This is a genomic window from Mycobacterium sp. NGS34 (assembly GCF_059812845.1).
The window spans coordinates 112,931-226,081 of record NZ_JCALDM010000005.1; the positions used below are offsets into that span (position 1 = coordinate 112,931).

At 67.8% G+C, this 113,151-nt stretch carries 105 protein-coding genes, 1 tRNA gene and 1 pseudogene (2 of these 107 only partly in view); 61 read left to right on the top strand and 46 right to left on the bottom strand.

The window, feature by feature from the left end; all coding sequences use genetic code 11:
- A protein-coding gene (locus tag AC5Y7V_RS14575) for a cyclic nucleotide-degrading phosphodiesterase (RefSeq protein WP_499880751.1) crosses the window boundary here: on the top strand, positions 1-430 show its 3' portion. It extends 353 nt beyond the left edge of the window; only the last 430 of its 783 coding nucleotides appear in the window; its start codon lies off the left edge, out of view; its stop codon occupies positions 428-430.
- A 27-nt stretch (positions 431-457) separates the two neighbouring features.
- Positions 458-1,237 carry a ribonuclease PH gene (gene rph / locus AC5Y7V_RS14580; protein WP_499880752.1) on the top strand — a complete coding sequence of 260 codons (780 nt, stop codon included), beginning with the start codon at positions 458-460 and terminating at the stop codon, positions 1,235-1,237.
- An 81-nt stretch (positions 1,238-1,318) separates the two neighbouring features.
- On the opposite strand, the gene AC5Y7V_RS14585 is transcribed toward rph, so the two are convergent.
- Positions 1,319-2,047 (bottom strand): PE family protein, encoded by a 729-nt coding sequence (locus tag AC5Y7V_RS14585; protein WP_499880753.1) that lies wholly within the window; start codon positions 2,045-2,047, stop codon positions 1,319-1,321.
- A 251-nt stretch (positions 2,048-2,298) separates the two neighbouring features.
- Here AC5Y7V_RS14585 and rdgB point away from each other — a divergent pair, with 251 nt between their 5' ends.
- Positions 2,299-2,910: an RdgB/HAM1 family non-canonical purine NTP pyrophosphatase gene (rdgB, locus tag AC5Y7V_RS14590; RefSeq protein ID WP_499880754.1), complete on the top strand. Its 612-nt coding sequence runs from the start codon at positions 2,299-2,301 to the stop codon at positions 2,908-2,910.
- 52 nt (positions 2,911-2,962) lie between these two features.
- Here rdgB and AC5Y7V_RS14595 read toward each other — a convergent pair whose 3' ends face one another.
- Positions 2,963-3,313: a DUF3817 domain-containing protein gene (locus tag AC5Y7V_RS14595; protein ID WP_499880755.1), complete on the bottom strand. Its 351-nt coding sequence runs from the start codon at positions 3,311-3,313 to the stop codon at positions 2,963-2,965.
- Complete coding sequence (locus tag AC5Y7V_RS14600; RefSeq protein ID WP_499880756.1) at positions 3,310-3,690, bottom strand: hypothetical protein; 381 nt, start codon at positions 3,688-3,690, stop codon at positions 3,310-3,312. Before AC5Y7V_RS14600 ends, AC5Y7V_RS14595 begins: the two co-directional genes overlap by 4 nt.
- A 70-nt stretch (positions 3,691-3,760) precedes the next feature.
- On the opposite strand from AC5Y7V_RS14600, the gene AC5Y7V_RS14605 reads away from it, so the two are divergent.
- The 7 genes from AC5Y7V_RS14605 (at position 3,761) to AC5Y7V_RS14635 (ending at position 13,006) form a co-directional block, all read left to right on the top strand.
- Positions 3,761-3,843: transfer RNA gene (locus AC5Y7V_RS14605), tRNA-Leu, on the top strand.
- A gap of 455 nt (positions 3,844-4,298) precedes the next feature.
- A complete protein-coding gene (locus tag AC5Y7V_RS14610; RefSeq protein ID WP_499881021.1) occupies positions 4,299-4,631 on the top strand; it encodes a hypothetical protein in 333 nt (110 codons plus the stop codon).
- Positions 4,632-4,932: 301 nt separating this feature from the next.
- A complete protein-coding gene (locus AC5Y7V_RS14615) occupies positions 4,933-6,060 on the top strand; it encodes a ferredoxin reductase (protein ID WP_499880757.1) in 1,128 nt (375 codons plus the stop codon).
- Between the two features lie 8 nt (positions 6,061-6,068).
- A complete protein-coding gene (locus tag AC5Y7V_RS14620; protein WP_499880758.1) occupies positions 6,069-7,301 on the top strand; it encodes a fatty acid desaturase family protein in 1,233 nt (410 codons plus the stop codon).
- Between the two features lie 251 nt (positions 7,302-7,552).
- Complete coding sequence (locus AC5Y7V_RS14625) at positions 7,553-10,111, top strand: ABC transporter ATP-binding protein/permease (protein WP_499880759.1); 2,559 nt, start codon at positions 7,553-7,555, stop codon at positions 10,109-10,111.
- Entirely contained in the window at positions 10,108-11,847 is a 1,740-nt protein-coding gene (locus tag AC5Y7V_RS14630) for an ABC transporter ATP-binding protein (protein ID WP_499880760.1), read from the top strand. Before AC5Y7V_RS14625 ends, AC5Y7V_RS14630 begins: the two co-directional genes overlap by 4 nt.
- An 82-nt stretch (positions 11,848-11,929) precedes the next feature.
- Positions 11,930-13,006: a phosphotransferase family protein gene (locus tag AC5Y7V_RS14635; protein WP_499880761.1), complete on the top strand. Its 1,077-nt coding sequence runs from the start codon at positions 11,930-11,932 to the stop codon at positions 13,004-13,006.
- Here AC5Y7V_RS14635 and AC5Y7V_RS14640 read toward each other — a convergent pair.
- From AC5Y7V_RS14640 to AC5Y7V_RS14650, 3 genes are read right to left on the bottom strand one after another with little or no spacing between them, the layout of a single operon-like run.
- Entirely contained in the window at positions 13,003-13,428 is a 426-nt protein-coding gene (locus AC5Y7V_RS14640) for a pyridoxamine 5'-phosphate oxidase family protein (RefSeq protein WP_499880762.1), read from the bottom strand. The genes AC5Y7V_RS14635 and AC5Y7V_RS14640 overlap by 4 nt on opposite strands.
- Before the next feature lie 46 nt (positions 13,429-13,474).
- Positions 13,475-14,296 carry a mycofactocin-coupled SDR family oxidoreductase gene (locus tag AC5Y7V_RS14645; protein ID WP_499880763.1) on the bottom strand — a complete coding sequence of 274 codons (822 nt, stop codon included), beginning with the start codon at positions 14,294-14,296 and terminating at the stop codon, positions 13,475-13,477.
- The gene (locus tag AC5Y7V_RS14650) at positions 14,293-15,465 is read right to left on the bottom strand and encodes an acyl-CoA dehydrogenase family protein (protein ID WP_499880764.1); all 1,173 of its coding nucleotides are present in this window, start codon (positions 15,463-15,465) and stop codon (positions 14,293-14,295) included. The genes AC5Y7V_RS14645 and AC5Y7V_RS14650 overlap by 4 nt, the downstream gene beginning before the upstream one ends.
- A gap of 98 nt (positions 15,466-15,563) precedes the next feature.
- Between AC5Y7V_RS14650 and fabG the strand changes: the two genes are divergently transcribed.
- From fabG to AC5Y7V_RS14680, 6 genes are all read left to right on the top strand, one after another.
- On the top strand, positions 15,564-16,337 hold the full coding sequence (gene fabG, locus AC5Y7V_RS14655) for a 3-oxoacyl-ACP reductase FabG (RefSeq protein WP_499880765.1): 774 nt from the start codon (positions 15,564-15,566) through the stop codon (positions 16,335-16,337).
- Between the two features lie 14 nt (positions 16,338-16,351).
- Positions 16,352-17,569 (top strand): acetyl-CoA C-acetyltransferase, encoded by a 1,218-nt coding sequence (locus tag AC5Y7V_RS14660; protein ID WP_499880766.1) that lies wholly within the window; start codon positions 16,352-16,354, stop codon positions 17,567-17,569.
- Between the two features lie 65 nt (positions 17,570-17,634).
- Positions 17,635-18,768 carry a CoA transferase gene (locus AC5Y7V_RS14665; RefSeq protein WP_499881022.1) on the top strand — a complete coding sequence of 378 codons (1,134 nt, stop codon included), beginning with the start codon at positions 17,635-17,637 and terminating at the stop codon, positions 18,766-18,768.
- The gene (locus tag AC5Y7V_RS14670) at positions 18,765-19,958 is read left to right on the top strand and encodes an acyl-CoA dehydrogenase family protein (protein ID WP_499880767.1); all 1,194 of its coding nucleotides are present in this window, start codon (positions 18,765-18,767) and stop codon (positions 19,956-19,958) included. Before AC5Y7V_RS14665 ends, AC5Y7V_RS14670 begins: the two co-directional genes overlap by 4 nt.
- Before the next feature lie 4 nt (positions 19,959-19,962).
- A complete protein-coding gene (locus AC5Y7V_RS14675) occupies positions 19,963-20,655 on the top strand; it encodes a GntR family transcriptional regulator (protein WP_499880768.1) in 693 nt (230 codons plus the stop codon).
- A 75-nt stretch (positions 20,656-20,730) separates the two neighbouring features.
- Complete coding sequence (locus AC5Y7V_RS14680; protein WP_499880769.1) at positions 20,731-21,093, top strand: Rv1352/Rv1906c domain-containing protein; 363 nt, start codon at positions 20,731-20,733, stop codon at positions 21,091-21,093.
- Here AC5Y7V_RS14680 and AC5Y7V_RS14685 read toward each other — a convergent pair.
- Genes AC5Y7V_RS14685 through AC5Y7V_RS14710 form a run of 6 tightly spaced genes read right to left on the bottom strand, consistent with a single transcriptional unit; the run spans position 21,090 to position 28,065 of the window.
- Positions 21,090-22,622, bottom strand: coding sequence for a class I adenylate-forming enzyme family protein (locus tag AC5Y7V_RS14685; protein ID WP_499880770.1), 1,533 nt, complete (start codon positions 22,620-22,622; stop codon positions 21,090-21,092). The two genes, AC5Y7V_RS14680 and AC5Y7V_RS14685, sit on opposite strands and share 4 nt — an antisense overlap.
- Positions 22,615-24,168: a class I adenylate-forming enzyme family protein gene (locus AC5Y7V_RS14690; RefSeq protein ID WP_499880771.1), complete on the bottom strand. Its 1,554-nt coding sequence runs from the start codon at positions 24,166-24,168 to the stop codon at positions 22,615-22,617. Before AC5Y7V_RS14690 ends, AC5Y7V_RS14685 begins: the two co-directional genes overlap by 8 nt.
- The gene (locus AC5Y7V_RS14695) at positions 24,158-25,630 is read right to left on the bottom strand and encodes a class I adenylate-forming enzyme family protein (protein WP_499880772.1); all 1,473 of its coding nucleotides are present in this window, start codon (positions 25,628-25,630) and stop codon (positions 24,158-24,160) included. Before AC5Y7V_RS14695 ends, AC5Y7V_RS14690 begins: the two co-directional genes overlap by 11 nt.
- Positions 25,630-26,421 carry an enoyl-CoA hydratase/isomerase family protein gene (locus AC5Y7V_RS14700; RefSeq protein WP_499880773.1) on the bottom strand — a complete coding sequence of 264 codons (792 nt, stop codon included), beginning with the start codon at positions 26,419-26,421 and terminating at the stop codon, positions 25,630-25,632. Before AC5Y7V_RS14700 ends, AC5Y7V_RS14695 begins: the two co-directional genes overlap by 1 nt.
- Positions 26,421-27,233, bottom strand: a complete 813-nt coding sequence (locus AC5Y7V_RS14705; RefSeq protein ID WP_499880774.1) for an enoyl-CoA hydratase/isomerase family protein — start codon at positions 27,231-27,233, stop codon at positions 26,421-26,423. Before AC5Y7V_RS14705 ends, AC5Y7V_RS14700 begins: the two co-directional genes overlap by 1 nt.
- 10 nt (positions 27,234-27,243) lie before the next feature.
- Positions 27,244-28,065: an enoyl-CoA hydratase/isomerase family protein gene (locus AC5Y7V_RS14710; protein ID WP_499880775.1), complete on the bottom strand. Its 822-nt coding sequence runs from the start codon at positions 28,063-28,065 to the stop codon at positions 27,244-27,246.
- A gap of 130 nt (positions 28,066-28,195) precedes the next feature.
- Between AC5Y7V_RS14710 and AC5Y7V_RS14715 the strand changes: the two genes are divergently transcribed.
- Complete coding sequence (locus tag AC5Y7V_RS14715) at positions 28,196-28,879, top strand: hypothetical protein (RefSeq protein WP_499881023.1); 684 nt, start codon at positions 28,196-28,198, stop codon at positions 28,877-28,879.
- A complete protein-coding gene (locus AC5Y7V_RS14720; protein ID WP_499880776.1) occupies positions 28,876-29,769 on the top strand; it encodes an enoyl-CoA hydratase/isomerase family protein in 894 nt (297 codons plus the stop codon). Before AC5Y7V_RS14715 ends, AC5Y7V_RS14720 begins: the two co-directional genes overlap by 4 nt.
- 38 nt (positions 29,770-29,807) lie before the next feature.
- Here AC5Y7V_RS14720 and AC5Y7V_RS14725 read toward each other — a convergent pair whose 3' ends face one another.
- On the bottom strand, positions 29,808-30,614 hold the full coding sequence (locus AC5Y7V_RS14725; protein ID WP_499881024.1) for a TetR/AcrR family transcriptional regulator: 807 nt from the start codon (positions 30,612-30,614) through the stop codon (positions 29,808-29,810).
- A 139-nt stretch (positions 30,615-30,753) separates the two neighbouring features.
- Here AC5Y7V_RS14725 and AC5Y7V_RS14730 point away from each other — a divergent pair, with 139 nt between their 5' ends.
- Together AC5Y7V_RS14730 and AC5Y7V_RS14735 are read left to right on the top strand one after the other, a co-directional pair.
- Positions 30,754-31,551 (top strand): SDR family NAD(P)-dependent oxidoreductase, encoded by a 798-nt coding sequence (locus AC5Y7V_RS14730; protein WP_499880777.1) that lies wholly within the window; start codon positions 30,754-30,756, stop codon positions 31,549-31,551.
- A gap of 34 nt (positions 31,552-31,585) precedes the next feature.
- Positions 31,586-32,593, top strand: a complete 1,008-nt coding sequence (locus tag AC5Y7V_RS14735) for a dihydrodipicolinate synthase family protein (RefSeq protein ID WP_499880778.1) — start codon at positions 31,586-31,588, stop codon at positions 32,591-32,593.
- A gap of 81 nt (positions 32,594-32,674) precedes the next feature.
- On the opposite strand, the gene mbp1 is transcribed toward AC5Y7V_RS14735, so the two are convergent.
- Complete coding sequence (mbp1, locus tag AC5Y7V_RS14740) at positions 32,675-32,914, bottom strand: microaggregate-binding protein 1 (protein ID WP_499880779.1); 240 nt, start codon at positions 32,912-32,914, stop codon at positions 32,675-32,677.
- A gap of 387 nt (positions 32,915-33,301) precedes the next feature.
- Here mbp1 and AC5Y7V_RS14745 point away from each other — a divergent pair, with 387 nt between their 5' ends.
- From AC5Y7V_RS14745 to AC5Y7V_RS14775, 7 genes are all read left to right on the top strand, one after another.
- Positions 33,302-33,574: a GlsB/YeaQ/YmgE family stress response membrane protein gene (locus AC5Y7V_RS14745; RefSeq protein ID WP_499880780.1), complete on the top strand. Its 273-nt coding sequence runs from the start codon at positions 33,302-33,304 to the stop codon at positions 33,572-33,574.
- Positions 33,575-33,779: 205 nt separating this feature from the next.
- The gene (locus tag AC5Y7V_RS14750; RefSeq protein ID WP_499880781.1) at positions 33,780-34,634 is read left to right on the top strand and encodes an enoyl-CoA hydratase; all 855 of its coding nucleotides are present in this window, start codon (positions 33,780-33,782) and stop codon (positions 34,632-34,634) included.
- Between the two features lie 31 nt (positions 34,635-34,665).
- Positions 34,666-35,868, top strand: a complete 1,203-nt coding sequence (locus AC5Y7V_RS14755) for an amidohydrolase family protein (protein ID WP_499880782.1) — start codon at positions 34,666-34,668, stop codon at positions 35,866-35,868.
- Positions 35,869-35,890: 22 nt separating this feature from the next.
- Positions 35,891-37,504, top strand: a complete 1,614-nt coding sequence (locus AC5Y7V_RS14760) for an acyl-CoA synthetase (RefSeq protein WP_499880783.1) — start codon at positions 35,891-35,893, stop codon at positions 37,502-37,504.
- Complete coding sequence (locus AC5Y7V_RS14765) at positions 37,501-38,331, top strand: amidohydrolase family protein (protein WP_499880784.1); 831 nt, start codon at positions 37,501-37,503, stop codon at positions 38,329-38,331. Before AC5Y7V_RS14760 ends, AC5Y7V_RS14765 begins: the two co-directional genes overlap by 4 nt.
- 2 nt (positions 38,332-38,333) lie before the next feature.
- The gene (locus tag AC5Y7V_RS14770) at positions 38,334-39,392 is read left to right on the top strand and encodes an acyl-CoA dehydrogenase family protein (RefSeq protein ID WP_499880785.1); all 1,059 of its coding nucleotides are present in this window, start codon (positions 38,334-38,336) and stop codon (positions 39,390-39,392) included.
- Between the two features lie 16 nt (positions 39,393-39,408).
- On the top strand, positions 39,409-40,602 hold the full coding sequence (locus AC5Y7V_RS14775) for an acyl-CoA dehydrogenase family protein (protein ID WP_499880786.1): 1,194 nt from the start codon (positions 39,409-39,411) through the stop codon (positions 40,600-40,602).
- Between the two features lie 274 nt (positions 40,603-40,876).
- On the opposite strand, the gene AC5Y7V_RS14780 is transcribed toward AC5Y7V_RS14775, so the two are convergent.
- From AC5Y7V_RS14780 to AC5Y7V_RS14815, 8 genes are all read right to left on the bottom strand, one after another.
- Positions 40,877-41,662 (bottom strand): PPE family protein, encoded by a 786-nt coding sequence (locus tag AC5Y7V_RS14780; protein ID WP_499880787.1) that lies wholly within the window; start codon positions 41,660-41,662, stop codon positions 40,877-40,879.
- A gap of 160 nt (positions 41,663-41,822) precedes the next feature.
- Positions 41,823-43,457: a monocarboxylic acid transporter gene (locus tag AC5Y7V_RS14785; protein WP_499880788.1), complete on the bottom strand. Its 1,635-nt coding sequence runs from the start codon at positions 43,455-43,457 to the stop codon at positions 41,823-41,825.
- Positions 43,454-43,801 (bottom strand): DUF485 domain-containing protein, encoded by a 348-nt coding sequence (locus AC5Y7V_RS14790; protein WP_499880789.1) that lies wholly within the window; start codon positions 43,799-43,801, stop codon positions 43,454-43,456. Before AC5Y7V_RS14790 ends, AC5Y7V_RS14785 begins: the two co-directional genes overlap by 4 nt.
- 151 nt (positions 43,802-43,952) lie before the next feature.
- Complete coding sequence (locus tag AC5Y7V_RS14795; RefSeq protein ID WP_499880790.1) at positions 43,953-44,666, bottom strand: NAD(P)-dependent oxidoreductase; 714 nt, start codon at positions 44,664-44,666, stop codon at positions 43,953-43,955.
- A gap of 65 nt (positions 44,667-44,731) precedes the next feature.
- Complete coding sequence (locus AC5Y7V_RS14800) at positions 44,732-45,880, bottom strand: thiolase family protein (protein WP_499880791.1); 1,149 nt, start codon at positions 45,878-45,880, stop codon at positions 44,732-44,734.
- Between the two features lie 26 nt (positions 45,881-45,906).
- A complete protein-coding gene (locus AC5Y7V_RS14805) occupies positions 45,907-46,713 on the bottom strand; it encodes a thioesterase family protein (RefSeq protein WP_499880792.1) in 807 nt (268 codons plus the stop codon).
- A complete protein-coding gene (locus AC5Y7V_RS14810) occupies positions 46,710-47,924 on the bottom strand; it encodes a CaiB/BaiF CoA transferase family protein (RefSeq protein ID WP_499881025.1) in 1,215 nt (404 codons plus the stop codon). The genes AC5Y7V_RS14805 and AC5Y7V_RS14810 overlap by 4 nt, the downstream gene beginning before the upstream one ends.
- A gap of 22 nt (positions 47,925-47,946) precedes the next feature.
- The gene (locus tag AC5Y7V_RS14815) at positions 47,947-49,143 is read right to left on the bottom strand and encodes a cytochrome P450 (protein WP_499880793.1); all 1,197 of its coding nucleotides are present in this window, start codon (positions 49,141-49,143) and stop codon (positions 47,947-47,949) included.
- A gap of 215 nt (positions 49,144-49,358) precedes the next feature.
- Here AC5Y7V_RS14815 and AC5Y7V_RS14820 point away from each other — a divergent pair, with 215 nt between their 5' ends.
- Positions 49,359-50,189, top strand: coding sequence for an SMP-30/gluconolactonase/LRE family protein (locus AC5Y7V_RS14820; protein ID WP_499880794.1), 831 nt, complete (start codon positions 49,359-49,361; stop codon positions 50,187-50,189).
- 3 nt (positions 50,190-50,192) lie between these two features.
- Here AC5Y7V_RS14820 and AC5Y7V_RS14825 read toward each other — a convergent pair whose 3' ends face one another.
- The 4 genes from AC5Y7V_RS14825 to AC5Y7V_RS14840 all read right to left on the bottom strand — a co-directional run bounded on the left by AC5Y7V_RS14825 (position 50,193) and on the right by AC5Y7V_RS14840 (position 54,148).
- Positions 50,193-51,845, bottom strand: a complete 1,653-nt coding sequence (locus AC5Y7V_RS14825; protein WP_499881026.1) for an acyl-CoA synthetase — start codon at positions 51,843-51,845, stop codon at positions 50,193-50,195.
- An 85-nt stretch (positions 51,846-51,930) separates the two neighbouring features.
- Positions 51,931-52,545: a PaaI family thioesterase gene (locus AC5Y7V_RS14830; protein WP_499880795.1), complete on the bottom strand. Its 615-nt coding sequence runs from the start codon at positions 52,543-52,545 to the stop codon at positions 51,931-51,933.
- Positions 52,542-53,159 carry a cysteine hydrolase family protein gene (locus AC5Y7V_RS14835; protein WP_499880796.1) on the bottom strand — a complete coding sequence of 206 codons (618 nt, stop codon included), beginning with the start codon at positions 53,157-53,159 and terminating at the stop codon, positions 52,542-52,544. The genes AC5Y7V_RS14830 and AC5Y7V_RS14835 overlap by 4 nt, the downstream gene beginning before the upstream one ends.
- Positions 53,156-54,148 (bottom strand): Rieske 2Fe-2S domain-containing protein, encoded by a 993-nt coding sequence (locus tag AC5Y7V_RS14840; protein ID WP_499881027.1) that lies wholly within the window; start codon positions 54,146-54,148, stop codon positions 53,156-53,158. The genes AC5Y7V_RS14835 and AC5Y7V_RS14840 overlap by 4 nt, the downstream gene beginning before the upstream one ends.
- 83 nt (positions 54,149-54,231) lie before the next feature.
- Between AC5Y7V_RS14840 and AC5Y7V_RS14845 the strand changes: the two genes are divergently transcribed.
- The 5 genes from AC5Y7V_RS14845 to AC5Y7V_RS14865 are packed head-to-tail and all read left to right on the top strand — an operon-like array spanning position 54,232 to position 58,851.
- Entirely contained in the window at positions 54,232-54,684 is a 453-nt protein-coding gene (locus tag AC5Y7V_RS14845; protein WP_499880797.1) for a nuclear transport factor 2 family protein, read from the top strand.
- On the top strand, positions 54,674-56,293 hold the full coding sequence (locus AC5Y7V_RS14850; RefSeq protein ID WP_499880798.1) for a flavin-containing monooxygenase: 1,620 nt from the start codon (positions 54,674-54,676) through the stop codon (positions 56,291-56,293). Before AC5Y7V_RS14845 ends, AC5Y7V_RS14850 begins: the two co-directional genes overlap by 11 nt.
- 19 nt (positions 56,294-56,312) lie before the next feature.
- Entirely contained in the window at positions 56,313-57,431 is a 1,119-nt protein-coding gene (locus AC5Y7V_RS14855) for an alpha/beta hydrolase family protein (protein ID WP_499880799.1), read from the top strand.
- Entirely contained in the window at positions 57,431-57,811 is a 381-nt protein-coding gene (locus tag AC5Y7V_RS14860; protein ID WP_499880800.1) for a nuclear transport factor 2 family protein, read from the top strand. The genes AC5Y7V_RS14855 and AC5Y7V_RS14860 overlap by 1 nt, the downstream gene beginning before the upstream one ends.
- Entirely contained in the window at positions 57,808-58,851 is a 1,044-nt protein-coding gene (locus AC5Y7V_RS14865; protein WP_499880801.1) for a TIGR03857 family LLM class F420-dependent oxidoreductase, read from the top strand. Before AC5Y7V_RS14860 ends, AC5Y7V_RS14865 begins: the two co-directional genes overlap by 4 nt.
- Before the next feature lie 72 nt (positions 58,852-58,923).
- On the opposite strand, the gene AC5Y7V_RS14870 is transcribed toward AC5Y7V_RS14865, so the two are convergent.
- Positions 58,924-60,420: an acyl-CoA carboxylase subunit beta gene (locus tag AC5Y7V_RS14870; protein ID WP_499880802.1), complete on the bottom strand. Its 1,497-nt coding sequence runs from the start codon at positions 60,418-60,420 to the stop codon at positions 58,924-58,926.
- Positions 60,421-60,507: 87 nt separating this feature from the next.
- On the opposite strand from AC5Y7V_RS14870, the gene AC5Y7V_RS14875 reads away from it, so the two are divergent.
- The 7 genes from AC5Y7V_RS14875 to AC5Y7V_RS14905 all read left to right on the top strand — a co-directional run bounded on the left by AC5Y7V_RS14875 (position 60,508) and on the right by AC5Y7V_RS14905 (position 65,872).
- Complete coding sequence (locus AC5Y7V_RS14875; protein WP_499880803.1) at positions 60,508-61,530, top strand: LLM class F420-dependent oxidoreductase; 1,023 nt, start codon at positions 60,508-60,510, stop codon at positions 61,528-61,530.
- A gap of 11 nt (positions 61,531-61,541) precedes the next feature.
- On the top strand, positions 61,542-62,762 hold the full coding sequence (locus tag AC5Y7V_RS14880) for a cytochrome P450 (RefSeq protein ID WP_499881028.1): 1,221 nt from the start codon (positions 61,542-61,544) through the stop codon (positions 62,760-62,762).
- Positions 62,763-62,780: 18 nt separating this feature from the next.
- Positions 62,781-63,608 (top strand): SDR family NAD(P)-dependent oxidoreductase, encoded by an 828-nt coding sequence (locus AC5Y7V_RS14885; protein ID WP_499880804.1) that lies wholly within the window; start codon positions 62,781-62,783, stop codon positions 63,606-63,608.
- A gap of 146 nt (positions 63,609-63,754) precedes the next feature.
- Complete coding sequence (locus AC5Y7V_RS14890; RefSeq protein ID WP_499880805.1) at positions 63,755-63,964, top strand: dsRBD fold-containing protein; 210 nt, start codon at positions 63,755-63,757, stop codon at positions 63,962-63,964.
- Between the two features lie 99 nt (positions 63,965-64,063).
- Positions 64,064-64,612, top strand: coding sequence for a YceI family protein (locus AC5Y7V_RS14895; protein WP_499880806.1), 549 nt, complete (start codon positions 64,064-64,066; stop codon positions 64,610-64,612).
- Positions 64,613-64,694: 82 nt separating this feature from the next.
- Positions 64,695-65,144, top strand: coding sequence for a VOC family protein (locus AC5Y7V_RS14900; RefSeq protein ID WP_499880807.1), 450 nt, complete (start codon positions 64,695-64,697; stop codon positions 65,142-65,144).
- Complete coding sequence (locus AC5Y7V_RS14905; protein WP_499880808.1) at positions 65,141-65,872, top strand: SDR family NAD(P)-dependent oxidoreductase; 732 nt, start codon at positions 65,141-65,143, stop codon at positions 65,870-65,872. Before AC5Y7V_RS14900 ends, AC5Y7V_RS14905 begins: the two co-directional genes overlap by 4 nt.
- Here the strand turns inward: AC5Y7V_RS14905 and AC5Y7V_RS14910 are convergent.
- Together AC5Y7V_RS14910 and AC5Y7V_RS14915 are read right to left on the bottom strand one after the other, a co-directional pair.
- Positions 65,869-67,026, bottom strand: a complete 1,158-nt coding sequence (locus AC5Y7V_RS14910) for a Zn-dependent alcohol dehydrogenase (protein ID WP_499880809.1) — start codon at positions 67,024-67,026, stop codon at positions 65,869-65,871. The two genes, AC5Y7V_RS14905 and AC5Y7V_RS14910, sit on opposite strands and share 4 nt — an antisense overlap.
- On the bottom strand, positions 67,023-68,249 hold the full coding sequence (locus AC5Y7V_RS14915; protein WP_499880810.1) for a cytochrome P450: 1,227 nt from the start codon (positions 68,247-68,249) through the stop codon (positions 67,023-67,025). The genes AC5Y7V_RS14910 and AC5Y7V_RS14915 overlap by 4 nt, the downstream gene beginning before the upstream one ends.
- 146 nt (positions 68,250-68,395) lie before the next feature.
- Between AC5Y7V_RS14915 and AC5Y7V_RS14920 the strand changes: the two genes are divergently transcribed.
- Genes AC5Y7V_RS14920 through AC5Y7V_RS14935 form a run of 4 tightly spaced genes read left to right on the top strand, consistent with a single transcriptional unit; the run spans position 68,396 to position 71,910 of the window.
- Entirely contained in the window at positions 68,396-68,755 is a 360-nt protein-coding gene (locus AC5Y7V_RS14920; RefSeq protein ID WP_499880811.1) for a Rieske (2Fe-2S) protein, read from the top strand.
- Complete coding sequence (locus AC5Y7V_RS14925; RefSeq protein WP_499880812.1) at positions 68,752-69,789, top strand: amidohydrolase family protein; 1,038 nt, start codon at positions 68,752-68,754, stop codon at positions 69,787-69,789. Before AC5Y7V_RS14920 ends, AC5Y7V_RS14925 begins: the two co-directional genes overlap by 4 nt.
- Positions 69,789-70,937: an amidohydrolase family protein gene (locus AC5Y7V_RS14930; protein ID WP_499880813.1), complete on the top strand. Its 1,149-nt coding sequence runs from the start codon at positions 69,789-69,791 to the stop codon at positions 70,935-70,937. Before AC5Y7V_RS14925 ends, AC5Y7V_RS14930 begins: the two co-directional genes overlap by 1 nt.
- 13 nt (positions 70,938-70,950) lie before the next feature.
- The gene (locus AC5Y7V_RS14935; protein ID WP_499881029.1) at positions 70,951-71,910 is read left to right on the top strand and encodes an alpha/beta hydrolase; all 960 of its coding nucleotides are present in this window, start codon (positions 70,951-70,953) and stop codon (positions 71,908-71,910) included.
- Between the two features lie 9 nt (positions 71,911-71,919).
- On the opposite strand, the gene AC5Y7V_RS14940 is transcribed toward AC5Y7V_RS14935, so the two are convergent.
- Together AC5Y7V_RS14940 and AC5Y7V_RS14945 are read right to left on the bottom strand one after the other, a co-directional pair.
- Positions 71,920-72,588, bottom strand: coding sequence for a hypothetical protein (locus AC5Y7V_RS14940; RefSeq protein WP_499880814.1), 669 nt, complete (start codon positions 72,586-72,588; stop codon positions 71,920-71,922).
- The gene (locus AC5Y7V_RS14945) at positions 72,585-73,385 is read right to left on the bottom strand and encodes an Rv1363c family protein (RefSeq protein ID WP_499880815.1); all 801 of its coding nucleotides are present in this window, start codon (positions 73,383-73,385) and stop codon (positions 72,585-72,587) included. The genes AC5Y7V_RS14940 and AC5Y7V_RS14945 overlap by 4 nt, the downstream gene beginning before the upstream one ends.
- 154 nt (positions 73,386-73,539) lie before the next feature.
- On the opposite strand from AC5Y7V_RS14945, the gene AC5Y7V_RS14950 reads away from it, so the two are divergent.
- A complete protein-coding gene (locus AC5Y7V_RS14950) occupies positions 73,540-74,691 on the top strand; it encodes an acyl-CoA dehydrogenase family protein (protein ID WP_499880816.1) in 1,152 nt (383 codons plus the stop codon).
- Positions 74,688-75,926, top strand: coding sequence for an acyl-CoA dehydrogenase family protein (locus AC5Y7V_RS14955; protein WP_499880817.1), 1,239 nt, complete (start codon positions 74,688-74,690; stop codon positions 75,924-75,926). Before AC5Y7V_RS14950 ends, AC5Y7V_RS14955 begins: the two co-directional genes overlap by 4 nt.
- Before the next feature lie 5 nt (positions 75,927-75,931).
- On the opposite strand, the gene AC5Y7V_RS14960 is transcribed toward AC5Y7V_RS14955, so the two are convergent.
- From AC5Y7V_RS14960 to AC5Y7V_RS14975, 4 genes are all read right to left on the bottom strand, one after another.
- Entirely contained in the window at positions 75,932-77,887 is a 1,956-nt protein-coding gene (locus tag AC5Y7V_RS14960; RefSeq protein WP_499881030.1) for a SpoIIE family protein phosphatase, read from the bottom strand.
- A gap of 184 nt (positions 77,888-78,071) precedes the next feature.
- Positions 78,072-79,271, bottom strand: a complete 1,200-nt coding sequence (locus tag AC5Y7V_RS14965; protein ID WP_499880818.1) for an amidohydrolase family protein — start codon at positions 79,269-79,271, stop codon at positions 78,072-78,074.
- A gap of 82 nt (positions 79,272-79,353) precedes the next feature.
- Positions 79,354-80,379 carry a hotdog fold thioesterase gene (locus AC5Y7V_RS14970; RefSeq protein WP_499880819.1) on the bottom strand — a complete coding sequence of 342 codons (1,026 nt, stop codon included), beginning with the start codon at positions 80,377-80,379 and terminating at the stop codon, positions 79,354-79,356.
- A gap of 40 nt (positions 80,380-80,419) precedes the next feature.
- Entirely contained in the window at positions 80,420-80,815 is a 396-nt protein-coding gene (locus AC5Y7V_RS14975; protein WP_499880820.1) for a DUF4189 domain-containing protein, read from the bottom strand.
- 148 nt (positions 80,816-80,963) lie between these two features.
- On the opposite strand from AC5Y7V_RS14975, the gene AC5Y7V_RS14980 reads away from it, so the two are divergent.
- Entirely contained in the window at positions 80,964-81,224 is a 261-nt protein-coding gene (locus AC5Y7V_RS14980) for a hypothetical protein (RefSeq protein ID WP_499880821.1), read from the top strand.
- Positions 81,225-81,239: 15 nt separating this feature from the next.
- On the opposite strand, the gene AC5Y7V_RS14985 is transcribed toward AC5Y7V_RS14980, so the two are convergent.
- The 6 genes and pseudogenes from AC5Y7V_RS14985 to AC5Y7V_RS15010 all read right to left on the bottom strand — a co-directional run bounded on the left by AC5Y7V_RS14985 (position 81,240) and on the right by AC5Y7V_RS15010 (position 86,974).
- Entirely contained in the window at positions 81,240-82,739 is a 1,500-nt protein-coding gene (locus AC5Y7V_RS14985) for a class I adenylate-forming enzyme family protein (RefSeq protein WP_499880822.1), read from the bottom strand.
- Positions 82,736-83,671 (bottom strand): acyl-CoA dehydrogenase family protein, encoded by a 936-nt coding sequence (locus AC5Y7V_RS14990; RefSeq protein WP_499880823.1) that lies wholly within the window; start codon positions 83,669-83,671, stop codon positions 82,736-82,738. The genes AC5Y7V_RS14985 and AC5Y7V_RS14990 overlap by 4 nt, the downstream gene beginning before the upstream one ends.
- A complete protein-coding gene (locus AC5Y7V_RS14995) occupies positions 83,668-84,825 on the bottom strand; it encodes an acyl-CoA dehydrogenase family protein (protein WP_499880824.1) in 1,158 nt (385 codons plus the stop codon). The genes AC5Y7V_RS14990 and AC5Y7V_RS14995 overlap by 4 nt, the downstream gene beginning before the upstream one ends.
- Positions 84,822-85,280, bottom strand: a complete 459-nt coding sequence (locus tag AC5Y7V_RS15000) for an acyl-CoA dehydrogenase family protein (protein WP_499881031.1) — start codon at positions 85,278-85,280, stop codon at positions 84,822-84,824. Before AC5Y7V_RS15000 ends, AC5Y7V_RS14995 begins: the two co-directional genes overlap by 4 nt.
- Positions 85,281-85,295: 15 nt before the next feature.
- Positions 85,296-85,919, bottom strand: a pseudogene (locus tag AC5Y7V_RS15005) (acyl-CoA dehydrogenase family protein); the annotation flags it as partial.
- Positions 85,916-86,974: an acyl-CoA dehydrogenase family protein gene (locus AC5Y7V_RS15010; RefSeq protein ID WP_499880825.1), complete on the bottom strand. Its 1,059-nt coding sequence runs from the start codon at positions 86,972-86,974 to the stop codon at positions 85,916-85,918. The gene AC5Y7V_RS15010 and the pseudogene AC5Y7V_RS15005, both read right to left, overlap by 4 nt.
- A 70-nt stretch (positions 86,975-87,044) precedes the next feature.
- On the opposite strand from AC5Y7V_RS15010, the gene AC5Y7V_RS15015 reads away from it, so the two are divergent.
- On the top strand, positions 87,045-87,911 hold the full coding sequence (locus AC5Y7V_RS15015) for an LLM class flavin-dependent oxidoreductase (RefSeq protein ID WP_499880826.1): 867 nt from the start codon (positions 87,045-87,047) through the stop codon (positions 87,909-87,911).
- Here AC5Y7V_RS15015 and AC5Y7V_RS15020 read toward each other — a convergent pair.
- Both AC5Y7V_RS15020 and AC5Y7V_RS15025 read right to left on the bottom strand, forming a co-directional pair.
- Positions 87,874-88,593 (bottom strand): SDR family oxidoreductase, encoded by a 720-nt coding sequence (locus AC5Y7V_RS15020; protein WP_499880827.1) that lies wholly within the window; start codon positions 88,591-88,593, stop codon positions 87,874-87,876. The genes AC5Y7V_RS15015 and AC5Y7V_RS15020 overlap by 38 nt on opposite strands.
- Positions 88,594-88,598: 5 nt before the next feature.
- Positions 88,599-89,420: a FadR/GntR family transcriptional regulator gene (locus AC5Y7V_RS15025; RefSeq protein ID WP_499880828.1), complete on the bottom strand. Its 822-nt coding sequence runs from the start codon at positions 89,418-89,420 to the stop codon at positions 88,599-88,601.
- 61 nt (positions 89,421-89,481) lie between these two features.
- Here AC5Y7V_RS15025 and AC5Y7V_RS15030 point away from each other — a divergent pair, with 61 nt between their 5' ends.
- The 3 genes from AC5Y7V_RS15030 to AC5Y7V_RS15040 are packed head-to-tail and all read left to right on the top strand — an operon-like array spanning position 89,482 to position 92,541.
- Positions 89,482-91,872, top strand: a complete 2,391-nt coding sequence (locus tag AC5Y7V_RS15030) for a CaiB/BaiF CoA-transferase family protein (protein WP_499880829.1) — start codon at positions 89,482-89,484, stop codon at positions 91,870-91,872.
- Between the two features lie 19 nt (positions 91,873-91,891).
- Positions 91,892-92,083: a ferredoxin gene (locus AC5Y7V_RS15035; protein WP_499880830.1), complete on the top strand. Its 192-nt coding sequence runs from the start codon at positions 91,892-91,894 to the stop codon at positions 92,081-92,083.
- Between the two features lie 17 nt (positions 92,084-92,100).
- A complete protein-coding gene (locus AC5Y7V_RS15040) occupies positions 92,101-92,541 on the top strand; it encodes a nuclear transport factor 2 family protein (protein ID WP_499880831.1) in 441 nt (146 codons plus the stop codon).
- 1 nt (position 92,542) lies between these two features.
- Here AC5Y7V_RS15040 and AC5Y7V_RS15045 read toward each other — a convergent pair whose 3' ends face one another.
- On the bottom strand, positions 92,543-93,781 hold the full coding sequence (locus tag AC5Y7V_RS15045) for a cytochrome P450 (protein ID WP_499880832.1): 1,239 nt from the start codon (positions 93,779-93,781) through the stop codon (positions 92,543-92,545).
- A gap of 109 nt (positions 93,782-93,890) precedes the next feature.
- Between AC5Y7V_RS15045 and AC5Y7V_RS15050 the strand changes: the two genes are divergently transcribed.
- From AC5Y7V_RS15050 to AC5Y7V_RS15075, 6 genes are all read left to right on the top strand, one after another.
- The gene (locus tag AC5Y7V_RS15050) at positions 93,891-95,018 is read left to right on the top strand and encodes an aromatic ring-hydroxylating oxygenase subunit alpha (RefSeq protein ID WP_499880833.1); all 1,128 of its coding nucleotides are present in this window, start codon (positions 93,891-93,893) and stop codon (positions 95,016-95,018) included.
- Positions 95,018-96,583 (top strand): AMP-binding protein, encoded by a 1,566-nt coding sequence (locus AC5Y7V_RS15055; protein WP_499880834.1) that lies wholly within the window; start codon positions 95,018-95,020, stop codon positions 96,581-96,583. The genes AC5Y7V_RS15050 and AC5Y7V_RS15055 overlap by 1 nt, the downstream gene beginning before the upstream one ends.
- Before the next feature lie 95 nt (positions 96,584-96,678).
- Positions 96,679-97,104 (top strand): nuclear transport factor 2 family protein, encoded by a 426-nt coding sequence (locus tag AC5Y7V_RS15060; RefSeq protein WP_499880835.1) that lies wholly within the window; start codon positions 96,679-96,681, stop codon positions 97,102-97,104.
- Positions 97,105-97,163: 59 nt separating this feature from the next.
- On the top strand, positions 97,164-97,637 hold the full coding sequence (locus tag AC5Y7V_RS15065) for a MaoC family dehydratase (RefSeq protein WP_499881032.1): 474 nt from the start codon (positions 97,164-97,166) through the stop codon (positions 97,635-97,637).
- A complete protein-coding gene (locus AC5Y7V_RS15070; RefSeq protein WP_499880836.1) occupies positions 97,634-98,077 on the top strand; it encodes a MaoC family dehydratase in 444 nt (147 codons plus the stop codon). Before AC5Y7V_RS15065 ends, AC5Y7V_RS15070 begins: the two co-directional genes overlap by 4 nt.
- Positions 98,074-98,607, top strand: coding sequence for a maleylpyruvate isomerase family mycothiol-dependent enzyme (locus AC5Y7V_RS15075; RefSeq protein WP_499880837.1), 534 nt, complete (start codon positions 98,074-98,076; stop codon positions 98,605-98,607). Before AC5Y7V_RS15070 ends, AC5Y7V_RS15075 begins: the two co-directional genes overlap by 4 nt.
- Here the strand turns inward: AC5Y7V_RS15075 and AC5Y7V_RS15080 are convergent.
- Positions 98,602-100,068 (bottom strand): aldehyde dehydrogenase, encoded by a 1,467-nt coding sequence (locus AC5Y7V_RS15080; protein ID WP_499880838.1) that lies wholly within the window; start codon positions 100,066-100,068, stop codon positions 98,602-98,604. The two genes, AC5Y7V_RS15075 and AC5Y7V_RS15080, sit on opposite strands and share 6 nt — an antisense overlap.
- Before the next feature lie 96 nt (positions 100,069-100,164).
- Between AC5Y7V_RS15080 and AC5Y7V_RS15085 the strand changes: the two genes are divergently transcribed.
- A complete protein-coding gene (locus AC5Y7V_RS15085) occupies positions 100,165-101,526 on the top strand; it encodes a lipocalin-like domain-containing protein (protein WP_499880839.1) in 1,362 nt (453 codons plus the stop codon).
- A 62-nt stretch (positions 101,527-101,588) separates the two neighbouring features.
- Here AC5Y7V_RS15085 and AC5Y7V_RS15090 read toward each other — a convergent pair whose 3' ends face one another.
- Positions 101,589-102,737 (bottom strand): aromatic ring-hydroxylating oxygenase subunit alpha, encoded by a 1,149-nt coding sequence (locus AC5Y7V_RS15090; RefSeq protein WP_499880840.1) that lies wholly within the window; start codon positions 102,735-102,737, stop codon positions 101,589-101,591.
- A gap of 40 nt (positions 102,738-102,777) precedes the next feature.
- On the opposite strand from AC5Y7V_RS15090, the gene AC5Y7V_RS15095 reads away from it, so the two are divergent.
- The 3 genes from AC5Y7V_RS15095 to AC5Y7V_RS15105 all read left to right on the top strand — a co-directional run.
- Positions 102,778-103,653: a MerR family transcriptional regulator gene (locus tag AC5Y7V_RS15095; RefSeq protein ID WP_499880841.1), complete on the top strand. Its 876-nt coding sequence runs from the start codon at positions 102,778-102,780 to the stop codon at positions 103,651-103,653.
- Between the two features lie 69 nt (positions 103,654-103,722).
- Positions 103,723-104,442 carry a DUF1906 domain-containing protein gene (locus AC5Y7V_RS15100; RefSeq protein WP_499880842.1) on the top strand — a complete coding sequence of 240 codons (720 nt, stop codon included), beginning with the start codon at positions 103,723-103,725 and terminating at the stop codon, positions 104,440-104,442.
- Positions 104,443-104,944: 502 nt separating this feature from the next.
- A protein-coding gene (locus AC5Y7V_RS15105) for a fatty acid synthase subunit beta domain-containing protein (RefSeq protein ID WP_499880843.1) crosses the window boundary here: on the top strand, positions 104,945-113,151 show its 5' portion. It continues 1,033 nt past the right edge of the window; the window shows 8,207 of its 9,240 coding nt (coding positions 1-8,207); it begins with the start codon at positions 104,945-104,947; its stop codon lies off the right edge, out of view.

Sequence of the window (113,151 nt, forward strand, 5' to 3'; positions counted from 1 at the left end):
CGACGTTCGCCATTGGGTCGATGGCGAGCCCGTGACGTTCGGCGCGCTCACGGTGACGCCCCGCGTGGTGGCGCACCCCACCGAGTCGTACGGCATGCGGATCACCGACCCGAGCGGCGCGTCGTTCGTCTACAGCGGCGACACCGGCGTCTGCGATCAGCTGGTCGAGCTGGCCCGAGGCGCCGACGTCTTCCTCTGCGAGGCCTCCTGGACGCACGCGCCCGACCGCCCGCCCGCCCTGCACCTGTCGGGGACCGAGGCCGGCCGGGTCGCCCGGCAGGCCGGCGTGCACGAGCTGCTGCTGACGCACATCCCACCGTGGACTTCGCGCGAGGACGTCATCACCGAGGCCAAGGCCGAGTTCGACGGTCCCGTGCACGCGGTGGTCTGCGGTGAGACGTTCGATGTCCGCCGCTCCGAAAGGGTCTGAGCACCCGGCGTTGGCTAGGGTTACTGGGTGTCCAAACGAGAAGACGGCCGCCTCGACGACGAGCTTCGCCCCGTCGTCATCACCCGCGGATTCACAGACCACCCGGCGGGCTCGGTACTGATCGAATTCGGCCACACCAAGGTCATGTGCACCGCCAGCGTGACCGAGGGCGTGCCGCGCTGGCGCAAGGGTTCCGGGCTGGGATGGCTGACCGCCGAATACGCGATGCTGCCGTCGGCCACCCACACGCGCTCCGACCGCGAATCCGTGAAGGGCCGGCCGAGCGGACGCACCCAGGAGATCAGCCGGCTGATCGGCCGGTCGCTGCGGGCGTGCATCGACCTGCGGGCGTTGGGGGAGAACACGATCGCCGTCGACTGCGACGTGTTGCAGGCCGACGGCGGCACCCGCACCGCGGCCATCACGGGCGCCTACGTCGCCCTGGCCGACGCGGTCACCTACCTGTCGGCGGCGGGCAAGCTTTCCGACCCGCGGCCGCTGTCGTGTGCCATCGCGGCGGTCAGCGTCGGCGTGGTGGACGGCCGGATCCGGGTCGACTTGCCCTATGACGAGGACTCCCGCGCCGAGGTCGACATGAACGTCGTGGCCACCGACACCGGAACCCTGGTGGAGATCCAGGGGACCGGCGAGGGTGCGACGTTCCCGCGCTCGACCCTGGACAAGCTGCTCGACGTCGCGCTCGCGGCGTGCGACCAGTTGTTCGCCGCCCAGCGTTCGGCGCTGGAGCAGCCGTACCCCGGTGTGCTGCCCGAGGGGCCGGCGCCGTCGAAGGCGTTCGGCAGCTGACCCACCTTCAAATAGACTCGACCGATTACCCGTTTAGCCTTGACCGGTCTATCAATTAGCCCTCGGTCTGGGATTTTGATATCACCAGTTAATGCTCCAAGGGCCGAAATAGGCCCCATAGTTTGTGACCGTACTATTGGCGGCCCTGTCCGCAAAGAACGCGGTAGATCCCAGTGGAGTGTTGATCTGCCAAATTAGATCGGCGCCGGTATTGAGATTGTTGTGCACCTGCGCGGTTGCCGACAACCCTAGGACTGGCAAGTTCGTAGGCGGGGCCGAGGGAACAAGGGCGTGAATGGTTCTATTCGGGTTATAGCTCCAGGATGCGGTGGCATGTCCTTCGACACCGAAGCCGGTGCCATCCGGACCCAAAGAGTAGCTGCTCGACGTATCCCAGCCGATGTACGAAAGATATTTGTCCACCGCCGCATCTTTCAAAGTCCCGACTGGATCTGTCACAAAACTCACGGCAGTCGAGATCTCGCCCAAGAGAGTACTGACAGGAGCGTCTGTCAGCGTTTGCGCGGCGTTTGCGGCCTCTGCGCTCGCATACTGAGCGGCTCCGCCACCCAACAAGCTCGAAAACCGGTCGTGAAATGCTGCCGCGTTGGCGCTGAGGGCTTGAAATTCTTGGGCGTGTGCACCAAAGAGCGCCGTGATTGCCGCCGACACCTCATCAGCAGCCGGTGCCGCGATGGCTGTTGTCGGAGCGGTTGCTGCCGCCGTTGCGGTTCTTAGCGCGGTGCCGACCTCCTGCAAATTCTGCGCCGAGGACGTCACAATGTCCGGCACCACGTTGAGCAACGACATGACCGGCTCCTCCTCGCCAACGCCGGGCGGCGGTCACCGCAGTGTACGAAAGAACGTTCCCACTTGAAAACGATGATTTTCAAATCACTCGCCGATGTTGTAGGGCGAGATCGGCGTCCCGCGAACCGTCGGGACCGCGCTTCGGTGCGGTGCTTTGCACTCATCGTCCGCTTGATGATCTTCTAGCTATTTGTTGTCGCGTGCAGTCGCGCCGTCAATCGAGGTGACGAGACGATGTTTTGGAATGACCGGTGACCCACCTGCTGGTTGCCAGCCGCAACGCCAAGAAGCTCGCGGAACTGCGCCGCGTGCTCGACGGCGCGGGCCTGTCGAGGCTGACGTTGGTTTCGCTCGACGATGTGGCGCCGTTCGAGGAGGCCCCCGAAACCGGCGCGACGTTCGAGGACAACGCGCTGGCCAAGGCGCGGGATGGGTTCGCCGCGACGGGCCTGGCGTGTGTGGCCGACGACTCGGGGTTGGAGGTGGCCGCCCTTAACGGAATGCCCGGCGTGCTCTCGGCGCGGTGGTCGGGCAACCACGGTGACGACTCCGGCAACACCGCGCTGCTGTTGGCGCAGTTGCGTGACGTCCCCGACGAACGGCGCGGCGCGGCGTTCGTGTCCGCCTGCGCGCTGGTGTCGGCGTCGGGCGAGGTCGTCGTGCGGGGCGAGTGGCCCGGCTCGATCGCGCGGGCGCCGCGCGGCGACGGCGGGTTCGGCTACGACCCGGTGTTCCTTCCCGACGGCAGCGACCGCACCGCGGCGCAGTTGAGCCCGGCGGAGAAGGACGCGGTGTCGCATCGCGGTCGCGCGCTGGCGCTTCTCGTGCCCGCGCTGCGCGACTTGGCGTCGCCGCGAACGTGAGGCTGGCCGCACGTTCGGCCTCGAGTGTGCGGCCAGCCGCACGCTCGATCCCCTACTGCCCGAAGCGCGCCTTGACGGCCTTGGTCTGGAAGTGCTCGACGATGATGCCGAGCAGCGGGATGGTGCCGGACAGCAGCACGCCGATGGTCTTGCCGATCGGCCAGCGGACCTTGATCGCGAGGTTGAAGGCCGCCAACACGTACGCGAAATAGACCCAGCCGTGCACGACTTCGATCCAGCGGATCTCGTGGTGGAACGCCAGGTGCGAGACGATCTCGTAGCACAGCGCGATCAGCCACAGACCCGTCGTCCACGCCATCACCCGGTAAGCGAGCAACGCGGTGCGGATCTTCTCGACGGGGAACGCGGGCGCCGGCGCGCCGGGCGTCTCGGGTGTGGTCATGCGGTGGTCCTGTTCTCCTTCTCGGCGTCTTTCTGGGCGAGCTCGGCCAGGTAGGCGTTGTACTCCCGCAAGGCGGGATCATCGGGCGGCGGTTGCGCCGGCTTGGGCCGCTCGGGCAGCAGGCCGGCGGGGATTTCGGTCATCTCGCCGCTGTGCCGCGGTTCCGGTGGCTGCTCCTCATAGCGCACGAATTTGCGGTAGGCGTAGACGCAGAACCAGGCGAACAGCGGCCACTGCAGCGCGTAGCCCAGGTTCTGGAAGGTGCCCGAGACCGACTGGAACCTCGTCCACTGCCACCAGCCCAGGGCGAGGCAGCCGCACGCCGCGACGATCACCAACGCGATCAGCGCGGGCCTGCGACGGCGGGTTGTGGACACCACTTGACCGTACCGCTCACGATTTGGGACCGACGAATTCGTCGAGGCGCGCGGTACGATCGGCACCGCCGCGGGCGTGGCGAAATGGCAGACGCGATGGCTTTAGGTGCCATTGCTCGAAAGAGCGTGTGGGTTCGAATCCCTCCGCCCGCACCGATGTGATGTCGCGAGACATCGAGGACAGACGATGTGTGTTCGTTGAGCGTGCCGCGCCGAGCTATCGCTTCGCGTCACCGTCGCGCTCGTCGTCCCCGTAGGCCCAGTCTGGAAGCGGTGTATTCGGTATGGCGCCGAAAGCCTGCGCTTCGTAACCAGGTTGGCCGCTTGGCCCCTTCCATCTGGGGTCCAATCTGTTGGCGCGTGTGCGCCGAATTCCCCGGATTATCAGGGCGACGGCGCCTCCAACGATGAAGGCGAGCAGCGCGATCTTCAAAATCAGCAACAGCACGGCCATATCCCCTTGGGTTCCTGTGGCTCTGTGGCTTCGTGCGTCATTGAACCCATTCAACCGCAGCTTGGATCGGATGTGGTGGCGTGGCCTGTTAGGTGAGGGAGTTCGTATCACTGCGCCCGCACGTGTTTTGTTGCGCGTTCCGCGGGTAACCGCGATGAACCACATCAAGGAAGGCGCCATGGCCCGGGAGCCGCTTGAGCAAGCCGTCACGGCCGAAGATGTGGACCGCGCGGAAAGCAGAGCGGCCGAGGCCCGCGAACGGGCTGCTCTTGCAGGCCTGTCGGCGGCCCGCAGCTTCGAGGAGTCCGCGCTTCAGCACGAGCGGGTCGCAAAGGTGCAAGACGTGACCGTCGCACAGGGCGCGTCCCACTCGGAGGTGCACCGCGAGTCCGCGTCTCGTCATCGCCAGGCGGCGGCCGAGGATCGGAAACTGGCCCAGCAGAAGCGAAAAGAGTCCGAAGCCGATCTGTCCCTAGACAGCGAGTGATCACCCGGAAAGCTCGTGGTGCCGCCGTGAAATCACCTTTGGTTCAACGGATTTGGAGCTGATCGTTACCCCGCGAGAGGGCTTACGTGTGTTCACAAATTACCCGTGTGTCCAATGGCGTGCAGATCCGTACGCGGTGGCGCGAATGCGCAGCATAGCGCCTTTTTCCACGTACATACGTAGGCGACTCAAAATCAGGTCAGCGAACACGTGTTTATCGAAAGCGCCGGGTGGGAAGCCGATGGGGAAGCGTGAGCCAACCGGCCCATGTGAAACCTCGATCAGACCGCTGGAATGACTTATGGCTTCTCCGTTTCGTAGCCTCACTCGCTGGAGCACCGCGCCCGCCAAAGGCGTGCAGACCGCCAGATCCTGGGTCAATGTGCCGCGTGGGCTGGCGGCCCGCGCGACTACCCCGTTACTGCCCGACGATTACCTCAAGCTGCTCAACCCGCTGTGGTCGGCGCGGGAGTTGCGCGGCCTGATCGTCGACGTGCGCCCCGAAACCGCCGACTCGGCGACCGTCACGATCAAGCCCGGTTGGGGTTTTTCGGGGCGCTACAAGCCGGGCCAGTACGTCGGCATCGGCCTGCGGATCGACGGCCGATGGCACTGGCGCTCCTATTCGTTGACGTCGATCCCGCGCCGCGACAGCAAGAACATCACCATCACCGTCAAGGCCACCCCCGAGGGCTTTCTGTCGACCCACCTCGTCAACGGCGTCAAACCCGGCACCGTCGTGCGGCTCCAGTCCCCCAAGGGAGACTTCGCGCTGCCCGACCCGCCGCCGGCGAAGATCCTGTTTATCACCGCAGGCAGCGGGATCACCCCGGTGATGGCGATGCTGCGCACTCTCAAGTCCCGCGGCCAACAGGCCGACATCGTGCACATCCACTCGGCGCCCAGTGCGGACGACGTGATATTCCACGACGAGCTGCGCGAGCTCGAAAAGGCTCAGCCCGGGTATCGACTTCACTTGCAGCTCACCGAAACTCAGGGGCACCTCGATTTCGCGCACCTGGCCGATATCGTCAACGACTGGCAGGACCGCCCGGCCTGGGTGTGCGGCCCGTCGGCCCTCCTGGACACCGCCGAAGAGATATGGAATAGCGCGGACTGCAGGGATCAGCTGCACATGGAGCGCTTCACCATCGCCGCCACTGACAAGGGCGGCGAAGGCGGAACGGTCACCTTCGCCATATCCGACAAGACCGTCGAAATCGACGGCGCCACATCGATTATGGAGGCCGGCGAACAGGTTGGTATCCAGATGCCGTTCGGGTGCCGGATGGGAATCTGCCAGACGTGCGTGCTGCCGCTGGAGGCGGGGCACGTGCGCGACTTCCGGTCGGGGACCGAACACGGCGCGGGCGACCGCATCCAAACCTGCATCTCCACAGCATCCGGAGACTGCACGATCAAGATCTAGGGGGACCAATGGCAATCACCGATATCAAGGAATACGCGCACCTGACCACCGAGGACATCGAGCAACTCGCGCACGAACTGGACGCCATCCGCGCCGACATCGAGGAGTCCCGCGGTGAGCGCGACGCCCGCTACATTCGCCGGTCCATTCAGCTGCAGCGCGGTTTGGCCGCCGGCGGGCGAATTGCGTTGTTCGCCAGCCACAACAAGCTGGCGTGGGCCTCCGGCACCGCGATGCTCGCAATGGCGAAAATCATCGAGAACATGGAGCTGGGCCACAACATCATTCACGGGCAGTGGGACTGGATGAATGACCCGGAGATCCACTCGACGGAATGGGAGTGGGACACCACCTGCCCGAGCGTGCAGTGGAAGCGCTCCCACAACTTCGTCCACCACAAGTACACGAACGTTGTCGGCCTCGACGCCGATGTGGGCTACGGCATCATGCGTGTCACCCGCGACGAGCCGTGGGAACCCTGGATGCTCGGCAACCCGATCTACAACATGCTGCTGGGCACGTTCTTCCAGTACGGCGTCGCGTTGCACCACATCGAGACGGCGAAGCTGCGCAAGAAGGAAAAGAGCTGGGCCGAGGCGGCCAAGGATCTGCGGGTGATCACGAAGAAGCTCGTCAGGCAGGAGGGCAAGGACTACCTGATCTTCCCCGCGCTGAGCGGGCGCAACTGGAAGCGCACCATCAAGGCCAACATGACCGCCAACCTGATTCGCAACGTGTGGGCGTACATGGTTATCTTCTGCGGCCACTTCCCCGACGGCGCTGAGAAATTCACCGTCGACGAGTTCGAGAACGAGACCCAGGGGGAGTGGTACCTCCGCCAGATGCTCGGATCGGCGAATTTCAACGCCGGGCCGCTGATGGCCTTCGTCAGTGGCAACCTGTGCTACCAGATCGAGCACCACCTGTTCCCGGACCTGCCCAGCAACCGCTACGCGGAGATCGCCGTGCGGGTGCGCGAGCTGTGTGACAAGTACGACCTGCCGTACACCACGGGATCCCTTGGCCGCCAATACCTGCAGACGTTCTGGACGATCCTCAAACTCGCCCTGCCGGACAAACTCCTCCAGGCGACGCCCGACGACGCTCGCGAGACGCGTTCGGAACTGAAATTCCGCGTACGCGAGGGGCTGCGGGAAAGCTTCGTCGATCCCCAGACGGGCAAACGGCGCGGCCTGCGCACCGCCCTGCGTGAGTTGCGGGGGGCCGGGCAGGCGGCCTAGCCGAGGCGACCCGACCAACGGTCGCCCAGATCCACGCCACCGCGAAAAAGTTCGAGTAGGGGTCACGGTTTCGTCGATCTCGACGCGAGCGGGCCGAGCCGAGGCGACCCGGGTTGACCTTTGGTAAGGCAACCCTTAGTTTGTGGGTAACTTACCTACTCGGAGGGTCGCTGAATGCTGTCGGTTGCATCACGTCGGGGCGGGCGGCCGCCGCTGAGCGCTGAGACAAAGGTCGTCAGGGCGAACCGCTGATGGCGCGCGGCTTCCAGGGGGTGATGCTGCGCAGCTTCGGCGCCCGCGACCACATCGCGACGGTCGTCGAAACCGTCCGCATCGCACCGCACTTCGTGCGGGTGCGGATGCAATCACCGACACTGTTCGACGAAGTAGAGGCCGAACCCGCGGCGTGGCTGCGGTTCTGGTTCCCCGACCCCGACGGATCGAGCACCGAGTTCCAGCGCGCGTACACGATCTCGGAGGCGGACCCCGCCGCCGGCCGCTTCGCCGTCGACGTCGTCCTGCACGAGCCGGCGGGACCGGCGTCGTTGTGGGCGCGAACCGTGCAACCCGGCGCGACGATCGCGGTCATGTCGCTGATGGGCTCGTCGCGCTTCGACGCGCCCGCCGAGCAGCCGGCCGGCTACCTGCTGGTCGGGGACTCGGCCTCGATCCCCGGGATCAACGGCATCGTGGGGACCGTCCCCGCCGACGTCCCGATCGAGGTGTACCTCGAGCAGCACGACGACCACGACGCGCTGATCCCGCTCGCGAAACACCCTCGGCTGCGGGTGCACTGGGTGCCGCGCCGCGACGACAAGTCGCTGGCCGCCGCGATCGAGGCCCGGGACTGGTCGAATTGGTACGCGTGGGCCACGCCCGAGGCGACGACGCTCAAGCACGTCCGAACGCGCCTGCGCGACGAGTTCGGGTTTCCCAAGTCCGAGATTCACGCCCAGGCCTACTGGAGCGCCGGGCGGGCGATGGGCACCAGCCGCGGTGACGAACCGGAAGCGGTTGCGCCAGAGCCGGAACCGTTGACACCAACGCCGCATCCGGCGCCCCGCGGCAGCTGGCGCGCCCAGGGCGCGGGCCGGTTGCTCGCGCCGCTGCGCTCGGCGCTGATCGTCTCCGGCGTGCTGCAGGCGGTGATCACGCTGGTGCAGCTGGCGCCGTTCGTGCTCCTGGTCGAGTTGGCGCGGCTGCTGGTGTCCGGCGCCGGGGAGCAGCGGCTGTGGACGCTGGGCGTCGCGGCCGTTTCGCTGCTGGGGCTGGGCACCGTGCTCGGCGCCGCACTCACGCTGTGGCTGCACGTTCTCGACGCACGTTTCGCCAGTGACCTGCGCTCACGGCTGTTGACCAAGTTGTCCCGGCTGCCGCTGGGCTGGTTCACGGCCCGCGGATCGGGGTCCATCAAGCAGCTGGTGCAGGACGACACCCTGGCGCTGCACTATCTGGTCACCCACGCCATCCCGGACGCGGTCGCCGCCGTCGTCGCGCCGGTGGCGGTGCTGATCTATCTGTTCGCCGTCGACTGGCGCGTGGCGCTGGTCCTGTTCGTGCCCGTCCTGGTCTATCTGGTGCTGACGTCGTCGATCACGATCCAGTCCGGCCCCCGCATCCCCCAGTCGCAGCGCTGGGCGGAGCGGATGGGCGGGGAGGCCGGCGCGTATCTCGAAGGGCAGCCGGTGATTCGCGTCTTCGGCGGCGCCGCGGCCTCCAGCTTCCGGCGCCGCCTCGACGAGTACGTCGGGTTCCTGGTGGCTTGGCAGCGTCCGCTCGCCGGCAAGAAGACGCTGATGGACCTGGCCACCCGCCCCGCGACGTTCCTGTGGCTCATCGCGGCGACCGGCACCCTGCTCATCGCGGGCGGGCGGATGGATCCGGTCGACCTGCTGCCGTTCTTGTTGCTGGGCACCACCTTCGGCGCCCGCCTGCTCGGCATCGCTTACGGCCTCGGTGGCATCCGCGCCGGGATGCTGGCCGCCCGGCGCCTGCAGAACACCCTCGACGAACCCGAACTCGCCGTGCGAGAGCCGGAAGCGCCCCGGGGCGACGCGACCGTGGTGTTCGACCGCGTCGGCTTCGGGTATCGGCCCGGCGTTCCGGTGATCCGGGACGTGTCGCTGACGCTGCGCCCCGGCACCGTCACCGCGCTCGTCGGCCCGTCGGGCTCGGGCAAGTCGACGCTGGCCGCGCTGCTGGCCCGATTCCACGACGTCGAGCAGGGCGCGATACGCGTTGGCGGACAAGACATTCGGTCGCTGACCGCCGACGAACTCTACACACGCGTCGGCTTCGTCCTGCAGGAAACCCAGCTCGTGCACGGCACCGTGGCGCAGAACATCGCGCTGGCCGTGCCCGATGCCACCGGCGCGCAGATCGAGGCGGCGGCACGCGAGGCCCAAATCCACGACCGCATCGTGCGCCTGCCGCAGGGCTACGACACCGTGCTCGGCGCGGGCAGCGGCCTGTCGGGCGGGGAACGCCAACGGCTCACCATCGCGCGCGCCATCCTCGCCGACACCCCGGTGCTGATCCTCGACGAGGCCACGGCGTTCGCGGACCCGGAATCGGAATACCTTGTGCAGCAAGCGCTCAACCGGCTCACCCGGGAACGGACGGTGCTGGTGATCGCCCATCGCCTGCACACCATCACCCGGGCCGACCAGATCGTCGTGCTCGACGAGGGCCGGATCGCCGAACGCGGCACGCACGACGAGTTGCTCGCCGCGGACGGACGCTACCGCCGGCTGTGGGCCATGGGCCACGGCGAAGCGGTCCCGGCGGCGGCGGGGGAGGTGACGCGATGATTCGCACCTGGATCGGGCTGGTGCCAAAAGAGCGCCGCGCCAACGTCTTTTCCTACACCGTGCTCGCCCTGATCTCCGTGTTGGTGCGGGCGGTCGCCACGGTGCTGCTGGTCCCATTGGTGGGCGCCCTGTTCGGCGGCGAACCGCACCGCGCCCTGGTGTGGCTGGGCTGGCTGACCGCCGCGACCGTGACCGGTTGGGTGATCGACACCGCGACCGCGCGCGTCGGCCTGGACCTTGGCTTCGCCGTGCTCGACCACAGCCAGCACGACCTGGCCGACCGGCTTCCGGACGTCCGGTTGGAATGGTTCACCGCCGAGAACACCGCGACGGCGCGGCAGGCCATCGCGGCGACGGGACCGGAACTCGTGGGCCTGGTGGTCAACCTGCTGACGCCGCTCGTCACGGCGATCCTGCTGCCGGCGGCGATCGCGCTGGCGTTGCTGCCCGTTTCCTGGCAGCTCGGCCTGGCGGCGCTGGGCGGCGTGCCGTTGTTATTGGGCGCGCTGTGGGGGTCCGCGCGGCTGGCGCGCCGCGCCGACACCGCGGCCGCTGCGGCCAACACCGCGCTCACCGAACGGATCATCGAGTTCGCCCGCACCCAGCAGGCGTTGCGGGCCGCGCGGCGCGCCGAGCCGGCCCGCAGCCTGGTCGGCGACGCGCTGGCCGCACAACGCGGGGCGACGATGCGGCTGCTGTCCATGCAGGTTCCGGGCCAGCTGCTGTTCAGCCTGGCCAGCCAGGCGGCCCTCATCCTGCTGGCCGGCACGACGACGGCGCTGGCGGTCGGCGGGACCCTCAGCGTGCCCGAGGCCATCGCGCTGATCGTGGTGATCGCCCGCTACCTGGAGCCGTTCACCACCATCAGCGAGCTGGCGCCGGCGCTCGAGAGCACCCGCGCCACGCTGGACCGCATCCGGTCCGTGCTCGCCGCGCCGACCACGGCAGCCGGGGCCGCCACACTGCCCGGGCCCATGGCGGCCCCGCGAATCGAGTTCGACGACGTCACCTTCGGCTACGACGGATCGAGCGCGCCGGCGCTCGACGGCCTGAGCTTCTCGTTGCGCCCGGGCACCACGACGGCGATCGTCGGCCCGTCCGGCTCGGGCAAGAGCACGATCCTGGCGCTGATCGCCGGCCTGCACGCGCCGACCCGAGGCCGCGTGCTCATCGACGGCGTGGACGCGGCGACCCTGGACGCCGGGGCCCGGCGCGCGGCCAGCAGCGTCGTGTTCCAGCACCCGTACCTGTTCCACGGCACGATCCGCGAGAACGTCCTGGCCGGAAACCCGTCCGCCGGTGACGAGCAGTTCGCGCGTGCCGTCGCGCTCGCGCGGGTCGACGAACTCACCGCCTGGCTGCCCGACGGCGCCGACACGGTCGTCGGGGAGGCGGGATCGGCGCTCTCCGGCGGCGAACGCCAACGCGTCAGCATCGCGCGCGCCCTGCTCAAGGACGCGCCGTTGCTGCTGGTCGACGAGGCGACCAGCGCCCTGGACACCGAAAACGAGGCCGCGGTGGTGGACGCGCTGAGCGCCGACCGGCACGCGCGCACCCGGGTCATCGTCGCGCACCGCCTGGCGAGCATCCGACACGCCGACCGCGTCCTGTTCGTGGACGACGGCCGAATCATCGAGGACGGCAGCGTCGACGAACTGCTGTCCGCGGGCGGACGTTTCGAGGAATTCTGGCGGCAGCAGCGCGAGGCCGCGGAGTGGCACATCGCCGCCGATTAGGACCCGGCGGCAGACCGCGGCAATTGCCGTATGCCTTACAGTTGATCGGTCAGTTGACGGTCGGAGCGCTGGAGGCCAGCTTATGAGTGCTGTGGTGTCGATTCCGCGGTACCCCGGCGACGTGACCCCCGAATGGTTGTCGGCGGCGCTCACCGAACGCCGCACGCCCGTGGGGGTGTCCGGCGTCGACGTCGTCGCCATCGGCACCGGCCAGACCGGCGCCACCTACCGGGTGACGGCCAGCTATGCGACGGATCCCGGTGACCTGCCGCAGACCTTCGTGATCAAGCTGCCGGCCCAGGACGACACCGTGCGCGACCGCGTCGTCATCGGATATCGCAGCGAGTGCGCGTTCTACTCGTCGGTGGCCGATCGAGTGCAGGTGCCGACGCCGGAGTGCTTCTACTGCGAGATCACCGACGACGCAATGGATTTCGCCCTGCTGCTCGCCGATCAGGCGCCGGCGGTGCAGGGCGATCAGCTCGCCGGCTGCGGCGAAGCCGAAGCGCGGCTTGCGGTTACCGCGCTGGCCGGCCTGCACGCGCCCACCTGGCGCGACCCGGTCTGGCTGGACTTCGAGGGCATCGCGTTCGGGCGGCCGGACGAGGCCGGCGCCAACGGCATGGGCGAGGTGGCGAAGATGAGCGCCGACATCACCCTTGAGAAGCTCGGCGGTCGCATGAGCGCCGACGACCGGGATACCTTCAGTGCGGCAATGGGTTTGGTGGCGCCGTGGCTGCTGGCCGAGTACGACCGGTTCGCCCTGCTACATGGGGACTATCGGCTGGACAACATGCTGTTCGATCCCGACCGGACGCGGGTCAGCGTGGTCGACTGGCAGACGCTCGGCGTGGGCCTGCCGGCCAGGGACCTGGCCTACTTCACCGCGACCAGCCTGAATCCGCAACTGCGGGCCCGCCTCGAGAAAGACCTCGTCGCCGACTATCACCGGGCACTGACGAGCTGCGGGGTCACCGGATACGACCGCGAAACGTGCTGGCGCGATTACCGGCTCGGCGTGCTGCAGGCGCCGCTGATCTCGGCGCTGGGGTTCGCGTTCGCCGCCGCCACCGAGCGCGGCGACGACATGGTGCTCGCCATGCTGACCCGCGGCTGCCAGGCCATCCGCGAGCTTGGGACGCTGGAGTTGCTCGGTTAGAGGTCGCCGGTGAAGTCGGCGGACAGCCACCGGTCCGGGCGGATGGTGTACAGCACCTCCTCGACGCCCTCCATGCTGGCGAGGAATGCTCGCGCGCCCTCCTCGCCGAGGTAGCGGATGGCGATGGCTTCCTGCAGGTCGGTGGGTGCGGGATTGGTGGTCTCGACGACGGTGCCCTCCACCACCACGTACTGGTACGGCAACTCCTCGCGCTGAACCACCAGCGTCACCGCGCCCGCGCGCTCGATGAGGCGAGCCTTGCGTGTCGCAGCGCCGGTCATGATCCGGATGTCGCCGCCGGGCGTGTAGTCATACCAGATCGGGACGCTGGCCGGCGGCCGTCCGTCGGCGGCGACGGACAGGACGCCGACGTGGGTGTCGGCGAGGAACTCCTGACGTTCGGTTTCGCTGAAAGCTTTCATGCCGCCTAGCAACGCCGATCCGTGATGGCTATTCCCCGGGGGCCGATCAGTATTGCGTCGAACCCTGGTCGACCGGGATCTGTGCGGCGGTGATGTTGCGCGATTCGTCGCTGGCCAGCCAGCACACGGCGTCGGCGACGTCTTCCGGCTCGGCGGCCCAGGTCGGCAGGAACGGGGTGAGCATGTTGGCCAGCTGCGGGTTCGTCTCCATCGCCTTGCCCATGGCCGCGACCATGTCGCCGGATCCCATCGCGGTGTTCACCGGACCCGGGTGCACGCTGTTGACCCGGATCGCGTGCTTGCCCAGCTCGGCGGCGAACGCGCGCGCCATCCCGGCGACGGCGTGCTTGCTGGTGGTGTAGTGCACCATGAACGGCTGCAGCTTCATGCCGGCCGCGGAACTAATCAGGATGATCGAGCCGCCGCGGCCGCCTTCGATGATCTTGTCGGCGCCCGCCATCACGGTGTTCCAGGTGCCGGTCACGTTGATCTCCATGACGTCGCGGAACGATTCGGGGGTGATGTCGTTCCAGGCCTGCGGCGCCGAGATGCCGGCGTTGGCGACGATGATGTCCAGGCGCCCGAAGGCGGCGACACCGTCTTCGACCACCCGGCGAAGTTCGTCGACGTCACGAACGTCGGTGGTGGTGGCCAAGATTCGACGATCCGTCTTCTCGACCAGCCGGACGGTTTCGGCGAGGTCGTCGGGGGTGGCGGAATCGTAGGGCACGCAGGGCGGGAGCTTGCCGGCGATGTCGACGGCGATGATGTCGGCACCCTCCCGGGCCATGCGAACGGCGTGGGCGCGGCCCTGGCCGCGCGCCGCCCCGGTGATCAGGGCCACCCGACCCGCCAACCTGCCGCTCATCGCTGCGCCGCCTTGACGAGGTTCGACCCGATGATCAGGCGCTGGATCTCGCTGGTGCCCTCGTAGAGCCGCAGCAGGCGCACGTCGCGATAGATGCGTTCGACGGGAACGCCGTGCATGTAGCCGCTGCCGCCATGCACCTGGACCGCGAGATCGGCCACCTTGCCGGCCATTTCGGTGCAGAACAGCTTGGCCGCCGACGGCGCGATCCGGCGGTCTTCGTTGCTGACCCACAGCCGCGCCGCCTCCCGGACCAGCGCGCGCCCGGCCAGCACCCCGGCCTGCTGGTCGGCGAGCATCGCCTGCACCAGCTGAAAGCTCCCGATCGGCGTCCCGCCCTGCGTCGCCGTAGCCGCATACGTCACGGATTCATCGAGCGCCCGTTGTGCGGCGCCCACCGCGATTGCCGCGATGTGGACGCGGCCGCGCGCCAACGACGTCATCGCGGCCCGATAGCCGATGTCCTCGCTGCCGCCGATCAGCGCGTCGCTGCCCACGCGGACGTCGCTGAAGCTGACGTCGGCGGTCCAGGCGCCCTCCTGGCCCATCTTCGCGTCCTTGGCTCCCACCTGTACGCCGGCGGCGTCCGCCGGGACCAGGAAGACGGCGATCCCGGGGCCCTGGTCGTCGGCCGGCCTGGTGCGCGCGAACACCACGAACAGGTTGGCGACGGGCGCGTTGGTGATGAAGCGCTTGTCACCGGAGATCACCCAGCCGTCGCCGTCGCGGACGGCCTTGGTCCGCAGGCCGGCCGGGTTCGAGCCGGCGCCGGGCTCGGTCAGCGCGAACGACGCGACGACGTCGCCCGCCGCCATCGACTCCAGCCAGCGGCGCTTCTGCTCGTCGGTGCCGAAGCCGACGAGAACCTGTCCCGCGATGCCGTTGTTGGTGCCGAACATCGAGCGCACCGCGAGCGAGGTGTAGCCCAATTCCATTGCCAGCTCGACGTCTTGGACGAGGTTCAGGCCCAGGCCGCCCCACCGCTGGGGGATCGCATACCCGAACAGGCCCATCTTCTTGGCGTGGTCGCGCAGGTCGTCCGGCACCCGGTCGTCGGTCAGGATTTCCTGCTCGCGCGGGACGACGGCGCTTCGGACGAAGTGCCGGGTCTGGGCGAGGATCTCCAGGAAGTCCTCGTCGGGCACTTCCTGGACGTCGGCGTTCGTCATAGGCGGGCGCTCCTCTTTGGAAGTTGTCGCTGGGCCGCGGCGCACCCGGCGCCGAGCGCGATCCTATATGAAATATGATATTCGCCGACGGGTACCCCATGCGGGGGCAAAGCGAGGGAGGCGGGATTCAGGTGTCGTTGCTGGACGGTCGGACTGCAGTCGTCACAGGTGGTGCGCAAGGTTTGGGCTTCGCGATTGCCGAGAGATTTGTCGCCGAGGGCGCGCGGGTGGTGCTGGGAGATGTGAATCTCGAGGCCACCCAGACCGCGGCCAAACAACTGGGCGGCGACGAGGTGGCGCTAGCGGTCCGCTGCGACGTGACCCAGGCCGCCGAGGTCGAGACGTTGATCCAGACCGCCGTCGAGCGCTTCGGGGGCCTGGACATCATGGTCAACAACGCCGGGATCACCCGCGACGCGACGATGCGCAAAATGACCGAGGAGCAGTTCGATCAGGTCATCGACGTGCACCTGAAGGGCACGTGGAACGGCATCCGGCTGGCGGCGGCGATCATGCGCGAAAACAAGCGCGGCGCCATCGTGAACATGTCGTCCGTGTCGGGCAAGGTCGGCATGGTCGGGCAGACAAACTATTCGGCGGCCAAGGCCGGCATCGTGGGGATGACCAAGGCCGCGGCCAAAGAGCTTGCCTACCTGGGGGTGCGGGTCAACGCGATCGCTCCCGGGCTGATCCGCTCGGCCATGACGGAGGCCATGCCGCAACGCATTTGGGACGAGAAGGTCGCCGAGATCCCGATGGGCCGCGCCGGCGAGCCCAGCGAGGTCGCGACCGTCGCTTTGTTCCTGGCCTCCGATCTGTCCTCGTACATGACCGGCACCGTGATGGAAGTCACGGGCGGCCGGCACATCTGAGCGGAGCGAAGAATATGCGCGAGACCGTCATTTGTGAGCCCGTGCGCACCCCCATCGGTCGCTACGGCGGAATGTTCAAGTCGCTGACCGCCGTCGACCTGGGCGTTGCCGCCCTCAAGGGGCTCCTCGAGCGGACCGGAATCGCGCCCGATGCCGTGCAGGACGTCATCCTCGGCCACTGCTATCCCAGCAGCGAAGCGCCGGCGATCGGGCGGGTGGTCGCGCTGGATTCCGGCCTGCCGGTGACGGTTCCGGGGATGCAGGTCGACCGCCGCTGCGGGTCGGGACTGCAGGCGGTGATCCAGGCGTGCCTGCAGGTGGGCAACGGCGACCAGGATCTCGTCATCGCCGGCGGCTGCGAAAGCATGAGCAACGTCGCCTTCTACTCGACCGACATGCGCTGGGGCGGCGCCCGCGGGGGGATCCGGGTGCACGACGCGCTGGCGCGGGGACGCACCACCGCCGGCGGCAAGCACTACCCGGTGCCGGGCGGGATGCTGGAGACCGCCGAGAACCTGCGCCGCCAGTACGGCATTTCGCGCCAGGAGCAAGACGAGCTCGCGGTGCGATCCCACCAGCGCGCGGTCGCCGCGCAGAAGGACGGCATCATGGCCGAGGAGATCATCCCGGTCGCCGTCCGCACGCGCCACGGCGAGGAAACGATCGACACCGACGAGCATCCGCGCGCGGACACCTCGGTGGAATCGCTGAGCAAGCTCAAACCCGTTCTGCTGGGCGAGGATCCGGAAGCGACGGTGACGGCCGGCAACGCCAGTGGGCAGAACGACGCCGCGTCGATGTGCGTGGTGACCACCCCGGAGAAGGCGGCCGAGTGCGGCCTGACGCCGTTGGTCCGCCTGGTGTCGTGGGGGTCGGCGGGCGTGGCGCCCAACGTCATGGGGATCGGCCCGGTCCCGGCCACCGAGGCCGCCCTGGCCAAGGCGGGCTTGCGGCTGTCCGACATCGACGTCATCGAGCTCAACGAGGCCTTCGCCGCGCAGGCGCTTGCGGTGATGCGCGAATGGAATTTCGGCGCCGCCGACCACGACCGGACCAACGTGCACGGCTCGGGAATCTCGCTGGGCCATCCCGTCGGTGCGACGGGCGGCCGGATGCTGGCGACGCTGGCGCGCGAACTGGGCCGCCGCCAGGCCCGGTACGGGCTGGAGACCATGTGCATCGGTGGTGGCCAGGGCCTGGCGGCGATCTTCGAGCGGGTCGCCCCGTCGTGAGCGCCCCGCTGAGCGGCCTCACCGTCGTGGAGGTGTCCAGCTTCGTCGCCGCCCCGCTGTGCGGGATGACGCTGGGACAGCTTGGCGCACAGGTGATCCGCGTCGACCCGATCGGCGGCGCCTCCGACGTCCAGCGCTGGCCGCTGTCCGCCGGCGGCACGTCGATCTACTGGACCGGCCTGAACAAGGGCAAGCGTTCGGCCACCATCGATCTGCGCTCGGCCGAGGGCCAGGAGCTGGTCCAGCGGCTGATCGTCGAGGGCGACGGCATCGTGGTCACCAACGCCGCCGGGCTGTCCTGGCTCGGCCACGATGTGTTGGCCGCCAAGCGTTCCGACGTCATCCACGTCCAGCTGCTCGGCCGCGGCGACGGGTCCACCGGGGTGGACTACACCGTCAACGCGGGCATCGGGTTTCCCCTCGTCACCGGGCCGGCCGAGCACGCCGGTCCGATCAACCACGTGCTGCCGGCCTGGGACGTGTGCTGCGGCCTGTACGCCGCCCTGGCCGTCGTCACCGCAGTCCGGCGCCGCGAGCGTGCCGGGAAGGGGGCGCGCATCAGCATGGCGCTGGAGGACGTCGCGCTGGCCACGGCCGGCAACCTCGGGTTGCTGACCGAACCACAGGTCAACGGGACGCAGCGCCAACGGCTCGGCAACGCCATCTACGGCCAGTACGGGCAGGACTTCACCAGCCGTGACGGCGGTCGGTTCATGGTGGTCGCCTTGACGCGCCGGCACTTTCGCGACCTCGTCGAGGTGACCGGCACGGGTGCCGCCGTGTCAGCGCTGGAGGAGGCGCTGGGCGTGGACTTCGGCGCGGAGGGTGACCGCTATCGCTACCGCGACGCCCTGTCCGGGCTGTTCGCCGCCTGGTTCGACGATCACACGGCCGAAGAGGTCGCCGCCGCGCTGTCGGCCACCACGGTGTTGTTCGAGCGGTACCGCACGTTCGCCGAGGCCGCCGCCGACCCCATGGTGACCGCCAACCCGCTGTTTTCCCGACTGCACCAACCGGGCGTCGGGGACTATCTCGCCGCCGGCCTGCCGGCCGCGTTCGACGGCACGCATCCCGCGAGCGCGCCGGCCCCCGCGCTGGGACAGGACACCGCCGAGGTGCTCGCCGAGCGCCTGGGGTTGACGACCGCGGACATCGCGCGCCTGACGAGCGCCAAAACGATAGGGACGGACAGCGCATGACCAGACTCGCGCAGACCCTCGGCCTCACCGAGTTCCAGACCGAGATCGTTGCCACCGTACGCCAATTCGTCGAGAAGGAAGTCATTCCCAACGCGCCGCAACTCGAGCACGACGACGCCTACCCCCAGGCCATCGTCGATCAGATGCGCGAGATGGGCCTGTTCGGCATGATGATTCCCGAGGAGTACGGCGGGCTGGGGGAATCGCTTTTGACCTACGCGCTGTGCGTGGAGGAACTTGCCCGCGGCTGGATGAGCGTGTCCGGGGTGCTCAACACGCACTTCATCGTCGCCTACATGCTCCGCCAGCACGGCACCGCCGCCCAGAAGCAGCGGTTCCTGCCGCGCATGGCGACCGGCGAGACGCGCGGCGCGTTTTCGATGTCGGAGCCGGAGCTGGGCTCCGACGTCGCCGCGATCCGCACCCGCGCCCAGCGTGACGCCGGCGGTGGCTACACCATCAACGGCCAGAAGATGTGGCTGACCAACGGCGGCAGCTCGACGCTGATCGCGGTGCTGGTGCGCACCGACGAGGGCGCGGACAAGCCGCACCGCAACCTCACCGCGTTTCTCGTCGAAAAGCCAACTGGCTTCGGCGAGGTCGTGCCGGGCCTGGTGATTCCCGGCAAGATCGACAAGCTGGGCTACAAGGGCATCGACACAACGGAGCTGATCTTCGACGGCTACCGGGCCAGCGCCGACGACATCCTCGGTGGCACCCCCGGGCAGGGGTTCTTCCAGATGATGGACGGCATCGAGGTCGGGCGGGTCAACGTGTCGGCGCGCGCGTGCGGCGTGGGCATCCGCGCCTTCGAACTCGCGGTGCGCTACGCGCAGCAGCGGCACACCTTCGGCAAGCCGATCGCCGAACACCAGGCCATCGCGTTCCAGCTGGCCGAGATGGCCACCAAAGTGGAAGCCGCACACCTGATGATGGTCAACGCGGCGCGGCTCAAGGATTCCGGCGAGCGCAACGACGTCGCCGCCGGCATGGCCAAATACCTTGCCAGCGAATTCTGTTCGGAGGTCACCCAGCAGAGCTTCCGGATCCACGGCGGCTACGGCTATTCCAAGGAATACGAGATCGAGCGGCTGATGCGCGACGCCCCGTTCCTGCTCATCGGCGAGGGAACCAGCGAAATCCAGAAGTCCATCATCAGCAAGCGGCTGCTCGCCGAGTACCAGGTGTGAGGCGATGACCACCCCGGATTTCGCTGCGCGTCCGCAACTTTCCGACGACGTCGCGCGCTTCGTCCGCGGAAGGATATTCGACGGCACCTACGCGGCCGGGTCGTATGTGCGCCTGGACCAATTGGCCGCGGAGCTTGGGATAAGCGTGACACCGGTGCGGGAGGCACTGTTCGCGCTGCGGGCGGAGGGGCTGATCGACCAACAGCCCCGTCGCGGTTTCGTGGTGCTGCCGGTGACCGGGCGCGACGTCGCCGATGTCGCCAACGTCCAGGGCTACGTCGGGGGGGAGCTGGCCGCGCGGGCCGCGATCAACATCACGGACGAACAGGTCCGCGAGCTCAAACAGATCCAGGCCGAGCTCGAAGAGGCCTATGCGGGTGACGACACCGAGCGAACCGTGCGTCTCAACCACGAGTTTCACCGCGCCATCAACGTCGCGGCGGACTCGCCCAAGCTCGCCCAGCTGATGTCGCAGATCACCCGGTACGCACCCGAATCGGTGTTCCCGGCCATCGAGGGGTGGCCGCAGCAGTCGATCAAGGATCATCGCCGGATCTTGTCGGCCCTGAAAAAGCACGACCAGGAGCTCGCGCGCGCGGCGATGTCGGAACACCTTGCCGCGGGCGCCATCCCGCTGATCGATCACCTCACCGCGCGGGGCGTGGTGGCGAATGGGAGTCACCCGACGTCTAGGTGAGCCGAACCGGCGGCTGTTGTTCGGGCGTTCCGGCGCCTAGGCTGCCAGTGGGGGTGGCGACAATTGGAGAGAACAATGCCCCGAACGCTTCGCGCATCGGCCGTAGTCGTGGCATGCGTTGCCGCGATCCCGCTCGCGGCGCCGGCCGCCGCGGATCCGATGGACCCCATTCCCGGCAACGGGGTCTTCGTCGTCGGGCCCGACATCGCGCCGGGTCTGTACCGAACGGCCGGCTCGGCGTCCACCTGGGGGGTTTGGATCAACAACGTGCCGACCCAGGACTCGATGTGCGCGTGGTTCACCTACAGCACGCCGGACGCGAATAAGGACCACGTGCTGCAGACGAACATGTCCGTCGGCCCGATGTTCGCGAACATCAACACGTCGGTCAAGGCCTTCGAGTCGCAGAACTGCCAACCCTGGACGCGGGTGCCCTAGGAGCGCTTCGCCGTCATCAGCATCTCCCGCAGCCGACGGACGTCGACCTTGCCGGTGGCCCCGCGTGGGACGTCATCGTCGGATTCCAGCAGTAGCCACACCGTGGGGACTTTGAACGCGCTCAACAGCTTTCGGGCCGACCCGCGCAGCTGCTCGGCGGACAGCGGCCTCGTGCACACCACCACCGCGCCGACACTTTCACCGGCGTCGCCGGCCACGTTGGTGACGTACGCGTTCTGGACGCCGTCGATCGCCCGCAGCGCGCGCTCCACCTCGCCAGGATAAACGGTCGCGCCGCTGACCTTGAACATGTCGTCGGACCGGCCGTGGTAGAACAGGAACCCGTCCTCGTTGAGGCGGCCGCGGTCACCGGTGGGGTAGAAACCGTCGCGGGTGAACAGCTCCTCTCGGCTGCGACGGCAGATGCCACGCAACGTGTTTGGCCCCCGGATCTGGATCTCACCAACCGATCCCGTTACCACCGGCTCGCCGCTGTCGGTGTCGACGATGCGGACCTCCATGCCGGGGAACGGCTTGCCGCAGCTGCCCCACGCCGAAGGCGGCAGGTCGGTGTCGGCGGCGTAGCCGCAATACGGCCCGAACGCCTCCGTCATGCCGAACAGTGTGGCCCGCGCGCCCGGTTGGGCGCGCTCCTCGGGCGGCAACAGGGCCTCCAGGCTGCCGGGGCGTAGCGCGGACAGATCGGCACGGACCGCGTCGGCGTGGCGCGCCAGCGCCTCGGCCTGATCGGGCCACCCGCGAAACAGCGTGACCCGTTCGGATTCCAGCAGCCGCAGCGTGGTTTCGGGCCGCGGGATTTCCTCGGTTGCCAGGGTCGCGCCGGCCAACAGTGTGGACAGGATGCCGCTGCCGAAGCCGCCCACCCAGAAGAACGGCATCGGGAGGTACAGGCGGGTATCCGACGTGATGCAGCGGGCCGCGAGGCCCGACCGCACGGCGGCCAGCGCGTTGCCGTGGGAGTGGATGACCCCCTTGGGTGTTCCGCTGCTGCCCGAGGTGAACATGATGACCATCGGGTCGGCCGCCGTGACCGTCCCGGTCATGGCGTCCACGATGCGGCGGGCCGGTTCGCTCGGAGCGGTGTCGCTTAGCCGGTCGGCTGGCCAAACCCGGCTCAGGGCGGGAAGTTCCAGCCGCGGCACCGCCGCCAGGTTCTCCAGGTACCGGTGGCCGCGGAACTCCTCCACGCCCACCAGGAATTGAACGGACGCGGCCCGCAGCTGCGCGACCAATTCGCCGGGCTGTAGCAGGGTGCTGAGCGGGACCAGCACCGCGCCGATTCGGGTCACGGCGATCGCCACCTGTACCCAGCGGGCGCTGTTGGGCATGATCAGCCCGACGCGGGTGCCCTTGCCGACGCCGGCGTCAACGAAAGCCGCGGCCAGATCGCCTGTGGTGGAATCGAGTTCGTGGTAGCTCAGTCGAGCCGCCGGGTCGATCACCGCCGGCTTGGGGCCGTACTGCGCGGCGCGGGACCGCACGAGTTCGTCGACGGTGTTTTCAGGCATCGAACAGCTTACGCAACCGTTGGGTGTCGACCTTCCCGCTGGACAGCCGCGGAATCTCGTTGTGCGGCAGGGCGATGAACCGTTTCGGGATCTTGTACGCCGACAATTCCGTCTTGAGCCGCTCGCGCAGCGCGGCCTCGTCGAGACCCGGCTGGGCGACGACGGCGGCAACCAGCTCGCCGCGCTGCGGGTCGGGTATTCCCACGACGTGCGCCTCGGCGCCGGTTACCTTGGTGATGGCCTTCTCGACCTCGGCCGCCGAAACGTTGGCCCCCGCCGTCTTGATCATCGCGCTGAGCCGGCCCTCGAAATAGAAGAACCCCTCGGCGTCGACGCGCACCAAATCGCCCGTGTGGAACCAGCCGTCGGCGTCGAAGCACTCCTCGCGACTCCGTTTGTGATACCCGTGCATCACGTAGGGCCCGCGGATGCACAGCTCCCCGACTCCCGAGGCGTCCGGTTCGATGATCTTGGTGTCGAATCCGGGCGCCGCCTTGCCGAAGGATCCGCGGCGGTGTTCGGGTTGGTCGGATTCGTCGCCGCTGATGAGCACGACGCTGCCGGCCTCGGTCAGCCCCAGCATGTTGTGCCGCAATTCCGGGTCGGCCGGTCGGGCGTCGGGCGCCATGATGGGGTATAGGTTGCCCCGGCGCATCGACGACAGGTCGCGTCCGGAAAAGCTCGGGTGATCCGCGAGGTGCGCGATCCCGGCGACGAAACCATTGGTGACGGTGGGCCTTTGGGCCTCCAGCAAGTCGAGGGTCGCGCCAGCTCCGTTCGCGTCAGAGGTGGCGTTCGAGCACACCAGGGTCGACCCGGCAACCAAGGTGGCCAGTAGGCCGAACGCGAACCCGCCGATCCAGAAGAACGGCGAGTTGCAGAACAGCCGGTCCGCCGCAGTCAGGCCGCGGATCTCGTTGAGGTTCCGTTGATGGCCGATCAACCCGGCATGGGTGTGGACCACGCCTTTAGGGGCGCTGGTGGAACCCGACGTGTACACGATGGCCAGCGGATCGCAGCCGTCGACGTCGTCCTCCATCGCCCCGAGCAGCGCGGGGGGCACGGTCCGCGCGGCCGAGCACACCCTGCAGGAATCGACGACGACACGACGCAATTGCGGCACGGCGCTGGCGAACAGCCGCGCATCGCTGTCGAGCCCGGCGCGTCCGATCACCTCGGCAAGCCTTTGCGCGTAGTCGTGCGAACGAAACGATCTGGTGGCCAACAGGATTTCGGTGTCGCTGTCGACCAGCTGTTCGCGTAGCTCGCGCGCGGTGGCGAAGGTGGAGAACGGGATCACCACCGCGCCGATTCGCGCCGCCGCGAGCATCCCTACGACGAAGTCCGTGCCGTTCGGGTAGAGCAGCCCCACGTGCGTGCCCTTGCCCGCCCCGTACGCGATCAGCCCGCGAGCGAGTTCCGCCGAGCGTTCGTCGGCCTCGCCATAGCTGATCCGGTCGCCGTCGCAGACGAGAAGCGGGTGCTGCGCGCGGGAGTGCGCCTGGCGCCGAAGGATTTCGGCGATGGTGGGGGAGTCACCGGGCATGGTCGCGGTGAGAGTCGCCGAAGAAGTGCCTGATCGCGCCGAGATCGGCCTTACCCGATGCGGTTCGCGGGATCGCGTCGACGATCGCGATCTCGGTGGGGATTTCGTAGCGCGCCAACCGCGTTCGCAGGTATTCCATCAGCGTGTCGGTGTCGGTGTCGGCGGAGGCGGACCGGCGCAGTTGCACCATCGCGACCGGCGTCTCCCCGAGGCGTTCGTCGGCTCGCGCGACCACCGCGGCGCCCGCCACCGCGGGATGGCCTTCCAGCGCCATGCGCACCTCGTCCGGCATCACCTTGAACCCGCCTCGGATGATCGCCTGGTCGGCCCGCCCGACGATCCAGACGAAGCCGTCCGCGTCGATGCGGGCCAGATCGGTGGTTCGCATCCAATTCGCCGATGGACCGAGCTGGCCGGGCCTGACCTCCAGCAGGCCGACCTGGTCCGGCCCGAGCGTCGTGCCCTCGTCGTCGACGACGCGTAGGTGCGCGCCCGGGTTGGCCCGGCCGACGCTGCCGCGCTTGGCGCGCCAGTGCTTTTGGTGGTCGGCGAGGGTCCAGCCGGCGACGCCACCGCCGAATTCCGTTGCCGCATAAGACGTCAGGACCGGGATGCCGTATTTCTCGGTGAAGGCGTCCGCGTCGTCGGCCGACAGCGGGGCGGTGCCGCAGGTGACGGCCCGGATGCTCGCCAGATCGGCCCGCGTCAGGTCCGAGTGCAGCACCGTGCGCAGCGCCGCCGGCACCAGCGACACGGTGCGCGGCCGGTGGGTGCGCACCGCCTCGGCCCAGGCCTGCAGTTCGAAGCGTTCCAGCAGCACAAAGGGTCTGGCCTCCGCGACGCACTGCAGCACCCGAAACACACCGCCGATGTGCACCAGCGGCGAGTTGACGATTGCGACGCCGTCTCGCAGCCGCGTCGGCGCGGGGGCTTTTTCCGGGTCGGGACCCATCACGCTGCGCGCCAGCATGTCGTAGCTGAGGTCGATTCGTTTGGGTGGCCCGGTCGTTCCGCTGGTCAGCATCCGCACGGCCACGCCGGGCCGTGCCGCCGAACCCTCGGGGTCGCATGCCCGCTCACCGGTGTCGACGGACGTACCCCTGATCGCCACCGTCGCGGTCCCCGTCGGGACCAGCGCGGCCAGGTCGTCGGGTTCGCCGATGATCAGCGGCAGCCGCAGCGCGGCGATGTCGGCGCGGGTGCGGTCGTCGCCGCGGGCGGGATTGATGGTGACCACGGTTCCACCGCCCAGCAGCACCCCCAGGAAGGCCGCGACGTGACCGGGTCGGTTGCGCAGCAGCATGCCGACGCCCGCGTGGTCGGCGGCCTGGGATACGACGCGCCGTGCCGTGTCGCCGACCTCGCGCCACGAGATCCATTGACCCGCATACTCGATCGCGCGCGAGTCGGGCTGCAGGTCGAGCACGTCGGCGATGCGCCGGCGAAGCGGGTGACGGGGCATCAGCGGGTCTTCGGTTCGCGCGGGGCGACCTCACCTTGCCGGGCGGCCAATTCCGCGGTGCCGAGCGGATTGCCCAGCCGCGTGTAGATGAGCCCCTGCTCCAAGGCGGCGCGGTAGGGCCGGTCCAGCGACTCCCAGATCGCCCTCACCGTGCCCTGGGTCGCCGACGGCGGCTTGGCGGCGATGGTCGCGGCGATCTCATGGGCGCGCTCCCACAAGGTCTCGCGGGAGACCACCTCCGAAACCAATCCGATGCGCAAAGCGCTGTCGGCCCCGACCCGCTCGTCGTTGCCCATCAGCGCCATGCGCAGGGTCTCGCCCAGGCCGATGCGCCGCATCAGGCCGATCGGTTCCAGCGCGCACACCAGGCCCGCCGAGACGTGGGAGTCGAAAAACGTTGCGTCGTCCGAGCAGATGACGACGTCGGACTCGTTGATGAAATAAAATGCGCCCGCGGTGCACATGCCCTGGACGGCGCACACCACCGGCTTCCACATCTTCTGCCACTTGGGGCTGAGCGCCTCGCCCGGATCCTCGTGGTTCCACACGTTTTCCGGCTGGCCGTACGGCGCCTTGATGTCCAGGCCCGCGCTGAACGCCCGGCTGCCGGCCGCCCGCAGCACGACCGCGTGCACCGAATCGTCAAGCTTGACCGTCCGCCAGGCCTGGGCCATCTCCTCGCACATGGTGCGGTTGAACGCGTTTAGCTGCTCGGGTCGGTTCAGCGTGATGGTGGCGACATGGTCGTCGGCATCGACCTCGATCAGGATGGTTTCGAAGCCGGCGCTCATCAGCGGCACTGCCAATTCGGTTTCCGCTTCTCCACGAAGGCCTTCGGGCCTTCCTGGGCGTCCTGGGTTCGCAGCACGCGCTCGCGGAAGGTCTCGGCGAGTATCTCGGCCTCGTGCAGCGGCACGTTGAGGCCCTTGAGGATGGCCAGCCGGGTTCCCCGCACCGCCAGGGGTGCGTTCGAGTTGACGATGTCGGCGATCTCATGGGCCCGCTCCAGTAGGCGGCCGTGCTCGACGATTTCGCTGATCAATCCGAGCTCGTACGCGCGTTGCGCGCTCATCCGCTCGTGCTTGCCCATCAGGGCCATCCGCAGGGCGATCGAGCGCGGCAGCACCCTGGACACCCGCACCAACTCGCGGCCGGCGACCAGCCCGATGCTGACGTGCGGATCGAAAAACGTTGCCTGCTCGGATGCGATGACGATGTCCGTCGTGGTGACCCAGTCCATGCCGGCGCCGCAGCACAGTCCGTTGACGGCGGTCAACACCGGCTTGGCCATGGTGCGAAACGGTGGTGTGCCCTCCTGCGGGGCCTCCCACTGGTCATAGGTGGACAGGTACGGCCGTTCGTAGATCACCTTGCCGTCGGCGGGAATCGCTTTGACGTCGGCGCCCGTGCAGAACGCGCGGCCGGTGCCGGTGACGACGAGCAGCCACACGTTGTCGTCGTTCTCGGCTTCGTCGTAGGCGGCGCGGAGTTCGGTGATCATGTGCGGACTCAGCGCGTTGAGCGCCTCCGGGCGGTTCAGCGTGATGGTGGCCGTGTGCCCGTCGACGTTGTAGTTGATGGTGTCGAACGAGTCGGTAGGCATTCGCGCTCCCTCATCTGCCCTGGAACTTGGGCGCACGCCGTTGCCGAAACGCCTCCAGCCCCTCTTTGAAATCGCCCGTGCGACAGGAGAGTTCCAGATTGAACAGTTCCTGTGTCAGGGATTGGCCCAGCGTCGCGTGCTGACCGAAGTTCAGGGCCTGCTTGGCCAGCCCGATCGCGGCCGTCGGCCCGGCGGCCAGCCGCTCCAGCAGCTTCTCGGCGGTTGCGTCGAGTTCGGGCCCGCTCACCGCCTGGTGGATCAGCCCCCAGTCGGCCGCGTCGGTCGCGCTGACCTGTTCGCCCAGCAGCAGCATCCGCCGGGCCCGCGCCAGCCCGACCAGCCGGGGCAGCAGCCAGGTGGAGCCCGAGTCGGGGCTGAAGCCACGATCCACGAACGGTTCCCAGAACACCGCGTCCTCGGCGGCGACGGTGAAGTCGGCGGCCAGCGCGAGGTTGCAGCCGAACCCCACCGCCCATCCCCGCACGCTGCAGACCACCGGCAGCTGAACGCTCGCGACGAGTTCGATCACCCGGTGCGCGGCGTGCGGGATCCGCCGCACCAGATCGCCCGCGCGGGGACGTTGCCCGGCGGGATCATTGGCGGCCACCCAGTCGGCGCCCGCACAGAAGTCGTCTCCCGCGCCGCGGATGTGGATCGCGCGCAGCGAGTCGTCGGCGGCGGAATCGGTCAGCGCGGCGACCATTTCACCGATCATCAAGTGAGTCAAGGCGTTACGCCGCGCCGGACGGTTCAGGGTGAGCCGTAGGACCGCGCCATCCCGGCACGCGGTGACCGAACCCTCGGCCTCGGCCGCGTCGGCACCGTGACTCACCGTCCACCCGGCCTTTCTCCGCCGATACGGTTACCCATACAGTAGGCAATACGATTGATACGAGGTATAAGTTAGCAAGGAAACCCTGACGACGGAACATAGCGGGGCGAAACCCGTGGATAAGGGCAGCATGGCCGAGGGCACAACCGCTTCCCCCCGCACCGGCGACGCCAAATTCGGCGAGGCGCCCCTCGCGCAGACGGTCGCGGCGGCCGGCGCGATGCGGCGCCTGAGCTCGCTGCTGTTGTCCCTCGAGCATCCCCACCCCACCGTCGACGCGATGCTCGCGAAGTTCCCCGAGTGGGAGGACGAGTTGGCGGCCGCGGCCCCGACCGACAGCGCGCCGCGAATCGGCGAAATCGCCGACGACCCCCGGCGCGTCTACCTCAACCACGCCACCGACATCGGTGCCTACAACCCCTGCTTTCCCGAGTACGAGTTCGATCAGTTGGACGCCGAGAAGGCGGACGGCTCGGTGTGCTTCCCACTGGTGTACGAGGGGCCGCCGGGACTGGTGCACGGTGGCTTTCTCGGCGTCTTCTTCGACAGCGTGATCCAGCACCACAACTGCGTCACCGGGCTGTCGGGCAAGACCCGGTCCCTGCTCGTCACCTTCCGCCGGCCGACGCCCGTGCTGACCGGCCTGCGTTTCGACATCATTCGCTCCGAAGTCGAGCGGGGCATCGCGTCGACGGCGCGGCTACTGCTCGATGGCGAAGTGCTGTGTAAGGGCGAGGTCACCACGTTGGCGTCACGGCCGGAAGACCTGACCGCATTCAAATTCGGCAGGCGGCGAAAGGAGTCCGACAGATGAGCGCCACCAGCGCTTCGGACGATCGCGTGCTCTTCGACGTCGACCCCGAGCGGCGCATCGCGACCATCACGCTGAACAACCCCAAGCAGCGCAACTCCTATGACGCCACGATGCGCGAGGCGATCGCCCGCTGCCTGGACCGGGTGGCCGACGACGACGACCTCACCGTGGTGCTGTTGCGCGGAGCCGAGGGAGTGTTTTCCACCGGGGCCGACATGAACAACGCGTACGGCTGGTACGGCGACAAGGCCACGGCATCCGATGACACCGCCAAGCGTCGTCCCAGTCAACGTCGGCGACTCACCGTGGACCGCAAGTCTTTTGGCTTCTACCACAACTTCATGGGCTTCCCGAAGGTGACGGTGGGGGAGATCGCCGGCTACGCACTCGGCGGCGGCTTCGAGATGGCGTTGATGACCGACATCTCCGTCATCGCGCGCGACACGAAGATCGGCATGCCGGCGACCCGTTTCCTCGGCCCGGCCCTCGGCAGCCTGCACATGTTCTTCCACCGGCTGGGGCCGGTGCTGGCCCGCCGGCTGCTGCTGACCGGCGACATCATCGAGGCGGGGGAGCTCGAGCACCTCGGAATCTTCACCGACACATGCGATCCCGGCGCGGTTACGGCGCGGGCTCGTTATTGGGCGGAGAAGGCGGCGAAGATGCCCGCCGACGGAGTCGTCATCGCCAAGGAGGCGTTCCGCCTCGTCGAGCAGAGCCAGGCGTACCAGGGCGAGGAAGTCGCGAGCTACCTGTTTCACGCCTACGGCACCAATTTGCAATTCGCGCCGGGCGAGTTCAACTTCGTCAAAACGCGTGCACAGCACGGCGCGAAGGAAGCCTTCCGGCTGCGCGACGAGCATTTCCACGTGCCGGAGCCGGAGGCTTAAGGGCCTACACGACACCGAGCGCGAAGGAAGCCTTCGGCCTACCGCGTCGCGGTCGCCTTGGTCCGTCCCCGCTGTGCGGGCGACTTGGTCGCCTTGCGTTGCCGTGACGGCGCGGATTTGCCGCCTTTGCCGCCCTTCTCGATCAGGCTGGCCGCGTGATCGAGGATGCAGTCCAGGCCGAACTCGAAGTTCGCCTCGTCGGGAGCCGCGATGCGGTGTCCTTGCCCGGTCACCTGAGCGATCAGCGGCGTAGTGGCCGGATCGATGGCCACCGCGTCCTCGATGGCTCGCGGTCCGCTGTCCGGCGTCTGGTTCTTCTCGTAGAGCCGTTGCAGCACCACCGATCCGCGGACATGCAGCGAGACTGCGGAGTAGGTGTCGAACGCGTCCTCGGGGGAGAGGCCGGCCTCCACCAGGTTGGCGATCGCGCGCTCCATCTCCTGAGCGCCCACCCGCGCCGCCTTCGGACTCAGGGCAGCGCGAATCAGGATCAGGTCGCACAGAATTGGGTTGCCCATGAACGTTTTACGCATCAGGCGGGCATGGTTGCGCAGCGTCTCGCGCCAGTCGCTGGCCTCGACATAGGGAGTGGCGAAGACGTACTTGCCGAGGGCGCGGTCGGTCATGGCGTTGAGCAGATCGTCCTTCTTGCGGAAGTACCAGTAGATGCTGGTGACGCCCACGCCGAGATGTTTGCCCAGCAGCGGCATGCTCAGGTTGTCTATCGACACTTGCTCCGCGAGTTCGAATGCGCCGCTGATGATGTCGTCGGGATTGATTGACCCGCGCTCGCGTCGTTGACGCTTATCAGCGGTTGCCTGCTTTGCCACTCCGGGCACCTCCATCACGATCTAGCCGTGCCGCCGGTAGACTGGAATCTACCGGTTGTTCCTCCCTGACCTGCGTATACGCGGGCGTGTCGTCGAGTTTTCCGTCTGCTACTGTAATACCTATCGTAGGCTTTTTGGTAAAACGGCTGGACACATGGATCTAGGGCTGACGAATGCCACCGCGGTGGTGGTCGGAGGCAGTCGCGGCATGGGTCTGGCCACGGCCCGCTGCCTCGCCGACGACGGTGCCCGGGTCGCGGTGATCGGTCGCAGCCGTGACGCGCTCGACTCCGCGGTGGCGGAGTTGACCGGCCGGGGCAGCCCGGATGCGCTCGGGCTCGTCGCCGACGTCGGTGACGCCGGCGCGGTCGACAACGTGTTCGCCGAGCTCGCCGAGCGATGGGGCGGTGAACTCAACGTGCTGATCAACACCGTCGGGCCCGGCGCGGCAGGCGGTTTCGAGGCGCTCAGCGACGACCAGTGGCACCAGGCGGTCGACGAGGGGGTCATGGGCATGGTGCGTTGCGTGCGCTCTGCGCTGCCGCTGCTGCGCAAGGCCCGATGGGCGCGGATCGTCAACTTCTCGGCCCACTCGACCCAGCGGCAAAGCGTGATGCTGCCCGCCTACACCGCGGCCAAGTCGATGCTGACCAGCGTCTCGAAGAACCTCTCGCTGTTGTTGGCCAAGGACGAGATTCTGGTCAACGTGGTATCGCCGGGCAGCATCGCCTCCGAGTCGCTGGTCGGCTGGGCGAAGTCCGTCGGCGTCGACGGCAACGACCCCTATGCGCTGATGGACGCCATCGCCGAGCATTTCGGGCATCCGGCGCAGATGCCCCGCGCCGGCCTGCCGGAGGAGATCGGCCCGGTCACCGCGTTCCTGGCATCGCGGCGCAATTCGTACATGACCGGGGCGAACATCAACGTCGACGGTGGTTCGGACTTCACCTGACCCGAAATCGTTTGGCCGACAGAAGGAGTCGATGGTGGCGACGGCGACGGAGGCGCGCACCTGGGCGCGCGGGGCATTGCGGGGAATCGGCGACTCCCTCTACACGCCGTTCTGCGGCACCGACGGTGATGACATCGACTGGGACGCCTACCGGACGCTGGTCCGCTACTGCGTCGGCGACCTGGGCCACCCGATGTTGTGGTGCACCAGCGGGATCGCCGAGTTCTGGTCCTTGACCATCGACGAGCGCAAGCGGTTGCTGGAGGTCGCGGTCGAGGAGGGGCGCGGTCTGAATCCCCACGTCGTCGTGCAGGCCTGCACCGCGGCGACATCGGCGAAGGACTGTTTGGAATTGACACGGCACGCCCAAGACGTGGGCGCCGATATCGCCTACATCCAAACGCCGATGATGGAGGCCCACGGGGGCGAGGGCGTGCTGAGGTTCTTCAAGTACGTTGCCGCACGCACCGATATCCCGTTGGGCATGTTCAACTCCCCGTCCTCCGGCTACGTGCTCACTCCGGCCGAAAGCGCGCGGATCTACGACGAGGTGCCCGCCGTGTGCGCCACCAAGGAGGGCGCGTTCCGGCCGGAGGCGAGCCGACGACTGCACGAGTTGGCGCCCGGCCTGGCGGTCTGGGAATGCGACCGGACCGTGTACCGCGCCGGCTGGTTGCGTGCCGGCATCGTCTGCCCGGCGCAATTGGGCACGGCCGGTTACCTGTTCGAGACCCCGCAGCGGCGACTGTTCTCCGAGTACTGGGATCTGGTGTACAGCGACAAGCTCCTCGAGGCGATGGACTACGGGCGAGAGTCCGGGATGGATCAGTTCGACCTCGACATCGGATCGTGGTGGACGTGCTACCCGGCCCGGTCGGATTACTTCACCCACTGGGGTGGCGCGTTCAAGTACGCCGCCTCGGTGCTGGGCCTGCCGATAGGCGACTATCCGCACTCGCGCCCCCCGCAGGCGGAGTTACCGGACGAGGCAAAGACCCAGATCCAGAGCGCCTATCGGCGGCTCGGCCTCATCGCGGCGTAGTGACCGCGCCGTTACGGCACAACCGATTACAACGCGAAGCGGGCCCGGTCGGTAACCGGGCCCGCTCCATCGGTGCGCTATTTACTCCTGCTCGGCGCGCTCGCGCGCCTCGGCGGCCTTGGCCTTCGCACGGGCCTTCTCGGCCGCGGCTTCCTTCTTGCCGGCGTTGCGCTGCGCCTCGGCCTTGTCCTGCTGCGCCTCGCCTTCGTTGATCAGGTCGTCCCGGCCCAGGATGGTGCCGATGAGTTCCTTGGCCTTACCGAAGACGTCCTCGATGACGCCGCGGACCAGCTCGATGGGACCGCTCTTGATGTCAACCACTGCATCTCCCTCCCATTGATGGATGGCTTAACTGAAGCCTTCCCGGTTACCCCTGCGACGCAAACCTGCTCGGAACGTGGCGCGCGCCACAGCCTTGGTTGACCAGCGGCGGTGCCGCATCCGACCTCGGGAGTTCGCGTCGCATTCGGCGCTGTCGCGCGCGCAGCGCAAGACCGACGGGAGCGCCGATCAGCACCACCCAGAACAGGATTTGAGCGCCCGTCAGCGCCAGCTGGGCCCGCAGCGCCGCCGCGCGGGCCTGACGGAGGCGATGAACAAGCGCCCTCAACGTTGCTTTCACGAGTCATCGATAACCCGCCGGATCGCCATTTCAAACGCCCGGGGCGGGCATAAGGTGTGGCTACTCCTATCGAAAGGATTGGGGGAATGCTCACTCTGGGTGTGATCGGCTGGATCGTGATCGGTGGCCTGGCCGGTTGGGTCGGCAGCAAAATCATGAGTACCGACGCCCAGATGGGGCTGGTCCTCAACATCGTGGTCGGCATCGTGGGCGGCTTGATCGGCGGGTTTCTGCTGCGCGGCTTCGGCGTCGATGTCGCCGGCGGAGGCCTGATCTTCTCGTTCCTCACGTGCCTGCTCGGCGCGGTGATCTTGCTGGCGATCCTCAAGCTCGTAACCGGGCGCCGGGCGTCCCGCTAGGTGACGGCCCGGTGACCGGAAAGCCAAGATCGCCAAGCACCTTCGGCCATCCGCCGGATGAGGGTTCAACGGCGGGAAAGTCGCTGCTGGATCGGGTTGCGGTCGGCCGCGGAGGCAGTTGTGGAATGCGCTACCGATAGGTATACAGTATGCGTACAAAGTCGGTGGGGATCCGGTAGGCAAGCGTGAGGAGGTGCCGCGGCAGATGTCCGGCAGCGACGGTGCTTCCGACGAAGCGGTGCTCTACGAGGCCACGGCGAGCGGCGTCGCGATCCTGACCTTCAACCGCCCGGATCGCCTGAACGCGTGGGGCCCCGACATCGCCGCCGGCTTCTACGCCGGGATCGACCGAGCCGAACAGGATCCGGACGTCCGGGTGATCGTGGTGACCGGCCGCGGCAAGGGGTTCTGCGCCGGCGCATATCTGGGCGCGCCGAGTTCGGCGCCCAGCTACGGCGAGACGATGGAGAAGGCCCGTCAGACCGATCTGGCGGAGTTGGTCGGTGAGCGGCCACCCCATTTCGTGACCACCCTGCGCAAGCCCGTCGTCGCGGCCATCAACGGAGCCTGCGTCGGCATCGGCCTGACCCATGCGCTCATGTGCGACGTCCGGTTCGCGGCCGCCGGCGCCAAGTTCGCCGCGGTGTTCGCGCGCCGCGGGCTGATCGCCGAATTCGGCATCTCCTGGATACTTCCGCGCCTGACCAGTTGGGGCGTCGCCCTCGACCTGTTGTTGAGCGGGCGCACCTTCCTCGCCGAGGAAGCGGCCGAGCTGGGCCTCGTCAAAGAAGTCGTCGCGCCTGAAGATCTGCTGAGCCGCGCCCTGGAGTACGCGGAGGACATCGCGCGCAACTGCTCGCCGGCTTCGGTGGCGGTGATCAAACGGCAGGTCTACGGCGACGCCACTCGCGACGTCGTGGACGCCACGTCGCGCGCCGAGGTGCTGCTGCACGAGGCGATGCCGCGCCCGGACGTCATCGAAGGGATCACCAGCTTCCTCGAGAAGCGGCCGCCGCAGTTCCCTCCCTTGGTTGGGAAGCTCACTTCAACCGAGGCTTAATTTTTCGCCGGTGGCGCCGGAAAGGATGATCATGACCAACTTGGATTACCAGGCGATCGACGTCGACAACCATTATTACGAGCCGCTGGACGCCTTCACCCGTCACCTGGACAGGGCGTTCAAGTCCCGCGGCGTGCAGATGGTCACTCAAGGCAAGCGCACGTTGGCCGTAATCGGCGGCCGGGTCAACAATTTCGTTCCCAATCCCACCTTCGACCCGATCATCGTGCCGGGCTGCCTGGACCTGTTGTTCCGCGGCGAGATTCCCGAAGGTGTCGATCCCGCCTCGCTGATGAAGGTCGAGCGGCTCGCCGAACACCCGGAGTACCAGAACCGCGATGCGCGGATCGCGGTGATGGACACCCAGGACATCGAGACGGTGTTCATGCTGCCGACGTTCGGGTGCGGCGTCGAGGAGGCACTGAAGCACGACATCGAGGCGACCATGGCGTCGGTGCACGCGTTCAACCTCTGGCTCGACGAGGATTGGGGCTTCGACCGGCCCGATCACCGAATCATTGCGGCGCCGATCATCTCGCTGGCCGATCCGGCCAAGGCTCTCGAAGAGGTCGAGTTCGTGTTGGCGCGCGGCGCCAAGCTTGTTCTGGTGCGGCCGGCGCCGGTGCCCGGCGTGGTCAAGCCGAGGTCGCTGGGCGATCCCAGCCACGACCCGGTGTGGGCCCGGCTGGCCGAAGCGGGCGTACCGGTTGGCTTCCACCTCAGCGACAGCGGATATCTGCACATTGCCGCACAGTGGGGAGGCAAGGCGACCTTCGAGGGCTTCGGCGAAAAGGATCCACTGGATACCGTGCTCCTCGACGATCGCGCCATCCACGACACGATGGCGTCGATGATCGTGCACGGCGTATTCACCCGACACCCCAAGCTGCGGGCGGTCAGCATCGAGAACGGGTCCTACTTCGTCCACCGGCTGGTCAAGCGCCTGAAGAAGGCGGCCAACAGTTACCCGCGCAATTTCCCCGAGGATCCGGTGCAGCAGCTGCGCAACAACGTGTGGATCGCGCCGTACTACGAGGACGACCTGACGGAGCTGGCCCAGGTTATCGGCGTCGACAAGATCCTGTTCGGTTCCGACTGGCCGCACGGTGAGGGCCTCGAGTCGCCGCTGTCGTTCGCCGAGGAGCTCACGGGATTCAGTGACCCCGATGTCCGAAAGATCATGCGTGACAACGCTCTAGACCTCCTCGGTGTCCAAGTGGGGTCGGCTGCTTGATTATTCGAGGCTGGTTACCCTAGTGAGCGAATGGACCGTAGGCGCGGTTCTTGACGCCATCGCCGACGTCATCCCCGACCGTCTGATGACCGTCTGCGGAGACCGCCGGAGCACGTTTGCCGAATCTGCCCGGCGCACCGACGAGCTGGCAAATTACCTCAGCGGCAAGGGGTTCGGGGCCCACGCCGAGCGCGAGACGCTCGAACCCTGGGAATGCGGTCAGGACCGGGTCGCGCTCATCATGTACAACGACCTGTACCCCGACATGGTGATCGGATGCCTCAAGGCGCGCACCGTCCCGGTCAACGTGAACCACCACTACTCGCCGCGCGAAATCGCCGACCTGCTCGCCTACGTCCGGCCCCGGGGAATCATCTATCACCGCTCCCTCGGCGCGCGGTTCGCCGACGTGCTGCCCCCGGGCGGGACGGAGCTGCTGGTGTCCATCGACGACGGAAGCGACGCTCCGGAATTGCCGGGCGCCGTGTCGCTGGACGACGCGTTGGCGGCCGGCGGCACGGACTCTCGCCCGGCCGGGTCGCCCGACGACCTGATCATGATGTGCACCGGTGGAACGACCGGCCGCCCCAAGGGGGTCCTGTGGCGGCAGAGCGACATGTACGTGTCGTCTATGGTGGGGGCCGACCACGCCAGCGTCACCGAGATCCACGACAAGGTGCGCGGCGGTGGCCCGCCATGGTTCGCCGTTTCGCCGCTGATGCATGCGGCCGGCATGTGGACCGCGTTCGCCGCGCTGTGCGCGGGCCTGACGGTCGTGCTGTATGACGACCGCAACAAGCTCGACGTCCGGTCGGTGTGGGAAACGGCCGAGCGCGAAGAGGTGGGCATGATGACGATGGTCGGCGATGCATACGCCGGGCCGCTGATCGCCGAACTGCGCGCCCATCGCTACGAGTTGTCCGCGCTGAACGCCATCGGCACCGGCGGGGCCGCCACCAACGCGAAATACAAACGGGCGCTGATGGAATGCCTGCCCCACATCACCATCATCGAAGGCTACGGATCCTCGGAAAGCGGCAACATGGCCTTCGGGCACAGCCGCGAGGGCACCGCGAGCGAAACCTTCGAACCCCGGGAGGGCGCCACCGTCGTCTCCGCCGACCGGACCCGGTTCCTCCGGCCCGGCGACCAAGAGATCGGGTGGGCCGCCAGGACGGGCCGGATTCCGCTCGGGTACTTCAACGACGCCGACGCCACCCGGCGCACCTTCCCCCAGATCGATGGCCGGCGAGTGGTGATACCGGGCGACCGGGCATCCATTGAAAAAGACGGCACCATACGCCTTTTCGGCCGTGACTCGCTGGTGATCAACACCGGTGGTGAGAAGGTCTTCGTCGAGGAGGTCGAGGAAGTGCTGCGGGCGCATCCGGGGATCGCCGACGCCCTGGTGGTGGGACGGCCCAGCGAGCGATGGGGCCAGGAAGTCGTCGCGCTCGTCGCGCCACACCCGGGAACCGACCTCGCCGCCACCGAGCTGTACACCTTCTGCACCTCGCAGCTGGCGCATTTCAAGGCGCCCAAGGCGTTCATCTTCGTCGAGCAGATTCAGCGCCTGGGCAACGGAAAACCCAATTACCGCTGGGCGCGGGAACAAGCCGAAGAGAAGGTGTCATGAACACCAAAGCGATTGACTGCCTCGTCAACGTGCACTTCGGTGAGACTGACTCCCAGCCCACCTGGATGCTCAAGGTTCGGGACGACTACTTCAAGGGCCCGGAATCGATGTTCGCGCCGGTCGACCTGTCCGAGTTGCTCGACGAGATGGACTCCCAGGGTGTGCAGCGGGCGATCCTGATGGACTCGATGGCGAGCCCGTCGACCACCGCGCGCAAGTTCATCGAAGCCAAGCCGGACCGGTTCGCCCTGGCGATGGGCGGGGTCAACCTACTGCGTCCGGTCCGGTCGCTGCGCGAATTGACCGCACTCGTGGGCGACCTACCGGTGGCTTATGCCGTTGTGGGACCCAGCTTTTGGGGCGACGGGCAGTATCCGCCCAGTGACGCCGTCTACTACCCGCTCTACGCCAAATGCGCCGACCTGGACCTGCCGCTGTGCGTCAACACCGGCATCCCGGGCCCGCCGATTCCCGGCGAGGTGCAGCACCCGATGCACCTGGACCGGGTGTGCGTGCGTTTTCCCGAGCTCAAGCTGTGCATGATCCACGGCGCGGACCCGTGGTGGGACGTCGCGATTCGGTTGCTCCTCAAGTACGCCAACCTGCGCCTGATGACGTCGGCGTGGTCGCCCAAGCGGCTGCCGGAAACGCTGCTGCACTACATGCGGACACGCGGCCCCAACAAAGTGATCTACGCGTCGGACTGGCCGGTGCTGCGCATGCGCCGGGTGATACCCGAGGCCCGTGCGCTGGACCTGCCCCCCGAGGTGCTGGACAACTACCTCTACAACAACGCGCAGGAGTTTTTCTTCGGGAAGGAACGTTGACCATGGACCGCTTCGAACTGCGCAGGCTCGACTACAGCCTGTCCGAGGATCACGTCGCCCTGCAAGACGCGTACAAGCAATTCTTCAAGACGCACTGCTCGATCGAAACGGTGCGCGCCGCAGAGCCATCCGGGCTCGACAAGGACCTGTGGGAGCGGCTGTGCGCGATGGGCGCGACGACGATGGCGCTGCCGGAGTCCGCCGGCGGCGACGGTGCCACGCTGGTCGATCTCACCCTGGTGGCGGAGGAGATCGGCCGGTCGCTGGCGCCGGTCCCGTGGATCGACCACGTGTGCGCCACGCGGTTGCTCGCGCGCCTGGGTGGATTGAACGCCGACACCGCGGGGGTGGCCGGCGGTGAACGGCTCGCCGGGCTAGACGCCCGCCTCGACGGTCCGTCGGGCGCCCGGCTGATCCCGACGGGCTCCATCGCCGACCACATCGTGATCCGGGACGGCGATCAGGTCGTGCGCCTCACGTTCGGCGCCCGGCCGGCCAAGGTCGACAACATCGGCCGGTTGCCGATGGCGTGGGTGGACCCGGCTGCAGCGGACACCCGCACGGTCGTCGGCGAAGGGCCCGACGCGGTGGCGAGTTACCAACGGGCGCTGGATGAATGGCGGCTGCTGACCGCCGCGGCCCTGGTGGGCCTGGTCGAGGAGACGATGACCATCGCGGCGGAATTCGCCAAGACCCGCTACACGCTGGGCGTGCCGATCTCGACGCTGCAGGCCATCTCGCACCCGCTCGCCAACATGGCCATCACCGTTCAGGGCGGCCGTAACCTGGCCCGCCGGGCCGCCTGGTTCCTGGACAACGAACCCGACGAGCGACCCGACCTCGCGCCGTCGGCCTTCGTCTTCATGGCCGAGGAGGCATCGAAGGCCGCGACGATGGCTGTGCACATCCAAGGCGGCCTTGGGGTTTCCTCCGAAGCCGCGGCCACGGCGTATCTGGTGCGAGCCCGCGGATGGCCGCTGGCCGGAGGCGATCCCGGCGCCACCGCCCTGCGCGTCGCCGAGATCGTCGCGGCCCGCGAGAGCACCCCACAGACGGCTTAGACAGGAGCGAAAAACAATGGACTTCTCCCGAGTCGAGCTGTCGCCCGAAGACCGCGCCTTCCTCGAGGAGGCGCGAAACTTCCTGAGCACCCACATGACCGAGGAGGTCAGGCGCCGCGACCGCGAGACTGGCGACAACTTTGACGAGGGCCTGCACCTGAAGCTGGGCGCCGCAGGGTATTTGGCCGCCGAGTGGAAGTCGGAATCCGAGGGCGGCTTCACCCGGGTTCGGCGCCGCATCTGGGAGCAGGAGAAGCGGCGCGCGCACGTGCCCTGGGTGACGTGGGGGACCACCGCGATGGTGGCCCGTTCGGTGGCGAAGTTCGGAACACCGGAGTTGCGCGACGAGGTGCTGCCCAAGGTCTTCAGCGGCGAGGTCCGGCTCTGCCTCGGCTACACCGAGCCCGAGGGCGGCTCGGACGTCGCCACCTGCAAGACTCGCGCGGTGCGCGACGGTGACGCGTGGATTATCAACGGCTCCAAGATGTTCACCACCGGGGCGCACAACTGCCAATACGTCTTCTTGATCACCAACACCGACCCCGATGCCCGGAAGCACAAGAGCCTGACCATGTTTCTGGTCCCGCTGGATTCGCCGGGCATCGAGATCCAGGGCCTCCGCACGGTGGACGGCGACCGGACCAACATCGTCTACTACAGCGACGTTCGCGTCGACGACAAGTACCGGCTGGGCGACGTGAACGCCGGCTGGACCGTGCTGCGCGAGCCGCTCAACGTCGAGCACGGTGCCGTCGCGGCGGCGCCCGACGGGCTGCAGGACACCTCGATCATGATGCACCAGGCCGGATCCCTGGCCGAGGCCGTGGACAACGCCGCCGCGTGCGTGACCCGGCCGGGCCCGGACGGGCGCCGGCTGATCGACGACAAGTCGGTCGCCTACCGGCTGGGCCGCAGCGCCGCCAGGTTGGAAGTCGCGCTGTCGTCGCCGAGCATCTACGGCCGGGTCGCCATCGCGCAGACGATGCGAGACATCTCCCCGGACCTGATGGACATCCTCGGGGCCGCGTCGACGCTGCCGTATGGCACCGACGGCGCCGCGGACGACGGCAGCGCCGAGTATGCCTTCCGGTTCGCGCCGTTGGTGGGCATCTATGGCGGCACGCTCGAGGTGTTCCGCAACATGATCGGCCAGTACACGCTTGGGCTGGGGAAGCCCAATTACTCACCGCCGCTTCAGAAAACGTCGTGAGCTCGCGGGTCGACTTCGCTACCCAAGCTAGATCTCAGGCGGCGGACCGCATGGTCTCGACGCTAGCGACCCAGTCCTGTGATTGCGGATCCGACAGATCCGAACGGACAGCAAGGTGCCTCGGACGCGGCTCTTGGTAAGACGCAGCGCGGTGCGTGTGCGCCAAAACGCAAGAGCCTGAACACGTTTCCGGTTCCGGGGCTTTTCCGCAGCTATCTGACCCAAATGGTTTCGGTCGTCAAGAAACCAAGATAGTCTCAAGGCGTTGTTGTATTCACACAACCGGTGGTGGTGGTGGCGCCGGTTGCTGGCGTCCCAGCAGTTGCAGGAATTCCTGGCGTAGCTGAGTCAGGAAGTTCTGGTCCGCCCCAAACAACGCGCCAAATTCCCCTCCGATGGCTTGGAACTCGCCGGCAGCAGTTTGCTCCCCCTGAGCGACTGCTTGCTGCCCAGCTGCTGCAATCCTCGAAGCACCACTTTCGACTTCCTGTATCGCCTGTGTAACCGAAGGAAATTGGGGTTTGGGGAGCGGGGGCGCTTTGAAATCCAACTGCAGCCAAGGCGGTAGCTGGGCCACCGCCGCCGAGGCCCCGCCGTGATAGGCCGACATCGCCCCCACGTCGGTGGCCCACATCTCCTCATAGGCGGACTCGGTCGCCGCGATCGCCGGAGCGGCGAACCCGAACAGGTTCGAGCGCACCAGCGCCGCCAGCTGGTCGCGGTTGGCCGCCACCGCCAGCGGATGCACCATCACCGCCCGGGCGGTGTCCTGCAGCGTGGCCACCGCGTTGGCCTGGGTCGCCGCACCGGCGGCTTGGGACGCCGTCGCGCCCAGCCAGCTCGCATACGGGCCTGCCGCAGCGGCCATCGCCGCCGCCGCCGGGCCCTGCCATGCCGAACTTGTCAATTGAGAGGTTATCGAGGAAAACCCGGCCGCCGCCGAACTCAGCTCGTCGGCCAATCCCGCCCACGATGTTGCGGCGGCCAGCAGTGGTGCGGGCCCGGGACCCGAATGGATCTGCCTGGAAAGAATCTCCGGTGGTAATACCGAGTAATTCATTACACCCGTCCCTTCCCAACTTTCTAACCAACCACCTCAAAGCTGGCACACGACTGATTCAAAGAAACTGTATGCCAATCGCCGAAGAATATCTGCGCTTTATCGATGGCGCTGACCAGCTCGCAAATGCTTGGCCGCGGCGAACCCGATTACAACGTGGCTAATGCGTGATAACGGCCTGTTCGGCGCCGATGCCGGTAAGGGATCGGACCTCCATCTCGGCGTTGCGCACCGGATCGCCGCGATCGGGCGAAGACAGCGTGCCGACGATGCCGAGGACGAACGCCAGCGGGATCGACACGATTCCCGGGTTGGAAAGGGGGAACCACGCGAAGTCCGCGCCGGGGATCATCGCTGTCTTCGTGCCCGAGACCGCGGGCGAGAAGACGATCAACACGATGGTCGAGATCAGCCCGCCGTACATGCTCCACAGCGCGCCGCGGGTGTTAAATCGCCGCCAATAAAGCGAATACAGGATCGTCGGCAGGTTGGCCGACGCCGCGACCGCGAACGCGAGCGCCACCAGGAACGCGACGTTCTGGCCGTTGGCCAGGATCCCGAGCGCAATGCCGAAGATGCCGAGCACGACGGCGGTGATGCGGGACACCCGGACCTGTTCGCTCTCGGTGACCTTGTGCCGCTTGATCAGGCTGGCGTAGATGTCGTGGGCGAACGACGTCGACGCGGTGATCGTCAGACCCGCGACCACGGCGAGGATCGTCGCGAACGCCACCGCGGAGATGACGCCGAGCAGGACCACACCGCCGAGATGGAACGCCAGCAACGGCGCCGCCGAATTCTGCCCACCGGCGGCCTTGAGGATCCGGTCCGGTCCGACGATGGCGGCGGCGCCGTAGCCCAACGCCAGCGTGAACAGATAGAAGGCGCCGATGAGCCCGATCGCCCAGACCACCGACCGGCGCGCCTCTTTCGCCGTCGGCACCGTGTAGAACCGCATCAATACGTGGGGCAGGCCCGCGGTGCCCAGCACCAGAGCAAGGCCGAGCGAGAGCAGGTTGATCTTGGACGTCGTCGACCCGCCGTATTGCGCGCCGGGGGCCAACACGTTGCGGCTGGAGACACCCTTGGTGGTGGCGTGCGACACCGCCGTCTGCGCCGACCCCAGGATGTCGGAGAAGTTCATGCCGAACTTCGCCAGCACCATCACCGTCATCGTCGCCGCGCCGAGGATCAACAACACGGCCTTGATGATCTGCACCCAGGTGGTGCCCTTCATCCCGCCGACCAGGACGTAGACGATCATCAGGACACCGACGACCGCGATGACGATCGACTCGCCAAGGCGGCCTTTGACATTCAGCAGCAGCGCGACCAAACCCCCCGCGCCGGCCATCTGGGCGAGGAGGTAGAACAGGGAGACCGTCAGCGTCGAGATCGCCGCGACCAGCCGCACCGGGCGCTGCCTGAGCCGGAAGCTCAGGACGTCCGCCATGGTGAATTTCCCTGTGTTGCGGATCAGTTCGGCGACCAAGAGCAGGGCAACCAACCACGCCACCAGGAATCCGATCGAATACAGGAACCCGTCATAGCCGTAAACCGCGATCGCGCCGGCGATGCCGAGGAAGCTGGCCGCCGACAGGTAGTCGCCGGCGATGGCGATGCCGTTCTGCGGTCCCGAGAACGCCCGATCGGCGGTGAAGAACTCGGTCGCGGTGGCGTTGCGCTGGCTGGCCCGGATCACCACGTACAGGGTGATGAGGACGAAGACGGCGAAGATCGCGATGTTGGCGGCGGGGTTCCCGATCGTCTGCTGACCGGCGGCCAGCAGCGTCACGACGCCTGGCCTTCGGCGCGAATGGCGGCGGCCCTCGGATCAAGCTCCCGGTCGGCGAACCGCACGTAGAGCCCGGTGATGACGAACGTCGTCAGGAATTGGCCCAGTCCGATCAGCAGTCCGACGTTGACGTTGCCGAAGACCTTGGTGGCCATGAAGTCGTGTGCGAAGGCTCCCAACAGGACGTAGGCGGCGTACCAGGCGAGGAAGATCGCGGTCATCGGAAACACGAAACGGCGTAGCCTGCGCCGAAGTTCGGCGAACTCGGGGCTCGCCTGAATGTCGACGAACCTATCACCGGTGGCTAGTGGAACATCCTCGGATGGAAATTCGGTAGTGGACAACGCGACTCCTGACCTCGAGTTCGAGCAGGCATTTCGGCGTTAGCCTACGAGCAAACTCAATGACAACAGCAGTGCGATTTCTGCCTCGGTTCTAAATTAACCGTGGCGTCGCCGCCCGGGCACCTGGCGGCAACCCAATCAATGGCGTTTGTTAAGCCGAGACCTCGTGCGGCGTTTCGCTCTTGAATGCCTCCCGCCGAACCATTTCCCACACCGTCGGCGTGTGCTCGGTCGTCGAGACCACGACCGTCTTCCGGCTTGCCGTCGCGACCCGGGCGAGCGTGACGAGGTAGTCCGCCAGGTCGATGCGAGCCGTGAAGGCCCCCACCGGAGCAACCTCTCCCGCAACGTAATTCGTGACCTGCGGCAGATCGAACAACCCCGATGGGCGCACGATCGTCCAGTCCAGGCCGCTGGCCCGGACCAGCGCCTCCATCCGCCGGATGTCGTCGTACACGGTCTTGCCGATGGTGCGGGCAATGATCGGCTCGAACAGCCGTAGCGCGAATGGCGTGTGGTGCCGGCCGCGCGCGGGGCGGGCGCCGGTGGAGCTCACCACGACGAGCCGGTTGACGTCCGCCTCCCGCATGGCGTTCAAGACGTTGCGGGTGCCGACGGAATACGTGTCGACGGGTTGGCGCGTGAACGGCACCCCGAGCGTTGACACGACGGCGTCGGCACCAGTAACGATCCCGGCGAGGTGATCGCGCCGCACGTCCGCGCCCGCGATCGTCAGCCGCGCATCGGCGATGGGAAACTCGTCGGGCCGCCGGGTCACCGCCACCACCGAGTGACCGGCGTCGAGCGCGCGACGCGTCAGCAGCCGCCCGGTCGCTCCATTGGCGCCAAAGATGACGATTCGCATGAGAACTCCTCCCGTTCGCCACTACGACGAAGCGGGCCGGCCGAAAGTTACAGCCGCTCCGAAGCTCAGGTTGTCAGGATGGTCGCCGCCGCGGTGCCGGGGGCGCCGTATAACTGGGTGAATCCGACCTTGGGATCACCGGGGACCTGACGATCGCCGGCCTCGCCGCGGAGTTGGCGGACGATTTCGTGGATCTGGCGCAGCCCGGATGCGCCGATCGGTTCGCCGTTGGCGATCAGCCCGCCGTCGGTGTTGACCGGCATCGGGCCGCCGATCTCGGTGGCGCCGTCGGCCAGCAGCTTCTCCTGATCGCCGTGCGCACAGAACCCGCACTCGGCCATGTGGATGATTTCGGCGCCCGCGTCGGTGTCCTGCAGCTGAATCACGTCGACGTCGGCGGGCTCCACGCCCGCCTTTTCGAACGCGCTGCGCGCGGCGTAGACGGTTGGTGCCACGTCCTCGTCAACCGGCGCGAAGGTCGTGTTGACCTCGTAGGCGCCGTACCGGCGGGTGCGCACCTCCACCGCCCGCAGGTAAACGGGCTTGGACGTGTAGCGATGCGCGATGTCGGCCCGGCACATCACCGCGGCCGCGGCGCCCTCGTCGGGCGCGCAGAACATGTATTGCGTCAGCGGGTAATTGAGCACCGGCGAACTCAGGATCTGCTCCTCGGAAATCGGCTTGCGGCGAAACGCGTTGGGGTTGAGGGCTCCGTTGCGGAAATTCTTGGCGGCCACCCTGGCGAGCGTCTGCGCGGAGATGTTGTGCTTGTGCAGATACCGGTTCGCCTTCATACCGAAGAACTGGGTGGTCAGGTACTGCCCGTTCTCGGCGTACCACCGCGGCATGCCCACCAGCGCCGGATCCTCGGTGAACGCCCCGCGGGGGTGCTTGTCCAGGCCGATGGCGATGCCGATGTCGTAGTCGCCCAACCGGATCCCGTCGGCGCAGGCCTTGACCGCGCTGGCCGCCGTCGCGCAGGCGTTGAACACGTTGGTGAACGGGATGCCGGTGAGGCCGACCATGCCGACGATGGCGTCCGGGTTTGCCACCGTCCAGCTGCCGCCCGTGGCGAACTGGACGTCATTCCATTCGATGCCCGCATCGGCGACCGCGGCGAAGATCGCATCGACGCCCATCTGCATCGCCGACTTGCCCTCGAAGCGGCCGAATGGGTGCAAACCCACCCCGATGATGGCTACGTCGTTGGTCACCAGTGTCTCCTTGTTTGGGGGCGGCTCTAACGGCGGCGCACCAGCTGGGCCTGCTGCAGGGCGGCCACCGCGCCGTGTTCGTCGAAGAGCGTGGCAATGGAGACACCCACTCCGTCTCGGCCGTAATGGTTTTCGGCGCGCACGCCGACCCATTCGCCCTCCGGCACGCGGTGGATGTGCACGGTGAGATCGGTGTTGAGAAACGTCCATTCGGCGACGCTGAGCCGGCTACCCATCCCGTTGGCGATGTCGGCCACCGCGAACAGGCGCTGCGCCGGGGTCATCTCTTCGCCCTTGACGAGGTCGACGACCGGTCGGGCCCAGCACTCCCCGGGCACGTCGTTGAGGATGTCGTTCAGCCAGCGCCAATCCAGGCTCTGGATATAGGTCTGGTTCGCGTCGCTGTCGGGCCGACCGGGGCGTCCGTCACCGACCGGACGCAGCGGGGGAGCGGGCGTGAAGAACAACTCCGCCGCGTCACCCTCTTGAAAGCGCCAGGCGACCGCCTTGGCGACCGGGCGCGGCCGCTCGTCGGGCCCCGGCGCCAGCATTTGGGCGTTGAGCAACTCGATCTTGGTTCCCGGGCGCTCGACGTGCGCGCGAACCCAGAGCGGCCCATCGACCGGGACCGGCCCGAGCAGGTCGACGACGACGCGGCTCAACCGGGCGTCGTCGCGCGGCGAGCAGCGTTCCAGGGCGCGCACCAGCAGCGCCGAGACGGGCGCCGCGTTCTGCATCGTCGGCGACCACGTGCTGATGACGTGATCCGACGCGCTGAACCTCTCACCGACTGGATCGTGTGGATCGGCCAGCTCGTAGTAGGCGTCGGTCAAGCGATGGCCCCCGCGTCCTTGAGTTGCTCGATGCGGTCCCAGTCCATGCCGAGCTCCATCAGGACGATCTCGGTGTGCTCGGAGGCTTGCGGCGCGCGAGTCGTCACCAGCGGCTCATGGTTGAACTGGACCGGGCCGCGCACGACGCGGAACGGCTTTCCGCCGCTTGCCAGTTCGACCTCGGAGATCATGTCGTTGGCGAGGGCCTGCTCGTCGTCGGCGAGGTCGAGCAGGCTCTGGAACGGGGCCCATTGGCCCTTCATCGTCTTCAGGTGCTGGCGCCAGTAGGCGAAAGGCTTGGCGGCGAACGCCTTCGCGATCAGCTCGGCTGCCGCGTCGGCGTTTTGGATCAGCGGGAGCACGTCGGAGAAACGGGGATCGTCGGCGGCCTCGGGGATGCCGAGGTGCTCGAAGGTGTCCCGGATGATGCCGGTCGGGCTGATGATGCACAGGTTGATCGTGCCGCCGTCGGAGGTTTCGTAGTTGCCCATGAACGGATTCACCGACGGCGCAAGGGAACCCGGCATGGACGTCCGCATGACCTCTCCGGTCTCCATGCCCTGCGTCACGCTGGCACCCGCCGCCCACCAAGCCGTGCTCAGCAGCGACACGTCCATTTCGACGGCCTCGCCCGTCCGTTCGCGATGCAGCAACGCGGCCGAGATGCCGCCGGCGATGAACATGCCGCCGATCGAGTCGCCAAACGCCGGAATGCCCTGTCCCAGCGCGCCACCCAGCTCCTCGGGAGTCAGCGCGTATCCCACACCGCTGCGCGTCCAGAATGCCGTCCCGTCGTAGCCGCCGACGTCGCGCTCGGGTCCCTTGTCGCCGTAAGCCGATCCGCGGGCATAGACGATGTTCGGGTTCACCGCGCGGATGTGCTCGACGTCGAACTTGTGCTTCTGCCGCTGCGCCGGCATGTAATTGGTCAGGAACACGTCGGACGTCCTGGCCAGTTCGTAGATCACTTCCTGGCCGCCCGGCGTCGAAACGTCGATCCCGACGCTGCGCTTGCCCCGGTTGGGATGCTCCATCAGCGGGTGCCGATTCGGGTCGACCTGGATGCCGCCCATGTTGAGGAAGCCACGCTGGGTGTCGCCGCGCGCCGGGTGCTCGACCTTGATGACGTCCGCGCCCCAGTCGGCGAGGATCGCTCCCGCCGCCGGAACGAACGTGAACTGCGCAAGCTCCAGGACCCGAAAGCCCTCCATCACCTTGATCATTGTCGGGACCTTACTTCGCCTCGAACGTCACCGGAAGCGCCGTCGGCGACCGGAAGGGCTGGCCGTGGATGTGGGGGTCGCCGTCGGTCAGCAGGCTGAAGTTGGTCAACCGATCCAGCAGGCAGCCGACCGCGACCCGGGTCTCCAGCCGCGCCAGGTGCAGACCAAGGCAGGTGTGCTCGCCCGCCGCGAAGGAGATGTGCGGCAACTGCTTGCGGAAAATATCGAATTCCTCCGAACGTTCCCAGCGCCGCTCGTCGCGGTTCGCCGAACCCATGCACACGCCGACCACCGCACGCGCCGGGATCTCGACGCCCTCGAGCTCGGTGTCCTGCGTCGTGAACCGCTGCACCGTGGTGAGTGGCGTCTCGTAGCGCAGCCCCTCCTCGATCGCATGGGGCAGCAGCTCGCGGTCGGCCTGCACGGCCGCGAACTGGTCCGGATGGGTGAGCAACAGGTACAGCAGGTTTCCCGACGACCGGTACGTGGTCTCCAGCCCGGCGGGCAGCAGCAGACGCAGGAAGGAGTAAATCGCCTCGTCGCTGAGCTTTTCGCCGTCGATATCCGCGGTGACCAGGTCGCCGATGATGTCCTCGGTGGGCTTGGACTTGCGCTGCTCGATCTGCTCGACGAAGTAATCCTTCAGCGCCGCCGACGCCTCGAACGCGCGCTCGTAGTTGACGTGGTAGCTGATCAACGCGACGGCGTGCCTGCGAAACATCGGCAGGTCCTCGGCCGGCAGGCCCAGCAGTTCGGCGATGACGCGGGTGGGGAATTCGAAGGTGAATTGCCGGACGAGGTCGGCTTCGCCGGTGTCGATGAACTCGTCGATCAGCGCGTCGCAGATCGGCCGCACGATGCTGGGCTCCCACCGGGCAAGGGCTTTGGACTTGAACGCGGCGGACACCAGGTTGCGGTGATCGCGATGCTTCTTTCCCTCCATCGCCAGAATGGTCGGCCCCATGAAGAGGCCGATCGTCTTGTCGTACGGTGCCGAGCTGAACACCCGGCCGTCGCGGAACACGGTGTTCACCGCGTCGAACGACACCGCGGAATATTCGCGCTTGGGCCGCAGCGACTCGGGTGTCTTGGAGTAGTCCATGACGCTCCCGCGGAACACGCCGGCCTGCCGCCGCTGATGAGCGAAAAACGGGTAGGGGTCACGCAGGCTGACGGTCTCGTCACTCGTTTGAACGTTGGTCGTCACCTAGATCTCCAGCATCTTCGGCAGGAACAGGCTGTCCTTGCGTAAGATCGTACTGTAATTATTACAGTAGACAATATGGGGGCTCGCCTCGTTCCGTATCCCATACGCGACCAGCGGGATCTATGGCGGCATCGCCGACGTCTTCCGTAACATGATCCCCACGGCTTCTTGGGTCTCGGCCGCCCTCGCTGTTCACCGCCGAAGAAGGTGACCTGATGACGATCGAAATGATCGCCGACGGTTTGGGATTCACGGAAGGGCCCGTCTGCCTGCCCGACGGCAGGGTCGCGGTGGCCTCGGTCAGCCACGGCTGCGTGTACATCATGGACCCGGACGGGGGAGCACGGGAAAGGATCGACACCGGCGGCGGCCCGAACGGTCTGTGCAGCGGATCCGACGGGTCCATCTATGTCGCCCAGAACGGCGGTAATTTCGGTTCCGACGAGGCGGCCCGGGCCGGGGTGCAGGTGATCCGCGATGGCGGGGTCGACTACCTCGCCGAAGGCATGGACGCGCCGAACGATCTCATGTTCGGGCCCGACGGAAAACTTTGGGTCACCGACACCCGCGCCGAGATGGAACTCTTCAATCCCGACGAAAGCAAGCGGGGGTGGGTGTGGGCCGTCGATACCGCCTCCGGCGCAACGGAGTTGATCCTGGAATCCGGGCCGGTGTGGATCAACGGCCTTGGTTTCAGCCCGGATTCGACGCGGCTGCTGGTGACCGCGACGTCCCCCGCGCAGATCGTGCGTTATCCGATCGCAGCGGGGGGTTCGCTCGATGGTCATGCGGGCGAGGTGGTGTGCACCTTCGAGTGGGCATGGCCGGCGGGAATGGTGGTCCGGGACGACGGAGCGTCCTGGGTGGCGCTGACGGGCGCGGACCGGCTCGAGCTCATCGGCGAGACGGGCGAGACCTTGGATGCGGTGGTGTTGCCCGAGGGCGCGCTGCCGACCAACGTGTGCCTGGGACCGGACTCCGCGGACGAATTGCTCGTGACCGCCTCGTACCAGCAGGCACTGTTGCGAATCCGGCCGTCGGCGTAGCCGTCAGCCGTTCTCCGCCTGCTCGCGCGCCCATCGGTAGTCCGCCTTGCCCGACGGGCTGCGTTCGATCACCGGGCGGAACACGATCGCCTTGGGAAGCTTGTAGCGGGCCAGGGACTCGCCGGCGTGTTTGATCAGCTCGTCGGTGTCGGCGCTTGCGCCTTCGGCCAGGGCGACGACGGCAACGACCTCCTGTCCCCAACGCTCGCTCGGCCGCCCGGCGACCACCACGTCGGCCACCGCCGGGTGCGACGCGAGCGCCGTTTCGACCTCCTCGACGAAGATCTTCTCGCCGCCGGAGTTGATCGTCACCGAATCGCGGCCCAGCAGTTCGATGGCGCCGTCGGCGCGGTGGCGGGCGCGGTCGCCGGGAACCGCGTACCGCACCCCGTCGATCACCGGAAACGTCTTGGCGGTCTTGGCCGCATCGCCCTTGTAGCCCAACGGAACGTAGCCCCGCTGCGCGAGCCAGCCCATGCCCTCGTGGCCCGGCGGCAGGATCGAGGTGAGGTCTTCGGCCGCCACGAAGGTGTCGGGCCCGGCGTTGAAGGTGCCGGTCGACACCGCCCCCGACATCGACATGTGGTGCATCTGCGCGCCGGTCTCCGAGGACCCGACGCCATCGATGACCAGCGCGTTGGGCAGCGCTTCGATGAGTCGTTGCTTGACGTACGGGGTGAGCAGGGCGCCGCCGTTGGCGACCACCGCCAACGACGACACGTCGGCGATCCCCTTCTCGATGGCCGCGACCAAGGGCCGCGCCATCGCGTCACCGACCACCGTCACCGTCATGACCCGCTCACGCTCGATGGTGCGGACGACGTCTTCGGCGTCGAAATGGTCGACGACGGAAGGGAATACGACGGTCTGCCCGGTGGTGATCGCGGTCATCACGCTCCACTGGGCCGCACCGTGGATCAGCGGTGGCAGGATCATCAACTTGGTGCCCGAACCCGCGGTGGCCCCCGCGACGATCTCGTCGACCGAGCCGAACGGCTCGCCCGTCACCAGGTTTCGTCCGCCGAAGGACGTCATGAAGATGTCGTGCTGGCGCCACAGCACCCCCTTCGGCATCCCCGTCGTCCCGCCCGTGTACAGGACGTACAGGTCATCGGGGGAGTGCTGCAGCGGCGGAGGTTCCGGGGAACTCGACGCCAGGGCCGTCTCGTAATCCACCGCGCCGTAGATCAAGTCGTTGCCCGAGTCGTCGGCGATCTGGATCAGCACCCGCAGCTGCGGCAGGTCCGGCAGGATTTCGGCCACCCGCGGCGCGAACGCGGCATGGTAGATCAGGGCGGTCGCGCCGGCGTCCTTCAGCAGATACTGCAGCTCGCTCTTGACGTAGCGGTAGTTGACGTTGAAGGGGGCGACCCGCGCCTGAAACGCGCCCAGCAGCGCCTCGACGAATTCGTTGCCGTTGTAGGCGTACAGGCCGAGCAGGTCCTGGCCCGCCTCGTGTCCGGCCAGCGCGCGGCGGTCGGTGTGGCACCCCAGGCCCCGCGAGCGCAGGTAGGTGGCGAGCCGGTTGGCCCGGTCGAGAAGCTGCGCGTAGCTGTAGCGCCGTTCGCCCCGGATCACCAGGTCGCGGTCGGGGATGGCCCCGGCCACGGCCGTCGCGACGGCGGGAACGGTGAATTGTGTTGCGGTGTCCACTATTTCCTTTCCGCCGAGCAGACGCAGAATCGCACCAGCGAGAGTCGCCCAGTGCGATTCTGCGTCTGCTCGCCCGACTGTGTCTCTCTCACGGCTGGTGGGGTAGCAGGCGAACCATCAGGCCGTTGGCTTCGCTGAGCAGTGTGCCGTCGGCTGCCGTCATGCTAGCGGCCACGAAGAATTTTCTGCGGTCGACGTTCGAGATCCGGCCCTGGGCGCTCAGCGGCTCGTCGATCGGGGTGATGTTGCGGTAGTCGACGTGCAGGTATGCCGTTCGGGTGGGGGGAACGCCGGCGGTCGAAACGACCATGCCGAACAGCCAGTCGTAGAAGAGCGGGATCATGCCGCCGTGCACGGCGTTGTTGCCGCCGACATGGGAGCGGGTGAAGTGTCCGTGCATGATGACGCCGTCCGGCCCCGATTCGGTGACCAGCCATGGCGGCAGCAGCGGGTGTCCTAGCCCGGGCAGCTCGAGGACCCGCCCGCCCGGTGCCACACCCTCGGGCACCTGGTGCCCGTCCAGCAGCGCGCAGGCGCATTCGACGTGCTCGGCCGCGGTGGCCCACATCGAACTGTTGGTGGACACGGTCAGGTCCTGCAGGCGGCGCATCGCGGCGACGAACCGCCCCAGCCCGGGCGGCGCGTGCTCGGCCGGTTTGATCTCGGGGAATCCGCCTTGAACCCCGGGCGCGGTGTCGGTCATGGCCTGCTCCATGCCTGCAGCAGGTCGTCGGTCGTGGTGATGGTCGCGAGCAGCGACAGGGTGTTGGCGATGACGGCCTCGCCGTACTCGGCGGGCATGCCCGCCACGGCGTCCTTCGGCACGACGACGCGGTAGGCGGCGTTGACCGCGTCCATCACGACGTTGGGGATCGCGATGTTCAGCGAGACGCCCACCACGACGATGGTGGACACCCCGAGGTTGCGCAGCACCGCGTCGAGGTCGGTGCCGCCCATCGGCCCGACGCCGTGCCAGCGGCTGAGCACCAGATCGGTTGGCTCGGGACCCAATTCGGGCAGCAGGGCCGCCCCGGGGGTGCCCGGCGTGATGCCGACGTCTCCGCCGCCGATGGCGAAGATCTTTGCGTTGTGGTTGGAGCCGAGCCCGTCGGGCCGGCGCCGCACCAGGCAGTGCACCACGCGCACCCCGGCCGCCCGCGCGCCCGGCAACAGCCGCACGATGTTCGGCAGGGCGACGCGGCGCGCCTCCTCGGCCAGCACCGCCAGCCCGGCGTTCGGGCCGATGACCGCGCCCTGGCATTCCTGGGTGACGATCGCGGTGTGCCCGGGCGCCACCAGGTCGTCGAGTGCAATCATGCCGGCACTTCGTAGAACTGCGTGGCCCACTTGCGCAGCGCCATATAGCCTTTCGCGTCCACCTTGGACAGCGGCGGGTGCTCCACGTACCGCTGGTAGCGCCAGATCTGTAGGTCGTCGAAAACGGTTGACAGGAACTGCCTTTCGATCACCTCGCGCAGCTTGCCCTCCGGCACGTCGGAGTCATCGCCCGGGACGCGCGGCCACCAGATCGAGTAGAACAGGTCCGAGCACTCGTCGTCGACCGGCGTGCAGGTGAAGATCAGCCGATGATTCTGGGCCCCCTCGAAGACGCTGATCGCGCCGCCCAGGCCGAACAGGTGGCTGTGGAAGCGCAGCGCGAGATCCTCGGGGTCGTCGCTGCCGGCGTCCGGCCAACCGGCGATGAATTGCCACTCGTGCTCGACGATCTTCCAGTCCAGCACCCGGGGCGTCACCGTGGCGTGGTGGACGTATTCGAAGTGCGCGCTGTCGGGCGCGTTCTCGGCCACGATCTGCGGGTGCACCGGTTCGCGCTCGGCGCGCCGGGAGAATTCTGGGTACGCCCGGTAATAGGCCGCCGGGTCGGTCTCGAACTGTGGGAACTTGTGAAAGATGTCGGGCATCTCCCACTGCGGCTCCTTGCCGTCCGGCTGATGCCAGATGAAGACGCAGTCGTGCTGCTCGCGGACCGGATACACCCGAAGCCGCAGTGCACGGTTGGGCCGGTCCGGCTGATAGGGGATGTAGCGGTTGGTGCCGTCGGGGCCCCAGCGCCAACCGTGGAACGGGCACTCGACGCAGTCGCCGACCACCTTGCCGCCGTGGCCGATGTGGGCGCCGAGGTGTTTGCAGTGCGCTTCCAGGACGTGCAGCTCGCCCTGCTCGTCGCGATAGGCGACCAGATCCTCGCCGAAGTAGTGCAGCGGCCGCACCTCGCCGACCGGGAATTCGGGTGACCAGCCGACCATGAACCAGCCGGTTACTTTCCAGGTGAAAGGCACTTTCACGCCGGCGTCTCCCATGATCGTTGATACTAAGTCCGTTACAGTATAGATTTCAGCAGTTCGGCCGGTAAGCCACAAGGAGACAGATGAACCAAGCGGCTGACGAGCTGGAATCGATCCGGCAGCTCAAGGCCCGCTACTGCCGGTTCCTGGACACCAAGGACGTCGAGTCCTGGCGCGCCGTGTTCGCCCCCGACCTAGTGGTGACCCTGGACATGGCGGTATCCGCGGGCGGTGCCGACCCCAAGACGGCGCCGCCGCTTCAGGGCGTCGACAACTTCGTGCCCATGGTGATGGGCGGCCTGGAGAACGTGGCCACCATGCATCACTGCCACACCCCGGAGATCAGCCTCACCTCGGCGACCACCGCAACCGGCATCTGGGCCATGGAAGACTTGCTTGTCTTCAGCGACGGTCGCGAGCTGCACGGCGCCGGTCACTACCACGAGACCTACGAGAAGCGGGACGGCACGTGGCGGATCAAGACGCTGCACCTCACCCGAACCATCCTGAAGGTGAGCGGCGGCGATGGCGGATAACGCGCGCCTGGACGCCCTCGTGATCGGCGCCGGATTCTCCGGGCTATACATGCTGCACCGGCTGCGGCAGCTCGGACTGCGGGCCCGCGTGCTGGAGCAGGCCGAAAACGTCGGCGGCACCTGGCTGTTCAACCGATATCCGGGCGCGCGCTGTGACATCGAGAGCATCGAGTACTCCTACAGCTTCTCCGACGAGATTCAGCAGGAATGGGTATGGACGGAGTCGATGCCGGCCCAGGCCGAGATCGAGGCCTACCTGAACTTCGTCGCCGACCGGCTCGACCTGCGCCGCGACATCCAGTTCGACACCGAGGTCGTCGCGATGACGTTCGACGACGACGACGGCACCTGGGTGGTGCGAACGGCGGCAGGGGAGTGCTTGATCGCCCCGTTTGTCATCGCCGCAACCGGAATCCTGTCGGTGCCACTGGAGCCCGACATCCCGGGGATGGACACCTTCACCGGAACGTCGCTGTTCACCAGCCGCTGGCCGAAGGAGGGCATCGACCTCGCCGGAAAGCGCGTCGGCGTCATCGGCACCGGTTCGACCGGCGTCCAACTCATCCCGGTCGTGGCACGGGAGGCGTTGCAGCTCTGCGTGTTCCAGCGGTCTCCGGCATACACCCTGCCCTGGGAGGTGCGGCGGTTCGAGCCCGGTGAGCTCGACGAGATGAAGGCCCGCTACGGCGAGATCCGGGCGGCCCAGCGGGCCCACCCGATCGGCGCGGCGCGGCTGAGCGCCTTCTCGGTGCTGCTGGGGATGCTCGGCAAGCCGCCACTGAAGTCGGCGACGCGCGAGGAGCGGTTGCGGGCCATCGAGGAGAACGGCGTGATGGGCGCACTGAATTGGGGCGACATCTTCTTCGACATCGACGCCAACCGGATGGCGGCCGAGCTGTACGGCGAGGCGGTCGCCCGGATCGTCAAGGACCCGCAGACCGCGGCCGCCCTGGTGCCGGGTCACCCCTTCGCCTGCAAGCGCCCGATCATCGACTTCGGCTACTACGAGACGTTCAACCGGGACAACGTCACCCTGGTCGACCTGCGCAAGGCGCCAATCCGTGAGGTGACACCGACCGGCATCCGCACCGAACGGGGTGAACACGAACTCGACGTGATCGTCTACGCCACCGGGTTCGACGCCATGACCGGCGCGCTCAGCCGCATCGACATCCGGGGCCGTGGCGGCATGTCGCTCGGCGAATTCTGGGCCGGCCAGGGACCGCTGTCCTATCTCGGTTTGGCGGTTGCCGGCTTTCCGAACCTGTTCACGGTGCAGGGCCCCGGCAGCCCGAGCGCGGCAACGAATTTCGTGCCCGCGCTCGAACAGCACGTGGAATGGATCGGCGACTGCATCACATACCTACGCGCCAACGGCATCCGCACCATCGAGGCCCTGCCCACCGCCCAGCAGGAGTGGATCGACCACACCACCGCGCTGGTGGCTCCGACGGTTTTGGTGCACCCGTCGTGCAATTCCTGGTACAACGGTGGCAACGTGCCCGGCAAGAAACGGATGTACATGGGCTATACCGGCGGAATCCCCGAATACCGGCGCCGCTGCGACGAGACCGCGGCGGCCGGATACACCGGTTTCAAGCTGACCTAGCCGTGGCGAGGTGATCGGTATGTCATGGGCGACGCGCGGACTCGGCCTCTCCAAGGAGCTGGCCCGCGAGATGGGCATGCTGCTGCCCCGCACGGTCACCGGCCTGCGTGAATCCACCGGGTGGGCGCCGGCGTCCCCGCGGGGCGTACGTCAGTTCGGTGAAGTCATGCTGGACGAGCTTGTGCTGAGCGGCTTTTCGCTGCTGGCCGGCGGCCCGGCGGAGATGCGTCCGGTGGACGCGTGCAGCGCGGCGGCCGAGGAACTGTCGGCACTGGGCATCAACGGGGCGCACGCCGCGCCGAAGCCGTTGCGGGCCACGTCGATACGGCCGCGGCGGATCGGCGGACTGCAATACGAGCGGATGATGTTCGAACACGATCCGGGGCTGCCGCCGACGCTGGAGGCCGAGGGCTTCGGCGGGCCGGCCCGCGCGGTGGTGCACCTGTGCCGGCATCGCGACGGCCCGAGGCCCTGGCTGGTCTGGGTGCACGGCGCCGGCCAGGGCGGCACGGAGGACCTGTTGCTGTCCCGGATCGGCCGGATACATCACACGCTGGGATTCAATGTCGCGATGCCGGTGCAGCCCGGCCACGGCAGCCGCCGCCGGGAATGGCCGGCCTACCCGGACGTCGATCCCCTGGGCAACGTCGCGGGCATGATGCGGTCGGTCTCGGAGGTCCGCGCCGTGGTGCGCTGGGTGCAGCCGCAGGCCACCGCCGTTGTGGTGGCAGGGATTTCGATGGGCACCCCGGTGGCCGCGCTGGTTTCCCACCTGGAGAGGCAGATCGACGCGGTCGCGCTGTACACCCCGATCCTGGGGCTCAACGCGATGATCGCGCGGCACCTGGGACGCTGGGGGCAGTCGCGTGCGGGGTTCCGCGAGGTGCTGGGTTCGCCGGAGGTCGCCAAGCTGACCTCGGTGATCGACCCGTTGCGGGCCGACCCGGCGCCGCCACCACACCGTCGACTGATCGTCGGGGCCTGGCACGACCGGATGGCGATGCGCGAGCCGGCGGTCGCGCTGCAGGAGCGTTGGGGCGGCCAGTTGTACTGGTATGACGGCGGCCACGTCGGCCACGTGTTCTCCCGCCGCGTGCTCGGGGTGACCGAACGCTTCCTGGCAGAGGTGGCCGGGTGATGGCGGGCGCCCGGACGGCCCGCGAAGTTGTTGAGCTCTACAACCTGGTGGTGTGGAACGAGCGCAATCTCGACCTGGCCGAGGAGTTGCTGGGCGACAAAGTCATTCGGCACGAGGTCAACGAGGCGCATACGCTGACCCACGCTCAGGCGGTGCAGCGAGTGGCAGACATGTTGGCGCTGTTCGACTCGCTGCGCTTCGACCTCAAGATCGTCGTCGAGGGGGGCGACGGCGAGCACGTGGCGATCGTCTACGACTCGTCGATGACCACCAAGGACGGCACCGAAACCAACGTCGGCAGCATCGAGGTGTTCCGCGTCGTCGGCGGCAGGATCACCGAGGTCTGGAATTGCGGCTACCAGCAAGGGGTTTGGAATTGACCGAGCGCGCGCTTGACGAATTGGGGTACTACCTGCTGGCCGGGGCCGGCGGCGAGGGGCCGGCGACCCTGATGGACGAGGCCCGCCGCGGTGAGGAGTTGGGCTTCGGCACCGCGTTCATCTCCGAGCGCTGGAACGTCAAGGAGGCGTCGTCGCTCGTCGGCGCGGCGTGCGCGGTGACCACCCGGATGCAGATCGCCACCGCCGCAACCAATCACAACACCCGTCATCCGCTGATAACCGGATCGTGGGCGACCACCATGCATCGGCTCTCCGGCGGGCGATTCACCCTGGGCATCGGCCGCGGCATCGCCGCGATCTACGGGGCGTTCGGCATCCCGGCCGTGACCACCGCCCAGATGGAGGACTGGGCCCAGGTCATGCGCCGGCTGTGGCACGGCGAGTTGATCTTCAACCACGACGGCCCGATGGGGAAGTATCCGATCCTGTTTCTGGACCCGGACTTCGACGAGGACATTCGCCTGGCGCTGGTGGCGTTCGGGCCGAACACCCTCGCGCTCGGCGGCCGGGTGTTCGACGACGTCATCCTGCACACCTACTTCACCCCGGAGACGTTGCAGCGCTGCGTGGCGACGGTGAAGTCGGCCGCGGAGAAGGCGGGCCGCGACCCGGACACCGTGCGGGTGTGGTCGTGCTTCGCCACGGTCGGCGACCACCTGCCCGAAGCGTTGCGGCTCAAGAAGACGGTGGCGCGCCTGGCCACCTATCTGCAGGGGTATGGCGACCTGCTAGTGCAGACCAACGAGTGGAATCCCGCTGTGCTGAAGCGTTTTCGGGAGGACCCGGTGGTGACGTCGATCGCGGGCGGGATCGATCACAAGGCCACTCCCGAGCAGATCGAACACATCGCGACGCTCATCCCCGATGAGTGGCTGGAACCGTCGGCCACGGGTTCGGCCCACCAGTGCGTGGACCGCATCCGCAAGGAGTTCGACTACGGGGCTGACGCGGTGATCATGCACGGCGCGACGCCGGACGAACTCGAGCCCGTGGTCACGGCCTATCGGGCCGGGGGCTAGGTCCGCGAGGGTGCGCAGAATGTCACGTTAGAAGGGCGTGTCGCGTACAAACACGCTCGCTCGCGAAGAGCGCTACGGCAGGATGACGGTCCGGCTGACCGGCTCGGCCGCGGCCTGACGGCTGGACAGCGCACGACGCAGCGAAGCCAGCAGGGCGTCACGGGTTTCGCGGGGATCGATGAGCTCGTCGAACCCCAGGTGCTCGGCCGAGCGATAGGACGCCTGCAACTCGGCGTCGCGCAGCTTGACGGTGATGTCCTCATCGGCGTGCGTCGCCCGGCCCAGCGCCGCAGCGCTCATGGCGCCCATGGTCGCGCCCGGGTAGGCGAACGTCGCGCTCTGGTGGTCGAAACCCAGCAGCGACATCACCATTGAGCCGAATCCGTACGCCTTGCGCAGCGTCACGTGCAGCTTGATCGTGGTGGCTGCCGTCTGCGCGGCGAACATCCGCGCACCGGCGCGCAGCACGCCGCTGCGTTCGGACCGGCTGCCGGGCAGCATGCCGGGGTTGTCGGCAAGGAACACGATGGGCAGGTGGAACGAGTCGGCCACCAGGATGAAATGCGCGGCCTTGTCCGCGGCGGCCGCGTCGATGGAGCCCGCGAGCACGTTCGGCTGATTCGCGACCACCGCGACCGGGTGGCCCCCGAGATGGGCCAGCGCGCAGATGATCGCCTTGCCGTACTGCGGCTGGACTTCGAACCAGTCGGGCCGGTCGAAGACCACGTCCAGCACGGCGCGCATGTCATAGACGCGGCGGTTGTCGCGGGAGACGATGTCGAGCAGTTCGGGCGTCGGGCGTGGCGCGGTGTCCTCGTCGGGCGGCAGCGGGGCCGGGTACGACCACGCGCTCGGCGGGAAATACGACAGGTAGCGGCGGATCTCGGCGATCACGGCCTCGTCGTCCTCGGCGACGTTGTGGATCACCCCGCTCGGCAGGGCGGTGCCGGGCCCGCCGAGGTCCTCCTTCGAGATCTCTTCTCCGGTCGACTCTTTGACGACCGGCGGCCCGGCCGTGAAGATCGCGCCCTGTCGGCTCATGATCCGGAAGTCGCAGACCGGGGCGACGAGGGCGCCGTGTCCGGCCGAGGGGCCGAGTACGGCGGCGACGGTCGGTACCCGGCCCGAGCACTGCGCCTGGGACAGCAGGTCGGTCGGGGTGCGACCGTAATGTCCACCGCCGGGACGAAAGCCGGCGCCTTCGAGCAGCATCACCAGGGGAGTCTTGTCGCGCAGCGCCAGTTCGGCGATGCGGTAGCGCTTCGCGTTGCCGCCGGGTCCGATGCTGCCGGCCATGGTGGTGAAGTCCTCGGCGCCCAACATCGCCGGCGAACCGTTGATCAAACCCGAGCCGACGACCAGCCCGTCGGCCGCGATCTCGCCGCCGACCAGCGTGCCGATTTCGCGGAACGTCCCCGGGTCGACGAGCCGCTCGATGCGCGCGCGGGCGTCGAGCTTGCCCTTGCCGCGGTGCTTGTCGAGGCGTTCGGGCCCGCCCATGCCCCACGCGCGCTGCCGGCGACGGTCGAGGTCCTCGAGCGTCTCCTGCCAATCCGGGGGTTTCGTCATGCCTATGTCCTACCTCATGGGAGATCTCTCGATCGCCGCTACACGTGCAGGGTCACATACTGGATTGCTTACTGTAAAGTTACCCGCATGCCTGACGGCCCTCGCCTCAAGATCGACGGGGGCATCCCCAATCAGCTGGCGCGGGCCGCCGGCGCCGCCCGAGCCCTGGAAGAGCAGGGGTACGACGGGGGATGGACCGCCGAAACCAGTCACGACCCTTTTCTGCCGCTGCTGTTGGCCGCCGAGCACACGTCGCGGCTCGAAGTCGGCACCAACATCGCCGTGGCGTTCGCCCGCAATCCGATGATCGTCGCGAACATCGGCTGGGACCTGCAGGCGTACTCGGGGGGCCGGTTCGTCCTCGGTCTGGGCACCCAGATCCAGCCCCACATCGAGAAGCGGTTCAGCATGCCCTGGAGCCATCCGGCGCGCCGGATGCGGGAATTCGTCTCGGCGCTCCACGCGATCTGGGCCGCGTGGCGCGACGGCACCAAGCTTGCGTTCGAGGGCGACTTCTACACGCACAAGATCATGACCCCGATGTTCACGCCCGAGCCCGCGCCCTACCCACCGCCGAAAGTGTTCCTCGCCGCGGTCGGTGAAGCGATGACGGAGATGTGCGGCGAGGTCGCGGACGGCCACCTGGGCCACCCGATGGTGTCGAAGCGGTACATCACCGAGGTCACCACCCCGGCGCTGCTGCGCGGCCTGCAGCGAGCGGGCCGCGCCCGCACGGACGTCGAGCTGTCGGCCGAGGTGCTGGTGGCCACCGGGGAGACCGACGCCGAGCTGCGGACGGCCACGGCCGCCGTGCGCAAGCAGATCGCCTTCTACGGATCGACTCCGGCCTACCGCAAGGTGCTGGAGCTGCACGGCTGGGGCGAGTTGCACGAGGAGCTGAACCGGCTGTCCAAGCAGGGGGAGTGGGACGCCATGGGGTCGCTGATCGACGACGAGATGCTGGCGACCTTCGCCGTCGTCGGCCCGGTCGCCGAGGTCGGTGCCGCCCTGAAAAACCGCTGCACGGACGTGGTCGATCGCGTCCTGCCGATCTTCATGACCGCCTCGCAAGACTGTGTCAGCGCCGCAATGAAGGAGTTCCGCCAGTGAGCACGCCGACGATGGATGACGCCGCCAAGCTGTTGACAGATCCATTGGCCTACACCGACGAACCGCGATTGCATGCGGCGCTGACCCACCTGCGGGCGAACGCCCCGGTGTCGTGGGTCGAGGTGCCGAACTACAAGCCGTTCTGGGCGATCACCAAGCACGCCGACATCATGGACATCGAGCGCGAGAACATGCTGTTCACCAACTGGCCGCGCCCGGTCCTGACCACGCTGGAGGGTGACGAGCAGGCGATCGCCGCCGGCGTGCGGACCCTGATCCACCTCGACGACCCTCAGCACCGGGTGGTGCGTGCGATCGGATCCGACTGGTTTCGGCCAAAGGCGATGCGGGCGTTGAAGGTTCGAGTCGACGAGCTGGCCAAGATCTACGTCGACAAGATGATGGCCGCCGGCCCCGAATGCGACTTCGTTCAGCACGTCGCGGTCAATTACCCGCTCTACGTCATCATGTCGCTGCTGGGGCTGCCGGAGGACGACTTTCCCCGCATGCTCAAACTGACCCAGGAGCTGTTCGGAAGCGAAGACTCCGAATTCAAGCGCGGCACCACCAACGAGGACCAGCTGCCCGCGTTGTTCGACATGTTCGAGTACTTCAACGCGGTGACCGCGGCGCGCCGCGAGCACCCGACCGAGGACCTCTCGTCGGCGATCGCGAACGCCCGCGTCGACGGCGAACCGCTGTCCGACGTCGACACGGTGTCTTACTACCTGATCGTCGCCACCGCGGGTCACGACACCACCAGCGCGACCATCTCCGGCGGCATGCAGGCGCTCATCGAGAACCCCGACCAGCGTCAGCGCCTGCGCGACAACCTCGACCTGATGCCGTTGGCCACCGAGGAGATGATCCGCTGGGTCACCCCGGTCAAGGAGTTCATGCGGACCGCCGCCAGCGACACGACCGTGCGCGGAATCCCCATCGCCGCAGGGGATTCGCTGCTGCTGTCCTACGTGTCGGCCAACCGCGACGAGGACGTCTTCGACGACCCCTTCCGCTTCGACGTCGGGCGCGATCCCAACAAGCACCTGGCCTTCGGCTACGGCGTGCACTTCTGCATGGGCGCGGCGCTGGCCCGCATGGAGGTCAACAGCTTCTTCTCCGAGCTGCTGCCCCGGCTGAAGTCCATTGAGCTGACCGGCGACCCGGAATTGACCGCCACCACCTTCGTCGGGGGCCTCAAACACCTGCCGGTGCGCTACTCGCTGACCTGATTCCCTAGCCTCGAGGCTGTGGCGCGCAGGACGATCGTCATCACCGGTGCCAGCGACGGCATCGGCGCTGCGGCGGCCCGCCGGTTGCGGCAGCGCGGCGACAATGTCGTCGTGGTCGGCCGGTCGCCCCGCAAGACCGCGGCGGTGGCCGCCGAGTTGGGCGCGGACCATTTCGTGGCCGATTTCGCCGACCTGTCGCAGGTGCGGGCGTTGGCGGACAAGATCCGCTCGGCGTATCCGCGCATCGACGTGCTGGCCAATAACGCCGGCGGCATGTTCACCACGATCCAGACGACCGGCGACGGTTACGAGATGACCTTCCAGGTCAACTACCTCGCGCCGTTCCTGCTGACCACGCGGCTGATGGACGTGCTTGTCGAGTCCCGCGCCGCCGTCGTCAACACGACCAGCTCGTCACACAAGCTGCTTCGCCGCGCGACCGTCACCGACTTGGAGAACACGGCCCGACGCAGGCCCAGCACCGCCTATGCCCTCACCAAACTGGCAATCGTCTTGTTCACCAGGGAATTACATCGCCGATATCATGACCGCGGGCTGTCGGCCGCGACGTTTCACCCGGGATTTGTCAACTCGAACTTCGGTGAGGCATCGGGTTCACGGTTCCTCGTGTTCATGAAGTACCACGTGCCGTTGATGGTCCGGCTCACCGCCACCGCCGACGAGGCGGCCGACCAGCTGGTCTGGTTGGCGTCGAGCACCCCCGGGGTCGATTGGACGTCCGGCGAGTACTACTCGAAGGGCAAAATCGGGAGAGCCGGCCGCGTTGCCTACGACGCCGACCTCGCCCGCGAGCTGTGGGATCGCACGACGGCGAAGATCTCCTAGGCACCGCGAAGTGCCATTCGCAGTCGCGGGCGGGACCAAAGTCACCAGTATGCGGCGCGCCGGTCGATGAACGTGAAAGTGGCTCTGTCCCGCAGCATGATTCGCATATGTACCACGCCAGTCGCACGAATTCTGCAACGCACCCGATGATCACGCTAGCGATCGACGAGCACCACGGAAGGACGTGTGCGAAGGTCGAGCTGGAGTGGGGTAATTCGCACATGTCCGGGGTTGGCGTCGCTTACCGTCATCCGGCCGACCGTTTGGCGCGGGAAGCCCGACACGAACTGGCGACCGCCCGGGCGCTGTCGGACCTGGCGGACCAGGTTGCCGCGCTCTCCCGCGCCACCAACTGAGCGCCGGTAGATCCCGGGAATAAATTCGGACTACAGTCCGCTTAGCTCCTGCGAAGGGCGTCGGGCAGGCCGTCGCCCCGAACAGGAAAGACGGAAAACATGACTGCAACCGCAACGACTCAGGTCACCTCCGGCACGTGGGCGATCGACCCGGTGCACTCGTCGATCAACTTCTCGGTACGTCACCTGATGGTCAGCAAGGTACGAGGCAGCTTCGACAACTTCAGCGGCGCGATCGTGATCGCCGACGACGGCACGCCGTCGGTCCGGGCTGAGATCGCGGTGGATTCCGTCAACACCGGCAACGGCCAACGCGACGCCCACCTCAAGTCGTCCGACTTCTTCGACGTCGACAAGTTCCCCGTCGCGACATTTACTTCCAGCTCGGTGGAGTCGAACGGCGACAGCTACGTGCTCCGCGGCGACCTCACCATCAAGGGCGTGACCAAACCGGTCGACTTGGACCTCGATTTCTACGGTGTGAATCCGGGCATGGGCCACGGCGAAGTCGCCGGCTTCGAGGCCTCGGTCATATTGAACCGCAAGGACTTCGGCATCGACATCGACCTGCCGCTGGAAACCGGAGGCGCGGTCGTAGGCGACAAGGTGACCGTCACACTCGAGATCGAGGCGCTCAAGCAGGCCTGACACCGCGCTGCGGAGGACGCCGGGCCGGGAATTCACGTCGAATGATCGGCCCGGCGGCTGCAGAAAAGCCTAGTGTGGGCGCATGCCGGGTATTCACCACACCGCGATCTGCACGGCGGACGTCGAACGCTCGACGAAGTTCTGGCGCGACGGCCTGGGCTTCGCGGAACTGTTCGACCACACCTTCAGCGGGGACTGGCCGGAACTGTTCGGCGCCAAGACCGATCGCCTGCGCTCGATATTCCTCGGGGACCCGCAGACGCCCGACACCGGGATCGTCGAACTGGTCGTCTTCGAGGGCGGCCCGGACGCCGACGACGCCCCCGGCGCTCCCCAAGGGCCGCGGCACGGCTTCTTCCTGCTCTCCCTGCAGCGCGAGGTCGAAGAGACGCTCACCACCTTGGCGGCATTGGGTTTCGCCGACGGCGTCCGTCGCATCAGCGTGCCGGCCCCGGGCGGCAAGACGGTCCCGATGGCGGTGATCACGGCGCCCGACGGGGTGCTCGTCGAGCTGATCGGGCCCCCGCGATGACGGCGCTGGTGACCGGCGGCGCGTCGGGGATCGGGTGTGCGGTCGCCGCGCGTTTGCGCGAGGCGGGTCACGCAGTCGTGGTGTGGGACCTGTCCGGCGGCGACATCGCCTGCGACGTCAGCGATCCCGACGCGGTGTCGGCGGCGATGGAGCAAACCGTGCGCGACCACGGGGTGCCCACCCGGATAGTCACCTGCGCCGGAGTCGGAGCGTCGGGCATGCTGCTCGAGCAGCAACCCTCGGACTGGGAACGGGTGCTGGCCGTCAACCTCACCGGCACCTGGCTGACCATCCGCGCCGGGGCGCGGGCCATGATCGACGCCGGCGTGGGCGGCTCCATCGTCGCGGTCTCGAGCATCAGCGGCACCCTCGCCGACCGCGACATGGGCGCCTACTGCGTGTCCAAGGCCGGCGTGGACATGCTGGTGAAGGTCGCCGCGGTGGAATGGGGCGTGCACGGCGTCCGGGTGAACGCCGTGGGGCCGGGCGTCACGCGGACACCGATGCTGGCGAAACCGGAGCAACTCCCGGGCTGGGTCGAAGGCCTGTCCGAGCGGACGGCGTTCGGGCGCCTCGGCGAGGCCGCCGACGTCGCCGGGGCGATCGTCGGAGTCCTGGAATTGCCTTGGGTGACCGGCCAAGTCGTGCACGCCGACGGCGGCTTGGCGCTGCACAGCCCGATCGACGCGTACGGTCAGATGCAGCGGGTGATGGGCCGCAAGGACTAACTGATCCCGTAGTCGATGATGCCGCGGACGATCTTGCCGTTGAGGAGGTCGTCGTAGGCGTCGTTGATCTCGTCGAGGTCGTAGCGCCTGGTGATCATCTCGTCGAGGTGCAGCTGCCCGGTCTCGTAGAGCCTGGCCAGCCTCGCGACGTCGGCCTTGGGGTTGCAGGAGCCGAATATGGTGCCCGCCAGGGTCTTGTTCATCAGGATGAAGTCCTGCAGGTCGATCTTGACCGACCGGGTCAACTGCGAGGTCATGCCGGTGAGCACGCAGGTCCCGCCCTTGCGGGTGAGCTGCACCGCGTCGCGCACGTCCTCCGGGGTGATCAGCGACGGCGACACCACCACGGCGTCGGCCATCACCCCGTAGGTGAGGCCGCGCACCAGGTCCAAAGCCTCGGCCACGTTTGCGGCGCTGTGCGTCGCGCCGAACTGCAACGCCGATTTCTGTTTGAACTCAACGGGATCCACGGCGACGATCTGTGCGGCGCCGTTGATCCGGGCGCCCTGGATCGCGCCGGTGCCGATGCCGCCGACGCCGATCACGACGACGGTGTCGCCCGCGCGCATGTTGGAGCGGTTCGCGACGGAACCGTAGCCGGTCGGGATGGCGCACGACAGCAGCGCGCTGGGCGCCAGCGGCAGGTGCGGCTCGATCTTCACGAGCGAATTCGTCGACACCACCGTGTGTTGCGCGAACGCACCGACCTTGGCGATGTGGCCCAGGTTTCGACCGTCGGCGGTGTGGTGGCGAAAGGTGCCGTCGGTGGGCATCCCCGGGATCATGGTGCCGATGCCGACGTCGCAGAGGTACTCGACGCCCGTCGCGCACCAGCGGCACTGCCCGCACACCGCGACGAACGACATCACCACGTGGTCGCCCGGCTCGAAATCGGTTACGCCCGGCCCGACTTCACGCACGATGCCCGACCCCTCATGGCCACCGATCATCGGGAACATGGTCGGCAGGCCGAGGGATCGCATCACCTCGTTGGGCGCCGACATGTCGCCCTTGAGGATGTGGTCGTCGGAGTGGCACAACCCGGCCGCGGCCAGCTGAACCAGCACCTCGCCGGCGCGCGGCGGGTCCAACTCGAATTCCTCGACGGACCACGGCCCGCCGACGTCGTGCAGGATCGCGGCCCGGCTTCTCATGCGGCCGGGGCGAAGGTGACCGGAAGCTTGTTGGGCGACCGGAAGGTGAGCCCGACGATACGGGACTCCTCGCCGCTTCCGTCGTCGGGCAGCAACGCCAGATCCTTGACCCGGTCGAAAAGGCTGTTCAGCATGACCCTCGTTTCCAGCCGCGCCAGGTGCATGCCGAGGCACATGTGGATGCCGGCCGCGAAGGCGATGTGGGCGTGACGCGGCCGGTGGATGTCGAAGGTGTTGGGGTCGGGCCAACGGCTTTCGTCCCGGTTGGCCGAGCCCATACACATGTCGACCTGGGCGTCGGCCGGGATTGCCTTGCCGCCTATCTCGATTTCCCGGGTGGTGGTCCGCATGACCATCGTCAGCGGAGTTTCCACCCGCAGGCCCTCCTCGATCGCGGCCGGGATCAGGGACCGGTCCCGCTGGACCATCGCCAGCTGTTCGGGGTGGGTCAGCAGCAGGTACAGCAGGTTGCCCGACGAGCGATACGTGGTTTCCAGGCCGGCCGGCAGCAGCAGGCGCAGGAACGCGATGATCGCCTCGTCGCTGAGCTTCTCGCCGTCGATCTCCGCGGCCACCAGGTCGCCGATGATGTCGTCGGTGGTCTTGCGGCGCCGCTGCTCCACCTGATCGAGGAAGTAGCCGTGCAGCTCCGCCGCCGCGTTGAGCCCCGCCACGATGTCGGTCGGAATCGAGATCAGGTCGAGCGACAAACGCCGGAACATGTCGAGATCCTCAGGGGGCAGCCCGAGCAGCACGGAGATGATCCGGGTGGGAAATTCGAACGTGAGCGCCTTGACGAGGTCGGCGTGGCCTTCATTCTTGATCTCGTCGATCAGCCGGTCGCACACCGGCCCGATGACCGACGGCTCCCACCGTTCCAGCGCGGTGGCCCGAAAGGCCTTGGCCACCAGGCTGCGATGGTCGTGGTGTTCCTTGCCGCCCATCGCAAGGATGGTGTGGCCCATCACCAATCCAATGGTCTTGTCGTAGCTCGCCGAGGTGAAGACGCGGTCGTCGCGAAACGCCTGAAACAGGCCGTCGTAGCCGAACAGGACCCATTCGTCGTTCGGCCGCAGCTCCTCCGGCATCTGCGAGTGGTCCGCCAGGGAACCGTGCCAGACCGGATCCGTGCGCCTCATGTATTCGAAGAACGGGTAGGGGCTGGTTTCCCCGGTGAGGTCGAGGGTGACGGGCTGGCCGTCCGGGTCCGTGCCGAGCGTCATTCGCGCTCCTCCTGAGCCACCGGTAAGGGCGGATACGTGTGCCGAGGGAATATCGCTATCATAATATAAATAGCAACGAAGCCCAACGGCTTGTGGTCTTTACCGTAATGCGCACAGTATTGACCCGAGGAGGCGGTGATTCCCAAGTGCCCAACCGGCGATTCGTGTGCACGCTCGACGAGCTGCCGCCCGGCGGTATGAAACTGGTCGACGTCGGAAAGTTCGGCGTGGGCGTCTACAACGTGCGCGGTGAGCTCTACGCGATCGTCAACTACTGCTCACACGAGGGCGCCCCGTTGTGCCTCGGCCTGATCGGCGGCACCAACGAACCGGCCCCCGAATCGCCGGACGGGATGCGCCGGGTTCGTGACGGCCAGATCGTTCGATGCCCTTGGCACAATTGGGAATTCGACATCACCACCGGTCAAAACGTCGCCGATCCGCGGCGTCGCGTCCGCACCTACCCGGTCGACGTCGCCGACGGGGAGGTGTATCTGACCGCATGATCATCGACGCATGCGTGCAACCGCACTTCCGCTCCAACGCCGAGATACGCCGCTATCTCCCGGCCGCGCACCAGCTGCGGTCGATCCCCGACGTCGAGCAGCAGTGGTATCAGGCTCCCGGCGGCGACTACCGGGAGGACCTCTACGGCGAGCACTACCCGGGTTCGGATCCGCAGACCGTGAGCCGGCACCTGTTCGATGACATGGGTGTCAATTACGCGATCCTCAACCCGCTGACGCGGGGCAACATCGCCGATTACCTGCTCAACAGCCGGATCTGCGCCGCGGTCAACGACTGGCTGCTCGACCGTTGGCTCGAGCCCGACCGCAGCGACCGATTCCGGGGCACCATCCGGGTCAACCCCGAGGACGTCCGGGGTGCGGTCGCCGAGATCGAGCGCCTCGCCCGTCACCCGAAGCTGGTGCAGGTCGGCGTCCCGATGCAGTCGCGCGAGCCGTACGGCAAACCGATGTTCGAGCCCATCTGGGAGGCCGCCGCCGCGCACGGGCTCCCGGTCGCGGTGCACATCAACGGCGGCAACGGGGTCGACCACCCGCCCACCTTCGCCGGGCACGCGCACACCTACCCGGGATACGCGGCGTTCATGCCGCTGAACTACTTCGTGCACCTGGCCACGCTCATCATCGAGGGCGTGTTCGGCCGGCACCCCGGTCTGAAATTCGTGTTCGCCGACGGCGGCTATGACATCCTCACCCCGCTGATGTGGCGGCTGGACACGTTCTGGCTGTCGATGCGCGATCAGACGCCCTGGGTGGACCGCTATCCCAGCGAGTACCTGCCCGGCCACGTCCGGTTCTGCTCGTCGGCCTTCGACGGGCCGACGGAGGCCGATGCGGTGCGGCGCTGGATGGACTTCACCGGCAAGTCCGACCTGCTGATGTACGGATCGAGCTACCCGCACTGGTCCACCTCGGCGCCGGACGCGATCGCCGAGGGGCTGGATGCCGGCCAGCGTGACAAGGTGTTGTGGCGCAACGCCAGTGAGCTCTACGGGCTGAAGGAGCGTGTCTGATGACGACGATCGAGCGACTTGACTCGCCAACCGGTCAAGAGGACGAGATAGCGGTCACCATCGTCGACACCGATGTGCACCCATTGCCGGTCTCGGCCGATGTGCTCAAGTCCTACGCGCCCGCCGAATGGGTGGACAAGATCTGGCCGACGGGCAACGCCGTCAGCCCCGTCCCGCATTTCTATGACACCCCCGATTCGTACAAGACGTCGTCGTTGCGCATGGACGCGTGGCCGCCCAATGGCGGAGTCGCCGGCAGCGACCCGGATTTCGCCGCCAAGCAGTTGCTGCTCGATGCCGGGGTCAGCATCGCGACGCTGGAGCCGATGTGCGACGCGCAACTGCCGCAGGCCGAACACGTGCTCAAGTCGACCTACAACGACTGGCTCGCCGACGTCTGGCTGGACAAGTACAACTGGCACGGCCGCTGGCGCGGGTCGATCAGCGTCAGCGCGCAGACCCCGGAGCGGGCCGCCCGCGAAGTGGAACGGTGGGCGGGACACCCGTACATGGCCCAGGTGCTGATGACGCCGCAGACTCGTGGAATCCCTTTCGGCAACCCGCATTTCGATCCGCTCTACGAGGCGGCCGCGCGCAACGGGTTCCCCATCGCCACCCATTTGATGGGTCAGACGCCTTTCGAATTGATCCCGCTGTATCCGGTCGGCAACCCCGCGCACTGGCACGACTTCTTCGCCTCCTGGCCGCTGCTGTACGTCTCGCACCTGATGAGCCTGGTGTTCGACGGCGCGTTCGATCGGCACCCGGACTTGCGGGTGGTCTTCGTCGAAGGTGGCTTCACCTGGGCGATGCCGGTGATGTCGCGGATGGACCGGATCTGGGAGGCGCGCCGCGGTGACCTGCCCCACGTGCGTCGGCGCCCGTCGGAATATGTGCGCGAACACGTCCGGTTCACCACCCAGCCGCTGGAAGACGTCGACACCGTGCAGTTCCGCGAGTACCTGGAGATGATGGACCTCGGCGACAACCTGATGTTCTCGACGGACTATCCGCACTGGAGCTACGACGCGCCGACCTATGCGATCAACCGATTCCCCGCCGACCAACGCGAGCGAATCATGCGCGGCAACGCGACGGCTCTCTACGGGCTACCGGCGACCGTGAAGGCGCTTCCCGGAGAACGGTGACGCGGTGGCCGATCTGACGCAGACCAACACGATGCGGCCGCAAGGTCTTAACCGGCTCGACCCGGTGCTGCGGGACGCGGCGATCGAGCTGGGCGTCGTCGAGTTCCGTGCCGAGACGCTGGCGGCCGAGCGGAAAGAGGCCAATGCGCGGGCGGCCGAGCGGGCCGCGGCCGCCGAAACCGACGGTGTCACCGTGGAATCGCGATCCATCGCCGGCCCGGACGGCCAACAGCTGGGTATTCGTCTGTATCGCGGGGGCACGGGATCTCGGGCGCCCCTGGTGGTCTACGCCCACGGCGGTGGCTTCGTGACGGGAAACCTCGACACCGATCACGCCCATTGCGTGGAGCTGGCCCGTGCCGCCGACTGCCTTCTGGTTTCAGTCGACTACCGGCTCGCACCCGAAAACCCATGTCCGGCCGCGCTGGACGACGTGGATGCGGCCATGCGCTACGCCGTCGACAACAGCGCCGGCCTGGACGTCGACCCCGGCCGCATCGCGGTGATGGGCCGGGACGCGGGTGCGGCGCTGGTCGCGAGCCTGACCCAGCGCATGTTCGACGAGGAAGGGCCGCCGGTGCTGGTGCAGATCCTGCATCAGCCAATGCTCGATTCCGATGCCACCCCGTCGCGGCGGGAGTTCCAGCGCACGCCGGGTCTCAACGGTCCGGCCGTGAGCCGGGCCTGGGGCCATTACCTCGGCCACACGACCGCGAGCGGTCAACACGTTCCCGCGCACCGGGCCAACCTCGAGGGGCTGCCGCCCACGTTCGTCAGTTGCTCCGAGATCGACCCGTGCCGCGACGAAGCCATCGACTATGCCAACCGGCTATTGCATGCCTACGTCCACACCGAATTGCACGTTATCGCAGCGACATTCAACGGCTTCGATTCGCTGGTCCCCGATTGGATTGTGTCCGAGGAGAACCGGGCGCTGCACGCTCAGTCGCTGCGCCGCGTGTTCGCCATGTAGTGGCCGGGCCTAGACCGGAGTGAACTTGGTGATCAGCCATTTGCCGTTGATCCGGGACATCCGCACCAGGATGCTGCTGACTGCCACGGACGGTTGGGCGCTGTCCTTGGTCGTGGTGACCTGATCGACGAAAACCAGGACGGCGGCCGAATCGGGCTGCAGTTCGGATACCGCGGCGCCGGTCACCTTGGCCTTGGTTTTCATCGACTTCTGCCTGGCCAGCGGGGCGACGGTCTGCTGGCTGAATTGGTCGAAATACGAAAGGAATTCCCCGCCGAGGTGTGACTTGGCGGCGGCGAAGTCCTGGTCGAGCGAGTCGGACGAATAGGACAGCACCGCGGTCGTGGCATCCGAGGCGGCGCTGGCCACCGAGCGGGCGACGGTCGCATCGGTCTGCTGGTCGGGCCGGTACCAGTCGAAGTACAGCCACGTCGCCACGCCGCCCGAGATCAGCAGGAGCACCACCAGTACCGCCGCAATGACCTTGCGCGTCCTGGGCGAGAGCGTTCGGCGCCGGCGCTCGACGGGCGCGGCGTCGACCTCGTCGTCGGCTTCGGCCTCGGCGGCCTCGTCGTCGACCCCGTCGGCGGTGGGCTCCTCGGTCACGGAGTCTTCTTCGGCCGGGTCGGAGCTGGGTTCCGTTCCGGCCGAATCGATGTCGCGCACGTCTTCGGTCACGGCACGTACTCAACTTTCGACATCTTGTACTTCCCGCCGACGTCGGCAACCGTTACCCTGAGGCGCCACATTCGCGGTGGTTCGTCCTTTCCGGCCGGGGAATTGGTGACTTGCGATGTCGCCGAGACCAATACCACCGCCGAGTTGCCGTTGAGGGCCTCGAGGGCGGCGGCGTGCACCGTTCCTTCCGTGACCGCCTTCGATGCGATGACCACCGAAATGAAGTCGTTGGCCCGCTGCTGGAAATCGGCCTGGAATTCGCCGGTCGACCCGTCGATCACGCGCTGAACATCGGCTTTGGCCTTGTTGAAGTCCAGCGAGATCATATTGAGGACACCCTGCTTGGCCCCGGCGACGAACGCCGCTTCCCGCTGTTGCTGCCGGGTGGTGTCGCGATGTTGAACGACCATGTACGCGCTGGAGCCGGCGAAAGCGATGATGCCGATGACGGCGGCAATGGCGGCGAGCATCGGCATCCGTCGTCGCCATCGGGCTTGCTCGGCTACGGACTCCTCGTCCTCTTCCCAAGCCTCGCCGTATTCTTCGTCGTCCTCGTAGTCGTCTTCGCCGTCCGCGTCGTCCTCGTCTTCGGCGTAATCCTCGTCCGCGTCGTCGTAGTCGTCGGGGTCCGGCAGGCCGAGGGCCTCGCGTCGCAGCCGGGCGGCGCGGGCGCGGGCCCGGGCCGCTGCGGCAAGGGCTTCGGCCGCGGCGGCCTCCGCTTCGGCCTCGTCGAGCAACGCCTGGGCGTCGGCCTCCGATGCGATCGAATGATCGGGCGTTTCGTGCGCCTCAGCCACCGCGATTACCGCTCGTCATGGTCATTATCGATTGGACTCCGGTATCTCTTACCGTACTGCTCATTGCTAACATCAGAATCCCCAGCGAACTCCGACGAGAACCGACCAGGCGGATGATCAACCACCCACACTTCCTCCCGAATCTTCCGGCATCATGACCGCTGTCGACTCTCCCGAAAAGATACTCTTCGCTTCCACAACCCAGGCCTTTCTGCAAAAAGAAGCGCCGCTGAGCCGCGTCCGCGAACTGCACGCCGCGGGACTGTCCTTCGACCCGGCGTGGTGGCGGCGCGCCGCCGAACTCGGCTGGACGGCCCTCCTCGTTCCGGAGGAATTGGGCGGCGGCAGCGTCTCGGACAGCGGCGTGGTGGACCTGGCCATGGTCGCCGAGCAGCTCGGCAAGACGGTGGCGCCCGGACCGCTGTATCCGGTCAGCGTCGTGCTCGCGGCGCTCGCCGAGTGCCCGGATCCGCAGGCGCACGCCGAGACCATCGAATCGCTGATGTCCGGTGAAACCGTCGCGTCGTGGGCGGTTTGCGAGCCGGGCCGGGGCTGGGCACCGCTGGATCCGTCGGTGACGGCCACCCTGACCGAGGCGGGCTTCCGCATCGACGGCGCCAAGGACCGCGTGGAGGCGGGCGCGCAAAGTGGGGTGTTGTTGGTCGTGGCGCGGTGCGACGACGGCATTCGCCAGTTCCTGGTGCCAACCGACGCCCCGGGTGTTCGGATCGCGGCGCAGCAGTCGGTCGACCTGGTCAAGCAATACGCCAGGGTGGATTTCGCCGGGGTGGTCGTCGAACGGTCCGCCGCGGTCGGTGGTCCGACCGAGGCCGCCGCCATGATCGGGCGGCAGAGCCAGCTCGCCCAGGTGCTGCAGTGCGCCGAGGTGGTCGGCATCCTGCAAACGGTGTTCGACCTCACCGTCCAATGGGCGCTGGACAGGCACACATTCGGCCGCCCGCTGGCGTCCTACCAGGTCCTCAAACACGGGTTCGCCGACATGAAGTTGTGGCTGGAAGCGTGCCGTGCCACCACCTCGGCGGCGGTCACCGACGTTGCCGCGCGCTCGCCGAAAGCGGGCCTGTCGGCGAGCATCGCCAAGTCGTATGTCGGCGAGATGGCGGGCCGGATCGTTCAGGCCTGCGTGCAGATGCACGGCGGCATCGGCGTCACCTGGGAACACGACCTGCACCTGTACCTGAGGCGGGTCACGTTGTACCGCTCCATGTTTGGCACACCCGAGGAGCACAACCTGAGGGTATACGAGGCGGAGCGAGCGGCCCGATCGGTGACGAACTCCCGATGACGACGCCCTCTGAGTCGGTTGCCGAATTCGCCGCGCGCGCCCGAGTGTGGTTGGCGGACAACCTGCCCGCCATCGACCCCGAGGCGCCGCCGCCCGCGCCGCGCGACGACGAGAGATCCTGGAGCCGGGCCCGCGAACTGCAAAAGCGGCTCTACGAAGGGGGATTCGCCGGTATCTGCTTTCCCCGTGAGTACGGTGGCCTGGGCCTGGACTACGAATACCAGAAGGCGTTCGACGCCGAATCCCTCGGCTACGAGATGCCGCTGATCCTCAACACCCCGACGTTCACCATCTGCTGCGCCACCCTGCTCGACACCGGTACCGAGGACCAGAAGAAGCGCCACATCGCCGCCGCCCTGCGCGGCGACGAGGTCCTGGTGCAACTACTGTCGGAACCCAGCGGCGGGTCGGACCTGGCCGGTGTCATCACCCGGGCCGAGCGCCAGGGTGACCGTTGGATCATCAACGGCGCAAAGACCTGGAGCACAAGCGCTTTCGCCGCCGACTACGGATTGTGCCTGGCGCGCACCGACTGGGACGCGCCCAAGCACGAAGGCCTGACCATGTTCCTGGTGCCCATCGGCCACCCGGGAATCACGTTGCGGCGCATCACCATGCTGAGCGGGTCCACCGAGTTTTGCGAGGAGTTCCTCGACGGGGTGGACGTCGGCGACGACGCCGTCGTCGGCGAGGTCAACGGGGGCTGGGCGGTCGCCTCGCGCCAGCTGTACCACGAGCGCCGGGCGGTTGGGCAAGGTTCGGAGTTCGCCAGCGGCGCCGGCCACGAAGGCGGCCACACCACGCCGGTCGACTATGTCGCCCTCGCCGAGAAGATGGGGCAGGCCGACAACGAACGAGTCCACGAGATGGCCGGCCGGGTGCTCGTGCAGCGCGCGGTGGGCGAGCAGCTGATCGATCACGTGTACCGCAATGTTCGCGATGGCGTGCTGCCCCCGGCCGCGGGAACCCTCATCAGGCTCTTTCACTCCGAGACGGTGACCATCGACATGGACACGGCGTTGGCGATCACCGGAAGCGCCGGTGTGGTTGGGGAAGTCGGTGATGGCCTGGAGGCCGGACTGCGGTACCTGTCCCGGCAGAATGTCGCCATCGGCGGTGGCACCACCGAGATGGCCCGCAACGTGATCGGGGAACGGGTGCTCGGATTCCCCCGGGAGTACGCCGCCGACCGCGGGGTGCCGTTCAACCAGGTTCGGCACGGCCAGGGGCGCTGACCGACCTACGGATCGTTGTTGGCCACCGGCATTTGGACCAGCGACAACACGTGATGCGCCGGGGTTCCGGGCGCGGCCACCAGCACGAGGCCACCACCCTGCGTTTGGGCCCGGTCGCGGGCGGCCGCCAGGGCGCTGACGCCCGCCGACCCGAGATGGGTCACCCCGCTGAGGTCAACCGTCAACGACGCTATGCCGGAACGGCTTTCGACCGCGATCTGGCGGTCCAGGGTGGATGCGGTGGTCGAGTCGACATCCCCGCTGACCACGATGCGGCCGGCCTCGCCGACCATCGAGACGAATTCGGAACTGGCGGGGCGTTGGCGGGTTGACCGGCTGACGGTCGTCTCGGTGATGAAGTTCGCCGGCCGCGACAGTCGATGCGTCAGGCTGGCCGTCGTCCCATCGTCACCATGGGTGACCTGAGCCTTGTCAACCAGTGCTTCGGCCATCGCCAGTCCGCGCCCGCGGCCCCCCTCGCCCTCGCGGTAGTCCTTCCACCGACCCTGGTCGACAACCGAGGCGTGCAAGTTGCCGTCGCCGGCCAGCGCGGCCTCGACCACGATCCATTTCGAAAGCCGGTCGGAAGCCGTTGTCGCGTACCCGTGCTCGATCGCGTTCTCGACGAACTCCGAGACCGCGTGGACGATGTCACAGATGTCGTCGAGGTCGGCACCGACTTCGGACAGCCACTCACGAAGCTCGGCGCGGACGGCTCGCGCGGCATGAATCGTCGCGTCCAGCGTGATCCGCAGCGGTTCGGGCGGTGTGCGCCGTTGCGCCGCCAGCAATGTGACGTCATCCTTGTAGCCCGTCGACCGGAGCAGCAATTCCAGTGTCTCCGAACAGATGCGGTCGATCGGCCGGCCCGGCGCGCCGATGACGAAACCACGGCTGCCGGCGGCAATGTTAGCGGTGAGCTCGGCGAATTCCGCGGTGCTGGCGCCCAGCGGACGGCCGGGACGTTCGATCAGGCCGTCGGAATACAGCAGGACCGCGTCGCCCACCTCGAGCACTTCGGTGCACACCGGAAATCCGGTGCCGCTGCCGAGGGGACCCGCACCCGTCGGCGCCGCGTACCGGGAGCTCGCGCCGGCGCTCACCAACAGCGGCGGAGGGTGTCCCGCTGTGCAGTACTGGAATTCGCCGGTGGCGAAATCGAGCGAACCGACGCACACGGTGGCCGACTTCGACCCCGGGACCTGTTCGTGAAAACGGTCGACCGCCTCGAGCGCTTCAACGATGCTGTGGCCCAAAAAAATCTGCATGCGCAGCGCGGTGCGCAATTGCGACATCACCGCCGCGGCTTCGACGCCGTGGCCCACGACATCGCCCACGACAAGAACCAGCCGATCACCAAGGGCCATCGCGTCAAACCAGTCGCCACCGGCCGCGGTGTCCTCCGCGGCGACGAGGTACTCCGCGGCGACGTCGGCGCCGGGAACGATCGGCACCGACGGGGCCAGTAACGCCTGCTGCATAACGGTGGCCGAATCGCGGACGCTGCGGTAGCGCTCGGACAGCTCCTCGATTCGCTCCTCGGCCGCCAGCCGTGCACGCACCCGGTCGGTGACGTCGTCGAAGATGATCTGCACACCCTCGATCGATCCGTCGTCCCCACGCCGAGGTGTGACGCCGAAGTCGAAAAACCTTTCCTGGATTCCCGATCCGTCATAGTCGGCTTGCAGCCGCCATTCCGTGCCGGTTTGCGGTTCGCCGGTTGCGTAGACCCGGTCGAACATTTGGTAGATCTGCTGGCTCTCGAGCTCGGGGAAGACCTCGCGCGCAAGCTTTCCCACGGGATTGCCCGTCGGGTTGAAGCTCCGATAGGCCGCGTTGACCGCGACAAACCGGTGGTCTGGCCCCTGCAGGCCGACCAGCATTGTCGGGACATGCTCGAAGATGCGCCGAACCTCGTCGGCCGCACCAACGGTTCTGTCCCAGTCCTTTTCGGCGACCACCCGGTCGTCCCCTCTCCGGGAATCCGTCTGCGGAGCCATAACCAGAGTCATATAACCCGTCGAAATACCTGACGTCCGCACAGTTCTATACCCAGATTATCAACGCGCGTCAGGCGCCGGCGGCAACAGTTTGCTAACGGCTGCCGCTCGCGGCGTCATCACAGGCCGGGAACGGGCCCCACGCTCAGGCTGAAACGGGCTTCTTCGAGGAGACCTTCATCAGCTTCATCAGGTTGCCGCCCATGATCTTGGCGACGTCTTCCTCGTCGAAGTCGGTCAGCTCGTCGACGAAACTGATGGGGTCTTTCAGGCCCTCGGGATGCGGCCAGTCCGACCCGAACAGCACCCGGTCGGTGCCCACCATCTTGACGATCTCGGTGAAGCGGTCCTCCCAGAACGGGGTGATGTAGACGCAGCGCTTGAACGCCTCGATCGGGTCCTCGCTGAACGACTGCGGCATCTTCTTGTAGACGCCCTTGAGGCCTTTGAAGAGGTCCGGCACCCAATCCGCGCCGTTTTCGATGGAAAGGATCCGCAACTCCGGGTTGCGCGACAGCGCACCGTGGCACACCAGCGCGCCCATCGCGTCCAGGATGGGACGATGGCCCATCGCGAAGCTGCGGAACGCGGTCGGCTTGAACGGCAGGAACTCGTCGCCCGGCTCCCACACGTTGGCGAACTCGGAGTAGCCACTGTCGGAGGCGTGCATCGAGACCGGGATCTCGGCCTTGATGCACGCCTGCCAGAACGGGTCGAACTCCTCGAGGCCGAACGAGCGGCTGCCCTTGTAACCGGGCACCGGCGCCGGGCGCACCAGCACGGTGCGGGCGCCGCGCTCCAGGCACCACTGGAGCTCTTCCAGCGCGCGGTCGACGATCGGCAGGGTGATCACCGGAGTGGCGAAGATGCGTCCCTCGTAGTTGAACGTCCACTGCTCGTGCATCCACTGGTTGAGCGCGTGGATGACGTCGTGGGTCATCTCGGGGTCGTCCTTCATGCGCTCCTCGACCAGGCTGGCCAGGGTCGGGAACATCAGCGCGTAGTCGATGCCGAGTTCGTCCATGACCTCCAGCCGAGCGCCCGGCTCACGGAAGGCGGGGATGGCCTTCATTGGCTCGCCAAGGATCTCGCGGTAACTCTTGCCCTGCGCGCCGTGGCGGAAGTAATCCTCCTGGGCGCCGGGGCGGGCGACCTTCTCGAACGTCGGGTTGGGGATGTACTCGCTGATGTGGCCGCGCACCACGATCTTGGTGCGGCCGCGAACCTGGACGTAGTCGATCACGTTCTTGCGCTTGTCCGGGAGGTACTTGGTCAGCGCCTCCTGCGGCTCGTACATGTGGTTGTCGGCGTCGAACACGGGGAAGGGAAGTTCGCGAGACGGCATTGCGATCTCCTAGGGAGAAGTCTGGGGTTCTCGATATATGGTAATGACGTTACCACTTCCGCGCGGCAAGGAGTACCGCGACCTAGATGTCGGGCTGGAGGCCGGTCGGCGTCGTTCCGTTGATGATCGCGAAATTCACGGTCGCGGTGGCGGCGAGCTCGTCGCCGTCGCCGTAGATGTCGACCTGCATGACCATCGCGCGGCGACCGGACCGCAGCATCCGGGGGACCGCGCGCGCCATGCCCTGCCGAATCGGGCGCAGGTAGCGGACGAAGAGGTCGGCGGTGGTCATGGTGGTGCCCTGCTGCAGGAAATCCAGGCCGTATTGGCCGCCCGCCACGTCGACCAGCGTGGCGATCAAGCCGCCCTGCAGCGCGCCGGAGGTGTTGACCACGTTGGGGCTGACCGGCATCGTCATCGCGAACTCGCCGTTGTGGGTGCCCGGCCGCAGGCCGATTTGCGCGAACAGCTCGGCCAGCGACGGGGTGGCCGACTCCTCGTCGGTCTCCCGGATGCCGAGCGCGCGGCTGCAGTAGTCATACAGCTGGCCGGCGTCGATCGGTTTGCCGATCAACTCGGTGCCGAGCCAGTGCAACCGCTGGGCGCCCATGATGGTCTGCATGACGATCGCGGCCGCGGCCCCGACGTCGAGTCCGGGGTTGAAGACCCCTTCCGTGATGCCCTGCCCCACGATGTCGCGAATCAATTGATGCATGGGGGACAGGACGCGGGTGTATTCGCGGGGGCGGGTTTCGGCCAGATGCTGGTTGTACAGGCTCAACGCCCTGTTGAGGCTGTCCTGTGTGCTCGACTCCGGTTGTTGGCTGACGCGGTCGATCATCAGCTTCAGCGCGGCGGTGCTGTCCAGCCCATTGATCTCGGCGCGCCAGCCCTGCACCGATTGCGCGATGGTCCTGTCGAACAGCGCGAGCAGAAGCTCGTCCTTGCTGCTGAAGTGCTGGTAGAAGGCCCGAAGCGAGGTTTTGGAGCGCGCGACGACCTCCTGCACGGTGAAGTCGGTGCGTCCGGTTTCGCCAAGAATCGCGACGGCCGTCTTGATAAAGCGGTCGCCGCGCGTGACTTCGGCATCCTCGGTCGGTTCAGCCATGAGAATGAGGTTACCGCGCATGGCGGGATCCGCGGGAAGGTCAGCCGTTGCAGTCGCGCAGGTCGACCGTCGACCCGGGGCCGGCGCCGTCCAGGGCCGCCGCGTCGGCCGCGTCCTGGGTGAGCGCCTGTCGCCCCGCCAGCACCTTCCCGTCGCTGCTCTCCGCGATCGAGAAACAACCCAGCCCCGACGCGAGCACCTCGCAGTCGTTCGTCTTTCCCTTGACGTCGCACCACAGGACGGCGGCATCCTCCGCCTCGTGCCGGGTCCGGTAGTTGAGCCGGATCGATTCTTCTCCGGTCGACAGGGACCCCGCCGCCGCGCCCCAGCATCCCGGCCTGCAGTAGAAATCGATGTCGGCTCTGGCCGGCGCGGGCGCCAGCGATCCGGCGGCGACTAACACGGCGATTGCCGCGGGCAGGGCAAGGTTCCTCATGGTCACGACCCCGTCTCGCCCCCGATGAACGACGCTCACAATTTCTCAGCCGCGGCTCTGTATGGGCTTTGAGCCGGCTCTGCGCCTCGTTAGAGCGGGCGAAGGATCCGGCTCCGAAATGCCGCAATGGGACTAGCATCAATGGGTTATGAGGGCGGTCGTCGTCGCGGTTTCCTCCGTGATCGTCTCGGTGTTCGTCGGCGTTCCCGCGGTGGCGCACGCGGACCCGTGCGTCAACGGCACGGTCCGCCCCGGTGGCTGGGGTGGGGACTCGTTCCTGTGCCAGGATCGCGGGTGGATGCACGTCGTGCCGAACGGTGTCGGCGGTAATCGCCCGGATCAGCCGCTGCCGCCGGGGTGTGTGAGGTTCCCGGACAAGTACATGTGCCCCGCGGACGGCGCCGGCTAGCGGTCCTGCCAGGACTTAACCGCCGCGGGCCTCGATCATCGCCGAACGATTGACCTTGGTGGCCGCGGTGCGGGGGATCGCATCGACGAACTCGACGGTCTTGGGCGCCTTGTAGTGGGCGAGCCGGCTTTTCGCGTACTCGATCACATCTTCTTCGGTGAGGTGAACCCCGTCGGCGAGCTGGACCACCGCATGCACGCGGCGCCCCCATTGCGCGTCGGAAAGCCCGATGACGACCACGTCCGCGATGCCCGGATGGCCCGCCAGCGCCGACTCCACCTCCGCCGGAAAGACATTGGCGCCGCCGGTGACGATCATGTCGACGCGGCGGTCGACGATGTAGAGGTAGCCGTCCTCGTCGAGATACCCGATGTCGCCGGCGGAGCGGAAGCCGTCCTCGGTCGACGGCAGGGGCGGCGCCCCGCCCAGGTATCGCGATCCCGCGGCCATCGGTGACCGGATATAGATCTCGCCGTGTTCACCGGGGCCCAGCGGTATCCTTCCGGCGTCGAGAATGCGGATCTCGGTGTCCCGGAAGCCGCGGCCGACGCTGCCCGGATGGGCGAGCCACTCGTCGCCGCGCAGCGCGGTGAGTCCCAGGTTCTCGGTCATGCCGTACGCCGACACGATCTGCTCCGGGCTCAGCAGCTCGAACCAGGTGCGCATGAGCGACGGCGGCATCACCGCGGCGCCCTGCAGGACGAAGACGACGCTGGACAGGTCGCGCTGCCGGACGTCGGGCCGCGCGGCGATCCGCGCCAGCATCGTCGGCGTGGCCGTGAAGTTGGTGATCCGGAAGCGCTCGATAACATCCAAAACGAGGGCCGCGTCGAACTTTTCGAGCACCACCAGATGGTCACCGGTCAGCAGGAAGAAGAACGTGGCGAAGCCGTTGGTGTGATACATCGGCGCGGGCACCATGATCGTCTGCGGCTGGGCCACCGGCGTCCAGTTCGACAGGAATGGCTCCCCGTGCTGCGGGGTCCACACCGACGGCGCGAGGCTGAGGATCACCTTCGGCACGCCGGTCGAGCCGCTGCTGCAGATGCCGTTGGCATTGGGAGAAACGACTGGGGGCAGCGGCCTTTCGGACTCGGCGGCCGCCCGGGCATCCAACTCCCACCGGGTCTTTTCGTCGACGACCACCGCGGGTCCGATGACCTCGCGCACCCGGTCCCGTTCCCACTCGGGCAGGTCCCAGTGCATGGGGACGGGAACCGCCCCGATCTTCCAGCAGCCCAGCGCCGCGAGCATCAGGTGCTGCGAATTCGGGATCGCCAGCGCCACAAGGGATCCCACCCCAGCGCCGTCGGCCGCCAGCGCCCGGCCCCACTGGTTGGCGCGGGCGTCGAGTTCACCGAACGTCAGCGTGCTCGCGGTGCCGTCGAGCGCGACAACCGTCACCGCCTTGGCGTCGGGGCGTTCCTCGGCCAGCTGCTGGAGTTTGATCCCGAACGGGATCCCTTCCTCCAGCGGATCGGGGGCCGCCTCGGACGCGACCTGCTCGGTGCTCACGCCGGCACCGGCCCGGAAAACAACGTCTCCAGGTAACCGTCCCGGACGTCGGGTATCAGCCGCAGCGCGAGCGCCTCGGCGCCCAGCGGCAACCGGATCAGCGGTTGGGTGTGGCGGTCAAGCACGCTGACGTCGGACTCGTCGCAGAAGCCCAGCGCCCCGAGAAGTTGGTGCGAGGTCCGCAGCACCTGCCGCGCGGTGTCGGCTGCCTTGTACCGCAGGACGAGCGCGTCGGCCGAATGGACCTGCGCCGGAAGCGATTCCGGCCGACAGATAGTGTACTTCGCGAGCTCGTGAAGGCCACGCACGCCGACCGCGGCGTCGGCGACCGCGAACCTGACGGCCTGGAAGTCGGCCAGCGGCTGGCCGAACTGGACCCGCGCGCGCACGTGTTCGGTGACGATGTGCAGCGATTGCTGCAGAGCTCCCAGAATCCGCCATGATCCCAGCACGAGATGAAGGTTAACGTCGTTGGCCGGAACGGTTCCGTCGGGTGCGCTCAAGGTGGCCGGCACCAGAAACGGCCCCAGCTTGGCGTTGGTCCGCAACCCCGGTTGTGGGCGGTACCGCGTGCCGTCCAGGTCGGCGGCGATCCAATCGCCGGGCAGGTCGCCGTGGTCGATGCGCGGCGCCTCGGGATTGACCAGGCTTAGTCGGGCGCCGTCGATCGCCAGCAGCTCCTCCACGACGGGGTAGGGGAGCGCGTTCGCGCCGGCGGCCAGGCAGAGCACCGCGGCGGCAAGCAGGTCGTCCGACTCCGACCGCACGTCGAGCTCGAACGCGCCGACGTCGCGCAGGGCGGTCCGCGCCGCGTCGCGTACGCCGTCGTCCGTCTCGGCGCGCAGCGCCGCCGGGGGGCCGCCCAGGCGGGCCAGCCGTTTGGTGGCGACGGCGGCGAAGTCGCTGATGTCTTGTGGCAGTTCGGTTTTCACCGACTTCCTCCGAGAACGTCGCGTGCCACCAGCATTCGCTGCACCTCGATGGTGCCCGATGCCACGGTGGCGGCCTGTGCGTAGCGCCAATGGTCTTCGATCGCCCCGTGCAGGGGCGCCGACGCGCCGCTGTCCAGCGCGGACGGGCCCAGCACGTCGAACAGCAGCTCGGCGACCTGCTGATCGCACGTGGTGGTGGCGATGCGGGCCGCGCTGGCCGCCGCACCCGCCGACGGGTCGTCCTGCAGCGAGATCGCCCGGTACGCGAGCAGCCTGGCCACCCGCAGGTCGACCAGCGCCCGGGCCCACCGGGCGCGAATCGATTCGGGCAGCTCGTCCCAGCCGTCGCCGAGTTGCCGTTGCAGCCGGTCGAGCAGGGACTCACACCGCGCGTAGCGCGCGATGCCGACCCGCTCGAATGCCAGCGCCTCCCGCATCACCCGCCAGCCGTCGCCGACCTCGCCGAGGACGTCACCGGGGAATGCCTGCACGCCGTCGAGGAACATCTCGTTGAGGTGATGCGGTCCCAGCATCGACGGGATCGGCCGCACGGTGAACCCGGGCCGGTCCATGGGTATCAGAAAAAGGGTGAGCCGCTTGGCCTTCGGGGCGTCCGGGTCGGTGCATGCCGCCAGCACGCACCAGGATGCCATCTGGGCGTACGACGTCCACACCTTCTGGCCGGTGATGCGCCACCCGTCCCCGTCCGGCACCGCGCGGGTGCGCAGCGAGACGAGGTCGGTCCCGGCCTCCGGCTCGGAAAAGCCTTGGCACCAGATCACGTCGCCGGACGCGATGGCCGACAGGTGCTTGGCCTTCTGCTCGTCCGTGCCGTATCGCATCAGCGCCGGGCCGACCCAGTTGATCCCCATGTACTGCGGACCGCGGGGCTCGTGCTGGGCCCACATCTCCTCGCGCAGCACCGTCTGCTGCCAGACCGAACCGCCGCCCCCGCCATGTTCTTTCGGCCACGCCAGCGCCAGCAGGCCCTCGGTGGCGAGCAGCTTGCAGAATGTCTCGGTGGTGGCGAGGTCCTGCGGGTTTTCGGTGCAGGCGCCGAGGAAACCTTCGGGGATGTGGTTGGCGATCAACTCCCGCAAGTGATTTCGGAGTTGTCCGGCGTCCTCGCCCAGCTCGTAATCCATCCGATTCATCCCTTCGGCAGCCCGAGCAGCCGCTCGGCGATGATGTTCCGCTGCACCTCCGACGTTCCGCCGTAGATGGTGGCGGCCAGCGCGTCCTGGCGTTCGAACAGCAGATCCGGATCGCTGACCCAATCCTGTCCCTTCGCGACGGCTGCCAGTTCCCAAACCCGTTGCAACGTCACCGATCCGAGCAGCTTCATGATGTCGGCCTCGGGGCTCGGCCGACCCGCGAGTTCATTGCCCAGGGCCCGGTATCCGGTGGCGCGCAGCGCTTCGGCATCGGCCAGCAGCGAGCCGAGCTCGGCGCAGATGTCGTCGGTCGGACGCGCCTCGCGCACGGCGTCGAGCCCGCGCTTGATCTCGACCCAGTTCATGATCCAGATCATCTGGCGTTCGTGGTGCAGCGAGGACAACGCGACGTTCCAGCCGCCATTGAGCGGCCCGAGCAGGTTTTCCGCCGGCACCTCGACGTCGTCGAGGAAGACCTCGCAGAACGTCTCGTCTGAGATGGAGGCCATGCGGATCGGCTCGATTCGCACCCCGGGCGATTGCAGGTCGAGGATCAGGCAGGAAATACCGCGGTGTTTCGGCGCATCCGGATCGGTGCGGACGTACAGCGTGCACCAGCGCGACACGTGGGCGTGGGTGGTCCAGATCTTGTGACCGTTGACCCGGAAGACGTCCCCGTCGCGCTCGGCCCGCGTGCGTAGCCCGGCGAAGTCGGACCCGGCTTCGGGCTCCGACATGCCCAAGGCCCACCACTCGTCGCCGCGCAGCAGGGGCACCAGCAGCCGCTCGATCTGGGCGGGCGTGCCGAATTGGCGAATGCCGGGCGCCGCGACTCCGGGCCCCTGGACGTTGGGCAGCTTGGGCGCGGACCGCAGCGCCGCCTCGATCCGGACCTCCATCGCGTCGCGCAGGCCCAACGACCGGCCGCCGTGCTCGCGGGGCCAGGTCGGTTGCAGCCACCCGGCCTCGAACGCGGCCCGCTGGTAGTCGCGCCGCAGCGGCAGGTCCCAGCGGTACTCGCGATACTTCTCGTAGTAGTCCTTCGGCAGGAACTCCGTCAGCCACGCGCCGAATTCGTCAACGACCGCCGTCATCCCGCGCCTCCCGCGAACCGGCGGCCCACCTCGTGGTAGAGCGCGCGACTGTCGCCCAGCATCGTCGCGCCCTGCCAGGCGTGCCGGACATAGAGGTGAATGTCGTGCTCCCAGGTCTGCCCGAGCGCGCCGTGCACCTGAACCGCGGTCCGCGCGCAATTGACCGCCGCCTCGCCGGCCGCCGCCTTGGCCAGCGCGGCGGCGGTCCAGGCATCGCCCACGTCCCTATCGGCGAGCCGGGCCGCGGCCGCGTACATGAGGCTGCGCGCCCGTTCCAGGCCGACGTGGTTGTCGGCCAGCGCGTGTTTGATCCCCTGGAAGGCGCCGATCGGCGTGCCGAACTGCCGCCGCGCCTTCGCGTGCTCGACCGCGCGGTGCAGGGCCGCGCCCGCGACGCCGACCAGGTCGGCGGCGACGGCCACCAGCGGCGCGGCCAGTGCGGATTCCAGTTCCACCGGCGCGGCGGCCACCGGCTCGGCGTCGATCTCGACATCGGCCACCGGTTGCGCGGGGTCGGTCGACTCGCCCGCGAGGACCGTCACCCCGTCACCGCAGCGCACGACAGCCGCCATGACGCCGCCGTCGGCGTGGGCCAGCGTGACGATCAGCTCGGCGCGCGACAGGTTGGGGACCGCGACCGCCCGCCCGCGCAGCCGCCCGCCGCGCAACGTCATCGGTGCGCCCGGCAGCCGGGACCCTTTCGCGTGGACCGCCAGGGTGGCGACGGCGCCGCCGGCGATATCGGCGAGCACCGAGTCGAGGCCGGCTCCCCGCAGGGCGCCCGCCGCCAGTCCGACGCTGCTGAGAAACGGGATCGGCGCCATCGCGGCGCCGCATTCCTCGAGGACGACGGCTAGCTCGACGGGCCCGTAATCGGTCGCTTCAGGTGCCGCGAGCTCCGTCCAGCCGAGGTCGACGACCGTCTTCCACGGGGCGCGCCACCGCTCGGGGTCCGCCATCGCCTGGCGGGCGGCATCGGGCGGACACTCGGTGCGCAGGATGCCGCGCACGGTGTCGCGCAGCGACAGCTGCTCCGAAGTCAGTCCGACATCCATAAGACCCCTAACATAATAAAAATAGTAAACTAGCGCCGCTGTTGCAATCGGCGCGAGCATAGGTGGGCGCATGGTCGAGTGGTATCTGTTCCTGCCGCAGGTACGGCTGTCGGCTGCCGACATCGCGGAGCGGGCGCGTCATGCCGAGGCCAGCGGTTTCGACGGGGTGGCGTTCATCGATCACCTCGAGGCGCCGGGGCTGCCCGACGAAATCATCTGGGAGGCAATGGGCATCGCCGCCTGGGTGGCGGCCAAGACGGAGCGGCTGCGGATCGGCCACCTGGTGCTCTGCGACGCGTTCCGGCACCCCGCCGTGCTGGCCAAACAGGCCGTCACCCTCTCGGACGCGTCGAACGGCAGGTTCGACCTCGGCCTAGGCGCGGGCTCCTGGCCCGCCGAATTCACCAGATTCGATGTGGGGCAGCAGGATCCGAAGGCCAGGGTCGAACAACTCGGGCGCCGCATCGGGCTGATCCGGCAGTACTGGGGCGACGAGCCGGGGGAGGCCACGCAGGTCCCGCGCCGGTCCCATCCGATACCGCTGCTGCTCGGCGGCACCGGACCGCGGATGATGGAACTCGTTCGTAAATACGCGGATTGGTGGAATCTGCCCGCCAACCACCTCGACAAATTGCCCAAGCTGGCCCCCGCCGCGGGCACGGCCCGCGTGTCGATGCAGCAGATGGTGGGATTTGTCCGGACAGGCAGCGACCCGGACAAGGTGCGCGAGGTAAGTACCCGGCGATTCGGCAACCTGGGCTCGGGGTTGGTCTGCGGCGACGCCGACGAGCTGATCGCGCACTTCGGCGGCCTGGCCGCGCAGCGCGTCGAGCGGTTCTACGTGTGGTTCGCCGACTTCGCCGCCCCCGAATCCCTGCACGAGTTCGGCGAGTCGGTGATCAAAGGGTTCGCTGGCGCCGGCGGCGGGCTTCCGTAGGCACCACCGGCGGCCGCGCGAACGGACCGCGCTGCACGGCCGACAGCCGGATCTCCGGCAGATCGACCGACGGGTCGACGGTATCCAGCCAGGCGACCGCGTCGGCGACGTCCGACACCTGGATCGCGTACATCTCGAAGGGAACGTCCTGCAGCATCTCGGTTTCCACCGGGCCGGGCGTCACGATGTGCACGGCGATGCCGTCACGGTCCACCTCGAGCGCCAGGGCGCGGGCGAACGCGTTCATGCCGGCCTTCGACGCGGAGTAGGCGGTGCGGGCCATCATCGGCTCGTGCGCCGCCGACGACGAGATGAACACGAACCGCGATCCCGCGCGCATCCGGGGCAGGGTGGCGGCCGTCACCACGAAGCAGGAATCCAAGTTGGCCGCGATGATGGTCCGCCACTGATCGAAAGTCTGCTTGCGCGCGTAGGTACCGCCGAGCGTGCCGGCCGCGTGCACGACGAGGTCGATGCGCTCCAAAGCGCTTATGGCAGAAGCGAACCCGTCGGGATCGGACGCGTCGGCGACGATGTGGCGTGCCCCGATCTCCTCGGCGGCCGCCCGTAGCGGGGCCTCGCGCCGCGCCGAGAGCACCACGTCGTAACCGAGCTCGCCGAGCTTGCGGGCGCATCCCCTCCCGATCCCGCCGCTGCCGCCGGTGACTAGTGCGGTTCGCATCGACGTCAGGGACGCCGGACTTCGCGCGGGCGCGCCAACGCCTGCGGCGACAGGGCATGGATGCGTTGATCGGGCCGACCGGACAGCACGTAGGTCTGCGCGTCGGCCAGGTGGCGGCCCGCGATGCGGCGGGCGCGGTCGACGTCACCCTCGGCGATGGTCTCGGTGAGCTTGACATGGGTGGCGAGCACGGCGCGGCGCTGGGTCAGCGACGGGTAGGTGCCGCGCGCCGAGCTCTCGTCGGCCCACTGCTGCTCGTGACTGGTCCACAGCGTCTCCAGGCTGCCGACCACCGCGATGATGGTGTGGTTTCCGCAGCCGCGGACCACGAGATCGTGGAATTCACGGCCGATTTCGGTGAAGAGCCGCCCGTCGTCGAGATTTTCGGCCATCGAGTCGTTGACCCGCTTGAGTTCCGGCACCAGCGTGTCCGCCCGGTCGGGCCGCTGGGCGGCCAGTGCGGCGCAGGCGGGTTCGAGTTCCCGCAGCGCGAAGCCCAGGTCGGCTACCGGGACGGACTCGCTCTGCAGCAGCAGGCCGAGCATGTAGGCCGCGCTGGTCTTCGCGGGCGCGTGCACCACGGCGCCGCCGCGGTTGCCCCGCCGGACCGAGACCAGCCCTTCGGTTTCCAGGATCCGCAGCGCCTCGCGCAGGGAGACCAGGCTGACGTTGAACTGCTCGACGAGCACCTCCTGGCGCGGCAGCAGGTCGCCGTCGGCGAGCTCGCCGTCGATGATCTGACGGCGCAACTCGTCGGCTACGATTTCGGCGATCCGCGGCGCCGACAGTCGGCGACGGGCATCTTGGCCAATTCCCAGGGCGGTCATCCAATCCTCGCGCGTGCTCGACTGGCTTAGCTATTTTAGCAGTAATGGTATAAATAGCCGCGTGAGGCGCGAGCCCGACAGCCGGCCGACACCGCTTGACGGACTGCGTGTCGTCGAGATCAGCGACCGGATCGCCGGCGACTACTGCGGCAAGCTGCTCGTCGATGCTGGGGCGCAGGTGCGCAAAATCGAACCGCCGCAGGGGGATTGGCTGCGGCGGTACACCGCCAGCTGTTCGCCCGTGCCGGACGGCGATTCGTCCCCGTTGTTCAGCTACCTCAACGCCGGCAAGCGCAGCCTGACCGTCGCTCCGGACTCCGAACGGTACCGGGCCGAACTCGCCGGCGCCGACGTCGTGGTGGTCACCGCCGGCCGGTCGCGGGCGGCGGCGCTGGGCGTCGATCCGCAGCGGCTGCTGGCCGACTCCCCGCGGGCGATCGTCGTCACGATCTCCGACTTCGGGTGGGCCGGACCGTATGCCGAGCGCGCCGCGAGCGAGTTCACCTTGCAGGCGTGGGCCGGCTCGCCCGGCTTTCGCGGCGATCCCGCCGGGCCTCCCATCGCGATCGGCGGGGACCTGGGGGAGTACATGGGCGGGGTCTACGGCGCGTTCGGCGCGCTGGCCGTGCGCCGTCGTGTCGAGCGTGGCGGTCCCGGCGAGCATCTCGACCTGTCGATGCTCGAGGCGATGACCGCGATGCAGAGCAGCGAATGGTTGCACTCGCAGCTGCTGCGCGTTCCGCCGGTCCGCCGCACTTTGGAGGTGCCCTCGATCGAGCCGGCCAAGGACGGTTACGTCGGCATCACCATGGTCACCGGGCAGCAATGGCTCGACTTCTGCGCGATGGTCGAGTGCCCGCAGCTGGAGGAGATCGAACAGCTGCGGTTCCAGATCGGCCGGTGGGCCTACCGCGACCTGATCCGCAAACAGATCGGCCCGTGGTTGGCCGAACGGACCGTGGCGGAGATCGTCGAACTCGGTCAGCTGTTCCGGCTTCCGATCGCGGCGTTGGGCAGCGGCTCCACGATTCGCGACATGGAGTATGTGCGGGAGCGAGAAGTGTTTACGCCCAACCCCGCCGGCTTTCACCAGCCGCGCCCGCCGTGGCTGCTGCAGGCGTGCGCGCCGGCGCCGCTGCGCGCCACTCCCGCGCCCGGTGAGGCCAACGACGAACCGGCATGGGAGAAAAGCGAATCCGGCCCGGCGTCCGGCCCAGCGGGCCTGCCGCTGGAGGGCCTGCGCATCGTCGACCTGACCGCGTTCTGGGCGGGACCGGCCGCGACCCACCTGCTGGCCGCGTTCGGCGCCGACGTGATCAAGGTGGAGTCCATCCAGCGGCCCGACGGCATCCGCTACTCGGGCGGGATGCGCACCGACGTGGACGACTGGTGGGAGTACGGCTGGGTGTTCCACGCCATGAACACCAATAAGCGTTCCGTCACACTGGATTTGGGGTCCGACGAGGGCCGTCGCCTGTTCAAGAAGTTGGCGGCCGGCGCCGACCTGGTGATCGAAAACTTCTCCCCGCGGGTGATGGATCAGTTCGGCCTCACCGCCGATTTCCTGCTCGAGGTCAACCCGAGGCTCGTGGTCGCCCGGATGCCGGCGTTCGGGCTGGACGGTCCGTGGCGGGAACGCGTCGGATTCGCCCCGACCATGGAGCAGATCGCAGGCCTGGCCTGGGTCACCGGGCTGCCGGAGGCCCCGCCGGTGACGCCGCGCGGGGCCTGCGATCCGCTGGCCGGCGTGCACGCCGCGTTCGCCGTGCTGGCCGCGCTGAACTTCGCCGGACGCAGCGGAACCGGTCAGCTGCTCGAGCTGCCGATGCTGGAAACGGTGCTCAACGCCACCGCGATACAGGCGATCGAAGCCGAGGTCTTCGGGGTGACGCTGGGCCGGCGCGGCAACCGCGGTCACGGCGAGGCGATCCAGAACATCTATCGGTGCGCCGGCGACGACGACTGGATCGCGATCACGGTGCGCGACGACCGGCAGTGGCAGGCCCTGGTCGATGTGATGGATCGACCCGCCTGGTGCGACGAGGGTCTGGCGACCGTGAGCGGGCGGCTGCAGCGGGCCGACGACATCGATCGCCGGCTCGGGGATTGGTTCGCCGCGCAATCACTGGAATCGGCGGTCGAGCGCCTGGCCGGCGTTGGCGTTCCCGCCGCGCCGGTGGTGTCGCCGTCGTTGGTGACCGAGAACCCCCAGCTGCGCGACCGGGGATTCCTGGAGGCCCTCGACCATCCGAGCACCGGGGCGGGCCTGTACCCGTGCCCGCCGTTCGCCAAGCTGGCCGGCCAGGAAAAGTGGCTGCTTCGCCCGCCGCCGAGGTTGGGCGAGCACAATGGGGAGGTATTGCGCGATCGGTGTGGAGTGACCGACGAAGAACTGGACAACCTGGCCAACAACAAAGTGATCGGGACCCGGCCGGCGGGCCTCAAAAAATAGTGGTTGAGGAGGACGCCTGATGCGCGTGACGGTCGACGAAAACCTGTGTGAAGCCAACGGCTTCTGTGAATCGCTCGCTCCGGAGGTGTTCGAACTGGGCGAGGCCGACGTCGTGCAGATCGCCGACGGCCCCGTGCCGCCGCGGCTGGAGATCGACGTGCGCGCCGCGGTGGACCAGTGCCCCAAAGCCGCGCTGCGGCTGATCGATTGATTCCTTAGAGTGCGGGCATGTCGTTGAGGGATATGTCCAAGTACGCCGCGATGCGGCCCTACTTCGAGGTGGTCGCCGAGGCCCTGACCGGGTTGGTCGACGGAACCGATTTTTTCGATATGCACGCCGAGAATGTGGTGGTCGAGTTTGTCATCACCGTCCCGGACTACCCTCGCCGCGTCGTCGGTCGCGAGGCGCTGGCCGAACTGTATTCCGATTACGGGGAGTCGATCGTCCAGAGCGGCAGCAGCGACGTGTACCGCTATTACGACCCCGACAAGTCGGTGGTGATTCTCGAGTACACCATGCACGGCACTGTGGTGCGCACGGGTGCGCCCTACGTCAACCGCTTCATCTCGGTGATCGCGGTCAAAGACCGCAAGATCGCGCACTGGCGTGACTACCTGGACCCGTTGGCGGTGTTCGCCGCTTTCGGCGACGCGCCGGCGCCGTATTGACTTAACGCCGTTCGCCTAGCGAGATCGACATCTCGTCATAGATCGACATGTTGGTGAGCAGGTTCGGATAAGCCACGGTGGCCGGACCGAGGGCGATGTCGTCGCAGCGCAGCAGCAGTTCGTCGAAGACCGCGCGCAGTTCGGCGCGCGCCAGCATGGCGCCCAGGCAATGGTGCGGTCCGCCGCCCCCGAAAGCCACCTGGGGGTTGGGCTGGCGCCCGATGTCGAACGTGAACGGGGAGGGGAACACCTCCTCGTCGCGGTTCGCCGAGCGCAGCATGGACACCACCCGCTCGCCCTGCGCGATGTGCTGGCCGTCCATCTCGACATCGACCTTCGCGGTGCGCGTCCAGTACGCGACCGGGGACGCCCAGCGCAACACCTCCTCGACGGCGCTCGGGCGCACGTCCTCCCGCGCGCGGTACCGCTCGATCTGCTCCGGGTTCTCGACGAACGCCTGCAGCCCGATGGCCAACGCGTTCTTGGTGGTGTCGCTGCCGGCGAATGTCAGCACGAAGAAAAAGAACTCGAGTTCGTTGGCGGGCAGGCTGAATTCTTCGCCGTCCTCGCCGGTTATCACCGCGGACGCCAGGGTGCTCCAGATGTCGTCGGTGGGGTTGCGCCGCTTTTCCGCGGTGAGCTCCATCGCGTACCCAAAGATGGTCGCGTACAGGTCGGTATAGTCCTGCTGCCTCGGCCGCGGCCCGGGCGCGTTGGCTTTCAGGATGCGGTCCAGGCTGTCGAAGATGCGCGGGCGGTCTTCGTCCGGTATGCCGATGATGTCGCCGATGACCGTCATGGGCAGCGCGTCGGCGACGTCCTCGATCCAGTCGCCGCCGCCCTCGGCCAGCAGGTGGTCGATCATCCCCGCGGCGCGCGCCCGGATTCCGTCCTCGAGTTTGGCGATCGCGCGCGGGTTGAACGCGCTGGAGATGAGCTTGCGGCGCTTGTTCAGTTCCGGCGGGTCCATGTTGATGATCGTGGGGTACGACGAGAACATCCCGACCGGTTGGATGAGCGGGCCGTCGACGGCGGTGAAGGACTCCGTATCCCGATGCAGCCGGACCGCGTGCCGGTGCTTGGTGGCCACCCAGAATTCGCGGTGCACGGTCTCGGCGACGCCGGGTGTCATCTCGTGCCGGAACAGCGGCCGGGTGTGTCGCAACTCGGCGAATAATTCGTCGGGAAAACCGTTGCGCCACAAGGCGAAATCGGATAGGTCCACCGCCGCAGCCGTCATCCGGAACTCCGCTTCGTCGTGACAACAGGCACCTTGCGGGCGCCGCGTTGACGTTCAATGCTTAAGATAGTAAAAATAGAGCTTAGCGTCGAACCCGCTGGGAGTGGTCGTGACGGATACAGTTTCGGACTCGGCATCAGATTTGGCCGCAGATCCTTCGGAGCGTGAGTTCGGACAGGCGGGCATCGCGCTGTCCACCTACCGGTTCCCGACGGGCTGGTTCATCGTGGCCTTCGGGTCCGACCTGCCCTCCGGCCAGGTCAAGCGCGCACACTACTTCGGCGAAGAGCTGGTGCTTTTCCGCACCGAGTCCGGCCAGGTGCACGTCATGGACGCCTACTGCCAGCACCTCGGCGCCAACCTCGGCGTCGGCGGCACTGTCGAGGGCGAGAACATCGTCTGCCCCTGGCATGGCTGGCGGTGGCGCGGCGACGGCACCAACGCCCTGATCCCGTACAGCAAGATCGGCTGCAAGAACAACGTTCGCATCCGCACCTATCCGAGCATGGAGTGGTACGGGTTCATCCTCGCCTGGCACGAGCGGCACGGCCGGGCGCCGTACTGGCAGCCGCCGGTGCTGCCCGAGCTGGAAACCGACGAGTACTACCCGCTGCACCCGCACACCCAGATGCTCAACCGGGTCAAGGTGCATCCGCAAATGATCATCGAGAACGCCGCCGACCCCTACCACGTTCAGTACGTGCACAAGGCCGCCAACCCCGCGACCACCTCGTCGTTCGAGGTATCCGGGTACCACCTGCACGCCACCGTCAACGCCCATTTCGGCGGCGGCCGCGCCTCGACCTGGCTGACCCCGAACGGGCCGGTCGACGCCAAGATCATCTACGACAACTACTCGTTGGGCTTGGGCCTGGTTCGTTTCCCCAGTGAGTTGGTGGCCACCCTGCAGGTGACCGGGCAGACGCCGGTCGACGAGGACTACACCGACTACTTCTACACGCAGGCGTCCGTCCGTGAGCCCGGCGATACCGGCGACGCGCCCACCGGCCGCGCCGCCAGGTTCCTGGCGCTGCAGCAAGAGGTCATCAAGCAGGACTTCTTCACGTGGGAGAACATGAAGTACCTCGAAAAGCCCAACCTGGCTCCCGAAGAGGCGCACGACTACGCCGCCCTTCGCCGCTGGGCGCACCGCTTCTACCCGGGTCCGCAGCCCTCGCCGTCCGACTTCGGTTACACCGCCGACGGTGAGCCCGACCCGGCGGCCGCGAAAGCCTGATGCCGGGGCCGTCGGATTTCGGTGTCGACAGCTTCACCGTGCCGGCCGTGCTGGATGCGCGGGCCGAGCAGCATCCCGACCGGGTGATGATGTCGATCGCCGGCGTCGACGTGACCTTCGAGCAGATGCGCCAGCGGTCCCGCGCGGCGGCGCACATGCTGACCGGCCTGGGCGTCGGTCCGGGCGACTGCGTGGCGCTGTTCACCGCGACCTGTCCGGAATGGGTCTACTTCTGGCTGGGTGCGGCGCGCATCGGCGCGGTCAGCGCTGCGGTGAACGCCGCGAATAAGGGTGATTTCCTGCTGCACACGCTGCGGTTGTCGCGGGCCAAGGTGATTCTCACCGACGCCGAGCGGCGACCCCGGGTCGACGAAGTCGTCGGGCAGCTGGATGAGGTGATCGGCGTTGTGGTGCAGGATGATTCACTGACTGCCACGTTGCACCTCGACCTCGACGTTCCGCTGACCGAAAGCCACGCGGGGCCGGCCGACGTCGGCGTGCTGTTCTTCACCTCCGGCACGACCGGCCCGTCGAAAGCGGTTGCCACGACGTGGCAATATCTGTTCTCTGTTGCCGCGACCGCCGCTTCCGCCTGGGAATTCTGCCCGGGGGAGGTGCTGTGGACGGCCATGCCGCTCTTCCACCTGAGCGCGGCGCCCAGCGTGCTGGCGCCGATGCTGGTCGGCGGGACGACCGTGTTGGCCAAGGCGTTTCACCCCGGCGAGGTGTGGGACGACATCCGCGCCCACGGCGCCATCGGCTTCGTCGGTGCCGGGGCGATGGTGTCGATGCTGCAGAACCTGCCGGCGGATCCGCGTGACGCGCAGCTGCCGCTGCGGTTCATCTCCGCCGCGCCCATCGACGCGGGCTCCTACCGTGAGATCGAAAAGCGTTACGGCTGCCGCATCGTCACGATGTACGGCATGACCGAGGCCTTTCCGATTGCCGTCAAGGGGGTGTCCGACGAAGGGGTGCCCGGGACGTCGGGCCGGCCGAATCCCGATTTCGACGTCCGCATCGTGGACGAGCGCGGCGACCCGCTGCCACCCGGCGCGGTCGGGGAAATTGCCTGCCGCCCACGGCGCCCGCACGTGATGAGCGAAGGCTATGTGAGTCAGGGCTCACGGGTGGAGCCGCACCCGGAGTGGTTTCGCACCGGCGATTTGGGCCGGCTCGACACCGATCGGAACCTGACCTACGTGGACCGCATCAAAGACTCGTTGCGCCGGCGCGGCGAAAACGTGTCCTCGGTCGAAGTGGAGGCCGTCGTCGTGCGCCACCCCTCGGTGGCCGAGGCCGCCGCGGTCGCGGTCCCGAGCGAGTTGGGCGAAGACGACATCCTGTTGGTCGTGACGCTGCGCCCCGGGGCGGCCCTGGACTGCGCGGAGTTGCTGGATTTCTGCGCCGCCCGGATGCCGTACTTCTGTGTGCCGCGATTCGTGGAGGCCGTCGACGAACTCCCCAAGAACGTCCTCGGGCGAGTTCGTAAAGACGTGTTGCGGGGTCGCGGCCTAAGTCCGGCGGCGTGGGATCGCGAGAAAGAGGGGTATATCGTTCGCCGGTAAGTTACCTTGATGTTACGGAATCGCCGGTAAGTTAATTTAGTGTTACGTCACCACCCCTTGTTGGGCGTCATTTCGCAGAGAGGCTGCAGAGCAAGATGACCATGACTTATCAGGAACAGCAGATGCTCCAGGCCGCGACGGCCCGCGCTGCGATCCTCGATTTGACCGCCCGCCACAACAGGGCCTACTCAGACGGTGATCGCGACCGCTGGATCGCCACCTTCCGCCACGCCGGCGCCAGCTACTCCCGCGACGGCGACCTGTTCACCGACCTGCGCGCGGCCTTCGACGGCGGCGACGGACAGCGGCTGGTCACCCTGGACCACGAGATCCGCATCGACGGCATCAACGCGAGCATGCGTTGCGTCGCGGTGCTGTTCGCCGCGATGTACGGCGACACCACCCTGCGGGCCACCGGGACGTACCGGGACACGCTGATCTACGAGCGCGGCGCCTGGTACTTCACTTCCCGTGCGCTCGAATGGGATTCGGTGCCGAGCCGCCACCCGCTCGTCATGTGAGCGAGGGTCAGGACCTCAGCTACCAGCTCGCGTTTGGTAGTTACGAAGACGCGCTGCGCATGGTCGGCGCGAAGAGCGAACCCCGCACCGCGGCGACCCCCGTCAGCAGCGCGCGCATCCAGTTGTTCGCCGCGATGGTCCGCGACGGCAATCGATCGTATTGGGATGCGGAGTTTGCCCGGCAGAGGTGGGGCGGCCTGCTCGCCCCGCCGGCCCTCCTGATGGGTTGGCTGATCCCCCCGCCGTGGGAGCCGACGGGCCGACCACCGGCGGCCTCGGTGGTGCTGCGGGTGCCGCTGCCTGGCACCACGTTCATCAACGCGGCCAACGACGTCGAGTTCCTGCGGCCGATCGTCGAGGGGGACGTGCTCACCGCCGTCGAGGAGCTGGTGTCGGTGTCGCCGGAGAAGCGGACCCGGCTGGGGGTCGGTCACTTCGTCGAGACGCTGGAGACCTATACCCGTCAGGACGGCGCCGTGGTGGCGACGTGCCGGAATACGTTGTTCCGGTTCACTCCTGGTGCCGCCTCGTGAGCGATCTGGACTGGAACACGATCGACGTCCCTGTCGACTTGCCGGAGGTGGTCGACCACATCAGCTATCAGCGGGTGGTGGAGAACGCCGGGGCGACATGGGACTATTTCCCCGGCCATTTCGATCCCAGCTATGCCCAAAGCCAGGGCAACCCAACGATTTATGTCAACACCATGCACCTTGCCGGGTTTGCCGATCGGGTCGCCACCGAGTGGGCGGGTCCGAGCAGCCGCGTGGTGCGCCGATCGATGCGGCTGGTCGGGTCGGTGTACGCGGGGGACACGATGATCGGGCGCGGGCGGGCCCTGGCCAAGCGGCGGGACACCTCGGTGGATCCGCCGCGCTGTCTTGTCGACATCGAAATCCAGGTAACCAATCAGCATGGCGCCCTTTGCTGTCCGGTCGAGCTCACGCTGCAGATGCCCGAACACCCTTGGTGACGGACGACGTAGCCGAACTGCACCTCGCCGTATGCCGGCGGTTCGGCGAGTCGGTTGCCGCGGCGGACGGCCGGTGGGACCGTCGCTCGCCGTGCGACGCGTGGGACGCCCGAGGGGTCGTCGAGCACGTGATCGGCTTCCATGACGTACTCATCCTGCGGCCCCTCGGGCTGAAGCCCGACCGACCCCGGGAAGATCCGCGGGCGCGTTGGCAATTGACCTACGACTCCCTGACGGAGGCGCTTGAATCGGGCGCCGCGGCGCAGCTGGACGCCCACCGGTTGATGCCGAACCTGACCCGCGATGTGTTGGTGCACACCTGGGACCTCGCCCGCGCGGTGGGCTCCGACGATCGGCTGGATCCGGGCTGGTGCGAACGGTTTTACTCCGCCTTGCCGGCGGACCCCCGGGCCTTGGCCGCGTCGGGAATGTTCTCCGCGCCCGTCGCGGTCGACGACGAAACCGATCTCCAGGCAAGGCTTCTCGCGCGGCTCGGCCGCGATCCCGCGTGGCGGCCGCGCGAGCTATAGCGGCGGCAGCTTGCCCTTGCACACCAGCGTCTGAAGCTCGACGTACTCGTGCAGGCCCTCCGGGCCGAACTCGCGCCCGATGCCCGACTGCTTGAAGCCGCCGAACGGGGCGCCGATGTCGAGGGTGTACATGTTGATGCCGTAGGTGCCGGTGCGGACACCGGCCGCGACCTCCAAACCGTGTGCGATGTCAGAAGTCCACACCGAACCGGCCAGACCGTAGTCGCTCTCGTTGGCGATGCGGATCGCGTCGTCCTCGTCGCGGTAGCGCAGCACGGTCAGCACGGGACCGAAGATCTCCTCGCGCGCGATGCGCATGTCGTTGGTGGCGTCCGTGAACAACGTTGGCCGCACGTACCAGCCGCGTCCGGACGGACTGTCCTCGCCGCCGAGCACGACTCGCGCCCCTTCCGATTTACCCGACTTGATGTACTCCTGCACCCGACGTTGTTGCCGTTGCGCGACAAGGGGTCCGATATCGGTGGCCTCGTCGGCCGGATCGCCGACGTTGAGCGCCGACATCATCTCGGCCAGCGCGTCGACCACCTCGTCGTGACGGCGATCGCTCACCAGGATGCGGGTCTGCGCGACACACGCCTGACCGTTGTTCATCAAGCCGGCGGTCTTCAGCCCCGCCACCGTCTTGCCGATGTCGGCGTCGTCGAGAATGATCGCCGCCGACTTGCCGCCCAGTTCGAGGCTGTAGCGCTTCAGCTGCTCGCCGCAGAGCGCGGCGATGCGACGCCCGACGGCGCTGGAGCCGGTGAACGCGATCTTGTCGACACCGGGATGGCGCACCAGCGCCTCGCCGATGTCGGGTCCGCCCGGCAGCACCGAGACCACCCCGTCGGGCAGGTCCAGCTGCTCGATCATTTCGGCCAACCACAAAGCGTCCAAAGGCGTTTCGGGTGCGGGCTTGATGATCACCGTGCAGCCGGCGATCAGGGCCGGGATCAGCTTGGGCATGATCAGGAACTGCGGCACGTTCCACGGCACGATCGCTCCGACCACCCCGACCGGGGCGCGCCGCAGGTGCACTTCGCCGAGTACCCCCTGGCGGCGTTCCACCCAGGGGAAGTCGCGCGCGGCGGCCAGCGCGAGGTGGATCAGCGTCGCCGCGGCCGCCCCTTGGCCGAGCCGGCTGAAGCTGCGGGGGGAGCCCATTTCGTCGGTGATCAGGTCGGCCATCTCGTCCATGTGCCCGGCGTAGATCCCGGCGAGCTGTTCGACCTTGGCCATCCGGTCGGCATGGGTCATGCGGGGCCAGGGGCCGTGGTCGAAAGCGCTTCGCGCGGCGGCGACGGCGGCGTCGACGTCCTCGGGCCCGGCCACCTGGACGTGGCCGACCGGCTCTTCGGAGTGCGGCGAGATCACGGCGAGCTGTTGCGGGTTGGCGGGCTTGCGCCACTGCCCTCCGATGAAGAGTTCGTTGTAGGAACGATGGCCGGGATTTTCTGTCATCGGGCACTTCCTCGGGAAATCGGACCGCGACCGCAATTTCGCTATTGACGCTAACATAGTGAAAAAAGCAAGATGGCGCCGTGGCAAGGAAGCGACATGGATAGCGACTGGCGCACTTACCCGTTCCGGTTGGTCCCCGGCGATCCGCAGCTGGACTTCCCCGCCGCGGAAGGCGAGCACGCCGACCAGGAGTCGGACACCTGGTTCATCGCCGGCCAGCTCGATGCCGTCGAAAGCGGTCGCTCGTTTGCCTTCCTGACCATTTTCAACAAGAACCGGCCCGGGGGAACGATCGTCGCGGATTTCTACACGATGGCGCTGTTCGACCTCGACACCGGTGACTACGGCACCTACACGGATTACGACATGCCGCCGGCCAACATGGAGCCGGGGGCCCAGCGCAAGCTGGCCATGGCGTCGGGGTATCTCGACCTCAGCTACCACAGCGGCGCGGGAACCGCGTCCTGGAGCGCCTGCCGCAGCGGCGACGGGGAATTGCTGCCGTTCACGTATCGCGTCAGCCTGGTGGGTGAGGACCACTCCGGCCGGCGAATGCGGCTCGACCTGGCCGTAACCCCAACGCGCGCACCGACTCCGGTGGGCGCATCGACCTACAATGGGAAGATCGTCTGCTTCGGCCAAAGCGACACCTACTCGTATTTCCAGACGGGAATGGCGATGACGGGCACGCTGCGCTGGGGCGACGTCGTCGAGCAGGTCTCCGGCAGCGGCGGGCACGTCGACCGGCAGTGGTTCCCGAAGTACGCCGGCGGCGGGGGGAGCGGGGGAGACCCACGGGCCAGGTCGCACGAATGGCGCACCATCAACTTCGACAACGGCGTGGACCTGAGCATCTGGCGGCAATTCGACCGCACGAACGGCAATGCGCTGCAGCCGTTTACCGGCGTCACGACCAGCTATCCCGACCCCGCCTTGCCGCCGGACTGCGCCGAAGACGTCGAGGTCACGGTCAGCAGCTACGTCCGCTGGCCGAACGCGGTGCGGCCGCTGGTGCGGCCGGTCGCCCCCGCCCGGTACATGCCGGATCGCCACCGGATCAGTTGCGCCACGTTGCAACTGGATATCATCGGGGAGCCGCTGGTGGCGGCCCCGGCGCACGGCCTGCCGATCGAGTACATGGAAGGTCCCTATCGCTACCACGGAACGCTGTGGGGCAAACCGGTGACCGGGTTCGCCTTCAACGAGAGGTCACTCGCGCTGTACCGCGACTGGGAGCTGGTCGAGGTGCTGGCCACCACCGTCGCGAACGTCGAACCACCCGCCCCGGAGCTGCAGACGATCGCCGATCGGGTGGTGCCGCTGATTGCCGCCGGCCGTCGCGGTGAGGCGGTCGAGTTGCTGACCGGGGTCGCGCCCGTCGAAAATGATTTGTTGGCAACGATTCTCGAGGATCTGATCGCCGTCCTGTCGGACGACGGCGCTGCTGGCCGAGACTGAAGCCACGCACACGCCCCGCGGCGTGTCGTGTGCGTGGTTGCAGTGTCGCGATACGGCCGGCGTCAGCTAGGGGCCAACTCGGCAACCGCCCGCGCCCAGGCGATGTGGCGGTGCTGCAACCCAGGTTCGTTGCGGCCGAACACCAGGTGATCCCGAGCGCCCGACTCGAGGTTGGCCTGCAGGCCCTCGACCAGCCGGTAGTCCTCGTCGCGGACCGTGGCGTGCGCATACTCGAAGACGGCTCGAGCGCCGGCGGCCACGGATTCCTCGGACAGGTCCAGCGGTGTCGAGTTCTGGTGCACGGTAATCGACCTGCCGGGTCGGTCGCCTGGGTAGATGCGGAAGAGCTCTCCGTTGGCGATCGTCACCGACAGCACGATGTTGGGGAACAGCGCGTAGATCACGACCATGTTGTGGAACGGATCCCACTGCTCTTCGGGAACATCGTCGAGCTCCAGGATCGTGTTGAGCGGGAAGATCAATCGGTGATGGGGGCCGTACGAGTCGAACACCGTGCAGTTGCTCCGGGCGATGGTGGCAAAGGTTTGCCGGTGCACGGTGGCGAAATGATAGTTCTCCGCGAAGGTGTCGGCCGCCAGCTTCCAATTGATCGGAAAGTCGAGCACCTTCTCGCCCAGCGGGGACCACCGCCCGATGCCCCAGGAATCGAGCTCGTCGGCCAGCGGCCCCAGGTGCGCGGCGACGTCCAGGGTCGCGCCGGGATCCAGCGCGACCCAAAGGAATCCGGCATACTCGGCGGCCGGCAATTCGGTCAACCGATCGGACTTGATCACCGCCTCCGGGAACCCCTCATGTCCCGGAAGCGCCACCAAGCGCCCCGTGTTGTCGTACGTCCACGCGTGGTAGGGACACGTGAACCGTTTCGCCATGCCGCACCCCGTCGCGACCGGCGATTGGCGGTGCAGGCAGACGTTGTCGAACGCCTTGACCGAACCCGCCGACGTGCGCGTCAGCAGGATCGATCGGCCCATCACCTCCTTGGTGCAGTACGCGCCCGGAGCTGGCAGCTCCGAGACGTAGCCCACCAGCTGCGGGCTGGCCAGGAGCATGGCCCGGTCCAGCTCGTGTCGCTCGACCGACGTGTAGTCCCGCGCGTCGACCCGATGCTGTGACGGGGCGAGGTCGGTCGTCTTGTCCCGCGCCAGCTTGCACGCCCGCCTGGTCAGGTCGATGAGCTGGTCGCGCTCCATATGCCCAGTACAGACCTTGTGACAGTTGTAAGGTCAAGCCGTGGCTGAGCAGTTGCTGATCGGCGACGTCGCGGCCCTGACCGGAATCGCATCGGGCCGCATCCGCCACTACGAGAAAATCGGTTTGCTGCACGCCGAGTACCTGAGCAACGGCTACCGCGTGTTCGACGTCGACCAGGTGCTCGAGCTGCTGCGCATCGACCTGATGAGAAGCCTCGGCGTCGGAATCAACGACATCCAGCGCTTGCTCGACGGCGGTCAGACCACCCTGGCTGCGCTGCTGGACGAGCACCGCACCTTGCTGGTGCGCGAACGCGACCGGCTGGATCAGCTGATCGCCGCGATCGATACCGCCACCGGCATCGCCGACGCGACCGACCTCGATGAGAACCTCCTGCGCAGGCTGGCGACGAGGCATCGCGACAGCATCGGCGTCATCGGCAGGCTCACCGCCCCGCTCTCCGCGACCGTCACCGCGATGTACGCCAGCCTGTTCGACGAGTGGGAGCTACCGGTTCCCGCCTTGTTCGGGCAGATGGCGTTACCGCCGGCCGCCAGCACGTTGTTGGAGCAATTGGCCGAGACGCCTGGACATCAGGTGCTCTTCGACCGACTGCGCAAACTCGCCAACGACGTCGTTTCATTAGACGAAAGTGATTCCGCGGCAATTGAACTCGCGCGCACCTGGATCGACGCGCAAGTGGCCGACCCGTTGCCCGACGACGTGGTCGGCGTGCTGCGGCGGGTGGCACCGTTATTGGCCAACGACCCGGTGATGGTGCAGGGATTCCGCGCCTGGGCCGGATCCATCAGTCCGGCGGCCGCCCGTTTCCTCGAGGAGATGTCGCGGCAGACCGCCCGCCGCGGCCTGGAGGCCATCATCGTCATCGTGTTGCCCGGCAATGCGCCGCCGTGACGCATATGTGACCGCTGTGACATAAGTGGTTCATGGGGCACGTGATGTTCCTGTCGTACCCTGTGGCATGTGTCGGTCTCGCGCCGTGACGTGCTCAAATTCGCTGCCGCGACCCCGGGTCTGGTAGGGCTCGGCGTCGCGGCGGCGTCGTTGCGCGCCGCGCCCGCGTCGGCGTCGCTTGGCACCCTGCTGGACTACGCGGCGGGAATCATCCCGGCCAGCGAGATCAGGGCCGCCGGGGCGGTCGGTTCCATTCGCTACGTCTCCGACCGCCGGCCGGGCGGCAACTGGATGCTGGGCAAGCCGATTCAGGTCGGCGAGGCCCGTGACCTGAGCAGCAACGGGCTCAAGATCGTCTCGTGCTACCAGTACGGCAAGGGGTCAACCGCCGACTGGCTCGGCGGGGCGGGCGCGGGGCTGCAACACGCGCAGCGCGGGATGCAGTTGCACGCCGCCGCCGGCGGTCCGGCGAACGCGCCGATCTATGCGTCGATCGACGACGACCCGTCTTACGAGCAGTACAAGCAGCAGATAGTTCCGTATCTGCGCTCCTGGGAGTCGGTGATCGGGCACGAGCGCACGGGCGTGTACGGCAACTCCAAAACCATCGACTGGGCGCTGCACGACGGTCTCGGCTCGTACTTCTGGCAGCACAACTGGGGCTCGCCGAAGGGCTTCGCCCACCCCGCCGCGAGTCTGCATCAGGTCGAGATCGACAAACGCAGCGTCGGCGGCGTCGGGGTCGATATCAACGAAATCCTCAAACCCCAGTTCGGTCAGTGGGCCTAGCGGCCGGACGGTCCAACTTCCAGCAAACACTTGTTCGCTCATTTTCGGGCCCGCCGGGTTCGCCGAACCCGACTGACGCGGTGTCAGCGGCCGTTAAGCGAGCCGGTTTTTTTAACATAACGATTACATAACAATCGTGCCTTGATCAGCGCAGTTATGGCTACTCGACCGTAACCACCTGCATGCAGCAGGTTTGTTCGCCGCGCCCGCGCGGGCGGTTAAACCCGGTGTTACCCACGACACGGTTACCCGCGCGTAGAACTCACCAGTAACCGATCAACATGCAAAAAGGGCACTGATCCTTATGACACTCTTAGTACAGCCGATGCCGTCCGCCGCGCCGCTCCACCCATCGGGGCGGTCCGCCGACAGCACACCGGCCAGCCGTCCTCCGGCTGTGATTCGACGGGGAATCGACTGAGACCGAGCAGGCCCCGACCTCCGGGGTCGACCGGCCGAACGAAACCGAGACGTAAAGACGCATACAGGGGAGATACAGAAGGTGACGATCCACGAGCACGACCGGGTGTCCGCCGACCGCGACGGAAACAGCCCGCACAGCGCCCATGCTCTGGTCGACCGCCTGACCGCCGGCGAGCCGTACGCCATCGCCTTCGGCGGCCAGGGCAGCGCCTGGCTGGAAACCCTCGAGGAGCTGGTGTCGTCGGCCGGGATCGAGACCGACCTGGCAACGCTGGTCGGTGAGGTGGAACTGCTGCTCGAGCCGGTGGCCAAAGAGCTGGTCGTGGTGCGTCCGATCGGTTTCGAGCCGCTGCGGTGGGTGCGTGCGCTGGCGGCCGAGGATCCCATTCCGTCGGACAAGCACCTGACGTCGGCCGCGGTGTCCATCCCGGGCGTGCTGCTCACCCAGATCGCGGCGGCGCGCGCGCTGGCCCGGCAGGGCATGGATTGGGCCGCGACGCCGCCGGTGGCCGTCGTGGGGCATTCGCAGGGCGTGCTCGCCGTTGAGGCGTTCAACGCCGCCGGAGCTCGTGACATCGAACTGCTGGCGCTGGCGCAGCTGATCGGCGCGGCCGGGACGCTGGTTGCCCGGCGCCGCGGGATCTCCGTGCTGGGCAACCGCCCGCCGATGGTCTCGGTGACCAACGCCGACCCCGAACGCATTCGCCGGCTGCTCGACGAGTTCGCGCAGGACGTCCGGACCGTGCTGCCTCCCGTGCTGTCCATCCGCAACGGCCGGCGCTCGGTCGTCATCACCGGCACCCCCGAGCAGCTCTCGCGCTTCGAACTGTATTGCCAGCAGATCTCCGAAAAGGAAGAGGCCGACCGCAAGAACAAGGTCCGCGGCGGCGACGTCTTCGCGCCGGTCTTCGACCCGGTCCGGGTCGAGGTGGGCTTCCACACGCCGCGGCTGGCCGACGGCATCGACATCGTCGGGGGCTGGGCCGAAAAGGTCGGCATCGACGTCGCGCTGGCCCGCAAGCTGACCGAGGCCATCCTGGTGAACGGTGTCGACTGGGTGGACGAGATCACAGGCGTTCACCAGGCCGGCGCACGCTGGATTCTCGACCTGGGCCCCGGGGACATCCTGACCCGGTTGACCGCGCCGGTGATCCGCGGCCTCGGCGTCGGCATCGTGCCCGCCGCGACCCGCGGTGGTCAGCGCAACCTCTTCACCGTCGGCGCCACCCCTGAGGTCGCGCGCGCGTGGTCGACCTACGCCCCGGGCGTGGTCCGCCTTCCCGACGGCCGGGTCAAGCTCTCGACGAAGTTCACCCGGCTGACCGGGCGCTCGCCGATCCTGCTCGCGGGCATGACCCCGACCACCGTCGACGCCAAGATCGTGGCGGCCGCGGCGAACGCCGGGCACTGGGCCGAGCTGGCCGGCGGCGGGCAGGTCACCGAGGAAGTCTTCGCCGACCGCATCGAGGAGCTCTCCGGCCTGCTCGAACCCGGCCGCACCTATCAATTCAACGCCCTGTTCCTCGATCCCTACCTGTGGAAGCTGCAGGTCGGCGGCAAGCGGCTGGTGCAGAAGGCCCGCCAGTCCGGCGCCGCGATCGACGGCCTGGTGATCAGCGCCGGCATCCCGGACCTCGAGGAAGCCGTCGAGCTGATCGACGAGCTCAACGACGTCGGCATCACCCACGTGGTGTTCAAGCCCGGCACGGTCGAGCAGATCCGCAGCGTCATCCGCATCGCGACCGAGGTGCCCACCAAGCCGGTGATCATGCACGTCGAGGGCGGGCGCGCCGGCGGGCACCACTCCTGGGAGGACCTGGACGACCTGCTGCTGGCGACCTATTCGGAGTTGCGGTCGCGCCCCAACATCACGGTCTGCGTCGGCGGCGGCATCGGCACCCCCGAGCGGGCGGCCGAATACCTGTCCGGGCGCTGGGCCGAGGCCTACGGCTTCCCGTTGATGCCGATCGACGGCATCCTGGTCGGCACCGCGGCGATGGCGACGCTCGAGTCCACGACGTCGCCGTCGGTCAAGCGGATGCTGGTGGAAACCACCGGAACCGACCAGTGGATCAGCGCCGGAAAAGCCCAGGGCGGCATGGCCTCCAGCCGTAGCCAGCTCGGCGCGGACATCCACGAGATCGACAACAGCGCCTCACGGTGCGGCCGGCTGCTCGACGAGGTCGCCGGTGACGCCGACGCGGTCGCCGAGCGTCGCGACGAGATCATCGCGGCGATGGCCAACACCGCCAAGCCGTACTTCGGCGACGTGGGGGAGATGACCTACCTGCAGTGGTTGCGCCGGTACGTCGAATTGACCATCGGCGAGGGCGATTCGACCGCCGACACCGCCTCGCCCGGCAGCCCCTGGCTGGCCGACACGTGGCGCGACCGCTTCCAGCAGATGCTGCAGCGCGCCGAGGCGCGGTTGCACCCAATGGATTTCGGCCCGATCGAAACGGCCTTCGACGACGCGGCCCTGCTGGAGAACCCCGACGAGGCGATCGCGACGCTGCTCGCGCACCACCCGGACGCCGAAACCGTGCAGCTGCACCCGGCCGACGTGCCGTTCTTCGTCACGCTGTGCAAGACCCTGGGCAAGCCCGTCAACTTCGTGCCGGTCATCGACAAGGACGTGCGGCGCTGGTGGCGCAGTGACTCGCTGTGGCAGGCGCACGACGCCCGTTACGACGCCGACCAGGTCTGCATCATCCCGGGCACGGCCGCGGTGGCCGGCATCACCCGGATGGACGAACCCGTCGGCGAGTTGCTGGACCGCTTCGAGCAGGCGGCCATAGATGAAGCGCTCGAGGCGCTGGCAGCATCGGGCGCGGAGCCCCGGGCCGTGACGTCGCGCCGGCGCGGGCGCGCCGACGTGACCGGAGCGCTGGCCGTCGTGCTCGACGCCCCGGACGTGCAGTGGGCCGGCCGCACCACGACCAACCCCGTTCATCGCATCGCCGAGCCGAGCGACTGGCTGGTGCATGACGGACCCGAAAGCCAGCGCGCCACCCACTCCTCGACCGGGGCGCGGCTCGAGGTCAACGGCGACGGCGTCGTGCTGAGCGTGCCCGTGTCGGGCGCGTGGGTTGACATCCCATTCCGGTTGCCCGCCAACACCGTTGACGGCGGCACCCCGGTGGTGTCCACCGAGGACGCCACCGCCGCCATGCGCGCGGTCCTGGCGATCGCCGCGGGTGTCGACGGGCCGGACTTCCTGCCCGCGGTCACCGACGGCACGGCCACCCTGACGGTGGACTGGGATCCCGAGCGGGTCGCGGATCACACCGGCGTCACGGCCGTCTTCGGCGAGCCGCTGGCGCCGAGCCTCACCACCGTGCCCGACGCGCTCGTCGGCCCGTGCTGGCCCGCCGTTTTCGCGGCGATCGGCTCGGCGGTCACCGATTCCGGCGTCCCGGTGGTGGAGGGCCTGCTGAGCCTGGTGCACCTGGACCATGCCGCCCACGTGGTCGGCACGCTGCCGACGGAGCGGGCCCAATTGACGGTCACCGCAACGGCTTCGGGCGCCCTCGACACGGACATGGGCCGGGTGGTCCCGGTCTCGGTGACCATTTCGGATGCGGACGGCACGGTAATCGCCACGCTCGCCGAGCGTTTCGCGATCCTCGGGCGCACCGGTGCGGCCGAGCTCACCGATCCGGTCCGGGCCGGCGGCGCGGTCTCGGAGAACGCAACCGATACCCCGCGCCGTCGTCGTCGCGACGTCACGCTGGCCGCCCCGGTCGACATGCGCCCGTTCGCGGTGGTCTCCGGTGACCACAACCCCATCCACACCGATCGTGCGGCCGCCCTGCTGGCGGGCCTGGAATCGCCGATCGTGCACGGCATGTGGCTGTCGGCCGCGGCGCAGCACGCGGCGACCGCCACCGACGGCAAGGCCCGCCCGCCCGCTCGCCTGGTCGGCTGGACCGCGCGGTTCCTGGGCATGGTTCGCCCCGGCGACGAGGTCGATTTCCGGGTGGATCGTGTCGGAATCGACCAGGGTGCCGAGGTTTTGGAGGTGGCCGCGCGGGTCGGTTCGGATCTGGTGATGTCGGCTACCGCCCGGCTGGGCTCGCCGTTGACCGTCTACGCGTTCCCCGGCCAGGGCATCCAGCACAAGGGCATGGGCATGGAGGTGCGCGGCCGGTCCAAGGCGGCGCGCAAGGTATGGGACGCCGCCGACAAGTTCACCCGCGAGACGCTGGGCTTCTCGGTGCTGCACGTGGTGCGCGACAACCCGACCAGCATCATCGCCAGCGGCGTGCACTACAACCACCCCGAGGGCGTGCTGTACCTGACGCAGTTCACCCAGGTCGCGATGGCGACCGTGGCCGCCGCGCAGGTCGCCGAGATGCGCGAGCAGGGCGCCTTCGTCGAAGGCGCCGTGGCCTGCGGTCATTCCGTGGGTGAATACACCGCACTGGCCTGCGTGACGGGCATCTACGAGCTGGAAGCCCTGCTGGAGATGGTGTTTCACCGCGGGTCGAAGATGCACGACATCGTGCCCCGCGACGAGTTGGGTCGCTCCAACTACCGGCTGGCGGCGATCCGGCCCTCGCAGATCGACCTGCCGGACGAGGAGGTTCCCGCGTTCGTCGCCGATATTGCCGCGAATACTGGTGAGTTTCTGGAGATCGTGAACTTCAACCTGCGCGGCTCCCAGTACGCGATCGCCGGCACGGTCCGCGGCCTGGATGCGCTGGAGGCCGAGGTCGAGCGCCGGCGCGAGCTCAGCGGCGGGCGGCGCTCGTTCATCCTGGTCCCGGGCATCGACGTGCCGTTCCACTCGCGGGTGTTGCGGGTCGGCGTAGCCGACTTCCGGCGGGCGCTGGAGCGGGTCATGCCGCGCGACAAGGACCCCGACATCATCATCGGCCGCTACATCCCGAACCTGGTGCCGCGACCGTTCACGCTGGATCGCGACTTCGTCCAGGAGATCCGGGATTTGGTGCCCGCCGAGCCGCTCGACGAGATCCTCGCCGACTACGACACCTGGCGTCGCGAGCGGCCGGCCGAGCTGGCCCGCAAGGTGCTGATCGAGCTGCTGGCGTGGCAGTTCGCCAGCCCGGTGCGCTGGATCGAGACCCAGGACCTGCTGTTCACCGAGGAGGCCGCGGGCGGTCTCGGTGTGGAGCGCTTCGTCGAGATCGGCGTGAAGTCGGCGCCGACCGTCGCCGGCCTCGCCACCAACACCCTCAAGCTGCCCGAATACGCGCACAGCACAGTGGAAGTGCTCAACGCCGAGCGCGACGCCGCCGTCCTGTTCGCCACCGACACCGACCCGGAGCCCGAGCCGGAGGACGAGGTCGACGACTCCGCCACGGCCACCGCGGACGTGCCGGAAACCGCCGCGGCCGCACCGGTTTCGGCGCCTGCCGCGCCGTCGGGGGCGGCCCGACCGGACGACCTCACGTTCGACGCCGCCGACGCCACCCTGGCGCTCATCGCGCTGTCGGCCAAGATGCGCATCGACCAGATCGAGCAGCTGGACTCCATCGAGTCCATCACCGACGGGGCGTCGTCGCGGCGCAACCAGCTGCTGGTGGACCTCGGCTCGGAGCTGAACCTCGGCGCGATCGACGGCGCCGCGGAGGCCGATCTGGCCGGCCTGCGCTCGCAGGTGACCAAGCTGGCACGCACCTACAAGCCTTACGGCCCAGTGCTTTCCGACGCGATCAACGATCAGCTGCGCACGGTCCTGGGGCCGTCGGGCAAGCGGCCGGCCGCGATCGCCGATCGGGTCAAGAAGACCTGGGAGCTCGGGGACGGCTGGGTCAAGCACGTCACCGTGGAGGTTGCGTTGGGCACCCGGGAGGGCACCAGCGTTCGCGGCGGCGCGATGGGCCACCTGCATGAGGGCGCACTGGCCGATGCCGCCTCGGTCGACAAGGTCATCGATGCGGCGGTCACGGCGGTCGCCGCACGGCACGGGGTCTCGGTGACGTTGCCGTCGGCCGGCGGTGGCGGTGGCGCGACCGTCGACGCGGCCGCCCTCTCCGAATTCACCGACCAGATCACCGGGCGCGACGGCGTGCTGGCCTCGGCGGCCCGCCTGGTGCTGGGCCAGCTGGGCCTCGACGATCCGGTCAGCGTGTCGCCGGCGGCCAGCGATGCCGAGCTCATCGACCTCGTCACCGCCGAATTGGGCGCCGACTGGCCACGTTTGGTGGCTCCGGTGTTCGACGCCAAGAAGGCCGTCGTGTTCGACGACCGCTGGGCCAGCGCCCGCGAGGACCTGGTGAAGCTTTGGCTGGCCGACGACGGCGACATCGACGCCGACTGGATGCGGCTCTCGGAGCGGTTCGAGGGCGCCGGCCACGTCGTCGCCACCCAGGCCACCTGGTGGCAGGGCAAGGCGCTGGCCGCCGGCCGCCAGATCCACGCGTCGCTGTACGGCCGCATCGCCGCGGGCGCGGAGAACCCGCTGCCGGGTCCGTCCAGCAGCGAGGTCGCCGTCGTGACGGGCGCGTCCAAGGGGTCGATCGCGGCGTCGGTGGTCGCACGACTGCTCGACGGTGGCGCCACGGTCATCGCGACGACATCCAAGCTCGACGACGAGCGGCTGGCGTTCTACCGCGGGCTGTACCGCGACCACGCCCGTTACGGCGCCGCGCTGTGGGTGGTGGCGGCCAACATGGCGTCCTACTCCGACATCGACGCCCTGGTCGAGTGGGTCGGCACCGAGCAGACCGAAAGCCTTGGGCCGCAATCGATTCACATCAAGGACGCCCAGACCCCGACGCTGCTGTTCCCGTTCGCCGCGCCGCGCGTCGCCGGCGACCTGTCCGAGGCCGGTTCGCGCTCGGAGATGGAGATGAAGGTCCTGTTGTGGGCCGTGCAGCGGTTGATCGGCGGACTGTCGAAGATCGGCGCCGAGCGCGACATCGCGTCGCGCCTGCACGTGGTCCTGCCGGGCTCGCCCAACCGCGGCATGTTCGGTGGGGACGGCGCCTACGGCGAGGCCAAGTCGGCGCTGGACGCGCTGGTGAGCCGCTGGCACGCCGAGTCGTCGTGGGCGGCCCGAGTCAGCTTGGCGCACGCGCTGATTGGCTGGACCCGCGGCACCGGCCTGATGGGCCACAACGACGCGATCGTCAGTGCGGTCGAGGAGGCCGGCGTCACCACCTACTCCACCGACGAAATGGCCGCGATGCTGTTGAGCCTGTGCGACGTGGAGTCCAAGGTGGCCGCGGCCAGCAAGCCGATCGAGGCCGACCTGACCGGCGGGCTCGGCGACGCCGACCTCGACATGGCCGAACTCGCCGCCAAGGCGCGCGAGGAGATGTCGGCCGAGGCCGCCGACGACGACGATGACGCGGCCGCGGGAACCATTCGCGCGCTGCCTTCCCCGCCGCGCGGCTACCGGCCGGCACCGCCACCGGAATGGGACGACCTCGACGTCGACCCCGCCGACCTGGTGGTGATCGTCGGCGGCGCCGAGCTCGGACCGTACGGCTCGTCGCGCACCCGGTTCGAGATGGAGGTCGACAACGAGCTGTCGGCCGCCGGCGTCCTCGAGCTGGCCTGGACCACCGGGCTGATCCGCTGGGAGGACGACCCCCAACCCGGTTGGTACGACACCGAATCCGGTGACCTGGTCGACGAGTCCGAGCTCGTCGAGCGCTACCACGACGTCGTCGTGGAGCGCTGCGGCATCCGTGAGTTCGTCGACGACGGCGCCATCGACCCCGACCACGCGTCGCCGCTGCTGGTGTCGGTGTTCCTGGACAAGGACTTCGCGTTCGTGGTGTCCTCGGAGGCCGACGCCCGCGCCTTCGTCGAGTTCGACCCGGAGCACACGATCATCCGGCCGGTGCCCGACTCCAGCGACTGGCAGGTCATCCGCAAGGCCGGCACCGAGATCCGCGTGCCGCGAAAGACCAAGCTGTCGCGCGTCGTCGGCGGCCAGATCCCGACCGGCTTCGACCCGACGGTGTGGGGCCTCAGCGCCGACATGGCCGGTTCCATTGACCGCTTGGCGGTCTGGAACATCGTGGCCACCGTCGACGCCTTCCTGAGCGCCGGCTTCAGCCCGGCCGAGGTGATGCGCTATGTGCACCCGAGCATGGTGGCCAACACGATGGGCACCGGGATGGGTGGCGGCACGTCGATGCAGACGATGTACCACGGAAACCTGTTGGGCCGCAGCAAGCCGAACGACATCTTCCAGGAAGTGCTGCCGAACATCGTTGCCGCACACGTGGTTCAGTCCTACATCGGCAGCTACGGCGCGATGATCCACCCCGTCGCCGCCTGCGCGACCGCCGCCGTCTCGATGGAGGA

What these genes read in the sequence shown, in the direction of transcription:
- AC5Y7V_RS14585 (WP_499880753.1), bottom strand. Translation starts at nt 2,047, where the DNA reads ATGTCGTTGCTCAACGTGGTGCCGGACATTGTGACGTCCTCGGCGCAG.
- AC5Y7V_RS14595 (WP_499880755.1), bottom strand. Translation starts at nt 3,313, where the DNA reads ATGACCACACCCGAGACGCCCGGCGCGCCGGCGCCCGCGTTCCCCGTC.
- AC5Y7V_RS14610 (WP_499881021.1), top strand. Translation starts at nt 4,299, where the DNA reads ATGAACCACATCAAGGAAGGCGCCATGGCCCGGGAGCCGCTTGAGCAA.
- AC5Y7V_RS14615 (WP_499880757.1), top strand. Translation starts at nt 4,933, where the DNA reads ATGGCTTCTCCGTTTCGTAGCCTCACTCGCTGGAGCACCGCGCCCGCC.
- AC5Y7V_RS14620 (WP_499880758.1), top strand. Translation starts at nt 6,069, where the DNA reads ATGGCAATCACCGATATCAAGGAATACGCGCACCTGACCACCGAGGAC.
- AC5Y7V_RS14625 (WP_499880759.1), top strand. Translation starts at nt 7,553, where the DNA reads ATGGCGCGCGGCTTCCAGGGGGTGATGCTGCGCAGCTTCGGCGCCCGC.
- AC5Y7V_RS14630 (WP_499880760.1), top strand. Translation starts at nt 10,108, where the DNA reads ATGATTCGCACCTGGATCGGGCTGGTGCCAAAAGAGCGCCGCGCCAAC.
- AC5Y7V_RS14635 (WP_499880761.1), top strand. Translation starts at nt 11,930, where the DNA reads ATGAGTGCTGTGGTGTCGATTCCGCGGTACCCCGGCGACGTGACCCCC.
- AC5Y7V_RS14640 (WP_499880762.1), bottom strand. Translation starts at nt 13,428, where the DNA reads ATGAAAGCTTTCAGCGAAACCGAACGTCAGGAGTTCCTCGCCGACACC.
- AC5Y7V_RS14645 (WP_499880763.1), bottom strand. Translation starts at nt 14,296, where the DNA reads ATGAGCGGCAGGTTGGCGGGTCGGGTGGCCCTGATCACCGGGGCGGCG.
- AC5Y7V_RS14650 (WP_499880764.1), bottom strand. Translation starts at nt 15,465, where the DNA reads ATGACGAACGCCGACGTCCAGGAAGTGCCCGACGAGGACTTCCTGGAG.
- fabG (WP_499880765.1), top strand. Translation starts at nt 15,564, where the DNA reads ATGCGGGGGCAAAGCGAGGGAGGCGGGATTCAGGTGTCGTTGCTGGAC.
- AC5Y7V_RS14660 (WP_499880766.1), top strand. Translation starts at nt 16,352, where the DNA reads ATGCGCGAGACCGTCATTTGTGAGCCCGTGCGCACCCCCATCGGTCGC.
- AC5Y7V_RS14665 (WP_499881022.1), top strand. Translation starts at nt 17,635, where the DNA reads ATGACGCTGGGACAGCTTGGCGCACAGGTGATCCGCGTCGACCCGATC.
- AC5Y7V_RS14670 (WP_499880767.1), top strand. Translation starts at nt 18,765, where the DNA reads ATGACCAGACTCGCGCAGACCCTCGGCCTCACCGAGTTCCAGACCGAG.
- AC5Y7V_RS14675 (WP_499880768.1), top strand. Translation starts at nt 19,963, where the DNA reads ATGACCACCCCGGATTTCGCTGCGCGTCCGCAACTTTCCGACGACGTC.
- AC5Y7V_RS14680 (WP_499880769.1), top strand. Translation starts at nt 20,731, where the DNA reads ATGCCCCGAACGCTTCGCGCATCGGCCGTAGTCGTGGCATGCGTTGCC.
- AC5Y7V_RS14685 (WP_499880770.1), bottom strand. Translation starts at nt 22,622, where the DNA reads ATGCCTGAAAACACCGTCGACGAACTCGTGCGGTCCCGCGCCGCGCAG.
- AC5Y7V_RS14690 (WP_499880771.1), bottom strand. Translation starts at nt 24,168, where the DNA reads ATGCCCGGTGACTCCCCCACCATCGCCGAAATCCTTCGGCGCCAGGCG.
- AC5Y7V_RS14695 (WP_499880772.1), bottom strand. Translation starts at nt 25,630, where the DNA reads ATGCCCCGTCACCCGCTTCGCCGGCGCATCGCCGACGTGCTCGACCTG.
- AC5Y7V_RS14700 (WP_499880773.1), bottom strand. Translation starts at nt 26,421, where the DNA reads ATGAGCGCCGGCTTCGAAACCATCCTGATCGAGGTCGATGCCGACGAC.
- AC5Y7V_RS14705 (WP_499880774.1), bottom strand. Translation starts at nt 27,233, where the DNA reads ATGCCTACCGACTCGTTCGACACCATCAACTACAACGTCGACGGGCAC.
- AC5Y7V_RS14715 (WP_499881023.1), top strand. Translation starts at nt 28,196, where the DNA reads ATGGCCGAGGGCACAACCGCTTCCCCCCGCACCGGCGACGCCAAATTC.
- AC5Y7V_RS14720 (WP_499880776.1), top strand. Translation starts at nt 28,876, where the DNA reads ATGAGCGCCACCAGCGCTTCGGACGATCGCGTGCTCTTCGACGTCGAC.
- AC5Y7V_RS14725 (WP_499881024.1), bottom strand. Translation starts at nt 30,614, where the DNA reads ATGGAGGTGCCCGGAGTGGCAAAGCAGGCAACCGCTGATAAGCGTCAA.
- AC5Y7V_RS14730 (WP_499880777.1), top strand. Translation starts at nt 30,754, where the DNA reads ATGGATCTAGGGCTGACGAATGCCACCGCGGTGGTGGTCGGAGGCAGT.
- AC5Y7V_RS14745 (WP_499880780.1), top strand. Translation starts at nt 33,302, where the DNA reads ATGCTCACTCTGGGTGTGATCGGCTGGATCGTGATCGGTGGCCTGGCC.
- AC5Y7V_RS14750 (WP_499880781.1), top strand. Translation starts at nt 33,780, where the DNA reads ATGTCCGGCAGCGACGGTGCTTCCGACGAAGCGGTGCTCTACGAGGCC.
- AC5Y7V_RS14755 (WP_499880782.1), top strand. Translation starts at nt 34,666, where the DNA reads ATGACCAACTTGGATTACCAGGCGATCGACGTCGACAACCATTATTAC.
- AC5Y7V_RS14765 (WP_499880784.1), top strand. Translation starts at nt 37,501, where the DNA reads ATGAACACCAAAGCGATTGACTGCCTCGTCAACGTGCACTTCGGTGAG.
- AC5Y7V_RS14770 (WP_499880785.1), top strand. Translation starts at nt 38,334, where the DNA reads ATGGACCGCTTCGAACTGCGCAGGCTCGACTACAGCCTGTCCGAGGAT.
- AC5Y7V_RS14775 (WP_499880786.1), top strand. Translation starts at nt 39,409, where the DNA reads ATGGACTTCTCCCGAGTCGAGCTGTCGCCCGAAGACCGCGCCTTCCTC.
- AC5Y7V_RS14780 (WP_499880787.1), bottom strand. Translation starts at nt 41,662, where the DNA reads ATGAATTACTCGGTATTACCACCGGAGATTCTTTCCAGGCAGATCCAT.
- AC5Y7V_RS14795 (WP_499880790.1), bottom strand. Translation starts at nt 44,666, where the DNA reads ATGCGAATCGTCATCTTTGGCGCCAATGGAGCGACCGGGCGGCTGCTG.
- AC5Y7V_RS14810 (WP_499881025.1), bottom strand. Translation starts at nt 47,924, where the DNA reads ATGGAGGGCTTTCGGGTCCTGGAGCTTGCGCAGTTCACGTTCGTTCCG.
- AC5Y7V_RS14820 (WP_499880794.1), top strand. Translation starts at nt 49,359, where the DNA reads ATGACGATCGAAATGATCGCCGACGGTTTGGGATTCACGGAAGGGCCC.
- AC5Y7V_RS14830 (WP_499880795.1), bottom strand. Translation starts at nt 52,545, where the DNA reads ATGACCGACACCGCGCCCGGGGTTCAAGGCGGATTCCCCGAGATCAAA.
- AC5Y7V_RS14835 (WP_499880796.1), bottom strand. Translation starts at nt 53,159, where the DNA reads ATGATTGCACTCGACGACCTGGTGGCGCCCGGGCACACCGCGATCGTC.
- AC5Y7V_RS14845 (WP_499880797.1), top strand. Translation starts at nt 54,232, where the DNA reads ATGAACCAAGCGGCTGACGAGCTGGAATCGATCCGGCAGCTCAAGGCC.
- AC5Y7V_RS14850 (WP_499880798.1), top strand. Translation starts at nt 54,674, where the DNA reads ATGGCGGATAACGCGCGCCTGGACGCCCTCGTGATCGGCGCCGGATTC.
- AC5Y7V_RS14855 (WP_499880799.1), top strand. Translation starts at nt 56,313, where the DNA reads ATGTCATGGGCGACGCGCGGACTCGGCCTCTCCAAGGAGCTGGCCCGC.
- AC5Y7V_RS14860 (WP_499880800.1), top strand. Translation starts at nt 57,431, where the DNA reads ATGGCGGGCGCCCGGACGGCCCGCGAAGTTGTTGAGCTCTACAACCTG.
- AC5Y7V_RS14870 (WP_499880802.1), bottom strand. Translation starts at nt 60,420, where the DNA reads ATGACGAAACCCCCGGATTGGCAGGAGACGCTCGAGGACCTCGACCGT.
- AC5Y7V_RS14875 (WP_499880803.1), top strand. Translation starts at nt 60,508, where the DNA reads ATGCCTGACGGCCCTCGCCTCAAGATCGACGGGGGCATCCCCAATCAG.
- AC5Y7V_RS14880 (WP_499881028.1), top strand. Translation starts at nt 61,542, where the DNA reads ATGGATGACGCCGCCAAGCTGTTGACAGATCCATTGGCCTACACCGAC.
- AC5Y7V_RS14890 (WP_499880805.1), top strand. Translation starts at nt 63,755, where the DNA reads ATGATCACGCTAGCGATCGACGAGCACCACGGAAGGACGTGTGCGAAG.
- AC5Y7V_RS14895 (WP_499880806.1), top strand. Translation starts at nt 64,064, where the DNA reads ATGACTGCAACCGCAACGACTCAGGTCACCTCCGGCACGTGGGCGATC.
- AC5Y7V_RS14900 (WP_499880807.1), top strand. Translation starts at nt 64,695, where the DNA reads ATGCCGGGTATTCACCACACCGCGATCTGCACGGCGGACGTCGAACGC.
- AC5Y7V_RS14905 (WP_499880808.1), top strand. Translation starts at nt 65,141, where the DNA reads ATGACGGCGCTGGTGACCGGCGGCGCGTCGGGGATCGGGTGTGCGGTC.
- AC5Y7V_RS14910 (WP_499880809.1), bottom strand. Translation starts at nt 67,026, where the DNA reads ATGAGAAGCCGGGCCGCGATCCTGCACGACGTCGGCGGGCCGTGGTCC.
- AC5Y7V_RS14915 (WP_499880810.1), bottom strand. Translation starts at nt 68,249, where the DNA reads ATGACGCTCGGCACGGACCCGGACGGCCAGCCCGTCACCCTCGACCTC.
- AC5Y7V_RS14925 (WP_499880812.1), top strand. Translation starts at nt 68,752, where the DNA reads ATGATCATCGACGCATGCGTGCAACCGCACTTCCGCTCCAACGCCGAG.
- AC5Y7V_RS14930 (WP_499880813.1), top strand. Translation starts at nt 69,789, where the DNA reads ATGACGACGATCGAGCGACTTGACTCGCCAACCGGTCAAGAGGACGAG.
- AC5Y7V_RS14950 (WP_499880816.1), top strand. Translation starts at nt 73,540, where the DNA reads ATGACCGCTGTCGACTCTCCCGAAAAGATACTCTTCGCTTCCACAACC.
- AC5Y7V_RS14955 (WP_499880817.1), top strand. Translation starts at nt 74,688, where the DNA reads ATGACGACGCCCTCTGAGTCGGTTGCCGAATTCGCCGCGCGCGCCCGA.
- AC5Y7V_RS14965 (WP_499880818.1), bottom strand. Translation starts at nt 79,271, where the DNA reads ATGCCGTCTCGCGAACTTCCCTTCCCCGTGTTCGACGCCGACAACCAC.
- AC5Y7V_RS14970 (WP_499880819.1), bottom strand. Translation starts at nt 80,379, where the DNA reads ATGGCTGAACCGACCGAGGATGCCGAAGTCACGCGCGGCGACCGCTTT.
- AC5Y7V_RS14975 (WP_499880820.1), bottom strand. Translation starts at nt 80,815, where the DNA reads ATGAGGAACCTTGCCCTGCCCGCGGCAATCGCCGTGTTAGTCGCCGCC.
- AC5Y7V_RS14980 (WP_499880821.1), top strand. Translation starts at nt 80,964, where the DNA reads ATGAGGGCGGTCGTCGTCGCGGTTTCCTCCGTGATCGTCTCGGTGTTC.
- AC5Y7V_RS14995 (WP_499880824.1), bottom strand. Translation starts at nt 84,825, where the DNA reads ATGAATCGGATGGATTACGAGCTGGGCGAGGACGCCGGACAACTCCGA.
- AC5Y7V_RS15010 (WP_499880825.1), bottom strand. Translation starts at nt 86,974, where the DNA reads ATGGATGTCGGACTGACTTCGGAGCAGCTGTCGCTGCGCGACACCGTG.
- AC5Y7V_RS15015 (WP_499880826.1), top strand. Translation starts at nt 87,045, where the DNA reads ATGGTCGAGTGGTATCTGTTCCTGCCGCAGGTACGGCTGTCGGCTGCC.
- AC5Y7V_RS15020 (WP_499880827.1), bottom strand. Translation starts at nt 88,593, where the DNA reads ATGCGAACCGCACTAGTCACCGGCGGCAGCGGCGGGATCGGGAGGGGA.
- AC5Y7V_RS15025 (WP_499880828.1), bottom strand. Translation starts at nt 89,420, where the DNA reads ATGACCGCCCTGGGAATTGGCCAAGATGCCCGTCGCCGACTGTCGGCG.
- AC5Y7V_RS15035 (WP_499880830.1), top strand. Translation starts at nt 91,892, where the DNA reads ATGCGCGTGACGGTCGACGAAAACCTGTGTGAAGCCAACGGCTTCTGT.
- AC5Y7V_RS15040 (WP_499880831.1), top strand. Translation starts at nt 92,101, where the DNA reads ATGTCGTTGAGGGATATGTCCAAGTACGCCGCGATGCGGCCCTACTTC.
- AC5Y7V_RS15045 (WP_499880832.1), bottom strand. Translation starts at nt 93,781, where the DNA reads ATGACGGCTGCGGCGGTGGACCTATCCGATTTCGCCTTGTGGCGCAAC.
- AC5Y7V_RS15055 (WP_499880834.1), top strand. Translation starts at nt 95,018, where the DNA reads ATGCCGGGGCCGTCGGATTTCGGTGTCGACAGCTTCACCGTGCCGGCC.
- AC5Y7V_RS15060 (WP_499880835.1), top strand. Translation starts at nt 96,679, where the DNA reads ATGACCATGACTTATCAGGAACAGCAGATGCTCCAGGCCGCGACGGCC.
- AC5Y7V_RS15065 (WP_499881032.1), top strand. Translation starts at nt 97,164, where the DNA reads ATGGTCGGCGCGAAGAGCGAACCCCGCACCGCGGCGACCCCCGTCAGC.
- AC5Y7V_RS15080 (WP_499880838.1), bottom strand. Translation starts at nt 100,068, where the DNA reads ATGACAGAAAATCCCGGCCATCGTTCCTACAACGAACTCTTCATCGGA.
- AC5Y7V_RS15085 (WP_499880839.1), top strand. Translation starts at nt 100,165, where the DNA reads ATGGATAGCGACTGGCGCACTTACCCGTTCCGGTTGGTCCCCGGCGAT.
- AC5Y7V_RS15090 (WP_499880840.1), bottom strand. Translation starts at nt 102,737, where the DNA reads ATGGAGCGCGACCAGCTCATCGACCTGACCAGGCGGGCGTGCAAGCTG.